103 protein-coding genes and 5 pseudogenes (2 of these 108 only partly in view) are annotated in these 113,813 nt (G+C 64.4%); 48 read left to right on the top strand and 60 right to left on the bottom strand.

Translation table 11 applies throughout. From position 1 onward, the window contains the following. The 5 genes and pseudogenes from OKW40_RS13220 to OKW40_RS13200 all read left to right on the top strand — a co-directional run. Nucleotides 1-715, top strand: partial view of an ABC transporter substrate-binding protein gene (locus tag OKW40_RS13220; RefSeq protein ID WP_184058281.1) — the 3' portion only. 608 nt of this gene lie to the left of the window's left edge; 715 of the gene's 1,323 nt are visible here — the last part of the coding sequence; the start codon falls outside the window, past its left edge; its stop codon occupies nt 713-715. 168 nt (nt 716-883) lie between these two features. After that, a pseudogene (locus tag OKW40_RS13215) lies at nt 884-1,820 on the top strand (carbohydrate ABC transporter permease). After that, nucleotides 1,817-2,692: a carbohydrate ABC transporter permease gene (locus OKW40_RS13210; protein ID WP_429490110.1), complete on the top strand. Its 876-nt coding sequence runs from the start codon at nt 1,817-1,819 to the stop codon at nt 2,690-2,692. The pseudogene OKW40_RS13215 and the gene OKW40_RS13210 overlap by 4 nt, the downstream one beginning before the upstream one ends. After that, nucleotides 2,689-3,390 (top strand): HAD family hydrolase, encoded by a 702-nt coding sequence (locus tag OKW40_RS13205; protein ID WP_187609898.1) that lies wholly within the window; start codon nt 2,689-2,691, stop codon nt 3,388-3,390. The genes OKW40_RS13210 and OKW40_RS13205 overlap by 4 nt, the downstream gene beginning before the upstream one ends. Before the next feature lie 87 nt (nt 3,391-3,477). Continuing rightward, nucleotides 3,478-4,587, top strand: a complete 1,110-nt coding sequence (locus tag OKW40_RS13200) for an ABC transporter ATP-binding protein (protein ID WP_429490108.1) — start codon at nt 3,478-3,480, stop codon at nt 4,585-4,587. 146 nt (nt 4,588-4,733) lie between these two features. On the opposite strand, the gene OKW40_RS13195 is transcribed toward OKW40_RS13200, so the two are convergent. The 5 genes from OKW40_RS13195 to dalD form a co-directional block, all read right to left on the bottom strand. Continuing rightward, on the bottom strand, nt 4,734-5,021 hold the full coding sequence (locus tag OKW40_RS13195) for a contact-dependent growth inhibition system immunity protein (RefSeq protein ID WP_184058273.1): 288 nt from the start codon (nt 5,019-5,021) through the stop codon (nt 4,734-4,736). Between the two features lie 9 nt (nt 5,022-5,030). Beyond that, nucleotides 5,031-5,864, bottom strand: a complete 834-nt coding sequence (locus OKW40_RS13190) for an RNase A-like domain-containing protein (protein WP_184058612.1) — start codon at nt 5,862-5,864, stop codon at nt 5,031-5,033. 446 nt (nt 5,865-6,310) lie between these two features. Continuing rightward, nucleotides 6,311-7,258, bottom strand: a complete 948-nt coding sequence (locus OKW40_RS13185; protein WP_429490106.1) for a sugar-binding transcriptional regulator — start codon at nt 7,256-7,258, stop codon at nt 6,311-6,313. A 77-nt stretch (nt 7,259-7,335) separates the two neighbouring features. Continuing rightward, entirely contained in the window at nt 7,336-8,817 is a 1,482-nt protein-coding gene (gene xylB, locus OKW40_RS13180) for a xylulokinase (protein WP_429490104.1), read from the bottom strand. Nucleotides 8,818-8,884: 67 nt separating this feature from the next. After that, nucleotides 8,885-10,306, bottom strand: coding sequence for a D-arabinitol 4-dehydrogenase (gene dalD, locus OKW40_RS13175; RefSeq protein WP_429490102.1), 1,422 nt, complete (start codon nt 10,304-10,306; stop codon nt 8,885-8,887). Between the two features lie 378 nt (nt 10,307-10,684). Here dalD and OKW40_RS13170 point away from each other — a divergent pair, with 378 nt between their 5' ends. From OKW40_RS13170 to OKW40_RS13140, 7 genes and pseudogenes are all read left to right on the top strand, one after another. Continuing rightward, nucleotides 10,685-11,662, top strand: a complete 978-nt coding sequence (locus OKW40_RS13170; RefSeq protein ID WP_429490100.1) for an AraC family transcriptional regulator — start codon at nt 10,685-10,687, stop codon at nt 11,660-11,662. Nucleotides 11,663-11,773: 111 nt separating this feature from the next. Next, nucleotides 11,774-12,727 (top strand): substrate-binding domain-containing protein, encoded by a 954-nt coding sequence (locus OKW40_RS13165; protein WP_184051485.1) that lies wholly within the window; start codon nt 11,774-11,776, stop codon nt 12,725-12,727. A 62-nt stretch (nt 12,728-12,789) separates the two neighbouring features. Next, the gene (locus OKW40_RS13160) at nt 12,790-14,310 is read left to right on the top strand and encodes a sugar ABC transporter ATP-binding protein (protein ID WP_429490099.1); all 1,521 of its coding nucleotides are present in this window, start codon (nt 12,790-12,792) and stop codon (nt 14,308-14,310) included. Beyond that, nucleotides 14,297-15,304, top strand: a complete 1,008-nt coding sequence (locus OKW40_RS13155; protein ID WP_184058264.1) for an ABC transporter permease — start codon at nt 14,297-14,299, stop codon at nt 15,302-15,304. The genes OKW40_RS13160 and OKW40_RS13155 overlap by 14 nt, the downstream gene beginning before the upstream one ends. 40 nt (nt 15,305-15,344) lie before the next feature. Further along, on the top strand, nt 15,345-16,433 hold the full coding sequence (locus OKW40_RS13150) for an alcohol dehydrogenase catalytic domain-containing protein (protein ID WP_429490097.1): 1,089 nt from the start codon (nt 15,345-15,347) through the stop codon (nt 16,431-16,433). Between the two features lie 31 nt (nt 16,434-16,464). Next, nucleotides 16,465-18,010, top strand: a pseudogene (locus OKW40_RS13145) (FGGY-family carbohydrate kinase). Then, on the top strand, nt 18,007-18,744 hold the full coding sequence (locus tag OKW40_RS13140) for an SDR family oxidoreductase (protein WP_429490095.1): 738 nt from the start codon (nt 18,007-18,009) through the stop codon (nt 18,742-18,744). The pseudogene OKW40_RS13145 and the gene OKW40_RS13140 overlap by 4 nt, the downstream one beginning before the upstream one ends. Before the next feature lie 81 nt (nt 18,745-18,825). Here the strand turns inward: OKW40_RS13140 and OKW40_RS13135 are convergent, their stop codons facing one another. The 4 genes from OKW40_RS13135 to kynB all read right to left on the bottom strand — a co-directional run bounded on the left by OKW40_RS13135 (nt 18,826) and on the right by kynB (nt 22,235). Further along, nucleotides 18,826-19,197: a contact-dependent growth inhibition system immunity protein gene (locus OKW40_RS13135; RefSeq protein WP_429356080.1), complete on the bottom strand. Its 372-nt coding sequence runs from the start codon at nt 19,195-19,197 to the stop codon at nt 18,826-18,828. Nucleotides 19,198-19,356: 159 nt separating this feature from the next. Continuing rightward, on the bottom strand, nt 19,357-20,283 hold the full coding sequence (gene kynA, locus OKW40_RS13130; RefSeq protein WP_429490093.1) for a tryptophan 2,3-dioxygenase: 927 nt from the start codon (nt 20,281-20,283) through the stop codon (nt 19,357-19,359). Nucleotides 20,284-20,293: 10 nt separating this feature from the next. Continuing rightward, complete coding sequence (gene kynU / locus OKW40_RS13125; protein ID WP_429490091.1) at nt 20,294-21,544, bottom strand: kynureninase; 1,251 nt, start codon at nt 21,542-21,544, stop codon at nt 20,294-20,296. Beyond that, on the bottom strand, nt 21,531-22,235 hold the full coding sequence (kynB, locus tag OKW40_RS13120) for an arylformamidase (RefSeq protein WP_429490089.1): 705 nt from the start codon (nt 22,233-22,235) through the stop codon (nt 21,531-21,533). The genes kynU and kynB overlap by 14 nt, the downstream gene beginning before the upstream one ends. A 130-nt stretch (nt 22,236-22,365) precedes the next feature. Here kynB and OKW40_RS13115 point away from each other — a divergent pair, with 130 nt between their 5' ends. Then, nucleotides 22,366-22,881: an Lrp/AsnC family transcriptional regulator gene (locus tag OKW40_RS13115; protein ID WP_013090375.1), complete on the top strand. Its 516-nt coding sequence runs from the start codon at nt 22,366-22,368 to the stop codon at nt 22,879-22,881. A gap of 97 nt (nt 22,882-22,978) precedes the next feature. Here OKW40_RS13115 and OKW40_RS13110 read toward each other — a convergent pair whose 3' ends face one another. Next, nucleotides 22,979-23,488 carry a flavin reductase family protein gene (locus tag OKW40_RS13110; RefSeq protein ID WP_090801653.1) on the bottom strand — a complete coding sequence of 170 codons (510 nt, stop codon included), beginning with the start codon at nt 23,486-23,488 and terminating at the stop codon, nt 22,979-22,981. A 51-nt stretch (nt 23,489-23,539) separates the two neighbouring features. Continuing rightward, nucleotides 23,540-23,800, bottom strand: coding sequence for a hypothetical protein (locus OKW40_RS13105; protein WP_429490087.1), 261 nt, complete (start codon nt 23,798-23,800; stop codon nt 23,540-23,542). Nucleotides 23,801-23,999: 199 nt separating this feature from the next. Here OKW40_RS13105 and msrA point away from each other — a divergent pair, with 199 nt between their 5' ends. Further along, nucleotides 24,000-24,539: a peptide-methionine (S)-S-oxide reductase MsrA gene (gene msrA / locus OKW40_RS13100; protein WP_429490085.1), complete on the top strand. Its 540-nt coding sequence runs from the start codon at nt 24,000-24,002 to the stop codon at nt 24,537-24,539. A gap of 63 nt (nt 24,540-24,602) precedes the next feature. Here msrA and OKW40_RS13095 read toward each other — a convergent pair whose 3' ends face one another. From OKW40_RS13095 to pdxH, 3 genes are all read right to left on the bottom strand, one after another. After that, nucleotides 24,603-25,940, bottom strand: coding sequence for a DUF72 domain-containing protein (locus OKW40_RS13095; protein ID WP_429490083.1), 1,338 nt, complete (start codon nt 25,938-25,940; stop codon nt 24,603-24,605). Nucleotides 25,941-26,036: 96 nt separating this feature from the next. After that, complete coding sequence (locus OKW40_RS13090) at nt 26,037-27,251, bottom strand: class I SAM-dependent methyltransferase (protein WP_429404606.1); 1,215 nt, start codon at nt 27,249-27,251, stop codon at nt 26,037-26,039. A gap of 149 nt (nt 27,252-27,400) precedes the next feature. Beyond that, nucleotides 27,401-28,042, bottom strand: a complete 642-nt coding sequence (gene pdxH / locus OKW40_RS13085) for a pyridoxamine 5'-phosphate oxidase (RefSeq protein ID WP_090801646.1) — start codon at nt 28,040-28,042, stop codon at nt 27,401-27,403. 266 nt (nt 28,043-28,308) lie between these two features. On the opposite strand from pdxH, the gene tcdA reads away from it, so the two are divergent. Then, entirely contained in the window at nt 28,309-29,166 is an 858-nt protein-coding gene (tcdA, locus tag OKW40_RS13080) for a tRNA cyclic N6-threonylcarbamoyladenosine(37) synthase TcdA (protein ID WP_429490082.1), read from the top strand. A gap of 68 nt (nt 29,167-29,234) precedes the next feature. Here tcdA and trxA read toward each other — a convergent pair whose 3' ends face one another. Next, nucleotides 29,235-30,083, bottom strand: coding sequence for a thioredoxin (gene trxA, locus OKW40_RS13075; protein WP_090801643.1), 849 nt, complete (start codon nt 30,081-30,083; stop codon nt 29,235-29,237). Nucleotides 30,084-30,178: 95 nt separating this feature from the next. Next, complete coding sequence (locus OKW40_RS13070) at nt 30,179-31,054, bottom strand: pirin family protein (protein ID WP_429356074.1); 876 nt, start codon at nt 31,052-31,054, stop codon at nt 30,179-30,181. 166 nt (nt 31,055-31,220) lie between these two features. On the opposite strand from OKW40_RS13070, the gene OKW40_RS13065 reads away from it, so the two are divergent. Beyond that, complete coding sequence (locus OKW40_RS13065; protein WP_429490080.1) at nt 31,221-32,102, top strand: EamA family transporter; 882 nt, start codon at nt 31,221-31,223, stop codon at nt 32,100-32,102. 82 nt (nt 32,103-32,184) lie between these two features. Here OKW40_RS13065 and OKW40_RS13060 read toward each other — a convergent pair whose 3' ends face one another. Together OKW40_RS13060 and tsaE are read right to left on the bottom strand one after the other, a co-directional pair. After that, entirely contained in the window at nt 32,185-33,792 is a 1,608-nt protein-coding gene (locus OKW40_RS13060; protein WP_429490078.1) for an N-acetylmuramoyl-L-alanine amidase, read from the bottom strand. Then, nucleotides 33,774-34,370 carry a tRNA (adenosine(37)-N6)-threonylcarbamoyltransferase complex ATPase subunit type 1 TsaE gene (gene tsaE / locus OKW40_RS13055; RefSeq protein WP_429404613.1) on the bottom strand — a complete coding sequence of 199 codons (597 nt, stop codon included), beginning with the start codon at nt 34,368-34,370 and terminating at the stop codon, nt 33,774-33,776. The genes OKW40_RS13060 and tsaE overlap by 19 nt, the downstream gene beginning before the upstream one ends. 17 nt (nt 34,371-34,387) lie before the next feature. Here tsaE and queG point away from each other — a divergent pair, with 17 nt between their 5' ends. The 3 genes from queG to xerD all read left to right on the top strand — a co-directional run bounded on the left by queG (nt 34,388) and on the right by xerD (nt 37,483). Beyond that, nucleotides 34,388-35,698: a tRNA epoxyqueuosine(34) reductase QueG gene (queG, locus tag OKW40_RS13050; protein WP_429490077.1), complete on the top strand. Its 1,311-nt coding sequence runs from the start codon at nt 34,388-34,390 to the stop codon at nt 35,696-35,698. 364 nt (nt 35,699-36,062) lie between these two features. Continuing rightward, on the top strand, nt 36,063-36,533 hold the full coding sequence (locus OKW40_RS13045; protein ID WP_429490075.1) for a methylated-DNA--[protein]-cysteine S-methyltransferase: 471 nt from the start codon (nt 36,063-36,065) through the stop codon (nt 36,531-36,533). Beyond that, a complete protein-coding gene (gene xerD / locus OKW40_RS13040; RefSeq protein ID WP_429490074.1) occupies nt 36,530-37,483 on the top strand; it encodes a site-specific tyrosine recombinase XerD in 954 nt (317 codons plus the stop codon). Before OKW40_RS13045 ends, xerD begins: the two co-directional genes overlap by 4 nt. Nucleotides 37,484-37,516: 33 nt before the next feature. On the opposite strand, the gene OKW40_RS13035 is transcribed toward xerD, so the two are convergent. Next, a complete protein-coding gene (locus OKW40_RS13035; protein ID WP_429490072.1) occupies nt 37,517-39,079 on the bottom strand; it encodes a class I adenylate-forming enzyme family protein in 1,563 nt (520 codons plus the stop codon). 151 nt (nt 39,080-39,230) lie between these two features. Between OKW40_RS13035 and ybaK the strand changes: the two genes are divergently transcribed. Together ybaK and plsY are read left to right on the top strand one after the other, a co-directional pair. Further along, complete coding sequence (gene ybaK / locus OKW40_RS13030) at nt 39,231-39,722, top strand: Cys-tRNA(Pro) deacylase (protein WP_090801630.1); 492 nt, start codon at nt 39,231-39,233, stop codon at nt 39,720-39,722. Nucleotides 39,723-39,864: 142 nt separating this feature from the next. Next, nucleotides 39,865-40,500, top strand: coding sequence for a glycerol-3-phosphate 1-O-acyltransferase PlsY (plsY, locus tag OKW40_RS13025; RefSeq protein ID WP_429490070.1), 636 nt, complete (start codon nt 39,865-39,867; stop codon nt 40,498-40,500). A gap of 93 nt (nt 40,501-40,593) precedes the next feature. Here the strand turns inward: plsY and OKW40_RS13020 are convergent, their stop codons facing one another. Next, complete coding sequence (locus OKW40_RS13020; RefSeq protein WP_018421633.1) at nt 40,594-41,079, bottom strand: YajQ family cyclic di-GMP-binding protein; 486 nt, start codon at nt 41,077-41,079, stop codon at nt 40,594-40,596. 241 nt (nt 41,080-41,320) lie between these two features. Between OKW40_RS13020 and murB the strand changes: the two genes are divergently transcribed. Next, nucleotides 41,321-42,403 carry a UDP-N-acetylmuramate dehydrogenase gene (murB, locus tag OKW40_RS13015; RefSeq protein WP_429490068.1) on the top strand — a complete coding sequence of 361 codons (1,083 nt, stop codon included), beginning with the start codon at nt 41,321-41,323 and terminating at the stop codon, nt 42,401-42,403. Between the two features lie 135 nt (nt 42,404-42,538). On the opposite strand, the gene argF is transcribed toward murB, so the two are convergent. Next, the gene (argF, locus tag OKW40_RS13010; protein WP_429490067.1) at nt 42,539-43,468 is read right to left on the bottom strand and encodes an ornithine carbamoyltransferase; all 930 of its coding nucleotides are present in this window, start codon (nt 43,466-43,468) and stop codon (nt 42,539-42,541) included. Nucleotides 43,469-43,973: 505 nt separating this feature from the next. Here argF and OKW40_RS13005 point away from each other — a divergent pair. Further along, complete coding sequence (locus OKW40_RS13005; RefSeq protein ID WP_008923011.1) at nt 43,974-44,321, top strand: DUF3579 domain-containing protein; 348 nt, start codon at nt 43,974-43,976, stop codon at nt 44,319-44,321. A gap of 157 nt (nt 44,322-44,478) precedes the next feature. Here the strand turns inward: OKW40_RS13005 and rpsT are convergent, their stop codons facing one another. Further along, the gene (gene rpsT / locus OKW40_RS13000) at nt 44,479-44,757 is read right to left on the bottom strand and encodes a 30S ribosomal protein S20 (RefSeq protein ID WP_027198671.1); all 279 of its coding nucleotides are present in this window, start codon (nt 44,755-44,757) and stop codon (nt 44,479-44,481) included. 507 nt (nt 44,758-45,264) lie between these two features. Between rpsT and murJ the strand changes: the two genes are divergently transcribed. Then, entirely contained in the window at nt 45,265-46,815 is a 1,551-nt protein-coding gene (gene murJ / locus OKW40_RS12995) for a murein biosynthesis integral membrane protein MurJ (RefSeq protein WP_184023068.1), read from the top strand. Nucleotides 46,816-46,820: 5 nt separating this feature from the next. Continuing rightward, nucleotides 46,821-47,663 (top strand): SirB1 family protein, encoded by an 843-nt coding sequence (locus OKW40_RS12990; protein WP_429491967.1) that lies wholly within the window; start codon nt 46,821-46,823, stop codon nt 47,661-47,663. Nucleotides 47,664-47,790: 127 nt separating this feature from the next. Here the strand turns inward: OKW40_RS12990 and OKW40_RS12985 are convergent, their stop codons facing one another. From OKW40_RS12985 to lpxK, 5 genes are all read right to left on the bottom strand, one after another. Continuing rightward, entirely contained in the window at nt 47,791-48,549 is a 759-nt protein-coding gene (locus OKW40_RS12985) for a 3-hydroxyacyl-CoA dehydrogenase (RefSeq protein ID WP_090805443.1), read from the bottom strand. 260 nt (nt 48,550-48,809) lie between these two features. Continuing rightward, nucleotides 48,810-49,475, bottom strand: a complete 666-nt coding sequence (gene adk, locus OKW40_RS12980; protein WP_090801619.1) for an adenylate kinase — start codon at nt 49,473-49,475, stop codon at nt 48,810-48,812. A gap of 211 nt (nt 49,476-49,686) precedes the next feature. Beyond that, nucleotides 49,687-50,481, bottom strand: a complete 795-nt coding sequence (kdsB, locus tag OKW40_RS12975) for a 3-deoxy-manno-octulosonate cytidylyltransferase (protein ID WP_429490065.1) — start codon at nt 50,479-50,481, stop codon at nt 49,687-49,689. Between the two features lie 207 nt (nt 50,482-50,688). Next, complete coding sequence (locus OKW40_RS12970; protein WP_007180583.1) at nt 50,689-50,892, bottom strand: Trm112 family protein; 204 nt, start codon at nt 50,890-50,892, stop codon at nt 50,689-50,691. Further along, entirely contained in the window at nt 50,873-51,889 is a 1,017-nt protein-coding gene (lpxK, locus tag OKW40_RS12965; RefSeq protein WP_429490063.1) for a tetraacyldisaccharide 4'-kinase, read from the bottom strand. Before lpxK ends, OKW40_RS12970 begins: the two co-directional genes overlap by 20 nt. Before the next feature lie 549 nt (nt 51,890-52,438). Between lpxK and xseA the strand changes: the two genes are divergently transcribed. Both xseA and sodB read left to right on the top strand, forming a co-directional pair. Next, nucleotides 52,439-53,818, top strand: a complete 1,380-nt coding sequence (xseA, locus tag OKW40_RS12960) for an exodeoxyribonuclease VII large subunit (protein WP_429490061.1) — start codon at nt 52,439-52,441, stop codon at nt 53,816-53,818. A gap of 215 nt (nt 53,819-54,033) precedes the next feature. Beyond that, complete coding sequence (sodB, locus tag OKW40_RS12955) at nt 54,034-54,612, top strand: superoxide dismutase [Fe] (protein WP_013090345.1); 579 nt, start codon at nt 54,034-54,036, stop codon at nt 54,610-54,612. Between the two features lie 240 nt (nt 54,613-54,852). Here sodB and OKW40_RS12950 read toward each other — a convergent pair whose 3' ends face one another. Continuing rightward, on the bottom strand, nt 54,853-55,071 hold the full coding sequence (locus OKW40_RS12950) for a hypothetical protein (protein ID WP_429490059.1): 219 nt from the start codon (nt 55,069-55,071) through the stop codon (nt 54,853-54,855). A gap of 159 nt (nt 55,072-55,230) precedes the next feature. Between OKW40_RS12950 and OKW40_RS12945 the strand changes: the two genes are divergently transcribed. After that, complete coding sequence (locus tag OKW40_RS12945) at nt 55,231-55,782, top strand: glycine zipper family protein (protein ID WP_184058218.1); 552 nt, start codon at nt 55,231-55,233, stop codon at nt 55,780-55,782. A 121-nt stretch (nt 55,783-55,903) separates the two neighbouring features. Here the strand turns inward: OKW40_RS12945 and OKW40_RS12940 are convergent, their stop codons facing one another. From OKW40_RS12940 to OKW40_RS12930, 3 genes are all read right to left on the bottom strand, one after another. Further along, nucleotides 55,904-57,457, bottom strand: coding sequence for an NYN domain-containing protein (locus tag OKW40_RS12940; RefSeq protein ID WP_184058217.1), 1,554 nt, complete (start codon nt 57,455-57,457; stop codon nt 55,904-55,906). Nucleotides 57,458-57,621: 164 nt separating this feature from the next. Continuing rightward, on the bottom strand, nt 57,622-58,269 hold the full coding sequence (gene clpP, locus OKW40_RS12935) for an ATP-dependent Clp endopeptidase proteolytic subunit ClpP (protein ID WP_018421618.1): 648 nt from the start codon (nt 58,267-58,269) through the stop codon (nt 57,622-57,624). 58 nt (nt 58,270-58,327) lie between these two features. Next, a complete protein-coding gene (locus OKW40_RS12930; protein WP_429490057.1) occupies nt 58,328-58,516 on the bottom strand; it encodes a hypothetical protein in 189 nt (62 codons plus the stop codon). A 24-nt stretch (nt 58,517-58,540) separates the two neighbouring features. Between OKW40_RS12930 and OKW40_RS12925 the strand changes: the two genes are divergently transcribed. Further along, nucleotides 58,541-59,596 carry a sigma-70 family RNA polymerase sigma factor gene (locus OKW40_RS12925; protein ID WP_429404635.1) on the top strand — a complete coding sequence of 352 codons (1,056 nt, stop codon included), beginning with the start codon at nt 58,541-58,543 and terminating at the stop codon, nt 59,594-59,596. Here OKW40_RS12925 and OKW40_RS12920 read toward each other — a convergent pair. From OKW40_RS12920 to OKW40_RS12910, 3 genes and pseudogenes are all read right to left on the bottom strand, one after another. Further along, entirely contained in the window at nt 59,552-60,826 is a 1,275-nt protein-coding gene (locus OKW40_RS12920; RefSeq protein ID WP_429490055.1) for an EAL domain-containing protein, read from the bottom strand. The two genes, OKW40_RS12925 and OKW40_RS12920, sit on opposite strands and share 45 nt — an antisense overlap. 320 nt (nt 60,827-61,146) lie before the next feature. Beyond that, a pseudogene (gene mdtD / locus OKW40_RS12915) lies at nt 61,147-62,608 on the bottom strand (multidrug transporter subunit MdtD). A 129-nt stretch (nt 62,609-62,737) separates the two neighbouring features. After that, entirely contained in the window at nt 62,738-64,156 is a 1,419-nt protein-coding gene (locus OKW40_RS12910) for a PLP-dependent aminotransferase family protein (RefSeq protein WP_184058205.1), read from the bottom strand. Nucleotides 64,157-64,339: 183 nt separating this feature from the next. On the opposite strand from OKW40_RS12910, the gene OKW40_RS12905 reads away from it, so the two are divergent. Beyond that, the gene (locus OKW40_RS12905) at nt 64,340-64,645 is read left to right on the top strand and encodes a DUF2917 domain-containing protein (RefSeq protein ID WP_429490053.1); all 306 of its coding nucleotides are present in this window, start codon (nt 64,340-64,342) and stop codon (nt 64,643-64,645) included. Between the two features lie 35 nt (nt 64,646-64,680). On the opposite strand, the gene OKW40_RS12900 is transcribed toward OKW40_RS12905, so the two are convergent. Continuing rightward, nucleotides 64,681-65,922, bottom strand: a complete 1,242-nt coding sequence (locus OKW40_RS12900; RefSeq protein ID WP_429490052.1) for a citrate/2-methylcitrate synthase — start codon at nt 65,920-65,922, stop codon at nt 64,681-64,683. 126 nt (nt 65,923-66,048) lie between these two features. Here OKW40_RS12900 and OKW40_RS12895 point away from each other — a divergent pair, with 126 nt between their 5' ends. Continuing rightward, entirely contained in the window at nt 66,049-67,458 is a 1,410-nt protein-coding gene (locus tag OKW40_RS12895) for a CoA transferase (protein ID WP_184058199.1), read from the top strand. 66 nt (nt 67,459-67,524) lie between these two features. On the opposite strand, the gene OKW40_RS12890 is transcribed toward OKW40_RS12895, so the two are convergent. Continuing rightward, on the bottom strand, nt 67,525-68,271 hold the full coding sequence (locus OKW40_RS12890) for a GntR family transcriptional regulator (RefSeq protein WP_013090333.1): 747 nt from the start codon (nt 68,269-68,271) through the stop codon (nt 67,525-67,527). 195 nt (nt 68,272-68,466) lie between these two features. On the opposite strand from OKW40_RS12890, the gene OKW40_RS12885 reads away from it, so the two are divergent. Then, nucleotides 68,467-69,312: an aldo/keto reductase gene (locus OKW40_RS12885; protein ID WP_184023089.1), complete on the top strand. Its 846-nt coding sequence runs from the start codon at nt 68,467-68,469 to the stop codon at nt 69,310-69,312. Between the two features lie 93 nt (nt 69,313-69,405). Here OKW40_RS12885 and OKW40_RS12880 read toward each other — a convergent pair whose 3' ends face one another. The 12 genes from OKW40_RS12880 to OKW40_RS12825 form a co-directional block, all read right to left on the bottom strand. Next, nucleotides 69,406-69,867 carry a Rap1a/Tai family immunity protein gene (locus tag OKW40_RS12880; protein WP_090801594.1) on the bottom strand — a complete coding sequence of 154 codons (462 nt, stop codon included), beginning with the start codon at nt 69,865-69,867 and terminating at the stop codon, nt 69,406-69,408. Between the two features lie 328 nt (nt 69,868-70,195). After that, nucleotides 70,196-71,002, bottom strand: coding sequence for a hypothetical protein (locus tag OKW40_RS12875; protein ID WP_429490049.1), 807 nt, complete (start codon nt 71,000-71,002; stop codon nt 70,196-70,198). A gap of 420 nt (nt 71,003-71,422) precedes the next feature. Then, on the bottom strand, nt 71,423-73,612 hold the full coding sequence (locus tag OKW40_RS12870) for an ABC transporter ATP-binding protein (protein WP_429490047.1): 2,190 nt from the start codon (nt 73,610-73,612) through the stop codon (nt 71,423-71,425). Continuing rightward, nucleotides 73,609-74,505: an ABC transporter permease gene (locus tag OKW40_RS12865; protein ID WP_184051565.1), complete on the bottom strand. Its 897-nt coding sequence runs from the start codon at nt 74,503-74,505 to the stop codon at nt 73,609-73,611. Before OKW40_RS12865 ends, OKW40_RS12870 begins: the two co-directional genes overlap by 4 nt. Continuing rightward, nucleotides 74,502-75,530: an ABC transporter permease gene (locus OKW40_RS12860; protein ID WP_429490045.1), complete on the bottom strand. Its 1,029-nt coding sequence runs from the start codon at nt 75,528-75,530 to the stop codon at nt 74,502-74,504. The genes OKW40_RS12865 and OKW40_RS12860 overlap by 4 nt, the downstream gene beginning before the upstream one ends. A 41-nt stretch (nt 75,531-75,571) precedes the next feature. Next, nucleotides 75,572-77,245: an ABC transporter substrate-binding protein gene (locus OKW40_RS12855; protein ID WP_429490043.1), complete on the bottom strand. Its 1,674-nt coding sequence runs from the start codon at nt 77,243-77,245 to the stop codon at nt 75,572-75,574. 387 nt (nt 77,246-77,632) lie between these two features. Beyond that, entirely contained in the window at nt 77,633-78,652 is a 1,020-nt protein-coding gene (locus OKW40_RS12850) for a HoxN/HupN/NixA family nickel/cobalt transporter (RefSeq protein ID WP_187620039.1), read from the bottom strand. A 38-nt stretch (nt 78,653-78,690) separates the two neighbouring features. Further along, nucleotides 78,691-79,218, bottom strand: a complete 528-nt coding sequence (locus OKW40_RS12845) for a cupin domain-containing protein (RefSeq protein ID WP_429490042.1) — start codon at nt 79,216-79,218, stop codon at nt 78,691-78,693. A gap of 202 nt (nt 79,219-79,420) precedes the next feature. Next, nucleotides 79,421-81,526 carry an elongation factor G gene (fusA, locus tag OKW40_RS12840; RefSeq protein WP_429490040.1) on the bottom strand — a complete coding sequence of 702 codons (2,106 nt, stop codon included), beginning with the start codon at nt 81,524-81,526 and terminating at the stop codon, nt 79,421-79,423. A 317-nt stretch (nt 81,527-81,843) separates the two neighbouring features. Further along, entirely contained in the window at nt 81,844-82,359 is a 516-nt protein-coding gene (locus tag OKW40_RS12835; protein ID WP_184006379.1) for a DUF192 domain-containing protein, read from the bottom strand. A 144-nt stretch (nt 82,360-82,503) separates the two neighbouring features. Further along, a complete protein-coding gene (locus OKW40_RS12830; RefSeq protein ID WP_429490038.1) occupies nt 82,504-82,683 on the bottom strand; it encodes a hypothetical protein in 180 nt (59 codons plus the stop codon). 495 nt (nt 82,684-83,178) lie between these two features. Then, nucleotides 83,179-83,748, bottom strand: coding sequence for a pseudouridine synthase (locus OKW40_RS12825; RefSeq protein ID WP_184058181.1), 570 nt, complete (start codon nt 83,746-83,748; stop codon nt 83,179-83,181). A gap of 261 nt (nt 83,749-84,009) precedes the next feature. Between OKW40_RS12825 and icd the strand changes: the two genes are divergently transcribed. Then, nucleotides 84,010-85,266: an NADP-dependent isocitrate dehydrogenase gene (icd, locus tag OKW40_RS12820; protein ID WP_090801579.1), complete on the top strand. Its 1,257-nt coding sequence runs from the start codon at nt 84,010-84,012 to the stop codon at nt 85,264-85,266. 182 nt (nt 85,267-85,448) lie between these two features. Here the strand turns inward: icd and OKW40_RS12815 are convergent, their stop codons facing one another. After that, on the bottom strand, nt 85,449-85,655 hold the full coding sequence (locus OKW40_RS12815; protein ID WP_007180614.1) for a cold-shock protein: 207 nt from the start codon (nt 85,653-85,655) through the stop codon (nt 85,449-85,451). Nucleotides 85,656-86,210: 555 nt separating this feature from the next. Here OKW40_RS12815 and clpS point away from each other — a divergent pair. Both clpS and clpA read left to right on the top strand, forming a co-directional pair. Then, complete coding sequence (gene clpS, locus OKW40_RS12810) at nt 86,211-86,525, top strand: ATP-dependent Clp protease adapter ClpS (RefSeq protein WP_008919570.1); 315 nt, start codon at nt 86,211-86,213, stop codon at nt 86,523-86,525. Continuing rightward, nucleotides 86,522-88,819 carry an ATP-dependent Clp protease ATP-binding subunit ClpA gene (gene clpA / locus OKW40_RS12805; RefSeq protein WP_429356050.1) on the top strand — a complete coding sequence of 766 codons (2,298 nt, stop codon included), beginning with the start codon at nt 86,522-86,524 and terminating at the stop codon, nt 88,817-88,819. The genes clpS and clpA overlap by 4 nt, the downstream gene beginning before the upstream one ends. A gap of 143 nt (nt 88,820-88,962) precedes the next feature. On the opposite strand, the gene dut is transcribed toward clpA, so the two are convergent. The 6 genes from dut to OKW40_RS12775 form a co-directional block, all read right to left on the bottom strand. Beyond that, nucleotides 88,963-89,409 (bottom strand): dUTP diphosphatase, encoded by a 447-nt coding sequence (gene dut / locus OKW40_RS12800; RefSeq protein WP_018421593.1) that lies wholly within the window; start codon nt 89,407-89,409, stop codon nt 88,963-88,965. Nucleotides 89,410-89,475: 66 nt separating this feature from the next. Continuing rightward, complete coding sequence (locus OKW40_RS12795; RefSeq protein ID WP_429356049.1) at nt 89,476-90,492, bottom strand: LLM class flavin-dependent oxidoreductase; 1,017 nt, start codon at nt 90,490-90,492, stop codon at nt 89,476-89,478. Nucleotides 90,493-90,573: 81 nt separating this feature from the next. After that, a complete protein-coding gene (gene coaBC, locus OKW40_RS12790) occupies nt 90,574-91,791 on the bottom strand; it encodes a bifunctional phosphopantothenoylcysteine decarboxylase/phosphopantothenate--cysteine ligase CoaBC (RefSeq protein WP_429490036.1) in 1,218 nt (405 codons plus the stop codon). A 124-nt stretch (nt 91,792-91,915) separates the two neighbouring features. After that, entirely contained in the window at nt 91,916-92,422 is a 507-nt protein-coding gene (gene lspA / locus OKW40_RS12785) for a signal peptidase II (protein ID WP_090801573.1), read from the bottom strand. After that, nucleotides 92,422-95,259, bottom strand: a complete 2,838-nt coding sequence (ileS, locus tag OKW40_RS12780) for an isoleucine--tRNA ligase (RefSeq protein WP_429490034.1) — start codon at nt 95,257-95,259, stop codon at nt 92,422-92,424. The genes lspA and ileS overlap by 1 nt, the downstream gene beginning before the upstream one ends. 168 nt (nt 95,260-95,427) lie before the next feature. Then, a complete protein-coding gene (locus OKW40_RS12775) occupies nt 95,428-96,423 on the bottom strand; it encodes a bifunctional riboflavin kinase/FAD synthetase (RefSeq protein WP_184051586.1) in 996 nt (331 codons plus the stop codon). Between the two features lie 138 nt (nt 96,424-96,561). Here OKW40_RS12775 and purN point away from each other — a divergent pair, with 138 nt between their 5' ends. The 6 genes and pseudogenes from purN to nadC all read left to right on the top strand — a co-directional run bounded on the left by purN (nt 96,562) and on the right by nadC (nt 102,860). Then, nucleotides 96,562-97,215 carry a phosphoribosylglycinamide formyltransferase gene (gene purN, locus OKW40_RS12770; RefSeq protein ID WP_090801571.1) on the top strand — a complete coding sequence of 218 codons (654 nt, stop codon included), beginning with the start codon at nt 96,562-96,564 and terminating at the stop codon, nt 97,213-97,215. After that, a complete protein-coding gene (locus tag OKW40_RS12765) occupies nt 97,212-98,471 on the top strand; it encodes an RsmB/NOP family class I SAM-dependent RNA methyltransferase (RefSeq protein ID WP_184058175.1) in 1,260 nt (419 codons plus the stop codon). Before purN ends, OKW40_RS12765 begins: the two co-directional genes overlap by 4 nt. Before the next feature lie 75 nt (nt 98,472-98,546). After that, nucleotides 98,547-99,246 (top strand): annotated as a pseudogene (locus OKW40_RS12760) (hypothetical protein); the annotation flags it as partial. A 224-nt stretch (nt 99,247-99,470) separates the two neighbouring features. Next, complete coding sequence (locus tag OKW40_RS12755) at nt 99,471-100,667, top strand: DesA family fatty acid desaturase (protein WP_090801568.1); 1,197 nt, start codon at nt 99,471-99,473, stop codon at nt 100,665-100,667. A 130-nt stretch (nt 100,668-100,797) separates the two neighbouring features. Beyond that, nucleotides 100,798-101,937 carry a quinolinate synthase NadA gene (nadA, locus tag OKW40_RS12750; protein WP_429491965.1) on the top strand — a complete coding sequence of 380 codons (1,140 nt, stop codon included), beginning with the start codon at nt 100,798-100,800 and terminating at the stop codon, nt 101,935-101,937. Further along, nucleotides 101,937-102,860 carry a carboxylating nicotinate-nucleotide diphosphorylase gene (nadC, locus tag OKW40_RS12745; protein WP_429490032.1) on the top strand — a complete coding sequence of 308 codons (924 nt, stop codon included), beginning with the start codon at nt 101,937-101,939 and terminating at the stop codon, nt 102,858-102,860. The genes nadA and nadC overlap by 1 nt, the downstream gene beginning before the upstream one ends. A 124-nt stretch (nt 102,861-102,984) precedes the next feature. On the opposite strand, the gene nadB is transcribed toward nadC, so the two are convergent. The 4 genes from nadB to radC form a co-directional block, all read right to left on the bottom strand. Next, nucleotides 102,985-104,583 (bottom strand): L-aspartate oxidase, encoded by a 1,599-nt coding sequence (gene nadB, locus OKW40_RS12740; protein ID WP_184058169.1) that lies wholly within the window; start codon nt 104,581-104,583, stop codon nt 102,985-102,987. Between the two features lie 226 nt (nt 104,584-104,809). After that, nucleotides 104,810-104,977: a 50S ribosomal protein L33 gene (gene rpmG / locus OKW40_RS12735; protein ID WP_008919555.1), complete on the bottom strand. Its 168-nt coding sequence runs from the start codon at nt 104,975-104,977 to the stop codon at nt 104,810-104,812. Between the two features lie 10 nt (nt 104,978-104,987). Further along, nucleotides 104,988-105,221, bottom strand: a complete 234-nt coding sequence (gene rpmB, locus OKW40_RS12730) for a 50S ribosomal protein L28 (RefSeq protein WP_007180631.1) — start codon at nt 105,219-105,221, stop codon at nt 104,988-104,990. A 210-nt stretch (nt 105,222-105,431) separates the two neighbouring features. Beyond that, nucleotides 105,432-106,343, bottom strand: coding sequence for a RadC family protein (gene radC / locus OKW40_RS12725; protein WP_429490030.1), 912 nt, complete (start codon nt 106,341-106,343; stop codon nt 105,432-105,434). Between the two features lie 206 nt (nt 106,344-106,549). Here radC and OKW40_RS12720 point away from each other — a divergent pair, with 206 nt between their 5' ends. From OKW40_RS12720 to OKW40_RS12690, 7 genes and pseudogenes are all read left to right on the top strand, one after another. Beyond that, nucleotides 106,550-107,005 (top strand): FKBP-type peptidyl-prolyl cis-trans isomerase, encoded by a 456-nt coding sequence (locus OKW40_RS12720; RefSeq protein ID WP_429490028.1) that lies wholly within the window; start codon nt 106,550-106,552, stop codon nt 107,003-107,005. 2 nt (nt 107,006-107,007) lie between these two features. Further along, a pseudogene (gene ispH / locus OKW40_RS12715) lies at nt 107,008-107,968 on the top strand (4-hydroxy-3-methylbut-2-enyl diphosphate reductase). A 544-nt stretch (nt 107,969-108,512) separates the two neighbouring features. Beyond that, nucleotides 108,513-109,715, top strand: a complete 1,203-nt coding sequence (locus OKW40_RS12710) for a branched-chain amino acid ABC transporter substrate-binding protein (RefSeq protein WP_184058165.1) — start codon at nt 108,513-108,515, stop codon at nt 109,713-109,715. Between the two features lie 228 nt (nt 109,716-109,943). Continuing rightward, the gene (locus OKW40_RS12705; RefSeq protein ID WP_184051600.1) at nt 109,944-110,894 is read left to right on the top strand and encodes a branched-chain amino acid ABC transporter permease; all 951 of its coding nucleotides are present in this window, start codon (nt 109,944-109,946) and stop codon (nt 110,892-110,894) included. A gap of 26 nt (nt 110,895-110,920) precedes the next feature. Continuing rightward, nucleotides 110,921-112,090: an ABC transporter permease subunit gene (locus OKW40_RS12700; RefSeq protein ID WP_429404670.1), complete on the top strand. Its 1,170-nt coding sequence runs from the start codon at nt 110,921-110,923 to the stop codon at nt 112,088-112,090. A 20-nt stretch (nt 112,091-112,110) separates the two neighbouring features. Beyond that, nucleotides 112,111-112,902 (top strand): ABC transporter ATP-binding protein, encoded by a 792-nt coding sequence (locus OKW40_RS12695; protein ID WP_090801554.1) that lies wholly within the window; start codon nt 112,111-112,113, stop codon nt 112,900-112,902. 17 nt (nt 112,903-112,919) lie between these two features. Beyond that, nucleotides 112,920-113,624: an ABC transporter ATP-binding protein gene (locus OKW40_RS12690; RefSeq protein ID WP_409259243.1), complete on the top strand. Its 705-nt coding sequence runs from the start codon at nt 112,920-112,922 to the stop codon at nt 113,622-113,624. 107 nt (nt 113,625-113,731) lie between these two features. Here OKW40_RS12690 and OKW40_RS12685 read toward each other — a convergent pair whose 3' ends face one another. After that, on the bottom strand, nt 113,732-113,813 hold the 3' portion of the coding sequence (locus OKW40_RS12685; RefSeq protein WP_018421572.1) for a GYD domain-containing protein. Its footprint extends 212 nt past the window's final position; the window shows 82 of its 294 coding nt (coding positions 213-294); its start codon lies off the right edge, out of view; the stop codon is at nt 113,732-113,734.

Here is a 113,813-nt window from a genome sequence, read left to right as displayed (position 1 = left end):
CACCTTCGGCGGCCGCTGGTTCGACGAGAAGTGGAACGCGCAGCTGACCTCGCCGGAATGGAAGAAGGCGATAACGTTCTACGTCGATCTGCTGAGGAAGGACGGTCCTCCGGGAGCGAGCTCGAACGGCTTCAACGAAAACCTGACGCTGATGTCGTCGGGCAAGTGCGCGATGTGGATCGACGCGACGGTCGCGGCCGGCATGCTCTACAACAAGCAGCAGTCGCAGATCGCCGACAAGGTGGGCTTCGCGGCCGCGCCGATCGAGGTCACGCCGAAGGGCTCGCACTGGCTGTGGGCGTGGGCGCTCGCGATTCCGAAGTCGTCGAAGCAGCAAGATGCGGCGAAGAAGTTCATCGAGTGGTCGACCTCGAAGGAGTACATTGAAATGGTCGCGAAGGATGAGGGCTGGGCCTCGGTGCCGCCGGGCACGCGCGAGTCCACCTACGCGCGCCCCGAGTACAAGCAGGCCGCGCCGTTCGGCGACTTCGTGCTAAAGGCGATCCAGACCGCCGACCCGGATCATCCGACCTTGAAGCCGGTCCCGTACACGGGTGTGCAGTTCGTCGGAATTCCCGAATTCCAGTCGTTCGGCACGGTGGTCGGGCAGAGCATCTCCGGCGCGATCGCCGGTCAGATGACGGTCGACCAGGCACTCGCGGCCGGCAACGCGGCCGCGAATCGCGCGGTCAAGCAGGCGGGTTATCAGAAGTAACCCGGCAGGCCCGCCGCATCGACCGATGCGGCTCATGCAGCAGGGCGGCCGTTCGTCTGCGCCCGATGCGATGCGGCGCGTGTCGTGCGCCATTCAGGCACGGCACGCCGCGTCGCACATACGCGGCTCCGGCGAACGCTCCGCGCATTACCGAACAGGTGGTCCATCATGCGTCCTTTGCGCCTACCTCTGATGCAAACCCATCCCCAGACAGAAAAAGAACGCGAGGAGCGTAAGGCCAATTCGGCCCGCTGGCTCGTGGCGCCGTCGGTCGGCGTGCTCGTGCTGTGGATGGTCATTCCGCTCGCGATGACGATCTGGTTCTCGTTCTCGCACTACAACCTGCTCAATCCCGATCTGCGCGGCTTCGCCGGCTTCGACAACTACCGCTATCTCGCGACCGATCCGTCGTTCGGTCCGTCGATCGCGCATACGATCGAGCTGATCGTGTGGGTGCTCGTGATCACCGTGGGCGGCGGCGTGCTGATGGCGATCCTGTTCGATCGCAAGTTCTACGGGCAGGGCGTGGCACGCCTGCTCGCGATCGGCCCGTTCTTCGTGATGCCGACGGTCAGCGCGTTGATCTGGAAGAACATGATCCTGCACCCGGTGTACGGCCTCGTCGCGCAGGGCATGCGCGCGCTCGGCATGCAGCCGATCGACTGGTTCGCCGACTATCCGCTCACCGCGGTGATCATGATCGTCGCGTGGCAGTGGCTGCCGTTCGCGTTCCTGATCCTGTTCACGTCGATCCAGTCGCTCGATCAGGAGCAGAAGGAAGCCGCGAAGATCGACGGCGCCGGTCCGTTCTCGATGTTCTTCTACATCACGCTGCCGCACCTGCGACGTGCGATCGCGGTCGTCGTGATGATGGAGACGATTTTCCTGCTGTCGATCTTCGCCGAGATCTATACGACCACGGGCCGGCGGTCCGGGCAACGCGACCACCACCCTGTCGTACCTGATCTTCGCGCTGGGCCTGCAACAGTTCGACGTCGGTCTCGCCTCGGCGGGCGGTATTCTCGCGGTCGTGCTGGCCAATATCGTGTCGATCTTCCTCGTGCGGATGCTCGCGAAGAACCTGAAAGGGGAGTACGAAAAATGAGCCACGTTGCCTCCACTACGGCATCGACGTCGCAGCCGGTCGCGGTGCCGACCAAATCGCCGTTCGACACGATTCGTCGCGGCATTCCCGGCGTGATCGCGTGGCTCGTCGCGCTGCTGCTGTTCTTCCCGATCTTCTGGATGACGATCACCGCGTTCAAGACCGAGCAGCAGGCCTATGCGTCGTCGCTGTTTTTCGTGCCGACGCTCGACAGCTTCCGCGAGGTGTTCGCGCGCAGCAACTACTTCGCGTTCGCGTGGAACTCGATACTGATCTCGGTCGGCGTCACACTGCTGTGCCTGATCCTCGCGGTGCCGTGCGCGTACGCGATGGCGTTCTTCCCGACGCGCCGCACGCAGAAAGTGCTGCTGTGGATGCTGTCGACGAAGATGATGCCGTCGGTCGGCGTGCTGGTGCCGATCTATCTGCTGTGGAAAAACACCGGCCTTCTGGATACCGTGTCGGGCCTGATCATCGTCTACACGCTGATCAATCTGCCGATCGCGGTCTGGATGGCGTTCACGTACTTCGCCGAGATTCCGCGCGACATTCTCGAAGCCGGGCGCATCGACGGCGCGGCGACGTGGCAGGAGATCGTCTATCTGCTGATGCCGATGGCGCTGCCCGGGCTCGCGTCGACCGCGCTGTTGCTCGTGATCCTGGCGTGGAACGAGGCGTTCTGGAGCATCAACCTGTCGAGCTCGAACGCGGCGCCGCTGACCGTGTTCATCGCGTCGTATTCGAGTCCTGAAGGTTTGTTCTGGGCCAAGTTGTCGGCCGCTTCGTTGCTGGCGGTCGCGCCGATCCTGATCGTCGGCTGGCTGTCGCAGAAGCAGTTGGTGCGCGGGCTCACGTTCGGGGCCGTCAAATGACGGCTGGCCCGGGCATCGTGCGCTATGCGTTGATCTGCGATTGCGACGGCGTGCTGATCGACAGCGAAGCGGTGGCCGCGCGCATGCTGGTGCGCGAACTCGAGGCGCGCTGGCCCGGCATCGACGCCGCGCCGGTCGTGCTGCCGCTGCTCGGGCTGCGCATCGAGCGCGTGTTGCAGGACACCGCGACTCAGCTCGGCAAACAACTCGGCGCCGACGATATCGATGCGATCCGCCGCGCGGTCGAAGCGGCGGCGATCGAGGCGCCCGCCGTCGATGGCATCGAGATGGCGCTGACCCAGGTGCCGCTCGTCAAAGGCTGCGCGAGCAATAGCTTCCGGCCCTACGTCGAGACGGTGCTGGCGCGCACGGGCCTGAAGCGTTTCTTCGGCGAGCGGCTGTTCTGCGCCGATGCGGTGCCGAATCCGAAGCCCGCGCCGGACGTGTACCTGGCGGCGGCGCAAGGCTTCGGGCTCGCGCCGGGTGCGTGCCTCGTCGTCGAGGACAGCGTGACCGGCGTCACGGCGGCGGCCACGGCGGGCATGGCGGTGCTGGGGTTTATCGGCGGCGGTCATGCGAGCGATGCGCAGATCGATCGATTGCACGCGGCGGGCGCGCGTCATGTGTTCGAGGACATGCGGCAGTTGCCCGACCTCGTCGCGCAATGGACGCTCTCCGCGACGGCCGCGGCGCCATGAGCGCACGAATGCACGCGACACGACACGGCATCAGGTAGCAGCACGAAGTAACGAGCAGCATCGAACAGCATTACACGGAGACACATCATGGCAAGCGTAACCTTGCGCGACATCAGAAAGGCCTACGACGACAACGAAGTGATGCGCGACATCAATCTCGACATCGCCGATGGCGAGTTCGTCGTGTTCGTCGGGCCGAGCGGTTGCGGCAAATCGACCCTGATGCGGATGATCGCGGGCCTCGAGGACATCACGGGCGGCGATCTGAACATCGACGCCGTGCGCATGAACGACGTGCCGCCGGCCAAGCGCGGCATCGCGATGGTGTTCCAGTCGTACGCGCTGTATCCGCACATGACGCTGTACGACAACATGGCGTTCGGCCTGAAGCTCGCCGGCGCGAAGAAGCCGGAGATCGACTCAGCCGTGCGCAACGCGGCGAAGATCCTGCACATCGACCATCTGCTCGATCGCAAGCCGAAGCAGCTGTCGGGCGGGCAGCGTCAGCGTGTCGCGATCGGCCGCGCGATCACGCGCAAGCCGAAGGTGTTCCTGTTCGACGAGCCGCTGTCGAATCTCGACGCCGCGCTGCGCGTGAAGATGCGCCTCGAGTTCGCGCGCCTGCACGACGAGCTGAAGACGACGATGATCTACGTGACGCACGACCAGGTCGAGGCGATGACTTTGGCCGACAAGATCGTCGTGTTGTCGGCGGGCAATCTGGAGCAGGTCGGCAGTCCGACGATGCTGTATCACGCGCCGGCGAACCGCTTCGTGGCCGGCTTCATCGGCTCGCCGAAGATGAACTTCATGGAAGGCGTCGTGCAGTCGGTGTCGCATGACGGCCTCTCGGTGCGTTACGAGACCGGCGAGACGCAGCGCGTGTTGGTCGAGCCGGGCGCGGCCAAGCAGGGCGACAAGGTGACGGTCGGCATCCGCCCCGAGCATCTGCACGTCAGCACGACCGAGGATGGTATCGAGGCACGCACGATGACGGTCGAATCGCTCGGCGATGCCGCGTATCTGTACGCGGAGTCGAGCGTCGCGCCCGAGGGTTTGATCGCGCGGATTCCGCCGCTCGAACGGCATGCGAAGGGCAATACGCAGAAGCTCGGCGCGACGCCCGAGCATTGCCATCTGTTTGATAGCGAAGGCAAGGCGTTCCAGCGCAAGATTGTTGAGGTGCTGGCGGCGTGATCGCGCGATGACGCATTGCATAAGCAGGCGGCGCACGCAAGGCGCTGTCCGTGGAAGGTGTTAGGCGCGTTCGCTTGCCAAGGTGAAACGAACGCACGAAAAACCTACCGGACGGCGGGGAGTCGTCCGGTTCGGGGAAAACGAGGTTACTCGCTCATGAGACGCTTAAGTTCATTAAGAAAAGACTCGGTGGTGTGTCCCCACAGTGTCGGATCAAAACCCGCTCCATAGCTTGTTTCGAACGCAGAATCCAGATCGGTCGAGTGCTCATCCATGAACGAATTGATTTCACGAATCAAATCTGAATATGTGTGGGGACTGTCCTTCTTGTAACAAGCCACGATTTCAGCAATGGTTTCGCCAAACAGGTCAAAATCCTGACCAAAATACACGTGGAATATGCGGCGCATCGCCGGGTAGCGTTCGGGCGACATCGTTTCCCTTCAGTCAATGTAAGCGGTAAGCACGTAATATGACATGCCATTATAGGGTTCGTACTTTAGAAAGACTGTAACCCTGTTCATCTTCGTTAGCTTTCCTGTTGCCCTCGATATCCCATATCCAACGTCACCCGCGACGTGCTTAATCAGTGTGAGAGTAATATCTCGCGTCGGATTCTGCGCCCACGTGCGGATTCTACCTACGTTTGAAGACATAACTTCCGATATAGCCCATTCCGCAGTCCCGCGGCTTGTGAACGACGACACGATTTTCCGCTTCGGCTCATTTACCAATCTTTCCCGCAACTGCGCTTCGGTCCGTCCGACATGTTTCAAGAGCGTATGTCCACCGATCCGGCTGCCCGCCTTCGCCTCATGCATGTCCAGGTTGATCCGGCCCATCGTGACGCGCGCAGCGCGTGCCGCCTTGATCGAGCCGGCAAAGCCGAATGGCACGGCGATATCGAGCGACAGGCCGATATTGTTCGCCATGTCGGGGCTCGCCTTCATCGCTTCAGCGAGTTTCGTCGTGCCCTGCTGGGTCAGCGTGGCCGTATCCTGACCAGTCCAGACCTGCCGCAGGCCCGCCGCCGCCGAGTCCGAACCATGTACCCCGAACACGACACACCCGGCTTTGCTCGCCATCGTCGGGTCGGGCAAAACGCACAGCGCACCCGCACCGACCATTTCCAGCACGCCGCCGACGAGCTGTAACCCGCCCCAAAGCCGGTTGGAAAGCATCTCGGTCTGGCTGATCGACTGGCGGGATAGCACGGCCGCGAGTTGCGGAGCGCTCAGTACAACCTTCACTCCGTCGGCATTATCTGCACCGGGCATATCGAACCCCTCTGATGTTTTTATGGGGTTCCGATGCTGCCGTGCGGACCGTCTCTCAAGATTCGGACGACTCCGAATTTTCCGTAGCCCGATGCACGAGACCCGTTCTGCATCAAGCAGGAATAGCCGCAGCATGATGCTCGCCGTGACTGTTTCGTCATAACGGCGCTACAGGCAGGGAATCGACATTTGATTCGGGTACTGTGATAAGTAGTGGAGATGGTCAATATTTCTGTATCTGGCTTGAAGATGAAGACTGATTTGGCAAGCGAGTAGACAATCGCTCTGGATAGATTAAACAGAAGGCACGCTTCTTCTGCGGGCGCTTTTTTATGCCTTGCGTTGAAAGAATCATGCGTGTCAAAGGCACGCACTGCAGATCGTCAAGCGTGAGCGGTGCTTGCGGGCGTTGACGCGATAGAGCGCGACCGGCACGCATTCGAAACTCACGCCTCCAACGCCGCCCGCGCGCACACCTCGTCGGTCACGAGCCCCGACAACCACCCCCCCTTGAGCACCGCGATCAGCGCCTCGCGCTTGCGCAGCCCGCCCGCGAAGCCGATGGTCGGCCGGCGTGGCGGCGTGTCGAGCGCGATGCTCGTTACGCGTCGGCCGGTCGGCGATTCGACGTGTGCGCCGGCCGCATCGATCGGCAGGCCGAGCATTTCGGCGACCGCGCCGTTGTGCATCAGCTCGTTCACCTCGCCTTCCGTGATGAAGCCGTCCTCGTGCAACGGACAGGTCATCCCAATGTTGCCGATGCCGACGAACGCGACATCGGCCTGCGCCGACAGCGATTCGACGATCCGATAGAGACGGTGATTGCACCACTGCGCGCGCTCGGCCTCGCTGTCGGCGAGCAGCGGCGCGGGCAGCAGAAAATGCTTGCCCCCGGTCTTTTCGGAAATGTGCAGCGCGACGTCGTAACGGTTCGAGGAGCCGTCCTGCGCGATCGCGCCGACCATCGATACCAGCCGATGCTGCGGACGGTCAAGCTGCGCGATCTGATCGACCGCGGCCTTCAGCGTGCGGCCGCTGCTGACCGCGACGACCATCGGCTTTTCCTCGCTCAGATAGCGCTCCATCACCTGCGCGCCGGCCACCGCAAGCTTGCGGTTGACTTCCTCGGGCGTATCGCCGTCGATCGGCACGATCTCGCATAGGCTGAGGCCATAGCGCTTCGACAGCTGATCGGCGAGCGACAGGCAATCAGCGAGCTTGTGATCGACCCGCACGCGGATCAGGTTCTTTTCGACCGCGAACGCGACGAGCCGCTGCGCGACCGGCCGCGATACCTGCAGCTTCTCGGCAATTTCGTTCTGGGTATTGCCCGCGACGTAATAAAGCCACGCGGCGCGTGTGGCGAGATCGAGTTTTTCTGTGGACCTGGGCACGATGAGGTTTCGGTTGAAGTGCGCCGATGATAGCGGCCGGCGGCGCGTCTGTCGCGCGGGCCGGCCGCGGTCGACGCTCAGGCGAGCGGTGCGCGCGCGGGATCGAACAGCGGCCGTACGTGTCGATACAGCGCGCGATACGCTTCGAGCCGGGTGCGCAATTGCGCGTGGCGGCGCGGATTCGGTGTGAACTCCTTTTCGACAGGCGGCTTGGTCAGCACGGTGGCCGGCTCGCCACCGGCGGCGAGCCAGCCGAGACGCGCCGCCCCGAGTGCCGCGCCGGTTTCGCCGCCGCCGTGCTTGACGGTGACGGTGTCGAGCGCATCGGCGAGCAACTGGGCCCAGTAGTCGCTGCGTGCGCCGCCGCCGAGCAGCGACAACACCTTCGCCTCGGTGCCGGCCGCGCGCAGCGCGTCGAGGCCGTCGGTCAGCGCGAGCGTCACGCCTTCGAGCACCGCGTAGCCGAGCAGCGCGCGGTCGGTTGCGTGAGTCATGCCGAAGAATACGCCTTGCGCATAGGGGTCGTTGTGCGGCGTGCGCTCGCCCGACAGATACGGCAAAAAGAGCGGCGCGGTGCTCAAGGCCTCGGCGGGCAGCGCCTCGATTTCGGCGAGCAGCGTCGGCTCGTCGGTCGACGTCAGCTTGCAGACCCAGCGCAAACAGCTCGCCGCCGACAGCACCACGCTCATCTGATGCCAGCGGTCCGGGATCGCATGACAGAACGCGTGCACGGCGGAGGCCGGGTTCGGGCGGAAGCTGTCGCCGACCACGCACAGCACGCCCGAGGTGCCCAACGACACGAAGCCGTCGCCCGGTTGCGTCGCGCCGATGCCGATCGCGCTGGTCGCGTTGTCGCCGCCGCCGGCCGCGACGATCACGTCGTCGCGCAGGCCGAATTCGCGCGCGAGTTCCGGCAGCAGCGTGCCGGCCGGCGCGCTGCCTTCGCGCAGCGCCGGCATCTGCGCGCGCGTCATGTTGCAGGCAGCGAGCAGCGAATCGGACCAATCGCGTTTCGCGACGTCGAGCCACAATGTGCCGGCCGCGTCCGATGGATCGGACACCTTGCCGCCCGTCAGTTGCAGGCGCAGATAGTCTTTCGGCAGCAGCACGCAGGCAGTCCTCGCGAAAATCTCCGGCTCGTGACGCGCGACCCACAGCAGCTTCGGCGCCGTGAAACCGGGCATCGCCAGATTGCCGGCGACGCTGTGCAGTTCCGGCGCGCGCTCGGTCAGCTCCGCGCACTCCTTGTCACTGCGCATGTCGTTCCACAGGATCGCGGGCCGCAGCACGCGGTTTTCCGCGTCGAGCAGCACCGCGCCGTGCATCTGCCCCGACAGGCCGATGCCGCGAATCCGCGCGAATTCGTCGGGATGACGCGCGCGCAACGCGGCGAGCGCCGTGCGCGTGCCGGCCCACCAGTCTTCGGGATTCTGCTCGGCCCAGCGCTGGTGCGGACGCGAAACGGTGAACGGCGAGCCTGCGGTGCCGATCACGCGGCCGTCGGAGGCGAGCAGCAGAACTTTCACTTCGGACGTGCCGAGGTCGATGCCAAGGTACATGGGAGCGAAACCTTCGTCGTTGGGGATGCGCTACTTTAGCGGTTCATCGCGCGCGCTGTCATGCGCATTAAGCCTGGCTAGTCGCGCCGCGTTCGGCGAGCCATGCGTCGACCCGCGCGAGCGCGCCCGCGAGTGCCGCTTCGAGCTCGGGCGTCTGCGCCATGCCGCCCCACAGCAGCCGGTCGGCCGCGAACGCGCGCAGCGGATCGGGCGCCGTGAAAAAGGCGTGCGCGACGCGCTCTTCCATCACGCCGTCCTGATACGCGTAGGGCAGCTTGCCCGTGTGCCAGCGTTCCAGAAAGCGGAAGAACAACGCGGGCAGCATCGCGCTCGCCGCCGGCGTGACGCCGCGCTCGAAGCATTCGGCGAGTGTCGGCGCGATGAAGCCGGGCAACTTCGAGAAGCCATCGGCGGCGACGCGCTGGTTCGTGTCGAGGATATGCGGGTTGCTGAAGCGCTCGAGCACGATGTCGCGATAGCGTTCGAGATCGAGCGGACTCGGTGTCAGACACGGGATCACGTCCTCGGTCACGTAGTCGTACGCGAACTGGCGGATGTCGGCGTCGAGCGTGCCTTCGTGGATGTAGTTCAGGCCGACCAGCGTGCCCGCCCACGCGATGCAGCTATGCGTCGCGTTGAGAATGCGGATCTTCGCTTCCTCGTACGGCAGCACCGAATCGACGAGTTCCGCGCCGACCTTCTCCCAGGCGGGCCGTCCCGCGATGAAGCGGTCTTCGATCACCCACTGGATGAACGCCTCGCCCATCACCGGACTCGCGTCGTCGACGCCGGTCGCGGCCTTCACGCGCTCGCGCACGTCGGGCGTCGGACGCGGCGTGATGCGATCGACCATCGAACACGGGCATGACGTGTTGTCGTCGAACCATTGCGCGAGTTCGTTCGCGCCGCGTCGTTCGAGAAACTCGCTCATGCCCGCATGAAAGCGCTCGCCGTTGCTGCGCAGGTTGTCGCAGGTCTGCAGCGTGACGGGTCCCGCGCCGCGCTTCACGCGCGCGTCGAGAATCGCCGCGAGCGCGCCGTAGATCGTCGTGTGGCCGCCGGCGAGGTCGGCGGCGAGATCGGCATTCGCGGTGTCGAGCCGGTCGTGTTCGTCGAGGTAATAGCCGCCTTCGGTCACGGTGAACGCGATGATCTTGCAAGCCGGATCGGCGCCCGCGTCGATCAGTCCGTCGAGGCTTTCGCTCCACGGCAGCACGCGCTCGATCGAGCGGATCGTCTCGTAGGCGCGCTCGCCTTGCGGCGTGACGGTTTCGAGCGTGTAGACGCCGTTCTGCGCGGCGAGCGCTTCGAGCACCGGGTTCATGTCGCCGCGGATATTGCCCACGCTCAGCGACCAGCGCGGCTCGCCGGCCGTGCTCGCTTCGTTCAGCCGGTGCAGATACCACGCCTGATGCGCGCGATGAAACGATCCCGCGCCGATGTGCAGGATCACGTGTGCGGCCGCGCCGCTGCCTTGCCCGCTGTTCATGTTGTGTCTCCAAAAACTTGTCCGCGGCGCTCGCGGCGCGCGTTCTGTGCGTGCAGAGCATTTGCTCTGTATGTGAGCGAATGATCGTACCCGGAGAAACGAAAGTCAAGGCAAGGGGGCGGGCTTTTGATGGCGCAGCGCGGCATGGGCGATGCGCCGGCGGCAGCGGCGAGCAACCGAGGCGAGAAAACGAGTCGCGCCGCTCATATTGCATTGCATCAAATTTGACCGCGCACGCGTCGGGGCTAACCCGAATACAAAAAAGTATCGGTCCGCGGTTTCTTTTAAAGTGGTCGCCAACGCGTTTGGCAGTTACTTTTCGCTTTACAAGATCAAGATCGGCGGTGCCTCCCGCGCGCCGCTTCATGGAGGCAGACAGTGCAACCTGATCTCGAAATCGTGGCCGTACGCCACGACGAATCGTTCAAAGTGTGGTCGCATGGCTATCCGTATCGCACGGTGCGCTGGCACTTTCATCCGGAGTACGAAATCCATCTGATCGTCGCGACGACCGGCAAGATGTTCGTCGGCGATCACATCGGCAGCTTCGCGCCCGGCAACCTCGTGCTGATGGGGCCGAACCTGCCGCACAACTGGGTCAGCGACGTGCCCGAAGGCGAGAGCGTCGCGCAGCGCAATCTGGTCGTGCAGTTTGGCCAGGAGTTCGTATCGAACTGTCTCGAGAGTTTTCCGGAGTGGCGTCAGGTCGAGGCGCTGCTCGCCGATGCGCGTCGCGGCCTGTCGTTCGGCCTGGAGACATCCGCGCAGATCAAGCCGCTCTTTCTCGAACTGCTCGCGGCGCGCGGGCTGCGCCGGCTCGTGCTGTTCATGTCGATGCTCGAGATCCTGATCAACGCGCCGGATCGCGACACGCTCGCGAGTCCCGCTTATCAGGCCGATCCGACCAGCTTCGCGGCGACCCGCATCAATCACGTGCTCGCGTATATCGGCAAGAACCTCGCGAACGAGTTGCGCGAGTCGGAGCTTGCGCAACTCGCCGGCCAGAGCGTCAGCGCGTTTTCGCGTTATTTCCGCCGCCATACCGGGCTGCCGTTCGTGCAGTATGTGAACCGCATGCGCATCAATCTCGCGTGCCAGTTGCTGACCGACGGCGAACTGAGCGTGACCGACATCTGCTTCAAGGCGGGCTTCAACAACCTGTCGAATTTCAACCGGCAGTTTCTTGCGATGAAGGGCATGGCGCCGTCGACGTTTCGCCGTTATCAGCAACTGAACAATGCGAGCCGCGATGCTTCCGAGCAGGCGGCCGCGCATGGCAGGGGCATCGACAACGCGCCGGCGATCGTGCTCGCGCCGGGCTTGTCGCGTAGCGGCGTCGCGTACCCGGTCACATAGTGCCCATCCGGTAGTTCACAGCTTTATTCCACTCGCGTTTCAACACGCATCGATCGCGCTGTGCGCCCACAGCGCGACGGGGCGTGCTCACTTCAAAAAATGGAGACAACCATGAAGCCGTCTACTCTTTCGCTTAACCCTTCGATGATGTTCGCGCGCCGTGTCGCCGCGCTCGCGTTCGGTTTGTCGCTAGTCGCTGTGTCGGCCGCGCAGACCGCGCAGGCCGCGCCGCTGAAAATCGGCATGACGTTCCAGGAACTGAACAACCCGTACTTCGTGACGATGCAGAAAGCGCTGAACGACGCGGCCGCGTCGACTGGCGCGACGGTCATCGTCACCGACGCGCATCACGACGTCAGCAAGCAGGTCAGCGACGTCGAAGACATGCTGCAAAAGAAGATCGACATCCTGCTCGTCAATCCGACCGACTCGACCGGCATCCAGTCGGCGGTCATGTCGGCGAAGAAGGCGGGCGTCGTCGTGGTCGCGGTCGATGCGAACGCGAACGGTCCGGTCGATTCGTTCGTCGGCTCGAAGAACTACGACGCGGGCGTGATGGCGTGCGACTACCTCGCGAAGTCGATCGGCGGCAGCGGCGAAGTGGCGATTCTCGACGGCATTCCGGTCGTGCCGATTCTCGAACGCGTGCGCGGCTGCAAGGCGGCGCTCGCGAAGTCGCCGGGCGTGAAGCTCGTCGATACGCAGAACGGCAAGCAGGAACGCGCGACCGCGTTGTCCGTCACCGAGAACATGATCCAGGCGCATCCGAATCTGAAGGGCGTGTTCAGCGTGAACGACGGCGGCTCGATGGGCGCGCTGTCGGCGATCGAATCGTCGGGCAAGGACATCAAGCTGACGAGCGTCGACGGCGCACCGGAAGCGATCGCCGCGATCCAGAAGCCGAATTCGAAATTCGTCGAGACGTCCGCGCAATTCCCGGCCGACCAGGTGCGCATCGCGCTCGGCATCGCGCTCGCGAAGAAGTGGGGCGCCAATGTGCCGAAAGCGATTCCGGTCGACGTGAAGATGATCGACAAAAGCAACGCTAAGGGCTTCAGCTGGTAATGCAAGCGCAGGCTGCCGCGCGTGCGGATCATGCGCGGCGGCGCGCGGCACAGGAACATGCGATGGACACGATTCTGAAGCTCGACAACATCAGCAAGAGCTTTCCCGGCGTGAAGGCGCTGCAAGGCATTCACCTCGAGATCGCGCGCGGCGAGATTCACGCGCTGCTCGGCGAGAACGGCGCGGGCAAGTCGACGCTGATGAAGATTCTGTGCGGTATCTACCAGCCCGACGAAGGCACGATCACGCTCGACGGCGAGCAACGCCACTTCGCGAACTATCACGACGCGGTGGCCGCGGGCGTCGGTATCGTGTTTCAGGAGTTCAGCCTGATTCCGTATCTGAACGCGGTGGAGAACATGTTTCTCGGCCGTGAATTGCGCAATCGTTTCGGTCTGCTCGAACGCGGCAGAATGCGGCGCGCGGCGGCGCGGATTTTTGAGCGGCTTGGCGTAGCGATCGATCTGTCGGTGCAGATCCGGGAACTGTCGGTAGCGCAGCAGCAGTTCGTCGAAATCGGCAAGGCGTTGTCGCTCGATGCGCGCGTGCTGATTCTCGACGAACCGACCGCGACGCTGACGCCCGCCGAGGCCGCGCATCTGTTCACGATCATGCGCGAGCTGAAGCAGCAGGGCGTCGCGATGATCTTCATCTCGCACCACCTCGAAGAGATTTTCGAGGTGTGCGACCGCATCACGGTGCTGCGCGACGGCCAGTACGTCGGCACGACCGAGGTCGCGCAATCCGACGTGAGCCGGCTCGTGCAGATGATGGTGGGACGCCGCATCGAAAGCAGCTTTCCGCCGAAGCCGACGCCGCGCGCCGACGCGAAGGTCGTGCTCGACGTCGTGCGCTTGCAGCTGTTCAAAGACAGCCCCGAGCTGAGCTTCACGCTGCGCGAGGGCGAGATTCTCGGCTTCGCGGGACTCGTCGGTTCGGGGCGCACCGAGACCGCGCTCGCGGTGATCGGCGCGGACCGTGCGTACGCGAAGGAAATTCGCGTCAACGGCGCGGCCGCGAAGCTCGCCGATCCGGCCGATGCGCTGCGCGCGGGCGTCGGCATTCTGCCCGAGAGCCGCAAGACCGAAGGGCTCATTACCGAGTTCTCGATCAAGCAGAACATCTCGATCAACAACCTCGGCAAGTACCGGTCGCTACGTTTCTTCATCGACCAACGTAGCGAAGCGCGCGCGACCGCCGACATCATGAAGCGCGTCGGCGTGAAGGCCCCAACGATGCACACCGAAGTCGCGACGCTGTCGGGCGGCAATCAGCAGAAGGTCGTGATCGCGCGCTGGCTCAATCACCACACCAACATCCTGATCTTCGACGAACCGACGCGCGGCATCGACGTCGGCGCGAAGGCCGAAATCTATCTGCTGATGCGCGAACTGACCGCGCGCGGCTACTCGATCATCATGATCTCGTCCGAGTTGCCGGAGATCGTCGGCATGTGCGACCGCGTCGCCGTATTCCGGCAGGGCCGCATCGAAGCGCTGCTCGAAGGCGACGCGATCGAATCGAATGCCGTGATGACCTATGCGACCGCCGGTTCGGCTGGAGCCTCTCATGAACATGCCTAATCCTTTCTCTTCGCCGAAAACATCGAGTGTCAACAGCGACACGCCGGGCGCGCCGGTGCGCTTCACGTGGGCCGCGCTCAAGCGCTCGACGCTGTTCTATCCGTTCATCGGCCTGCTGGTCGTCTGCATCGTGATGGTGTTCGCGAGCGACAGCTTTCTGTCGGCCGCGAACATCGAGAACGTGCTGCGCCAGGTGTCGATCAACGCGATCATCGCGGTCGGCATGACCTGCGTGATCCTGACGGGCGGCATCGATCTGTCGGTCGGCTCGGTGATGGCGCTCTCGGGCACGCTGTCGGCCGGGCTGATGGTCGCCGGCATGAATGGGGTGGCCGCGCTTGCGGTCGGCCTCGCGGTCGGTCTCGGCTTCGGCGCGGCCAACGGCTTTTTCGTCGCGTTCGCCGGCATGCCGCCGATCATCGTCACACTCGCGACGATGGGTATCGCGCGCGGCCTCGCACTGATCTACACGGGCGGCTATCCGATCGACGGTCTGCCCGACTGGGTCAGCTTCTTCGGCAGCGGCAAGATTCTCGGCGTCCAGGCGCCGGTCGTGATCATGGCGGTGATCTATCTGATCGCGTGGGTGCTGCTCGAACGGATGCCGTTTGGCCGCTATGTGTATGCGATCGGCGGTAACGAGCAGGCGACGCGATTGTCCGGCGTGCGTGTGGCGCGCGTGAAGCTGATCGTCTACACGATCGCGGGTTTGACGTCCGCGTTCGCCGCGATCGTGCTGACCGCGCGCCTGATGAGCGGCCAGCCGAACGCGGGCGTCGGTTTCGAACTCGACGCGATCGCCGCCGTCGTGATGGGCGGCACGTCGATCTCCGGTGGGCGCGGCTCGATCATCGGCACGCTGATCGGCGCGCTGTTACTCGGCGTCCTGAATAACGGCCTGAACATGGTCGGCGTGAATCCATACGTGCAGAACGTGATCAAGGGCGGAATCATTCTGCTCGCAATCTATATCAGCCGCGACCGCAGAAAGTAACGCTCGCTTCCCCACATCCCTCTTTTCGCAGGACCATGCAATGACGACTCAATCCGACCAGCAGAACATGACCGCCATCGTCTGTCATGCACCGAAAGACTATCGAGTCGAGCAGGTACAGAAACCACGCGCGCGCGCGCACGAACTCGTGATCCGCATCGCCGCGTGCGGCATCTGCGCGAGCGACTGCAAATGCCATTCGGGCGCGAAGATGTTCTGGGGCGGCCCGAGCCCATGGGTCAAGGCACCGGTGATTCCGGGCCACGAGTTCTTCGGCTATGTCGAGGAACTGGGCGAGGGCGCGGCCGAGCATTTCGGCGTGCAGAAGGGCGAGCGCGTGATCGCCGAGCAGATCGTGCCGTGCGGCAAGTGCCGCTACTGCAAGTCCGGCCAGTACTGGATGTGCGAAGTGCACAACATTTTCGGCTTTCAGCGCGAGGTGGCGGACGGCGGCATGGCCGAGTACATGCGCATTCCGCCGACCGCGATCGTCCACAAGATTCCCGACGGCATCTCGCTCGAAGACGCCGCGATCATCGAGCCGCTCGCGTGTGCGATTCACACGGTCAATCGCGGCGATCTGCAACTCAACGACGTGGTCGTGATCGCGGGCGCGGGGCCGCTCGGTCTGATGATGACGCAGGTCGCGCATCTGAAGACGCCGAAGCAGCTCGTCGTGATCGATCTCGTCGAAGAACGGCTCGCACTCGCGCGCGAATATGGCGCGGACGTGACGATCAATCCTCGGAAGGACGACGCGCTCGCGATCATCCATTCACTGACGGACGGCTACGGCTGCGACGTCTATATCGAAACGACGGGTGCGCCGATTGGCGTGAATCAGGGGATGGACCTGATCCGCAAGCTCGGGCGCTTCGTCGAATTCTCGGTGTTCGGCGCGGATACGACGCTCGACTGGTCGGTGATCGGCGATCGCAAGGAACTCGACGTGCGCGGCGCGCATCTTGGGCCCTATTGCTATCCGATCGCAATCGATCTGCTCGCGCGCGGACTCGTTACGTCGAAGGGCATCGTCACGCACGGCTTTTCGTTGGAAGAATGGGACGAAGCGATCAGGATCGCGAACTCGCTCGATTCGATCAAAGTGCTGATGAAGCCGCGCGCGTGAATCTGGGGCGCGGCGTTTCAACGGAGACTCTATGAACTACGTCATCGGCGTCGATATCGGCACGCAGAGCACGAAGGCGCTGCTGGTCGACGAGCACGGCGCGATCGTCGCGCAGCATGCGTCGAACTATCAGCCCGATACGCCGAAGCCATTGTGGGCCGAGCAGTGGCCCGCGGTGTGGCTGAAGGCCGCGGTCGAATGCGTGGCCGCGTGCGTCAGCGAGGCGAAGGCGGCCGGCATCGCGCCGGGCGCGATCAAGGCACTGTGCGTGAGTAGCCTGTACGGCGGCTCGGGCATTGCGGTCGACAACGACATGCGGCCGCTCGCGCCGTGCCTGATCTGGATGGACCGGCGCGCGACCGCGCAGGTCGACTGGGTGCGCGAGAACGTCGATCTCGAACGGCTCTATACGATCACCGGCAACGGGGTGGACAGCTACTACGGTTACACGAAGATGCTGTGGCTGCGCGAGAACGAGCCGGACGTGTGGGCGCATACGCGCTATTTTTTGCCGCCGAACGCATACGTGATCTACATGCTGACCGGCGAGGTCGCCGTCGATCACAGCTCGGCCGGCAACATCGGCGGCGTCTACGATATCGCGCGGCGCGACTGGTCGGACGAAGCGCTCGACATGCTCGGCATTCCCGCGACGATGATGCCGGAGCGGCTGGTCGAATCGTCAGAGGTGGTGGGGGGGCTGTTGTCGCAATGGACCGCGCAGCTCGGGCTCGACGCGGGCACCGCGATCGTCGCGGGTGGCGTCGATGCGGCGATGGCGACGTTCGCGGCCGGCGTCACGCGCGCGGGGCAGCACGTTGCGATGATCGGCACCAGCATGTGCTGGGGTTACATCAATCAGCGTGTCGACGCACGGCACGGTTTGATCAGCATGCCGCACGTTTTCAACGGGCAGCACGACATCTACGTATTCGGTGGCGCGATTACCGCGGGCGCGTCGGTCACTTGGTATCGCGAGCAGTTCTGTCATGCGGAGATCGAGGCCGCGCGCGCGACACCGCATGGCGATCCGCATCGGCTGCTCGAAGAGAGCGCCGCGCAAGTGCCGGCCGGCGCCGACGGCGTGCTGTTCCTGCCGTATCTGATGGGCGAGCGCAGCCCGGTGTGGGATGCAAAGGCGAGCGGCGCATTCGTCGGGCTGTCGCTGTTTCATACGCGCGCGCATCTGTATCGCGCCGTGCTCGAAAGGCGTGTCGTTCGCGCTGAAGCACAACATCGAGGCGGGGCGCAAAGGCGCGCAATCGCTCGACGATAAGCTGATCGTGGTCGGCGGCGCCGCGCATTCGGACCTGTGGATGCAGATCATCGCCGACGTCACCGGCTATCCGGTCTACACGATCGAGCAGGACGTCGAAGCCGCGATGGGCGCCGCGCTGCTCGCCGCGCTCGGCGTCGGTCTCGTGTCGCGCGAAGCGGCGCAAGGCGGCTGGGTCACGCTGATCGAGCGCGCGCAGCCCGAGGCACGGCGCATGGCGCTATACAAAGAGCGCTTCGGCGTGTACACGGACCTCTATCCGGCGTTGAAGCCGGTCATGCATCGCTTGCAATCATCATGAACGCTACTTTCGATTTTTCCGGCCGCTCGATTCTGGTGACGGGCGCCTCCAGCGGCATCGGCCGCGCGACGGTCGAGGCGCTGTGCGCGAGCGGCGCGTCGGTCGTCGCGGCCGCGCGCAACCTGAACGAGCTCGCGCGGCTCGCCGAGGAAACCGGTTGCGAGCCGTTGAGGCTCGACATCAGCGACGAAGCCGTGATCGACGAAGCAATGGCCTCGCTCGAACCGTTCGACGGTCTGGTGAATTGCGCGGGCATCGCGTTGCTCGAACGCGCGGTGGAAACGACGGCCGCAAGCTTCGATCGCGTGATGGCGGTGAATGCGCGCGGGGCGGTGCTGGTCGCGAAGCACGTCGCGCGTGGCATGCTCGACGCGGGGCGCGCGGGCAGCATCGTCAACGTGTCGAGCCAGGCCGCGCTCGTCGCGCTCGACGATCATCTGAGCTATTCGGCATCAAAGGCCGCGCTCGATGCGATCACGCGCGCGTTGTGCATCGAGCTGGGGCCGTACGGAATTCGCGTGAACAGCGTGAACCCGACGGTCACGCTGACGCCGATGGCGGTGCTGGCGTGGAGCGATCCTGTCAAACGCGATCCCGCTTTGCAGGCGATTCCGCTCAGGCGCTTTGCCGAATCGGCGGAAGTCGCCGCGCCGATTCTGTTTCTGTTGAGCGACGCGGCGTCGATGATCAGCGGGGTGTGTTTGCCGATCGATGGTGGTTATACCGCGCGCTAGCGGGTGTCAGGCCGGGTGAAATGGAAGTACGCGGAGGCCCTACCAGACGGTGTGGGGCCGCCCGGTGGGAGGAAACGCAGGCTACTCGCTCAGAAGAAGACGCTTAAGCTTGTCGAGAAAAGCCTCGGTGGTCTGCTCCCACACGGTCGGATCGCACTGGTAGCCAAAGTTTTCCTCAAGTGCTGCGTCAAGGTTCCCCGCATGATCGCTCTTGAATCGGTCTATCTCGGCCACCGTCGCGTTGATCTCTTCCGGTGTGCATTCGCATGTAAAAGACAAAACCAATTCCTCAATTGTGTTTCCGAACAAGTCGAAATCTTCATGGAAGCGGCCACCAATCAATTGATACAAATTTTCGTATCTCAGATTGATCGACTGGCCGGATAGCACAGCCGCGAGTTGCTGAGCACTCAGTACAACCTTCAGTCCTTCGTCGTCATCGGCACCGGGCATATCGAAACCCTCTGATGTTTTTATGGGGTTCCGATGCTGCCATGCTGACCATCTCTCAAGATTCGGATAACTCCGAACTCGCGTAATAGTGTTGGCTTGCTCTTTGTTCCCCGCCAGGATGCCAGGTTTGCCCGGGAAGTGCCTTACACGCGCTAACCGCTACAGCATCGTCCGCACGTGCCACAGCTCGGGAAACAGCACCACGTCGAGCATCTTGCGCAGATACTGCGCGCCGCTCGTGCCGCCGGTGCCCTGCTTGAAGCCGATGATGCGCTCGACCGTCGTCACGTGGCGGAAGCGCCACTGGCGGAAAGCATCCTCCAGATCGACGAGTTCCTCGGCCATCTCGTACAGCTCCCAATGCTCGGACGGATTGCGATACACCTCGAGCCACGCCGCTTCGACCGATGCATCATGTTCGGTCGGCTTCGTCCAGTCGCGTTCGAGCCGCGCGGGCGAAATCCTGAAGCCGCGGCGCGCGAGCAGCCTCACCACTTCGTCGTAGAACGACGGCGCTTCGAGTGATGCCTTCACTTGCGCGTACACGTCGGCGCGATGCGCGTGCGGCTTCAGCATCTGCTCGTTCTTGTTGCCGAGCAGGAATTCGATCTGCCGGTACTGATACGACTGAAAGCCCGACGAACTGCCGAGGTACGGCCGCATCGCCGTGTATTCGGACGGCGTCATCGTCGCGAGCACGCTCCACGCCTGCACCAGCTGCTCCATGATTCGCGACACGCGCGCAAGCATCTTGAACGCGGGCGGCAGGTCGTCGCGATGCACGGCCGCGAGCGCCGCGCGCAGTTCGTACAGCGCGAGCTTCATCCATAGCTCGCTCGTCTGATGCTGGATGATGAACAGCATCTCGTTGTGATCCGGCGACAACGGATGCTGCGCGTCCAGCACCGTGCCGAGCGACAGATAATCGCCGTAGCTCATCGACTCCGAGAAGTCGAGCTGCGCGTCGTGCCAGCCGCTGTCGGCCGCGCTCGCGGACGGCGCCGAAGCCGTCCGTCCGTGCCCGAACGGACAGCCTTGTGCCGCCGGTTCTTCTGGCAAGCCCGGCGTGTGCATGTGATCGGTCATTCTGTCGTCCTCAGGTAACGGCGCCGCGCTGGGCGAATTCAGGAGCCCGCCAGGCCTCGCGGGTGAGCACGTCGCGCAAGATTTCGACGGCGTCCCATACGTCGACGAAGCGCGTGTACAGCGGCGTGAAGCCGAAGCGCAGCACGTGCGGCTCGCGATAGTCGCCGATCACGCCGTGCGAGATCAGCGCCTGCATCACCTCGTAGCCGTGCGGATGTTCGAAGCTCGCGTGCGAGCCGCGCTGCGCATGCTCACGCGGCGTCACGAGCTTCAGTGGAAATTCGCGGCAACGTGTCTCGACGAGTTCGATGAACAGATCGGTCAGCGCGAGCGACTTCTCGCGGACGGCCTCCATGGTCGTTTGCAGGAACACATCGAGCCCGCATTCGACGAGCGCCATCGACACCATCGGCTGCGTGCCGCACAGGTAACGGCCCACGCCGTTGTCGGGCTGATACGTCGGGTTCATCTCGAACGGCGCGCGATGGCCCCACCAGCCCGACAGCGGTTGCGCAAACTCGTTCTGATGACGTCTGGGCACCCACACGAACGCGGGCGAACCGGGACCGCCGTTCAGATACTTGTACGTGCAGCCGACCGCGTAGTCGGCACCGACGCCGTTCAGATCGACCGGCACCGCGCCCGCCGAATGCGCGAGATCCCACAGCGCGAGCGCGCCCCTGTCGTGAATCAGCTTCGTCAGCGCGGCCATGTCGTGCATGTAGCCGGTGCGGTAGTTCACGTGCGTGATCATCGCGATCGCGGTGTCCTCGCCGATCGCGTCGGGCAGTTCGGACGGATCGTCGACGAGGCGCAATTCGTAGCCGCGATCGAGCTGCTCGATCAGGCCCTGCGCGATATACAGATCGCTCGGGAAGTTCGAGCGCTCGGACACGATCACGCGACGCTTCGGATCGCGCGCATTGGCGAGCCGCACGGCGGCCGACAGCAGCTTGAACAGGTTGATCGAGATCGTGTCGGTAATCACGACTTCGTCTTCGGCCGCGCCGATCAGCGGCGCGAGCTTGTTGCCGAGTCGGCGCGGCAGCGCAAACCAGCCGGCATTGTTCCAGCTGCGGATCAGTCCTTCGCCCCATTCGGCGGCGATCACGGTCTGCGCGCGCTGCGCGGCGGCGGCCGGCGGCACGCCGAGCGAGTTGCCGTCGAGATAGATGGTCGTCGGCGACAGCGCGAACTGGTCACGCAGCGCTGCGAGCGGTTCGGCGCTGTCGAGCGCCACGGCTTCATCACGATGGTTCATGGTGGTTCGATGGGTTGGGTTGTCGGGTTGATCGCTCGCCGGGGAGCGTGGCTGAGCGCGAGCCGGGCAGTGCACGCAGCACCGCGCGCACCGGGCTCGCGTCGAGCGTGGTCAGCTTCAGCGGCAGCGCGATCAGCTCGTAGTCGCCGGGTTCGACCGCGTCGAGCACGATGCCCTCGAGAATCGCCATCCGGTGCTCGCGAATGCGGTGATGCGCGTCCATCGTCTTCGATTCCTGCGGATCGAGCGACGGCGTATCGATGCCGAGCAGCGTCACGCCGCGCGCGGCGAGCAGGTCGACGGTCTCGGGTGCGACCGCGCAGAACGCACTATCCCACTCGCGCGTCGGCGTTTTTCTGTAAGTGCGCAGTAAGACTCGCGGCGGCAAATCGTCGAGCGAGCCGGCCAGATGTTGTGGCGTCACAACAGGCGACGCGCCGATACAGTCAATCACTCTGCATAAACCGAGATATGCGTCGAGCGGCACGTTGCCGATCGCGGCGCCTTCGGCGTCGTAGTGCAGCGGCGCGTCGGTATGCGCGCCGGTGTGCGGCGAGATCGTCAGACGCGCGACATTGACCGGCGAGCCAGCCTCCATGCGCCAGACGCGCTCGATGCCGACCGGCGTGTCGCCCGGCCAGACGGGCGTCGCGGTATCGACGGCGGGGGTGATGTCCCAGAGTGCTCGCATGACGGTGTCGACGGTTGGTAACTATCTCTAAATGATAGAGGTCAAGCTGTGAAATGTGATTGCGAAAAAATCTCCTTACCAGCCGTGTCTTGGAACATAATTTGAGTCAAACCGGAAAGGGAGACCGAATATGAACGCGATCTCGCTCGACGCCACCGATTGCCGTATCTTGACGGTGCTTCAGCAGGAAGGACGGATCAGCAATCTCGACCTGGCGGAGCGCATCTCGCTCTCGCCATCGGCATGTCTGCGACGCTTGCGTCTGCTGGAAGAGCAGGGCGTCATCGAACACTACCGAGCGTGCCTGAACCGCGAAGTTTTGGGGTTCGAGCTGGAAGCGTTCGTGCAGGTATCGATGCGCAACGACCAGCAGAACTGGCACGAGCGCTTTGCCGAAGCGCTGCGCGACTGGCCAGAAGTGGTCGGCGCTTTCGTCGTGACCGGCGAAACCCACTATCTGCTGCGCGTGCTCGCGCACAACCTCAAACACTATTCGGACTTCGTGCTCAATCGCCTGTACAAGGCGCCGGGGGTGATGGACATCCGCTCGAACATCGTGCTCGAAACGCTGAAGGAAGATTCGGGCGTGCCGGTGTCGCTCGTGAAGAAGAACAGCGGGCACGGAGCCACGCATAGCGACCGTTGAGGATGATGAGGGCGGGGCGCGCCGTTTTCGACGCGTCCGACCGACAGACGCTACAGACGTTACAGACGTTACAGACGCCAGGGAAGCGCCGCGCCGCTCAAAGCGGCTTCAGGCCGTGGAACTGCGCGCTCTGGAACACGAGCGGCAGCATGTCCGCGGCATTTTCATGCACACCGCAGCGCTCCACTTCGCCGACGAAAATCACGTGGTCGCCTTCCTCATAGCGGCTGCGGTTATGGCATTCGAACCACGCGAGTGCGCCGTCGAGCACCGGCATGCCGCTGTCGCCCGCCGCGTGCGACACGCCCTCGAAGCGGTCGCCCTTCACGGTCGCGAAGCGCTTGCACAGATCGAGCTGCGTCGAGGCCAACACATTGATCACGTAGTGACTGTTGGCGCGGAACACCGGCATCGACGCGGAGCGCGTCGCGAGACTCCACAGCACGAGCGGCGGAGAAAGCGACACCGAGTTGAACGAACTGGCCGTGATGCCGATCAATTGGCCGGACGCGGCGCGCGTCGTAATCACGGTGACGCCGGTCGCGAACTGGCTGAGCGCCTGTTTGAACGCGGACGGGTCGAAGTTGGGTGGGCTCGCGCGCTTCATCGGGGCGAGGCCCCCGTCGCGCGCCGTGTGAAAGAACGACTGCAGCGCGAATCAAGGCGCAAATTGAAGCGCGAATTGAAGCGTATACCCGCGCGGCGGGAAGCGGATGTTTCGAAAGTCATGGTGAAAATCGTTGATTTCCGCCAATTTTAACTGCAATCGCCGCGCGCGCCGCACCACGATGCGTGCGGCGCGTGGCAGCCGGGCGGTTGCATCGACGATCGCCTCGAAAGACTGCACCCGAAAATTTGCCGATCGTGCTGGATCGAGGCGCGGGCGCGGCGCTTGCGGGTGTGAGGCACGGTTATTCACACGTCGCGTGCCGGCGTTTCTATACTCGATATCTGCACGGCCGGATTTGCGGTCATTGCGCGACGGGTGCCTGACTCGTGCCTGACTGCGCCTTTCAGAACGCGTGTTCGGCCATATATTCGGATGCGGTGGCAGATACGGCGGCGCTACGCAGGCCGGCTGCCGATCATTGTGTGAATCTGATCCTGGGGTGAAGCTTATGAACGAGACAGCAACGCTCGGCGGTGGGTGTTTCTGGTGCCTCGAAGCGGTGTATCTGGGCGTCGAGGGCGTCAATGCGGTGGAGTCGGGTTATGCGGGCGGTCACGCGCGCCATCCGAGCTACGAGCAGGTCTGCGACGGCGACACCGGTCACGCGGAAGTGGTCAAGGTCGACTTCGATCCGGCCAAGATCAGCTATCGCGAGATTCTCGACATCTTTTTCGCGATCCACGATCCGACCCAACTGAACCGGCAGGGCAACGACGTCGGCACGCAATACCGCTCGGTGATCTTCACGCATTCCGACGCGCAGCACGAAACCGCGCTGCAGGCGATTCGCGAGATCGGCGAACAGCGCATCTACGACGGCAAGCTCGTGACCGAGGTGCTGCCGCTCGGCGACAACTACTGGCCCGCCGAGGCCTACCACCAGAACTATTTCGCGCAGCATCCGAATCAGGGCTACTGCTCGTTCGTGATAGCGCCGAAAGTCGCGAAATTCCGCCAGAAGTTCGCGCATCGGATCAAGGCGGGTTAACGGCGCAGCGTGGGGATTGGAGTCGGCAACGGGCGGATGCGGGAGACCGCCCGCTGCTGTTCGTCACTGCGGTTCCTGTGCTCGCGATGGCACCTCGTCGCCGTTATCGCCGCGTCCCTGCGTGACACGCACGCAGGCTTCGACGATTTCTTCGGCCAGTTTCACGCAGCTGAGCGGCGCCGATCCCTCCGCCTTGTTGTTGACCGCGATCACGACCGGCTGACCAGCGAGCGCGTAACGCGCGGCCAGTTCGGCGAGCGATTCGCGCGTCGCCGGATCCTCGTCGACGAGCCGGTTGAACGGCTCGTACTTCGCCTTCGCCTGTTCGTACTTGAAACCGCCGTGCAGGCTCCAGCGCACGATCAGCGGACCGGCCGGCTCGCCATCGAGCAGCGCGAGCGCCGCGGCCTGGCGCAGCGGATCGGGCATCCGCGCATGGATGCCGACGCAGTAGCGCACGCGAGCCGTCTTCAGCATGCGGATGAAGCGCGGCGTGAGCAGGCTCGCGTCGCGAATCTCGACCGCGTAGCAACTGCCGTCGGGCAGCCCGGGCAGCGCGTCGAAAAACTCTCCCAGTCGTTCGATGAATACCGCCGGCTGCGCGAGCATCTGATCCGGCAGCGGCGAGAACTGGAACACCAGCGCGCCGGCCTTTGCGCCGAGGCCTTCGAGGCAGGGTGTGACGAAATCGTCGATCGCCATCTGCGCGTTCAGGAAGCACGGGTTCAGCGACACCGGCTCGCCGCGCTCGGCGCGCACCGTGGCGTCGGTGATCGTCATCGGCGCCTTGACGATGAAGCGGAAGTGCTCGGGCACCTGCTGCGCGTAGCGCAGGTATTCGGTGACCGTCAACGCCTGATAGAACGAGCGGTCGATGCTGACCGTCTTCAGCAGCGGATGTGCGCCGTACGCACTCAAGCCCTCGCGCGACAGTTTGCTGTTGCTGTAGTCGTCGCCGTAGACGATGCCTGTCCAACCCGGGAACGACCATGTCGACGTGCCGAGGTGGATCTGCGGCGGCAATTGCGCCGCGAGCGCGAGCAGCTCAGGCGAGGGCGGTGCAGCGAGCACGGCGCGGCTGCGGCGCTTTTTCGGGGCGTCGGCGGAGACCGGGGCGCAGTCTGGTTCAGGAGCGGGGCTGTCGGGCGGGGTGTCGGCTTCGAACAGCGACGCGGGGGCGTTGGATATTGCGGTCTTCGGCGTGCGCTTGTGCTCTGGCTGCGCGGCAGCGCTTGCGGCCGAATCGGCTTCACGTGCGGACATGGCCGGCGCTTCTGCCGCGGCCTCCACCGGCATCCCGAACAGATCGAACTGCTGCGCGGCCTGATGCGCCGCATCGTCCGTGCTGCCGTCCTTGCCGTTCAACGGCTCTTCGACGTCACTCGTCCTGCTCTGGTCCATCAATGTCCGGCCTGCTGTTCATCAGAATTGCGCCGCGGCGCGCGCTCCATGCACGCCGCCGCGGCGCGACCGGTCACAAACCGGGTCACAGCCGGGTCACAGCGGTTTTTCGTACATGTAGCGGCGCGACCACGGCAGGGTTTTCGCGCTGCGGCCGGCTTTGCGGCACACCACCTGGAAAATCGACACGTCGTCGTTTTCGAACGCATACGCGCAGCCGGCCAGATACACGCGCCAGATGCGGAATTTTTCGTCGTCGACGAGCTTGCGCGCCTGGTCTGCGTGGGCTTCGAAATTTTCCGCCCAGATGTCGAGCGTGTGCGCATAGTGACGGCGCAGGCTTTCGACGTCAACCGGTTCGAGCCCGCCGCGCTGCATCGATTCGAGCGCGAGGCTGATGTGCGGCAGCTCGCCGTCCGGGAACACGAAGCGGTCGATGAACTCACCGCCGCCGAGCGCGGTTTCGCCGCTATCGGCGTCGCTCGACGTGATGCCGTGGTTCATCGCGATGCCGTCGTCGGCGAGCAGATCGTGCATCTTCTGGAAATAGCCGGGCAGGTTCTTGCGGCCGACGTGCTCGAACATGCCGACGCTCGTGATGCGGTCGAACTGCCCCTTGATGTCGCGATAGTCCTGCAGGCGGATATCGATCTGGTTTTCGAGGCCCGCCGCTTTCACGCGCGCGGTGGCGAGATCGAACTGGTTCTGCGACAGCGTGACGCCGACGCACTTCGCGCCGAACTTCTGCGCGGCGCGCAGCACGAGCGCGCCCCAGCCGCAGCCGATGTCGAGCAGACGCTGCCCGGGCTGCAGCTGGATTTTGGTCAGAATGTGATCGATTTTCTTCAGCTGCGCGGTCGCGAGGTCTTCGGTGCCGGTCTCGAAGTACGCGCACGAGTAGACCATGTTCTCGTCGAGCCACAACCTGTAGAACTCGTTCGACACGTCGTAGTGATACTGGATCGCTTTCTTATCCGACGTCTTCGAGTGATTGAAGTAGCGCCGCACGCGCGCGAGCTTGCCGGCGCTCGTCACGGTGCTGCGCGCGAGCTGATAGCCGATATTGATGATGTCCGACAGCTTGCCCTCGATGTCGATCTTGCCTTTGACATAGGCTTCGCCAAGATTGTCGAGGCTCGGTTCGAGCAGATAGGGCAGCGCGGTTGCGCTCTTCACGTGTAGCGTGACCCGGGGCGCGGCGAACTGCCCGAAGTCGTGTTGCTGACCGTCCCACAGCACGAGGCGTGCGGGCAGGTTAGCGGTGGTTTTGACATCTTCAACCCACTGCGCCAGCTTTTTCTCCCAGAACATGTGATCTCTCCGTGTTCGTTGATTTAAAGCAAAGCTATGTGGATCGCGACATGGCGCGGCGCATTCCGCGGGCCGCGCAACGCAATCCCGCCGACGCGCGCCGCTACGTTGGCGCCGCCGCCGGCCTCATTCGTCCGGTCATCGACCGGTCAGGGCGACAGGCGTGCGATCAGCCAGTTGGCGCTTTCTTCCGCGCGCGTGTAAAGCAGACGATCGTGCAGCCGAGACGGCCGCCCCTGCCAGAATTCGATCGCGTCGGGCACCAGACGGTAGCCACCCCAGTGCGGCGGACGCGGAGGATTTTCGCCGTATTGCAGGCTGATTTCGCGTTCGCGTACTTCGAGCTGCGAACGGCTTTCAATCACCTGACTCTGATTCGATGCCCATGCGCCGATCCGCGAGCCGAGCGGACGGGACGCGAAATACGCGTCACTGTCTGCCTCGCTCGTTTTGACGACGCGGCCCTCGATGCGCACCTGGCGTTCGAGTTCGATCCAGTGAAACAGCAGGCTCGCGTAGGGGTTCACGTTCAGTTCGCGGCCCTTGCGGCTTTCATAGTTGGTGAAGAATACGAAACCGCGCTCGTCGACGCCCTTGATGAGCACGATGCGTGCCGAGGGCCGGCCGCGCGCGTCGACCGTGGCCAGCGTCATTGCATTCGGCTCGGGCAGCTTGGCGTCGATGGCCTGCTGGAACCATGTGTCGAATTGACGGAACGGATCGTGGTTGACGTCGGCAACGTCCAGTGAGCCCAGCGAGTAGTTTTTTCGAAGCTCGGCGAGTGAGATCATTTTCTTATGCGAACGCTACAGTGTGGGCCAAGTATAGCTAAGGCGTCAGGTTTTTGCGCGCGAGCGGAGCAACGTATGGCACGGCGCATGTTGCGCCAGCGCAAGTCTGCAACATTGCGTCGCTGCTCGTGGTCCTGCGCGGCTGTTTTCACGTGTTCAGGCAAAATACGGGCTGCGCGCCCCATTTGCCAAAGCAATTTGCCCAGGCGATTTGCCAAAGCGCCGCCGCCTGCTTTGTTCCGCCTGTGTTTTCGAGCCCTGCCATCATGTCCAGCACCGCCGCGCAATCCGATCTTACTACCAGCCTCGACGCGAACGAAACCGCCGACCGCGCGCGCCGTTTCGGCGGCATCGCCCGTCTGTATGGCGCGCCCGCGCTCGCCGCATTCGAGGGTGCGCACGTCGCGGTGATCGGCATCGGCGGGGTGGGGTCGTGGGTCGCGGAGGCGTTTGCGCGCAGCGCGCTCGGCACGCTGACGCTGATCGATCTCGACAACGTCGCGGAAAGCAACACGAACCGGCAGATTCACGCGCTCGACGGCAATTACGGAAAACCGAAGGTCGAAGCGATGGCCGAACGCATCGCGGCAATCAATCCGTACTGCGAGGTGCGGCTGATCGAGGACTTCGTCGAGCCGGACAATTTCGCGGCCACGCTCGGCGGCGGCTTCGACTATGTGATCGACGCGATCGACAGCGTGCGCACGAAGACCGCGCTGATCGCATGGTGCGTCGAGCGCAAGCAGCCGCTGATCACGGTCGGCGGCGCGGGCGGTCAGCTCGACCCGACGCGGATCCGCATCGACGATCTCGCGCTGACGATCCAGGACCCGCTGCTGTCGAAGGTGCGCGGGCAGTTGCGCAAGCAGCATGGCTTTCCGCGCGGGCCGAAGGCGAAGTTCAAGGTGAACGCCGTGTATTCCGACGAGCCGCTGATCTATCCGGAAGCGGCCGTCTGCGATATCGATGAAGAAGCCGAGCACGTGAGCACGTCGCCGGGGCATACGGGGCCGGTCGGCTTGAACTGCGCCGGGTTTGGCTCCAGCGTGTGCGTGACCGCGAGCTTTGGTTTTGCGGCCGCGGCGTACGTGTTGCGGGAGCTGGCGAAGAAGGCGACGGTTTAGGTGGCAGCCCGGGCGGCGGTTTCAACCGCGCTGACCCAGGCTGCCATCGGGCAAAACATCACAATCGATCAATACAACGACGCGCTCAGCCTGCGCCGCCACTGCGACACCAGCTCCGGCTGATGCGCGGCCAGATCGAACACCGACAACATCGTCTTGCGGCCGATATCGTCGCGGAACGCGCGGTCGCGTTGCACGATCGCGAGCAGATGTTCGAGCGCCTGCGCGTATTTGCGTCGCGCGATAAACGCATTCGCAAGATCGAAGCGTGCTTCGAGATCGTCGGGGTGGCCGGCGACGCGCGCTTCGAGCGCATCGGTGGGCGGCAGGTCCGCGGCGGCGTCCACCGCGTCGAGCCGCGTCTTGATCGCGTTGAAACGCGCGTCGATGCCTTGCGTGGTTTTCGGCGACAGCAGATCGACTTCGTTGCGGGCCTCATCGATGCGGTTGTCTTCGAGCAGTAACTCGATGCGGTCCATGCGCGCGTCGTCGAAGCCCGGGTCGTACGCGAGCGCCGCTTGCAGCAGGTCGTAGGCGTCGTCGCGGCGGCCTTCGGCGAGCGCGGTCTGCGCTTCGATGCGCGCGGCCGGCGCCCCTTGCGGCACGAGCCGGTCGAGGAACTCGCGCAGCTGTCCTTCCGTCAGCACGCCGACGAACTGATCGACGGCCTGGCCGTCGGCGAACGCGATCACGTGCGGAATGCTGCGCACCTGGAAGTGCGCGGCCAGCTCGTGGTTCTCGTCCACGTTGACCTTCACGAGCTTCCATTTGCCGGCGGCTTCGGCTTCGAGCTTTTCGAGCATCGGGCCGAGGCTCTTGCAGGGGCCGCACCACGGCGCCCAGAAATCGACCAGCACGGGGGCCAGCATCGACGCCTTGATGACGTCCTGTTCGAAAGTGGCCAGAGTGGTGTCCATTGCGTCCTCGTCGATAGAAACGGTTTGTGAACAGGCGCTAGGTGGGGCCGAATCGCGCGAATTCAATGCCCACCCTGGCGCGCGGCCCGGCGCCGTCACTTGCGCTGCGGCAGCGGAATCCATTCGGTTTCGCCGGGCACGTGGCCCATTTCCTGATTGGTCCACGCGAGCTTCGCGGCTTCGATTTTCTCGCGCGAGCTCGCGACCAAATTCCATTCGATGAAGCGCTCGCCGTCGAGCTTCTCGCCGCCGAGCAGCATCGCTCGCGCGCCGTGCGTGCTGGCGAGCGTGACGGTTTCGTCGAGCGCGAGCACGGCCATCTGGCCCGCTTCGAGCGGCGTGCCGTCGATCTCCAGATCGCCTTCCACCAGATATACACCGCGCTCCTCGTGCTCCGGTTCGAGCGCGAACGCGCTGCCCGGCGTGAAGTCGGCGGCGACGTACAGCGTGCCCGAAAACGTCGCGACCGGCGACACCGCGCCGAACGCGGTGCCCGCGATCACGCGCAGCGTCACGCCGTTGCGCTCGACGACCGGCAAGGTCGCCGCCGCGTGATGCGCGAACGACGGCTCGGCGTCTTCATCGGCGAGCGGCAGCGCGACCCAGGTCTGGATGCCGTGAATCGTCTGGCCGCGCGCGCGGTCTTCCGGCGGCGTTCGCTCCGAATGGACGATGCCGCGCCCGGCCGTCATCCAGTTGACGTCGCCGGGGACGATCTTCTGCTCGGAGCCGAGGCTGTCGCGATGCATGATCGCGCCGTCGAACAGATAGGTGACGGTCGCGAGGCCGATATGCGGATGCGGGCGCACGTCGAGGCCGCTGCCGGGTTCGAGGGTCGCGGGGCCCATGTGGTCGAAGAAAATGAACGGGCCGACGAGGCGCGCCGCCATCGCGGGCAGGACACGCCGCACGGTCAGATTGCCGATGTCGCGTAAGTGCGGTTTGAGGACGGCTTTGATCGAGGAAGTCATGGGCGGGCTCGACGGGAAAATGGAAGGAGAAGGCTCGAATGGTCGATTCTACTGCGCGTCGCGCGCTGCCGAGGCAACGGCGCACGCTCGCCACGAGCGGGCGCAACGAAGCGAATTGGCGGCCTCCGTTACACTGCCAGATCGAACCATTTCTTTGGAGACCCGGATGTCGCCCAGGGACTTGCTGCTCGCGCTGATCGTCGTACTCGCGTGGGGCGTCAATTTCGTCGTGATCAAGGTCGGCCTGCACGGCGTGCCGCCGATGCTGCTCGGCGCGCTGCGCTTTACGCTCGCTGCGGTCCCGGCGGTGTTTTTCGTCAAGCGGCCGCAGATGCCGTGGCGGTGGCTGTTCGCCTACGGCGCGACGATCTCGTTCGGGCAATTCGCGTTCCTGTTCTCGGCGATGTACGTCGGCATGCCGGCGGGGCTTGCATCGCTGGTGCTTCAGGCGCAGGCGTTTTTCACGCTGGTCTTCGCGGCGCTGTTTCTGCACGAGCGCTTCCGTTTGCCGAACGTCGCGGGTCTGCTGGTCGCCGCGGCGGGGCTTGCGGTGATCGGCCTGCAAGGCGGCCACACGATGTCCGTCGCTGGTTTCCTGCTGACGCTGTGCGCCGCGTGCATGTGGGCACTCGGCAACATCGTTACGAAGAAGGTCGGCAAGGTCGATCTGGTCGGACTCGTCGTGTGGGGGAGCCTGATTCCGCCGCTGCCGTTTTTCGCGGCGTCGTTCGTGTTCGAAGGGCCGCGCGAGATCGCCTCCGCGCTGACCGGTATCAGCGCGCTGTCGATCTTCGCGATCGTCTATCTGGCGTTTATCGCGACGCTGCTCGGCTATGGCTTGTGGAGCCGTCTGCTGTCGCGCTATCCGGCGAGCCAGGTCGCGCCGTTCTCGCTGCTGGTGCCAATCGTCGGACTCGCGTCGGCGTCGTGGCTGCTCGGCGAGCAACTGTCTGCGATGCAGGTGGCGGGCGCGTTGCTCGTGATGGCGGGGCTCGCGGTCAACGTGTTCGGCGGCTGGGTCGTGCAGCGCTTGATACCGGCACGCTGAGCAACCGTTGCGCCACGGGTTGCGAGCGTGAATAACAAAACGGCCGGAGGGCCGTTTTGTGATTGGTTCGTGTGTGCCGACATCACGTCATGCGGCCCTTTGCGAGCGGCGGATTCGCCGCGAAATAGCGCTTGATGCCGGTCAGGATCGCGCTGGCCATCTTGTCGCGATACGCGTCGTCGTTCAGGCGACGCTCTTCGTCCGGATTGCTGATGAACGCGGTCTCGACGAGGATCGACGGAATGTCCGGCGCCTTCAGCACCGCGAAGCCGGCCTGCTCGACCGAGCCCTTGTGCAGCTTGTTGATGTCGCCGATCTCTTTGAGCACGAAGTTGCCGTAGCGCATCGAGTCGCGAATCTGCGCGGTGGTCGACATGTCGAACAGTGCGCGATTCACGGTGGCGTCGGCGGACTTGATGTTGATGCCGCCGATCAGATCCGACGAGTTCTCCTTGTTCGCCATCCAGCGCGCGGCCGCGCTCGACGCGCCGTGCTCCGACAGCGCGAACACCGAGGAGCCCTTCGCCTCGGGCGTCGTGAACGCGTCCGCGTGGATCGACACGAACAGGTCCGCGCCGACGCGGCGCGCTTTCTGCACGCGCACGTTCAGCGGCACGAAGAAGTCGGCGTCGCGCGTCATCATCGCGCGCATGTTCGGCTGCGCGTCGATCTTCGCGCGCAGCTTCTTCGCGATGTCGAGCGCGACGTGCTTCTCGTAGGTGCCTGCGCCGCCGATCGCGCCCGGGTCCTCGCCGCCATGACCCGGATCGATTGCGACGGTGAGCAGTCGCACGGTGTTGCTGCGGCTCGACTTCGGTGTGGTGAATGCGTAGGTGTCGCCGCTGTCGCCGAGGTTGTCGTTGTTGCTGTCGAGACCGCGTGCGGTGCTGTTGCTGTTGGCGTTGCCACCCTTGTTGCGCGCCAGTGCGGCAGGCGGCGCGGAGGGCGCGGACGGCGCCGCCTGCCTGCCGGCAATGACCGGCGCGGACGGCGCCGTCGTGCCATGCGTGGCGGGATGCGGTACGCCCGCGGCGCCATTGCCGGCGCCACCGTTCTGCGCGTAGTGCTCGAAGAACGCTTCGCTGTTGTCGACCGGCGGCGCCGTGCCGGGGCCGGCAAGCGTCGCGGGCGGCGCGCTGTTTTCTTCGTTGAGCGCCTGCTGCTTGCGCTCGGTCTGCGCGAGCAGGTCCATCAACGGATCGGGCGCGACAGCCGGATACAGGTCGAACACGAGCCGGTACTTGTACGCGCCGACCGGCGGCAGCGCGAACACCTGCGGCTTCACTGAGCCCTTCAGGTCGAACACCATGCGCACCACGTGCGGCTGATACTGCCCGACCCGCACCGACGAAATCTGCGGATCGTTCGGTGTGATCTTCGAGACCAGCTCCTTCAGCGCCTGATCGAGGTCGAGGCCGTTCAGATCGACGACGAGCCGGTCCGGTCCCTGCAGCAGTTGCTGCGTGTTCTGCAGCGGCTGATCGGATTCGATCGTCACGCGCGTGTAGTCGCGCGCGGGCCACACGCGCACGCCGAGCACCGAGCTCGCAAACGCGAGACGCGGAGCGACGAGGCCGAGCACCAGCGTCGACGCACCGGCGCGCAGGATCTGCCGGCGCCGCCAGTTATGCGTTGCGCCCGCCGCCGATTCGATCGAATGGAATGGTTTGATTAACATCTTTCGAGACATGCCTTTCCTGATTCGCTATAAGCGCGTGCGACGAGTACGCGTGCGTCCGCGTTTGCGTCTGTGTTGCCGACGAGCCCGAGCAAGAAGACGAGATCCGGCACGCCGAGCAGCGCTCCCGCGCGTTGCGGCCATTCGACGAGGCAGACCGCGCCGCTGTCGAAATATTCGCGAAAGCCCGCGTCGGCCCATTCGGCCGGATCGGTGAATCTGTACAGATCGAAGTGATAGAGCGCGAGTTCCCCGGCGGGCCGCTCGAGCACATACGGTTCGACGAGCGTGTAGGTCGGACTGCGCACGCGGCCGGTGTGGCCGAGGCCGCGCAAGGTCGCGCGCACGAGCGTGGTTTTGCCGGCGCCGAGGTCGCCGACCAGTTGGACTTGCAGGCCGTGGAACGCGGGGCCGCTTGCGGCGCCAGGCTGGGCTGGCTGTGCCTGATGCGAGGCCGCGCGCACGCTTTCGATCGCCTGTGCGAAGCGCGCGCCGAACGCCTGCGTGGCGGCTTCGTCCGCGAGCGCGACAGAGCGTTCGAGCAGCACGGGAGCGGACGGTAGGGGCGCGTGATCGGGATTGACAGGCATTCTCGTAAAATGGCGTGATGAACCGAAGTCCGAAGTCCCCTGTTTTCTGCACGCCCGCATCGGCCGATGATGCCATGCGAGCTTCTGGCGCAACGTCCCGTTTCGACGAGGCGGCGCTTCGTGTGCTCGCGCTCGACATCAAGACGTGGGGCCGTGAACTCGGTTTCGGGGCGATCGGCATTAGCGATACCGATCTGTCGGCCGCCGAAGCGCCGCTTGCAGCGTGGCTCGAAGCGGGTTGCCACGGCGAGATGGATTATATGGCCAAACACGGCATGAAACGCGCGCGGCCGGCCGAGCTTGTGGCCGGCACGCGACGCGTGATCACCGCGCGCATCGCCTATTTGCCTGCGCAGACGCTGGAAGCAGAGGCGACTGAAGGGGCGCATGAAGGGGGACATGAAAGCGCGCCTGAAAGCATGCCGCAAGACGTAACGCCACCCGCCTCATGCGCCACACCCCGCGCGCGCGACTGGCGCGCGGCCGAGCACGCGCGGCTCGCGGACCCGTCGACGGCGGTCGTGTCGATCTATGCGCGCGGCCGCGACTATCACAAGGTGATGCGTCAGCGTCTGCAACAACTGGCCGACCGGATCGAAGCGGCGATCGGGCCGGTCGGCTATCGCGTGTTCACCGATTCGGCGCCGGTGCTCGAAGTCGAGCTTGCGCAGAAGGCCGGCATCGGCTGGCGCGGCAAGCACACATTGCTGCTGCAGCGCGACGCCGGCTCGCTGTTTTTCCTCGGCGAGATCTATGTCGACGTGCCGCTGCCGACCGACGCCGAAACCTCGCCCGAGGCCGCGCCCGAAACGCCGGGCTCGCATTGCGGCAGCTGCGCGCGCTGCATCGGCGCCTGTCCGACCGGCGCGATCGTCGCGCCGTACAAGGTCGACGCGCGGCGTTGCATCTCGTATCTGACGATCGAGCTGAAGGGCAGTATTCCGCTCGACCTGCGGCCGCTGATCGGCAATCGGGTGTACGGCTGTGACGATTGCCAGCTCGTGTGTCCCTGGAACAAGTTCGCGCAGGCCGCACCGGTCGCCGATTTCGACGTGCGGCACGGGCTCGATCGCGCGTCGCTGGTCGAACTGTTCGCGTGGAGCGCCGAGGAGTTCGATACGCGCATGCAGGGCAGCGCGATTCGCCGCATCGGCTACGAGAGCTGGCTGCGCAATCTCGCGGTCGGCATGGGTAACGCGTTGCGCGCCGCGCCAGCAAGTCTCGACCTCGATGCCCGTGGCGCGATCGTGCTGGCTTTGAGGCAGCGAGCCGACGATCCGTCGGCGGTCGTGCGCGAGCATGTGGAGTGGGCGCTCGAAGCGGCGTAAAGTCGTGGCAATTCGGTGCCGGCGATCTGGCACGCTAGGGTCTGTTTACATATGGAACGCACGTGCGTTGCCGCGAGAAGGGCCGCTCGCAAGGATTGCGACGCCGCGAATACTCGACGTATTCGCAAGGAGCATGACGCAGCGAGCGGCCCTTCTCGCGGCAACCCCAGTTCTGAATTTCATTCCAGGGGAATGCCCACTATCGGCCGCATGGCGGCGTCGTGCGTCGCTCACGTGGCGCGGCCACGCAGCGCTCCTTACTCCTTGCCATGCGCCCCGAAGGAAGTCCCCTTGGGGGACGGCCGATAGCGGGCATTCGCACGTGCGTTCCATATGTAAACAGACCCTAGAGGAGCAGGCAATCATGTTCAACGCAGTGATCGATGCGCCGTTCGGCAAAATCGGCATCCGGCTCGAAGGCGAAGCCGTGCGCGAGATCGTCTATCTGCCCGACTCGACCCCCAACGTCGCGCCCGACACGCCGCTCGCACGCGAGGTGGCCGAACAGATCGAGCGTTATTTCGAGCACGCGTCAGCGAAATTCGAGCTGCCGCTCGCCGAGTGCGGCACCGCGTTCCAGCGGCGCGTGTGGCAGGCGATCAGCGACATCCCGCCCGGCGTCGTGCTGACTTACGGACAACTCGCGAAGCAGCTCGGCAGCGTGCCGCGCGCGGTCGGCCAGGCGTGCGGCGCCAATTTCTTTCCGATCGTGATTCCGTGTCACCGCGTGGTGAGTTCGAGCGGCATCGGCGGCTTCGCGCACGATGGCGGCGACGGCTTCTTCCGCAACGTGAAGCGCTGGTTGCTCGCGCATGAAGGTGTGCCGTACGCATGAGCACGAGCACCGCCAATACCGCTGTACACGTCGAAGACACAGCCGCCGCATCACCGCTGCTGCTGACCAGCTCCGCATCGATCGACGCCTTCTGCGACGCGCTGTGGCTCGAGCATGGCCTGTCGCGCAACACGCTCGACGCGTATCGCCGCGACTTGCGGCTCTTCTGCGAATGGCTCGCGCACACGCGCAACGCTTCGCTCGACACCGCGAGCGAAGCCGACCTGAGCGCCTACAGCGCGGCGCGGCAAAAGGACAAGGCGACTTCGGCGAACCGCCGGCTGTCGGTGTTTCGCCGCTATTACGCATGGGCGGTGCGCGAGCATCGCGCGGCCGCCGATCCGACCTTGCGCATCCGCTCGGCGAAGCAGCCGCCGCGATTTCCTTCGACGTTGAGCGAGGTCCAGGTCGAAGCGTTGCTCGGCGCACCCGACATCGACACGCCGCTCGGCTTGCGCGATCGCACGATGCTCGAGTTGATGTACGCGAGCGGCTTGCGCGTGACCGAACTGGTCACACTGAAAACCGTCGAGGTGGGACTCAACGAAGGCGTCGTGCGCGTCACTGGCAAGGGCTCGAAGGAGCGGCTGGTTCCGTTCGGCGAAGAGGCGCACGCGTGGATCGAGCGCTATCTGCGCGAGGCGCGCCCGGCGCTCCTCGGCCCGCGCGCGGCCGATGCGCTATTCGTGACGACACGCGCGGAAGGCATGACGCGCCAGCAGTTCTGGAACATCATCAAGCGACACGCGCAGGCCGCGGGCGTCCATGCGCCGTTGTCGCCGCACACGCTGCGGCACGCGTTCGCGACCCATCTGCTCAATCACGGCGCGGATCTGCGCGTCGTGCAATTGCTGCTCGGTCACACCGATATTTCGACGACGCAGATCTACACGCACGTCGCGCGAGAGCGGCTGAAATCGCTGCATGCGCAGCATCATCCGCGCGGGTGAGCACGACATGAAGCGCGCGGGTGCCCGCGCGCTTCACACGAACTCGCGTAACCGGTGCTTGAGAATCTTGCCGGTCGATGCGGCCGGCAGCGCCGCGAGCACCTTCAGCTCGGCTGGCCGCTTATACGGCGCGAGCCGCTCGCCGCACCACGCGATCAACTCCGCGGGCGTGACCGTCGCGCCGGAAACCAGTTCGACGAACGCGATCACCTCCTCGTTGCCCTCGACCGCGCGTCCGATCACCGCCGACTGCACGACCTGCGGATGCGCGTTCAGCACGTGCTCGACCTCGGCCGGATACACGTTGAAGCCCGAGCGGATGATCAGCTCCTTGCTGCGCCCGACGATATGCAACGCGCCGTCCGCGGCCTGCCGCGCGAGGTCGCCGGTCTTCAGCCAGCCATCCTCGGTGACGCTCGCGCGGGTCTGCTCGGGGTTGCGGTAATAGCCGAGCATCACGTTCGGCCCGCGCACCCATAGCTCGCCGATCTCGCCCGGCGCGGCGTCGGCGCCGTCGAGCCCGACGAACTTCACTTCGACGCCCGGAATGACTTCGCCGACCGAGCAATCGGCGCGCGGCGCGTCGACCATCGTCTGCGACACGGTCGGGCTGCTTTCGGTCATGCCGTAGCCGTTGTGCAGCGGCAGACCGTACACGGCTTCGACCTGCGCCTTCAGCGCGGCGTCGAGCGGCGAGCCGCCCGAGTACGCGAAGCGCAGTCGCGGCGCGGACCATGCGTGGCCGTGCGTGTGCAGATGTTCGAGCAGCTTCGCGTGCATCGCCGGCACGCCCTGGAAGATCGAGACGTGCTCGGCGGCGAGGGCGAGGCGCACCGCTTCCGGCACGAAGCGCGGCGCGAGCCGCAACGTCGCGCCCGCACGCAGGCTGCCGAGACACACCGACGCGAAGCCGTACACATGCGAGATCGGCAGCACCGCATAGACGACGTCGTCGGGCCCGACCTGGCGCAGCCGGCTCGACACGGCCGCGATGTACAGCAGATTGCGATGCGACAGCATCACGCCTTTCGGCGTGCCGGTGGTGCCGGTCGTGTAGATCAGCGCCGCGCATTGGCGGTCGCTGGCGGCTTCGACAGCTTCGGCTTGCACGCTGCTGTCCACCGCATACGACCATGCGCCGATGTCCGGCGACAGCGTGGGTGCGTGCGTCGCTCGATGCCGCTCGGCATGCTGGCGTGCGTCGGGCGAGCTTTCGAGCGCATACGCGACGACGCGCGGTTGCGCATGCGCGCGGATCGAATCGAGTTCGGCGGCCGACAGTCGGGCGTTCGACACGAGCGCCCACGCATCGAGCTTCGCGGTCGCGAACAGCAGCACGATTTGCGCGATGCTGTTCTCCGCGACGATCATCACGCGATCGCCGCCGCGCACGCCCCAGTCGCGCAGCAGCGCGGCGGCCGCATCGACGGCCTCGCGCAGTTGCGCGTTGGTCAGGCGGCGCGCATCTTCGATCAGCGCGACATGCCGCGGATCGCGTGCGGCGGCGAGCGCCGGAATGTCGCCGATGCGCGCGGGCAGGGCGGCGAGCAGCGCGGGGATATCGATCGTGGAACGGATGGATGAAGCCTGCTTCAACACTGTCTCCTCTTTACCAATTCGTGGCCCTGCGCGCAGTATCTCGCACCACGCCGGCATATTTTCGAACGATCGTGCCACAAGTGTCGAACCCGCACAATTGGCCATCCGGCAAATAGCCGTTGTGCAAACTCGCCATTACAATGCGCCGATGAGCAAATCCAGACATGTGTCGGAAACACCCGCCACGCAGCTGCTGCGCCGTCACGGCGTCACGTTCGGCGAGCATCCTTACGACTACGTCGAGCATGGCGGCACCGCGGAATCGTCGTGCCAGCTCGGCGTCGACGAGCATCACGTCGTGAAGACGCTGGTGATGGAAGACGAGCACGCGAAGCCGTTGATCGTGCTGATGCACGGCGATCGCACCGTCAGCACCAAGAACCTCGCGCGGCAGATCGGCGCGAAGCGCGTCGAGCCGTGCAAGCCCGAGGTCGCGAACCGGCATTCGGGTTATCTGATCGGCGGCACGTCGCCGTTCGGCACGCGCAAGCAGATGCCGGTGTACGTCGAATCGACCATTCTCGAGATGGACAAAATCTGGTTGAACGGCGGGCGGCGCGGCTTTCTCGTCAGCATCGAGCCGAAGGTGCTCACCGATCTGCTCGCGGCAAAGCCGGTGCAATGCGCGAGCGTGGACTGACGCCGATGAGCGGGTTGACGTTTGCCTGAATGTTTTTCGCACGGACGCGTTCGGTAAAATGTGCGCCGCCCTGATTCGGCGGGCATGCCCTGTTGCGGTCGGGGTATCGAATGTCAGACCGCGATCCTTATAAGAGTCCCAGATGCAAAACCTGATCGTCGCTGTCGTTGCCTATCTGATCGGTTCGTTGTCGTTTGCCGTGATCGTGAGCGCCGCGATGGGTCTCGACGACCCGCGCTCGTACGGCTCGGGCAACCCGGGCGCCACCAACGTGCTGCGCAGCGGCAGCAAGAAGGCCGCGATTCTGACGCTGATCGGCGACGCCTTCAAGGGCTGGCTGCCGGTATGGCTGGTCGTGCATTTCGGCGCGCGTTACGGGCTCGACGAGCGCGCGACCGCGATTGCGTCGCTTGCGGTGTTTCTCGGTCACCTGTATCCGATTTTCTTCCGCTTCAAGGGCGGCAAAGGCGTCGCGACCGCCGCGGGCGTGCTGCTCGCGATCAACCCGACGCTTGGCGTCGCGACCTTGCTAACCTGGCTGATCGTCGCGTTCTTTACGCGCTACTCGTCGCTCGCGGCGCTGTGCTCGGCGCTGTTCGCGCCGCTGTTCTACGTGTTTCTGTTCGGGCCGCGCATCGTCGCGCTCGCGGTTCTGGTGATGAGCCTGCTGCTCGTGTGGCGGCATCGCGGCAATATTGCGAAGCTGATGCGGGGGCAGGAGAGCCGTATCGGCGACAAAAAGAAGGCAGCCGGTCCGGCGGCGGGCAACGATCTTTGAAGTGGGCTGAGCGCTTCGCCCGACCCGATGGCCCGATGCGAAGCGCTTCCGGGTCCGCGGGAGGCTCGTTGCAAGCCAGGCGCGCCGTGCCGCTTAGTCGCGGAAGTTGTTGAAGTCGAGCGGGGTGTCGGTCACGTCCTTGCGCAGCATCGCGATCACGCTTTGCAGATCATCGCGCTTCGCACCGGTGATGCGCACCGCGTCGCCCTGAATGCTCGCCTGCACCTTGATCTTGCTGTCCTTCACCAGACGCACGATTTTCTTCGACAGATCGCCCGAGACGCCCTTCTTGATCTTGATGACCTGCTTGACCTTGTCGCCGCCGATCTTCTCGATCTTGCCGTAGTCGAGGAAGCGCACGTCGACGTTGCGCTTGGCCATTTTCGACAGCAGCACGTCCTTCACCTGGCCGAGCTTGAAGTCGTCGTCGGCGTACGCGGTGATTTCGTTTTCCTTGTGTTCGACGCGCGCGTCGGACCCCTTGAAGTCGAAACGCGTCGAAATTTCCTTGTTGGACTGCTCGATCGCGTTCTTGACTTCGATCATGTTCGCTTCGCAGACGACGTCAAACGATGGCATTGCTTTCTCCCAATAGTGCGGCAGTGCGCGACACAGCCGGTCGGCTGAGCGCGAGGCACTCGCTATAATTACGGACCGGACGTCATTTTACCGACGCCGCTCTCTTTTGCCCAAGGCCGCCGCGCGGCGTCGCGACGGCGGGCGATCCCGCGCCGGGCAGCGCCGCTCGTGTCGTCAGGCGCGTCATTGGTTGTTTTTGTCGTTTCCTGTTGCTTCCCGTCGTTGCCCTGTTGCCATTCCGATGTCCCAATCCGCTCTTGCCGCTCCCGCCGTCGCGTCCCTCCTGGCCGGCTATCCGCTGAAGGCCCACAACACCTTCGGCTTCGACGTGCGCGCGCAGTTCGCGTGCCTGATCGAGCGTGAGGAACAGTTGCTCGCCGCGGTGCGCGATCCGCGCGTCGAGGGCCTGCCGCGCCTCGTGCTGGGCGGTGGCAGCAACGTCATGCTGACCGGCGACTTCGCCGGGATCGTGCTGCTGGTGGCGCTGCGCGGGCGCCGCGTGGTGCGCGAGGATCAGGATGCGTGGTATGTCGAGGCGGCCGGCGGCGAGCCGTGGCACGAGTTCGTCGCGTGGACGTTGGCGCAGGGCATGCCCGGCCTCGAGAATCTCGCGCTGATACCTGGCACGGTCGGCGCGGCGCCAATCCAGAACATCGGCGCGTACGGGCTCGAAATGTGCGAACGCTTCGCGTCGCTGCGGGCGATCGAGCTCGTGACCGGCGAGGCCGTCGAACTCGACGGCGATGCGTGCCGGTTCGGCTATCGCGACAGCCTTTTCAAGCGGGAAGGGCGCGAGCGCTTCGTGATTGCGTCGGTGACGTTCCGTTTGCCGAAGGCGTGGCAGCCGCGCGCGGGCTACGCGGATCTCGCGCGCGAGCTGGCGGCGCGCGGTCATGCGGCGAGCGCTGGCCAAGCCGAGGGTGCGGCCACGCAGCCGACCGCGCAAGCCATTTTCGATGCGGTCGTCGCCGTGCGGCGTGCGAAGCTGCCCGATCCGCTCGAACTGGGCAACGCGGGGAGCTTCTTCAAGAATCCGGTAATCGATGCCGCCCAGTTCGAGGCGCTGAAGCGTCGCGAGCCGGAAGTCGTGTCGCATGTGCAAGCGGATGGGCGGGTGAAGCTGGCGGCCGGCTGGCTGATCGACCGATGCGGCTGGAAGGGTCGCGCGATGGGCGCGGCGGCCGTGCATGAGCGACAGGCGCTGGTGCTGGTGAATCGCGGTGGCGCGAGCGGCACGGAAGTGTTGGCGCTGGCACGGGCGATCCAGCACGACGTGTTCGAGCGATTCGGCGTGGAACTGGAGGCGGAGCCAGTTTGCCTGTGAGCGGCAGTTCTCTCTTTTCGCGCTGAGTTGCCCCGCGGAGCGTCGCCGCCGACGAATGCAATAGGCGCCGGGAGTTTCCTCCCGGCGCCTTTTTTGTGCCCGCGGTTCCGGCGCGTGTATGGACCAGCGGCTCGCTCAGTGATTGAGCTTGCCGAGCAGCAGGTATTCCATCAACGCCTTCTGCACGTGCAGACGGTTTTCCGCCTCATCCCACACGACGCTCTGCGCTCCGTCGATCACTTCCGCGCTGACTTCTTCGCCGCGATGCGCGGGCAGGCAGTGCATGAAGAGCGCGTCGGGATTCGCGCGCGCCATCATGTCGGCGTCGACGCACCAGTCTGCGAAGGCCTTCTTGCGCGCTTCGTTCTCGGCCTCGAAGCCCATGCTGGTCCACACGTCGGTGGTGACGAGATCGGCGCCCGTGCAGGCTTCGTTCGGGTCGTCGAATTCCTCGTGGAACGACGCGCTTTGCGCCGCGACGAGCGCGCGGTCGAGCTTGTAGCCGGGCGGCGTGGACAGGCGCAGCCGGAACCCGAGAATCTGCGCGGCTTCGATCCACGTGTACAGCATGTTATTCGCGTCGCCGACCCACGCGACCGTCTTGTCGCGAATTGGACCGCGATGCTCGAAGTACGTGAAGATGTCTGCGAGCACCTGACACGGGTGGTATTCGTTCGTGAGCCCGTTGATCACCGGCACGCGCGAATTCTCGGCGAAGCGCTGGATGATGTCCTGGCCGAACGTGCGGATCATGATGATGTCGACCATGCGCGAGATGACTTGCGCGGCGTCTTCGATCGGCTCGCCGCGGCCGAGCTGCGTGTCGCGCGTGCTCATGAACACGGCGTGGCCGCCCAGCTGGAAGATGCCGGCTTCGAACGACAGGCGCGTGCGTGTCGAATTCTTTTCGAAGATCATCGCCAGCGTGCGGTCATGCAGCGGGTGATAGGTCTCGTAGTTCTTGAATTTGCGTTTCAGGATGCGCGCGCGCTCCAGCACGTACTCGTAGTCTTCCAGCGAGAAGTCCTTGAACTGCAGGTAGTGGCGAATTTTCTTGGCGGTCATGAAACAAATACGGCGGTCTCACCCGGCAGGGTTGCCGGACTGCGCCGCCGTCGGTATGGTGGTAACTCCATGCAGCATAAAGGATTTCGCCTCGTTTGACGAGTCGGCGGGAAGGCGCCGCAAGCGATTCGAAAGCGTCGTACCGGGCTTCGCGGGGTCGTCGGAAGGCGCTTGTGTGCGCTGCGGAAAAGGGCCCGCTGCGCTATAATCTGCGGGTTATCCCAAAGCCCAGCAGGCCGGCGTTTCGCTTGAAGAAACGCGGCTCGCGCGGCGCGGAAAGCCTGTCACGGCGTGGCCGTCATGACAGACGCCAGAGCGGTTCAGCCGGTTCGCCGCAGCGGTTCTCGTGGTGCGGTTCGTCATTGTTGCGTTAGCGCCAGATCCCACGCACGTCGCAGGTGGCTGCAAGCGCTTGCCGTACATGCCGCTTGCGGTGAGTTCGAGCGTACAACTGGCGTCGCCGGTTGGTCGTCATTCCGCTGGGCAGTCACACAGGTATTTCTACATGGCCGAAGCAGCTCCAATCGAATATTTCATTCAGGGCATTACGTCGACCGGAAAAAAATTTCGGCCGAGCGACTGGTCGGAGCGGCTCGCGGGCGTCATGTCGTCGTTCGGGCCCGGCGTGAGGAAGGGGCCGAACGCCTATATGCAGTACTCGCTGTACGTGCGGCCGACCATGATCGGCGACCTCAAATGCGTGATTCTCGATTCGCGGCTGCGCGACATCGAACCAATGGCCTTCGATTTCGTTATGAACTTCGCGAAAGACAACGACCTGCTGGTCACCGAGGCGTGTGAGCTGGAACTCGAGCATGCGCCTGCGCCGCAAGCCAAACGGCACGTCATCTGATGTAAGTCGACCGGATCGGCAAAAGCAGAAAAACAAAAACCCGCAAGCAGCGGGTTTTTTTGTGGCTGGCAATTCAACCGAAACAAAAAAGCCCGCCAAAGCGGGCTTCTTGTGCAGCGGAAACAGGAGGTAGCCCGCCGAAGCGGGCCGACCGGAATTACTGCGCTGCGGGCGCTTGCAGACCCTTGACGGCTGCAGCGAGGCGGCTCTTGTTGCGAGCTGCCTTGTTCTTGTGAACGATGTTCTTGTCGGCGATGATGTCGATGGTCTTCGACGATGCCTTGAAGATTTCGGCGGCCTTAGCGTGATCGCCTGCGTCGATTGCCTTGCGGACAGCCTTGATAGCCGTGCGGAACTTCGAGCGCAGTGCCGAGTTGTGCGAGTTTGCCTTCGCGGCCTGGCGGGCGCGCTTGCGTGCTTGTGCGGAGTTAGCCATGACGGTTCCTTATCCTGTTCCTGTTTCCAGTACCCGGCCTTCAATGATGAGGCGAGGTGCTGCTTCTCGATCCGAACCCTTGGAAGCGATTGCCCAAGGGCGCAAAAGTGTCGAAAAAATCGATCGAACTACGCGAAGGCGGGCTCGTGTTTCAAGGCATCCGGATGTATTGACAGGCGGCGCTGCGCCAACCTGAGAACCGCGTCCGAAGACCATTCGAAAACTGAGCAAGCTTCGAAACCGACGATTATAGCAACAAAATCAGGCACGTGACAACGGAAAACACGTGCCGGCGCCATAATGACCGGAGCGGCGTCATGTCGGCGCGTATGTGCTGGCCCTCCTGCGAGGGCACCGATGGAAGGCGGGGCGCTGCCGGGAAGACCGCAGAAAACACAAAAAATCGCGCTTTCCAGCCGATCGCGGCGAACGTCCGCGTGGCAAATCGGTCCGAATCGCGTTCTGGCTCGTCGCCCGCATTGGCGGGACCCGTATAATAAGCGCCCCATGAATCTATTACGAGCCCTGCTGACGGTCAGCGGCTTCACGCTGCTGTCGCGCGTGACCGGACTGGCCCGTGAAACGCTGATCGCCCGTGCGTTCGGCGCCAGTCAATACACCGACGCTTTCTACGTCGCCTTTCGCATTCCGAACCTGCTGCGTCGCATTTCCGCCGAAGGCGCGTTCTCGCAGGCCTTCGTGCCGATCCTCGCGGAGTTCAAGAACCAGCAAGGCCACGACGCCACCAAGGCGCTCGTCGACGCGACCTCGACCGTGCTCGCGTGGGCGCTCGCCGTGCTGTCAGTGATCGGCGTGGTCGGCGCGTCGGGCGTCGTGTTCGTCGTCGCGTCGGGCCTCGCGCACGAGGGCCACGCGTACCAGCTTGCGGTCGCGATGACGCGCATCATGTTCCCATACATCATTTTCATCTCGCTGACGTCGCTGGCGTCGGGCGTGCTGAACACGTACAAGAACTTTTCGTTGCCCGCGTTCGCGCCCGTGCTGTTGAACGTCGCGTTCATCGTCTCCGCCGTATTCCTCGCGCCGCGCCTGCAAACGCCGGTCTATGCGCTCGCCTGGGCAGTGATCGTCGGCGGCGTGCTGCAATTCGTCGTGCAGCTGCCGGGCCTCAAGAAGATCGACATGGTGCCGCTCATCGGCCTGAACCCGCTGCGCGCGCTCGCGCATCGCGGCGTAAAGCGGGTGCTCGCGAAGATGGTGCCGGCGATGTTCGCGGTGTCGGTCGCGCAGATCAGCCTGATCATCAACACCAACATCGCGTCGCACATCGGCCCCGGCGCGGTGTCGTGGATCAACTACGCCGACCGGCTGATGGAGTTTCCGACCGCGCTGCTCGGCGTCGCGCTGGGCACGATCCTGCTGCCGAGCCTGTCGAAGGCGCACGTCGATGCCGACTCGCATGAGTATTCGTCGCTGCTCGACTGGGGACTGCGCGTCACGTTCCTGCTCGCCGCGCCGAGCGCGATCGCGCTGTTCTTTTTCGCCCAGCCGCTGACAGCGGTGCTGTTCAACTACGGCAAGTTCGACGGCAATGCGGTCGTGATGGTGAGCCGCGCGCTCGCCGCCTACGGAGTCGGCCTGATCGGCCTGATCCTGATCAAGATCCTCGCGCCGGGCTTTTACGCGAAGCAGGACATCAAGACGCCAGTGAAGATCGGCATCGGCGTGCTGGTCGTCACGCAGTTGAGCAACTACGTGTTCGTGCCGGTGTTCGCGCATGCGGGTCTCACGCTGAGCGTCGGGCTCGGCGCTTGCGTCAATGCGTTGCTGCTATTCATTGGTCTGCGCAAACGTGGCATTTATATGCCGTCGAGCGGCTGGCTCAAGTTTTTCGTGCAGTTGCTCGGGGCGTGCCTCGTGCTCGCCGGCGTGATGCGCTGGCTCGCGATCAGCTTCGACTGGATCGGCATGCATACCCAGCCGGTCAGCCGCATGGTGTTGCTCGGTGCGTGTCTCGTGCTGTTCGCCGCGCTGTATTTCGGTATGCTTTGGCTGATGGGCTTCAAGTACGCGTATTTCAGAAGGCGAGTGAAGTGATCACCATGTCGCGGGTTCTCGATTATTTCAGTACGCTCGTCGCCGAAGACGAGAGCCTGCCGCTGACCGAGACGGCACTCTCGATCGCGCAGGATGCCTATCCCGACCTCGATCTGCAGTCGGTGCTCGCCGAGATCGACGAGCTGGTGCTGCGGCTGCGGCGCCGCATGCCCGACGATGCCGACATCCGTCAGAAGGTTGGCATCCTCAACCGTTTCTTTTTCCGCGAACTCGGTTTCGCGAGCAACCTGAACGATTACTACGACCCCGACAACAGCCATCTGAACGTCGTACTCAAACGTCGCCGCGGCATTCCGATTGCGCTCGCGGTGCTCTATCTGGAGATGGCCGAGCAATTCGGCGTTCCGGTGCGTGGGGTGTCGTTTCCAGGCCACTTCCTGCTGCGCGTGACGATGCCCGACGGCGACGTGATGCTCGATCCGACCACCGGTCATTCGCTGTCCGAAGCGCAGATGGTCGAGATGCTCGAGCCGTACGTGGCGTCGGCTGGCGATTCGGTCGGGCGCGCGCTACGCATGCTGCTGCAACCGGCCACGCATCGCGAGATCGTCGCGCGGATGTTGCGCAACCTGAAGGCGATCTATCTGCAGACCGAGCGTTGGCAACGTCTGCTCGCGGTGCAGCAACGGCTCGTCATTCTGCTGCCGGACAATATCGAGGAAGTGCGGGATCGCGGTTTCGCGTATGCGCGGCTCGATTATCTGCGGCCCGCGCTCGAGGACCTCGAAAGCTATCTCGGCGATCGTCCCGATGCGGAAGATGCCACCGTGGTCGAGTCGCAGTTGCATGAATTGCGGCAGCGCACGCGGCATGATGGCGGCGAATAGCGACGCGCGTTTTCACGCTGCATAAAACACAAACGCCTGCACATGTCGCACATGCACAGGCGTTTTTTTATCGCCGTATGCAGGCCTTGGCCTGGCATCGGCGACCAGATCGATCGCTAAGCGATCCTCACTTCGGCTGCATGCGGATCGCGCCGTCCAGCCGGATCACCTCGCCGTTCAGCATCGGATTGTCGAAGATCTGCTTGGCGAGCATCGCGTATTCGGCCGGTTTGCCGAGGCGCGGCGGGAACGGCACCATCGCACCGAGCGCGTCCTGCACTTCCTGCGGCATGCCGAGCAGCATCGGCGTTTCGAAGAGGCCGGGGGCGATCGTCATCACGCGGATCGCGTTGCGCGACAGGTCTCGCGCGATCGGCAGCGTCATACCGACCACGCCAGCCTTCGACGCGGAGTAGGCCGCCTGGCCGATCTGGCCGTCGAACGCGGCGACCGATGCGGTGTTGATGATCACGCCGCGCTCGCCGTTGGCGTTCGGCTCGTTCTTCGACATTTGCACCGCGGCGAGCCGGATCATGTTGAACGTGCCGATCAGATTGATCGAGATCGTGCGCGTGAACAGATCGAGCGAATGGGGCCCATCCTTGCCGACGGTCTTCGCGGCCGGCGCGACGCCCGCGCAGTTGACGAGACCGCGCAGCGTACCGAGCTTCGTCGCGGCTTCGACGGCCTGTTGCGCGTCCTCTTCCCGGCTCACGTCGCATTTGACGAAAGCGCCGCCGAGTTCCTTTGCGAGCGCCTCGCCCGCGTCCAGATTCAGGTCGGCGAGGACGACTTTGCCGCCGTTCTCGACGAGCAGGCGCGCGGTGGCAGCGCCGAGCCCTGATGCGCCGCCGGTGATCAGGAACACGTTGTCACGAATTTCCATGTCTTCTCCTTTACTACGGTTGTTCAGTGCGGCCTCGAGCGAAGCATTTTTCGACGACGATCGATTGTAGCGGCTGTGCTGCGCTGCGGACAAGCGAAGCGGGCGGCGGCATGCAAGCGCTATGGAAACCTAACTGGTTCCGCTGGGCGTTCCCCACCGCTTGCCGCTTTTGGTTTGCGCACCAAGCCAAATAAAAAACCCGCCCAACGTGGGCGGGTTTTGGTCAACGAAAACAGCGGTAATGTTTGGACCAAGCCGGCTTACTTCAGCGCGTCGAACGCGCGGGCGCGAATTTCATCGACGCTGCCGAGGCCCGAAATGCGGCGATATTGGGGCGCCTTCACCGAGCTCGACGTATCGCCGTTCTTCGCCCAGCCGTTGTAGTACTCGATCAGCGGCTTGGTTTGCGATTCGTACACTTCCAGACGCTTCTTGACCGTTTCTTCCTTGTCGTCGTCGCGCTGGATCAGCGGTTCGCCGGTCACATCGTCGATGCCCTCGACCTTCGGCGGATTGAACGTCACGTGATAGGTGCGGCCCGATGCGGGGTGCGAGCGACGGCCGCTCATGCGCACGATGATCTCGTCGAACGGCACGTCGATTTCGAGCACGTAGTCGATCGCGACACCGGCCTGCTTCATTGCTTCGGCTTGCGGAATCGTGCGCGGGAAGCCGTCGAACAGATAGCCGTTCGCGCAGTCCGGCTGCTGCAGACGTTCCTTCACGAGGTTGATGATCAGCTCATCCGTGACGAGCTCGCCGGCGTCCATGAAGCGCTTTGCTTCGAGGCCGAGCGGCGTGCCGGCCTTGACGGCCGCGCGCAGCATGTCGCCGGTCGAAATTTGCGGGATGCCGAACTTTTCCTTGATGAAGTTGGCCTGAGTGCCTTTGCCGGCACCCGGTGCACCCAACAGGATCAAACGCATGGATATCTCCAGATCTATGTGAATTCTTTGTTGACGCGGCATGCTTCCCGGCGATTCTCGCAGGTTCCGCATCGGCTACCGTTGGCTACCTCGCGCTGCACGTCGAATACGACGGCGCTGCAAGATCCGCACGGCGCGACCGGGATAACCCGCGTGTCGCCTGCGCTGGGAGGCGCGCATAACCGTTCGATTATGCCACGGCTTCCCGCGCTCAAGACCCGAATAAGGCCCGTATGCGCGCGAGATCGGCGGGGGTATCGACCCCCGCCAACGGTACGTCTTGCGTGACGAGGACCGCGATGCGCTCGCCATGCCACATCGCGCGCAGTTGTTCGAGCGCTTCGACCTGCTCGATCGGCGAGATCGCGAGGCTCGGGTACGTGCGCAGAAATTTCGCGCGATACGCGTACAGGCCGATGTGCCGGTATACGACGGCGGGCGCGGCCGGCGTCGGCATCGATGCGACGTTGGGCCAGTGCGGTTGCCATGCGTCGCGCGCCCACGGGATCGGCGCGCGCGAGAAATACAGCGCGATGCCGCGCGCATCGGGCACGACCTTGACGACGTTCGGATTGAAAATTTCGGCGGGATCGGTGATCGGATGCGCGGCCGTCGCGATCGCGCAGTCGCTCGTCGTTGCCAGATGCGCGGCGACGCCGCGCACGAGCGCCGGGTCGATCAGCGGCTCGTCGCCCTGCACGTTGACGACGATCGTGTCGTCGCTCCAGCCGAAACGCGTCGCCACTTCCGCGAGACGGTCGGTGCCCGACGGATGGTCGGCGCGCGTGAGTACCGCGTCGAAGCCGTGGTCTCGCGCCGCGTCGAGCACTTCCTGCGCGTCCGACGCGACCAGCACCTGTTGTGCGCCCGATTCGCGCGCGCGCTGCGCGACGCGCACGACCATCGGTTTGCCGCCGATGTCCGCGAGCGGCTTGTTGGGCAGACGCGTCGACGCGAGGCGGGCCGGCACGACGGCGATAAACGGATGAGGGGTGGTGTGGATCATCGGATCAGGAACGGTCGGCGATCAGGCCGGAGGAAGAGGCTGCGCGCGCGACGCTCACGCAGGGTCGGAGATGAGCCGGAGCGGCGAAAACGGCTGCGGATCGATATTGGAGCGCATGCGGGGAGGGGGGCGGTGGCATCGATGAAGCCTGCCTTGACCCGCGCGCGAGCGAGACGTCGCGGCGCCTCGGTGCCGCGACGCGGCGGGTCAGGCGACCGAGCCTGGATTCAGATCGACCGGCGTGCCTTCGACGGTCTGCCTCGCTTCGTCGACGAGCATCACGGGAATGCCGTCGCGGATCGGATAGGCGAGCTTGTCCGCGTTGCAGATCAGTTCCTGCGCGGCGCGGTCGTAGCTGAGCGGGCCCTTGCAGATCGGGCAGACGAGGATTTCAAGCAGGCGAGCGTCCACGGACTTTCTCCACAACTAATGCAGTGAGGCGGTGATCAAGCGCGGCTTCGACCGGGACTACCCAGATGCGCGCGTCGTGCCAGGCCCCCAATTTTACCGCATCCTTTTCCGTAATCAGGATCGCGTCGGCGTCGACGTCGGTGAACGGATTGCGCTCGAACGCGTAGTGGTCGGGCAGCGCGCGCGTCGTGGGCGCGAGGCCGGCCGCGCGCACTGTCGCGAAAAAGCGTTCCGGCGCGCCGATGCCGGCCGCGGCCAGCACGCGTTGACCGGCGAATTGCGCAAGCGGGCGGCGCAGTGCGGGATTGTCGAGATGCCACGCGTCGGCAGGGGCGAGCTGCAGTGCGAACGTGTTCGGCCACGCGGGCAGCGTGCGCGCATACGGATCGTTGATCAGCGTCGCGTCGCGGCGGCGCGACAGCGGCTCGCGCAGCGGCCCGGCCGGTAGCAGGAAACCGTTGCCGCCGAGCCGGTGATCGAACACGACGAGTTCGACATCGCGCGCGAGGCGATAGTGCTGCAAGCCGTCGTCGCTGACGATCACGTCGACGTCGCGATGCGCGGCGCACAACGCCTGCGCGGCGGCGACGCGGTCCGGACAGACCCACACGGGTGCGCCGGTGCGGCGCGCGATCAGCAACGGCTCGTCTCCGCCGACCCGTGCCGACGAACCGGGCGTGACCCGGGTCGGCATGCTCACGCGCGCGCCGTAGCCGCGCGACACGATGCCGGGCGTTAAGCCCGCGGCGCGCAACGCTTCGACGAGCGCGATGACGGTCGGCGTCTTGCCGGTGCCCCCGACCGTCACGTTGCCGACCACCACCACCGGCACGCCGACGCGCACCGATTTCAGCCAGCCGAGCGAAAACACGGCGCGGCGCGCGGCCGCGACTGCGCCGAACACGCAGGCGAGCGGCGTCAGCGCCCAGGCGAGCGGTCCACGTTGCTGCCATTCGCGCGAGAGGCGCGCTCCGAGACGGTCGCTGAGTTCGCTCATGGGCGGGTTGCGAGCACGGACTGCGCGCCGTGCGCACTACGCGGGGTCAACATCAACGCGGTTCTCCGGGCAATCGAATGTGAATACGGGTCGAAAAATGAGGTGCGAGCGGCGCGGCGAAAGGGCCCGCGGCCAGTGGCCTCGGGCCGGGCAAGCTCTCCGCCGCGCTGCGCGATCGACATGCCGTCGAACCCGGCACTGTAGCGCGCGGGCGTCCCGCCCGGCAAGTCGCGTAAGGTCCAACGCACGCCGCTCCACGCTATGTGCGGTTGCTCACAGTCTGTGGATAACTTTGTGGAGAACCTGCCGTCCGATCGTCCCGAAGGGCCATTCCGTGCGCTTTGGATCGTAGTACTCGCTCGCTATCGAGATGCAAACGCCATATAAATCAAGGCTCTGCCAGGAATTTATTGACGTTGGCGGGCGTTCTGGCGGAATTCGTCAGGCGGTTCCCGCCATGTGGACACTTTTAACAATCCTGCGATTCCGGCTGGACGCCGCTCTTCGCTCGGTCTATCGTCTGTCCGGCCAGCGCTATTTATTCCTTGCATGAACCCCGAAAATCCTTTTGCTTCTGCGGCCACACCTGGCGGTGAGGTCGTCGTTCCCGTCTCCGCGCTCAATCGCGCCATCGGCACGATGCTCGAACGCTCGTTTCCACTCGTTTGGGTCGCGGGTGAAGTGTCGAACTTCACGCGCGCCGCGAGCGGCCATTGGTACTTCTCGATCAAGGACGCGCAGGCGCAGATGCGCTGCGTGATGTTCCGCGGTCGAGCTCAGTACGCCGAATTCATGCCGCGCGAAGGCGATCGCATCGAAGTGCGCGCCCTCGTCACGATGTACGAGCCGCGCGGCGAACTGCAGCTTAATGTCGAAGCGGTGCGCCGCACCGGCCAGGGGCGTTTGTACGAAGCGTTTCTGCGGTTGAAGGCGCAACTCGAGGCCGAGGGGCTGTTCGCCGCCGAGCGCAAGCGCGCGCTGCCGACGCATCCGCGCGCGATCGGTATCGTCACGTCGTTGCAGGCGGCCGCATTGCGCGATGTGCTGACGACGCTGTCGCGTCGCGCACCGCATATTCCGGTGATCGTTTATCCGGCGCCGGTGCAGGGCGCGGGCGTCAGCGCGAAGCTCGCGGCGATGATCGAGGCGGCTGGCGCGCGCCGCGAGGTCGACGTGCTGATCGTGTGTCGCGGCGGCGGCTCGATCGAAGATCTGTGGGCGTTCAACGAAGAAGTGCTCGCGCGCGCGATTGCGGAAAGCGTCATACCCGTGGTGAGCGGCGTCGGTCACGAGACCGATTTCACGATTGCCGATTTCGCCGCCGACGTACGTGCACCGACGCCGACCGGTGCCGCCGAACTCGTCAGTCCACAGCGCGTCATGCTGCTGCGCGAACTCGATCATCGGCACGCGACGCTCGCGCGCGCGTTCGGCCGCATGATGGAGCGGCGCGCGCAGCAGCTCGACTGGCTGGCGCGCCGGCTCGTGTCGCCCGCCGAGCGGCTCGCTCGGCAGCGCACGCATCTGCAGCAGTTGCGCGTTCGGCTCGCGTCGGCGGGCGCGCGGCCCGTGCGCGACGCTCGTGCGCGATTTTCGCTGCTGCAGATGCGCTGGCAACGCTGGCGTCCGGATCTCGCGGCCGAGCGCACGCGCGTCAACGTGTTGGCGCAGCGTCTGAATGCGGCGCTATCGCGCCGGCATGAACGACAGGTCGCGCGCATCGACATGCTCAGCGCGCGACTCGAAGTGCTGAGTCCACAGCGCACGCTCGAGCGCGGTTATGCGGCCGTGCTCGATGCGCAAAGCGGTCGGGCGATTCGCACGCCGTCGTCGCTGAAACCTGGACGTAGTCTGACGATGCATCTCGCCGAAGGCTCGGCCGATGTCGCGCTCGCCGACGTGCAGGCGCGTCTGACCGACGGTTTCTGACGTTTCGCCGGTGGGCGCGTGACGCCTGTTTACGGTCTTCCGACGAGCCGGGCACGCGCCATGCGCGCGCTTCTCATGGGCCTTGCGCACGGCGTGTTCGACATGCCGGACATAAAGGCCGTTGGTTTGCGGGGTTATTCCAACTCGCCTACAATCGAGTGCTCGATAGCGTCATCCGCAGACTCCCCACAACAGATACAGAGAAGGAAAGCACCATGGAACATACGCTCCCGCCGCTGCCGTTTGCGAAAAACGCGCTCGCTCCGCACATGTCGGAAGAGACGCTCGAGTTTCACTATGGCAAGCATCACCAGACCTATGTGACCAACCTGAACAATCTGATCAAGGGCACCGAGTTCGAGAACCTGTCGCTGGAAGAGATCGTCAAGAAGTCGTCGGGCGGTATCTTCAACAATTCGGCTCAGGTGTGGAATCACACGTTCTTCTGGAACAGCCTGTCGCCGCAAGGTGGCGGCGCACCGACCGGCGCGCTGGCTGACGCCATCAACGCGAAGTGGGGTTCGTTCGACAAGTTCAAGGAAGAGTTTGCGAAGACCGCGGTCGGCACGTTCGGCTCGGGCTGGGCATGGCTCGTGAAGAAGGCTGATGGTTCGCTCGACCTCGTGTCGACGAGCAACGCCGCCACGCCGCTCACCACCGACGCGAAGGCTCTGCTGACGATCGACGTGTGGGAGCACGCTTACTACATCGACTATCGCAATGCGCGTCCGAAGTTCGTCGAGGCGTACTGGAACATCGTCAACTGGGACTTCGCAGCGAAAAACTTCGCTTGAGATTGCCGGTTGCGGCTCGCCGTCTGATGTCGTGATCTTTGCGGTCGCGATTGAAGATGGTAGCCAGAGACGAAAGCCCTCCATCGCGAGGGCTTTTTCTTTCTGGAGGCGATTGGAAGGGGAGGGATTGGTATTGCTTACCACCGAGGGATGCCCTTCTTACGCGCTCCTGAAAGAAGTTTGTCACAGTTGGTAACTGCGGTTTGGCGGGGCCCGGCGCTAAGTGAAATTGCCCTGCGGCTAATCGTCGGGACCAGAATTCGTGGACATCTGTCGATGCCGATGAGCCCGGTCCCCGCTCGTCGACTTCGCCGAACTGGCGGGGGCGGGCGCTGGCGGCGGATGGTTCATGTACTGGAAGTTCTGCGCGGTCGCGGCGCTCGGGAAGGTCGTCACGCCCAGTTGCTGGAGTACGACGTTCGGCGCGGCCGGCGTCGTGTCAATCGATTGCCAGCTCATCTACAAGCATTACTTGATATAACGTACCAATCGCCGCAGTGACTCGCAGCAAGGTCGAGGCCAGCCAGCCGGGCAAAAAACTTTCTGTAACTGAGCCGTAACCACGGAATTTCGCGATTAGCCTAACGTTTGAATTCCAAACCTCCGAAGTGCACCACCATGATTCCCAGCAATAAAACGATCAGCCTGGCGATTCCCGCCACCGTCATCGCGCTCGCGTTAGGCGGTTGCGCAGTGGCGCCACCGAGCGGCCCGAGCATAGCCGCGATGCCGCGCAGCGGCGAGCCGCTCAGCCAGTTCCAGCAGAACGACTACGCCTGCCGCGACTACGCGAATCAATCGACGAATCCGTCCGGCGCTGCGCAGGCGGCCACCACGAACAGCGTGAACAGCGCGGCGCTCGGCACGCTCGGCGGCGCAGCGATCGGCGCGCTGTTCGGCGCCGCGGCGGGCAACGCCGGCGCGGGCGCGGCGATCGGCGCCGGCAGCGGTCTGCTGATCGGGGGCGCGAACGGCGCGAATGGCGCCCAGTATTCGGCGGCCGGCATGCAGGCGCGCTACGACACCGCCTACGCCCAGTGCATGACCTCGAAGGGTGAGACGATCGTTCAGCCGCAGCCTTACTATTCGACGCAGCCGGTGTACGTCGCGCCCCGTCCTTATTACGCGCCGCCTCCGCCCGTCATGTACGCGCCTTATCCGGCTTACTGAGCGGTGATAGCTGAGATCGGCCGGCTTGCTTGTCTTGCATTGTCGGCCGGTACTGCATTTGAAGTCCGAAGGACGGTTGGGCGGTAGCTTTTAGCGACGATCGTCGAATCCGTGCCGCTCCTTATTCCGCGCTGTCGGTCGATGCCGCTTTGCGCGGGCGACGGCTCCGGGACGCCGTTTTACGGGCTGCTGCCTTCCTGGCGGCCTCAGACCCTTCTTCCGAGTTGATTGCTGGAGCAGGGGGCGCGGCCGGCGCTGCGATCTCAGGTACTTCCTCGATCGTGCCTGGCGTGCTTTTCTTCACTTTCTTCGCGGCCGTTTTGCGCGATGCGCGCTTTTTGGCGCTTTGACGCAGCGCGGGTTGGTCGCTGTCGGTGGAATGGTCGGTTCCTTGGCCGAATACGACTTGTTCAGCGGCTGTATCCGCTTTCCCTGTTACAGCGCGAGCTTTGGACTCTTCAGTTATCGGTTCAGTGACGAACTCATGTGGGAGCGGCGCGTGTTCACGCGGTTCCTGCCGCTCGACCTCTTCGGCGGGTTCCGCGTGTTCGGTGAGAGCCGGAGCGGTAGCCGCATGCTCTTCATCAGCCGTTTCGTGGTGACCGCGCTTGCCGTGCGCGGCCTCCTGCTGACCCCGCCCCAGCTTGCGGTTGTTGCGCTCCTTGCGCCGCGACTTGTGCTTGCCGCCCGACTCGGACGCGGCCGCTTGCGCAGCCTGCGCTTCATACGAATGTTCGGCCGCCTGTTCGGCCGATACCGCTTCAGCCGACCCCGTTTCGGCAGACTCCGCCGCGGTTTCGCCGATGGTTTCACTTGCCGCTTCACTCGCAACGTTCACGGCTGTGCTTCGATAGACGTACGCGCCTGACTTTTCATCGCGGCCGAATTCGAGCAGCCCGCGCGCCTGCGCTTCTTCCAGCAGATTGCCGAAAGCGCGAAACCCGTAATACGTCTCGTTGAAATCCGGTTTGCGCCGTTTGATCGCGTTCTTCAGCACGGACGCCCAGATCTTGCCGCTGTCGCCACGTTCGGAAGCGAGCGCGTCGAATGTCTGCACCGCAATTTCAACGGCCTTGCTGCGGCGCTTCTCCAGATCTTCCTTGGGCGGAGCCTTCTCTTCATCAGGCGCACGTTTGGCTGCCTGCTGGGTGTTCTGCTGCTGACGCGACGATTCGGGCCTTGCGACTGCGCGCTGACTTTCGCGTACAAGATCGTCGTAAAAGAAGAACTCGTCGCAATTCGCAATCAGCAGATCCGAGGTGGACTGTTGCACACCGACGCCGATCACCTGTTTGGCGTTCTCGCGCAGCTTCGACACGAGCGGCGAGAAATCCGAATCACCACTGATGATGACGAACGTATTGACGTGCGATTTCGTGTAACAAAGATCGAGCGCATCGACGACGAGCCGGATGTCGGCGGAATTCTTGCCCGATTGGCGCACGTGTGGAATTTCGATCAACTCGAAATTGGCCTCGTGCATCGCGCCTTTGAAGCTCTTGTAACGATCCCAGTCGCAATACGCTTTCTTGACGACGATGCTGCCCTTCAGCAGCAGGCGCTCGAGCACCAGCTTGATGTCGAACTTGTCGTACTTCGCGTCGCGCACGCCAAGCGCGACATTCTCGAAGTCGCAGAACAGCGCCATGCTGACGTTTTCGTTGGATGACGCCATGTGTATCTCCATTGAAGCGGTCGTCGAAGTCGACGAATCGCGACATGATAGCGATTCCAGCGAAGGTGAGCAGCTTTTGTGGTGCGCTCGCACCGATCGGTAGGTGGGAATTTGCAGCCAGCGGTCCAACCGGTGGTTCAGCGGGCGGCTCGATGTCAGTTCCGTTACAGGGTGTCGCGACGGCCTGCGTTGTTCCATGTCGCGCGAGCTTCCAGCACGTCGTCGATCAATCCGTATTCCCTCGCTTCGAGCGCCGACATGAAGTTGTCGCGGTCGGTATCGCGCGCGATTTCTTCGATGCTGCGTCCGGTGCGCTCGGCCATCATCGCATTGAGACGCGCTCGTACATACAGCACCTCCTTGGCCTGGATTTCGATGTCCGCCGCGGTGCCCTGACCGCCGCCCGACGGCTGGTGAATCATGATGCGCGCATTGGGTAGCGCATACCGTTTGCCGCGTTGGCCCGCGGTGAGCAGAAAGGTGCCCATGCTCGCGGCAAAACCCGTGCACAAGGTCGAGACCTCCGGCTTGATGAACTGCATGGTGTCGTAAATCGCGAGGCCGTCATACACGGAGCCGCCGGGCGAGTTGATGTAAAAAGAAATATCCTTGTCGGGGTTCTCCGATTCGAGAAACAGCAATTGCGCGACGATCAGACTGGCTGACTGCTCGTTCACGGGCCCGACAAGAAAGACGATGCGCTCGCGCAGCAGGCGGGAGTAGATGTCATAGGCACGTTCGCCCCGGCCGGATTGTTCGATCACCGTGGGCACAAGGCCGAGGCCGGAGACAGACGGGTAACTGGAAGGCATGGATTCCTCGTTCAGGATGGATGGCGCGGGCATTCCGGGATGCGCAGGCCGCCGCGGATCAGAAGCCGCGTGACATGCGCCGGTTGTTGCTCATTTGACGAAGCTGCCGCTGGCGTTGTGACAGGTTGTGACAGCGAATTTTTTTGCGCCGCGCTGTCACATCACCGGTTGCCCATGCGTCAAGCTCAGGAATACCGAGCATGACGCGCGCCTGAGCCATGCCACCGGTATGCAGCCGCTTTTTCACCACGCACCATCGGGAGGTCTACGCATGACGGAACAGGGAATCGACAAGGCATCCAGTTTCGAGGCCGCGCGCGCCCGTCTGCTGGCACTCGCATATCGGATGCTCGGCAGTCGCGCGGAGGCCGAAGACGTCGTGCAGGATGTCTGGCTCAAATGGCACCTGGCCGATACGCAGGCGGTGCAAACGCCGGTCGCGTGGCTCACCACGCTCACCACGCGCACGGCGATCGACCGTCTGCGGCATGCACAGCGCGAGCGTGCGTCCCAGGCTAGCGGCTGGTTGCCGGAGCCGTGGCTCGACGAGGTCGCACCATCGGCGGAGGAGTTGGCGTTGCGAGCGGCAGATATGTCGTACGGCGTGATGCTGCTTCTCGAACATCTGAAACCAGACGAACGTGCGGCGCTCGTCCTGCATGAAGCGTTCGAGTGCGGTTATGCGGAAATCGCCTCGATTCTCGAGCGCACGCCGGCCGCTTGCCGGCAAATGGTTCATCGCGCCAAGGAGCGTCTGAGACGTGCGGGGGCGCCGTTGGAGCGGCCCGATCCGGCGGTGCATGGGCGAATCGTCGAGCGTTTGCGCGCGGCGCTCGAAGCGCAAGACCGGGCGGGCCTGCTACAGCTTTTCAGCGATGCGCCGCAACTGATCAGCGACGTACCTTTGTACGCTCCGCCCCCTCCGTTCCCCACAGCCAACCCGGCCCTTCGAGCACAAGGGCCAACGCCTGAAACCGAAGCGCAACGCGACCGCGAACCGGGTTCAGGTCCGAAGTGGATGGCTGTAGTCACATCGCTCGCGCAACAGGCGAGCCATGCGGAGGTGGTGTCGATGGCGGGTGCGGTGTGCATCGCACTGTTCTGCGACGGCGAGATCGTCGGGTTAATCGACGTGGTGACGGATGGCAAAACGGACCTTTCGGCGAAAATCGTCTCGCTGCGCATCCTGACCAGCGCCGCGCATCTGCAGGCGGCCAACCGGATGCTGGGCCGTGATGCGGTCACGGAACTGCTTGCCCGCATCAAGGACCATCCGGGGGCGTCAGTTACGGTGAGCCGCGACTTCCCAGTTGATGTCGACGCATAGCACCTGCGTACCATGCGACGTGTGCGCGGCAATCGAGGCGCTCACGCACAGATGCGCTTCGTTGATCGACAGATACGGCGGCGTCAGATTAACCCGCCCCGGTTGACGCATCGCCTGAATGAAGTACGGGCGGCGCTCCCAACTCGCGCCTTCGGAATGCAGCAGCGGGCTGAAGCGCTTTGCGCGTTGCGATGTGCGCCCCGGCGGCAGCACGTTGTCGCCGATCTGCCGCCCCGAACCATCCAAAACAAAGCAGCGCGCCGTTTCTCCGAGCGCGAGCAGAGGTGCGCTCGCCTGCGTGATCGATTCCCCGGCAACCAGCTGCGCGGCGGCTGCCTCGAGCGCCGTGACATACGGCGCGAGCCGCGCGGATTGCGCTTTCTCTCGAGCGGCAACGCGTTCGCGCAGCGAAGCGGAGAGCGAATCCATCAGGCCAGCGGCAACTTGCGGCTTGACGGGTTCGACGCTCGGACCCGCGAAAAATGCGCCCTGGACGAAGTCGACATTGCATTCGAGCGCGATCAGCGCATCACGTTCGGTGCTCAGACCGCCCATCAGCACCAGTTGCCCAGACTCGTGCAACAGAGAGACGAGGCCCGGCAGCACGCGCTCGATATGCGAGTGTTCACTCGCTTGCGCGAGGATGCAGCGGTCGAGCGTGACGATGTCCGGCCGCAGATTCCACACCCGGTCGATGTTCGAATGCTTGGCGCCAAAGCCGTCGAGTGCGATCAGGAAACCGGCCTTGCGCAGCGAATCGACGATTTCGGCGAAGCGCGTGGTTTCGCCGCCAGCCTGTTCGGATACTTCGAGCACCACGCGCTGCGGCGGCAGGCCGAGCGCCTTCAGGCTGGCAAGCAGCGCGTCGCCGTAGCTGGTGTCCATCAGTGCGGCCGGATGCAGGCTGAGGAAGAGCCATTCGTCGTGGCTGTCGAATGCGTTGAAGTTGCCGAGGTGCAGCGATTCGGCCAGCCGTCCGAGTTCCAGCAGATCGCCGCGTCGCGCGGCCTGCGTAAAGACTTCGTGCGAGGGCACTTGCCGCTCATGCTCGTCGTGCACGCGCAGCGACGCGTGATACCCGATCGCGCGCCGGTGCGATACCGAAAAGACCGGCTGAAACACGCTGAAAACGGTGTAGCCGCCATAGAGAACGGTACGCCGGGAGCCTTCGTCGCCGGCCATCGGGCGTGGTGGCTGGAAGCCGGGAGGATCGAGTTCGATCATGCTCATCGTGTCAGTCGTGTGGAAATGGCGGCGCTTGCTGGGCCAGGCAGGAGTTCGCGCGCGCAGACCAAGAGTTTACAGGATAGACGAGCAAGAACTATGCGCGTGTTCGAACAAAGCTCGAGCGTCCACCAGCAATGCTCCGAGGAAATCGTTGTGCGCCCGCCGCGGTACGAAGGCGATAACGCGCACTTCGCTGGTGCGGGACGCGCCCTGTTGCGGGTCGGCGACGCCGTGCAAGCGTGCTGCGTGCGGCGCGCGCGGAGCGATGTCCGGAAATCCGTTCGCGACTGCACGAGGATGCGTCGTCCTGGCTCGTGCGGCTTTCAAGTTCGCTCCGAAGGATCGGTCTTTTTCGCGGGCGTGCGAATCTCCGGCGACAACTGCGCAAAGATCCATGACGAGCATGCGGTGATGATGCCGACACAGAGGAACGTCGCATGAAACGCGGGCAGCGAATTGGCGCCAGTCGCGCGTTGCATGATGCCGGTAAAGGTTGTCAGCAACGCACCGGCCACCGTCACGCCGAGACTCATCGAAAGCATCTGCACGAGCGAAAACAGGCTATTGCCGCTGCTGGCGCCGCCGGTGCCGAGGTCCTTCAACGTCAACGTGTTCATCGCGGTGAACTGCATCGAGTTCACGCCGCCGAAGATCGCCAGTTGCACGAGCCGCAGCCACAGCGGCTGATGCGTGCTCGTGAGCGCGAAACTCGCCATCATCAGACCGACCAGAATCGTGTTCGCCATCAGCACGCGCCGGTAGCTGTACTTCAGAATCAGCTTCGTCACGAGGCGCTTCGTCGCCATGCCCGCGGCCGGCCACGGGCAGCATCATCAGCCCGGCTTCGAATGCGCTATAGCCGAGGCTCACCTGCAACAGCAGAGGAATCAGGTAGGGCATCGAGCCGCTGCCGATCCGCGCGAACAGATTACCGAGCAGCCCAACGCTAAACGTGTGGATCTTGAACAGATCGAGCGGGAAGATCGGCGCGGGCACGCGCACCGCGTGCAGCCCATACGCAACGAAGCACGCCATGCTCAGAATCAGCAGCACCAGCACCGTCGCATGTTGAATGCCGAACTCGGTGCGGCCGTCGAGCGCGAACGAAATCGCCACCATGCCCACCACCAGCAACAGGTAGCCGCCAAGGTCGAATTTGCCCGTGTGTTCGTTGCGGCTATCCGGCATGAAGATAAACGTCGCGATGCAGCCCACGATGCCCACCGGCACGTTGATCAGAAAGATCCAGTGCCACGACGCGATCTTGACGAGCCAGCCACCGAGCGTCGGTCCGATCAACGGTCCGATCAGCCCCGGAATCGCCACGAACGACAACGCCGGCAGATAGCGCTCAGCCGGGAAGGTTCGCAGCACCGCGAGCCGCCCAACCGGCAGAAGCATCGCGCCGCCCACGCCTTGCAGAACACGAAACAGCACCAGTTGGTTCAGCGTATGCGCGTTCGCGCACAGCAACGAGCCCACCGCGAACACGAGGATCGCACTGAAGAACACGCGCCGCGTGCCGAGTCTGTCGGCGAGCCAACCGGACACGGGGATCATCACCGCCATCGTCAGCGAGTAGGCGATCACCACCGATTGCATGCGCAGCGGCAGTTCGCCGAGGCTTGTCGCCATCGCGGGCAGCGCGGTGTTGACGATCGTCGAATCGAGCGTCTGCATGAAGAAGCCAGTGGCGACCAGCCACAGCATCACGGTCAGCGAGCGGGGCGAAGGACCCGAGGGGATATCGGGAGCGAGGGCGGGCGGAGGCGGCGTCGTGGACATATGAGGCGGCTGGGCGCGCTCGGTCGGGTTGGGACTCGCTATTCTAGGGAAAAGCGGGTCCCGGCGCAGCGGGCGGCGCAGCGTTGCGCGGGTGTCGGTGCTGCGTCACGGCCGCGCTCCGCGCCGTGTTCACGCATCAGGCGGCAACTGCGCCGCCGCATGAAAAAACGCCTGCGCACGTGGCTCGTTGCCAAACGCCACATGAATCCTGATCCACGGGCTCACCTCCCGGTTCGGCCTGAAGTGTTGTCCAGGCAGCACCGTCACTCCGAGGGGCACGCCGCATTCAACGAGCCGCTCGGCGTCCGCGACATGCGGCACGCGTGCCCACACGAACTTGCCACCCGCTGGTTCTTCGAAGATCTCCCAGCCGGCATCTTCGAGTGTCTGGACGGTCGAGCCGAGCGCGCCGCGCATCTGGCGGCGCAGTCGCTCCAGATATTTGCGATATGCGCCGCGCTCCAGCATCGACACCGCCACCGCTTCGGCAAAGCGCGAACAGCCGATGCTCGTCAGCATCTTGATGTCGACCAGGTCCTTGATGATCGCGTGACTCGCAACCACGTAGCCGACCCGCAGCGAAGACGACAGCGTTTTCGACAATCCGCCGATGTAGATCACCTGTTCGAGTTGGTCGAGGGTGGCCAGGCGGTCGGTGAGCTCGGTCTGAAAATCCGCGTAGATATCGTCCTCGATGATCTGGAAGCCATGCTCTCGCGCCATTTGCAGCAAACGGAATGCGACCTGCGGTGCGACCGTGGTGCCGGTCGGATTGTGGAACACGGTGTTGATGAGCAGCAATCTGGGCCGGTGCAGCTTCAGTTGCGCCTGCATCGTGTCGAGGTCGGGACCATTGCCGGTGCGTGGAATGCCGATCAGCTTCATGCCGTGCAGGCGCAACAGGCCGTACAGGTTGTAGTAACCGGGGTCCTCGACAAAGATCGTGTCGCCTGGCTTGAGCATGTAGCGCACCAGCAGATCGAACGCCTGGCTCGCGCCATTGGTGATCAGAATCTGCGATGCGTCTGCCTGGATGCCCAACTGGCCAATGCGGCCGCGCAACTGTTCGCGCAAGACCGGGTTGCCGAGCGGCGTCGCGTACTCGACCATGCTAGCCGGATCGGTTCGCGACACGTGGCGGATCGCCTGCGCAATGCCATCGATGTCGCGCCAGCTTTCGGGGATGAAACCGGTGCTGAGCTTCAGCGTTTCGCCCGGAAAGTTGAATTGCTCGAGCAGATGGTCCGACTCGACATCGGCGCGGCGCGGGTCCGAAGTGCCCTGGCAGCGCATGTCGGTCGGTTGGCGATCGGCGACGTAAAAGCCGGAGCCGTGGCGCGAGTCGACATAGCCGAGCGACACCAACCGGTCGTATGCCTCGATCACCGGAAAGCGGCTTACGTCGAAGTCGGCGGCGAACTGGCGGATCGACGGCAGCTTTGAGCCAGGATGCGCATTGCGCGAGCGGATCCACGCCGAGACGCCCGCGACGATCTGCTCGGTCAGCGGCACGCCGTTGTCCCGATCGAGCTGGATTTCGAGTTTCATACGCTTGCCTTCTGTCGCCGGCCTGCGAACGCGAAAGTTTTAAACCTGCGCCGCGCGAGCCATGCCAACTGTTCGGTTTTTTGACTGAACAGTTCCGATGAAAGTGTTCGGAACTGTGCATGGGTCTCCGATCATCGCACGTCAATAATCGGTACAACGGAAAGTTCATCGAGGAGAACGGCGATGCGAGAAGTGCGAGTTTTCGAGCTGGAACATGGCGAGCCCGTCACGGCCTGGCGGGTTGCGCGTCCGACGATTTTCAAGGTGATCAGCGGCAACGTCTGGCTGACCGTCGAGGGCGAGCATGAGGATCACTGGCTGGCGGCGGGGCAGTCGATCGAGTTGGCGCGTGGATCGGTGGCATGGATCAGCGCCGGGCGGGCCGGGGCGCGTTTTGCGCTGGCGAGCGGCTCGGAACGCAGGTTGCCGACGCTGCTATTCTGCTGGCCGATGCCGGCCTGGCTGGCGCGTCGGCCGGGCGTGGTCTGATGCAGGGCGAACGGCGAGCCGCCTCTTCCTGGTCCCTAAGCAGCACCTCCCGCCTCATACTCCCCGATATACCGCGCCCGCGGCCGGATCAACCGGCCATCGCGCGCCTGCTCCATCGCGTGCGCGATCCAGCCGACCACCCGCCCGAGCGCGAACAGCGTGAACGCGGCCCCGCTCGGCAAGGCGAGTACGCGCTCGATCGCGGCAAGCGCGAAATCCACCGTCGGCTCCGCGCCGGTCGTGTCGCGCACCGCTCGCGCGACCTGCAGCACCTCGTTGAGCGGCGAGCGGGCTGGCGCGCAGTCGGCGAGCATCGTCAGCAATAGCCGCGCGCGCGGATCACCGTCCGGATAGAGCGGATGACCGAAGCCCGACAACACCGGACCTTGCGCGCCGTGCTCGTAGCGCGCGAGACGGTTCGCCAGATAGCGGTCCAGTTCGGGTGAGCGCGACGCCTCATCGAGCAGCGCGGCGATGCGCACGGTTTCGCCGCCGTGACGCGGCCCAGAAAGCGCCGCGAGCCCGCCCGCGACCGCACCGAACAGGTGCGTGCCCGTCGACGTGATGCAACGGACCGTGAACGTCGACGCGTTCAGTTCGTGATCCGCGCAGGCGACCAAGGCCGCGCGCAGCAGTCCGCTTTGCTGACGGCTGCGCACCCGCCAGGCCGTCGCGATCTGCCGATGCAGCGGTTCGTTCGACGGCGCCGCCGTCAGCATCGCGGCGGCCAGCAGCCGCATCACGGCGCACGCGGTGTCGAGCTGCGCATCGCGGCCGAGCGCCCACACGCGCGGCATCTGCGCGGCGGCGGCCGGCAGCAGCACCAGCGCGCGATCGAGCGGCGCGCTGTCACTCCACAGCTTGAGCCACGCGGCCCATTGCGCGGGGGCGAGCGGCACGACGGGCGCATCGGCGATGCGCCGCGCGCTGCATTCCCACAACAGCGCCGCGACGTCTTCGAGTGACGCACTGCGCGCGAGCTCGATCGCATCGTGCCCGCGATACAGCAGCCGACCGTCCGCGACCAGCGTGATCGACGATTCGAGCACCGGTACGCCCCAGTCGAGCACCTTCTGCGCGACCTTGCCGGCGCGTTTGCCGTCCGCCTTGCGACGCGCGAGGCGGCGCACCTCGGCGGCATCGTAGAGCCGATGCCTGCCTTGCGCATCCGGCGACGAGCCGAGCATGCCTCGGCTTACATACGCGTACAGCGTCGGCAAGCTGACGCCGAGCGTTGCGGCCGCTTCGGCGGCGCTCAGGTAAATCGGGGCTGGCATAAAAGTGCGTATAAACCGAAGAAATCAATATATGTTGATTATCATAATCAAGATTGATTGCCGCAAGGCTCAAATTTAGACTCGGTGTAGCTGCTTCCTGTCCGCGCGGCCAGCGCGCCCGATCCCATGACGCCCGAACTCGCCCTCAAGCACATCTGGACCCTCGCCGGCTGCGATCCGGTCGCGCTGCACGCCGTGTCGCTCGCCGGCGCGGATCCCGGCTTGCCGTCGGTCTACCGTGTCGGCAGCCTCGCGGCGTCGACCATCGCCGCGACGGGCCTCGCCGCCGCCGAATACTGGCGCTTGCGCAGCGCTCGCCTGCAACAGGTGTCGGTGCAGATGCGTCGCGCGCTGGCGGCGTTTCGCAGCGAACGCTATTTGCGGATCGACGATGGGCCGCCGCCCGCGCTGCGCGATCCGGTCACCGGCTTCTATGAAACGGGCGACGGCCGCTGGATCCAGTTGCATACGAATTTCGCGCATCACTTGAAGGGCGTGCTCGAGGTGCTCGGTTGTGACAATGGGCGGCCCTCGGTGGCGGCCGCGATTCGCGGCTGGGAGGGCGCGACGCTCGATCAAACGCTCGCCGACGCGGGCCTGTGCGCCGCCTTGATTCGCACGCCCGACGAATGGGCCGCGCTCGAGCAGGCCAAAGCGATCGCGCGCTTGCCGCTGTTCGAGATCGAGCGCATCGGCGACGCCCCGGCCGAGCCGCCGCGCCACGCCGCCGCTGGCGCTGACCCCGGTATCGACCGCCCGCTCGCAGGTGTGCGGGTGCTGGATCTGTCGCGGATCATCGCGGGACCGGTGGCCGGCCGCGCGCTCGCGCATCATGGCGCGGACGTGTTGACGATCAACGGGCCGCATCTGCCGAACATCGCGCCGCTCGTGATCGACAACGGCCGCGGCAAGCGTTCGGCAATCGTCGATCTGCGCGAGGCGGCAGGCTGCGACACGTTGCGCGGACTCGCGCGCGACGCCGACGTGTTCCTGCAGGCCTATCGTCCGGGCGCGCTCGAGGCGCGCGGCTTCGGGCCGGACGAGCTGGCGCGGCTGCGGCCCGGCATCGTCTATGTCTCGGTGTGCGCGTACGGGCACACAGGGCCGTGGGCGCAGCGACGCGGCTTCGATAGTCTGGTGCAGTCGGCGAGCGGCATCGCGTGGACCGAGCGCGCGGCGGCGGGTTCAGCCGAGCCGCGGCATCTGCCGTGTCAGGCGCTCGATCACGCGACCGGCTATCTGGCCGCGTTCGGCGCGATGGTCGCGCTCGCGCGGCGCGCTCGCGAGGGCGGCAGCTGGCATGTGAAGGTGTCTCTTGCGCAGACGGGGCGTTGGCTGCGGTCGTTCGGGCTGCTGGCCGATGGGCAGCAGGCGCCCGAGGTGTCGCTCGACGATGTGCGCGATTGCGTCGCGAGCGTGCAATCGGAGTTCGGGCGTGTGCTTGGCGTGCTGCCGGCGGAGGAACTGGAGCAGACGCCTGCGTTTTATGCGCTGCCGCCGGCGCGCATCGGCGCGCACGAAGCCCGGTGGACGTGACGGTTGGAGCGGGCGGCGCGTTCAGGTTGGGAACGCGGCGTACCTGACCGCCCGCCGTGTCGCAGCTTACTTTCGCAACTCCGCCACGAAGTCGTAGTAATCGTTGCGGCAGTACGTGTCCGTCAGTTCGATCGCGCGTTGATCCGCCGTATAACCCACGCGCGTGATCAACAGCAACGCCTCGTTCGGCGCGATGCTCATCTGCTGCGCGATCTCGTCGCTCGCGTTCACCGCGCGGAAGTGCTGCAACGCGCGCACGATCGTCAGTCCGCGATTCTCCAGATACGTGTACAGCGAGTCGCCGATTGCCTGTGGATCGGGAATCACCGCGGCCGGGAACGTCGAATTCTCGACCGCCATCACGATGCCGTCGGCGAGCCGCAGCCGCCGCAGCCGCGTGACCGCGGCGGCCGGCGACAGACCCAGTTGGATCACCTCATCGCGATTGGCCGGCGAGATTTCGCGCGACAGCCACTTCGAACTCGGCGTGAAGCCGCGCCGCCGCAGCATTTCGCTGAAGCTCGACAGACGCGACAACGGATCTTCGTAGCGCGGCGTGATGAAGCTGCCCGCGCCTTGGGTGCGGCGGATCAAACCCTGCTCCACGAGCAGCGCGATCGCCTTGCGCGACGTGATGCGCGACACGCCGAGCGCCTCCGACAGCACGCGCTCCGAAGGCAGCGCCTCGCCGGCGTTCCAGCGGTTTTCGTGGATCGCGCTGCCGAGCTTGCGGGCAAGTTGCAGATAGAGCGGCGTGTCGTTTTCCGGGTCCGGGCGCAGGTCGCGCCAGCGGTCTTCCGAGGCAGAGGTCATGGGGCTCACGCAAGATGGGCAAGCGGCAATTTTAAAACATCGGCGCGTCCTGTTATAGCTGGCTTTTGCCAGGCGCGCCGTCGTGAGGCCGCGGAGCCGCTAAACTCGTCGCCAGGTTTTTAGTAGCATGCGTTGCGTGATGAGGCGGCGGGCCAGCGCATCGCATCTGGATCGAGCCACTTTCGAGGAGTCAGCATGACGAGCGAGATCGCAAGCGTGAGCCTGCCGGGCGGCGAGCGCATGCCAGCACTGGGGCAGGGCACGTGGGAAATGGGCGAGCAGCGGGCACGACGCGCGGCGGAAATCGATGCGCTGCGCTGCGGCATCGAACTCGGCATGACGCTGATCGATACCGCCGAAATGTACGGCGACGGCGCGACCGAGTCACTGCTCGGCGAAGCGCTCGCGGGTTTGCGCGACAAGGTGTTTCTGGTCAGCAAGGTGTATCCGCACAACGCCAGCCGGCGCGGCGTGATCGCCGCGTGCGAGCAGAGCCTGAAGCGTCTGAAAACGGACCGGCTCGATCTGTATCTGCTGCACTGGCGTGGCTCGGTGCCGCTCGCGGACACCGTCGACGGCTTCGAGGCGCTGCGGCGCGCGGGCAAGATCCGTCATTGGGGCGTCAGCAACTTCGATACCGACGACATGGAAGAACTCGTCGCGACGCCAGGCGGCGACGCGTGCGCGACCAACCAGATTCTGTACAACGTGGCGCGGCGCGGGCCGGAGTTCGATCTGTTGCCGTGGCTCGCCGCGCGCGGCATGCCGGCGATGGCGTACAGCCCGGTCGATCATGCGCGGCTGCCGAAACGCTCGCCGCTCGACGATATCGCCGACGCGCGCGGCGTCTCGGTGTTTCAGGTGGCGCTCGCGTGGGTGCTGGGCAAGCCCAATGTGTGCGCGATTCCGAAGGCGGCGCGCGTCGAGCATGTGCGCGACAACCATCGCGCGTCGCAACTGGTGCTGGAAGCCGGCGAACTCGCCGCGCTCGACGCGTACTTCAAGCCGCCGCGCGGCAAGCGTGCGCTGGAGATGTTGTAAGCGCCGGCGCGGCCGCCGTCCGTTGCGCAACGGCGGCGCGCGAGGCTCGAAGCGCTGTAGGCGTCGATGACGCCGCTCGCGCTGACGCGGCGCTCAGGTGCAGGGATGGTGCTGATGCACGGAGCCGAGCACGGCGACTTCGGCGGGGGTGTGCTGCAGCGCGTCGTCCGGCACCTGGGCGGCATCGGCGAGGAAATCGTCGACGATCGACGACACCGCCACGTCGCGCAGGCATAGCGACACGCGCTGCGTTTCGTTGGCGGGGAGGGTTGCTCGTTGCGAGAGGAACAGCACGCCGTATTGATAGCCGTGGATGATGCCGCGGATCGCGCCGACGCATTGCCCTTGCGCGACGTTGTCGTGGCGCTGTTTGCAGCTCTGGACGAGCGAGTAGGCGGAGAAGCTCGGGTCGACCGGTGGTGCCGCTTGCGACAAGGTTTGCGCCATTGGCTGCGCGGGTGTTTGCGCATTGGCGAGCGATGCGAGGCCCAGGGCGGCAGCGGTCAGCACGGCGGCTGCCGTGCGGGTCGCGGCGGGGGGGACGCTTCTATGCATGTTGTGGGCCCTCATATCGAACGATGAATTTGATATGAGGCGGTCGTCTCGGATTGGTTCCATAACACTCGCACGCAATGGAGGTTGTGTTCCCGCCGCTCGCGGTGCGGTTCGCGCGATGGCGCGAGGCGCGGCGCGCGCGCGCTCCGCGCCATTCCGTCAGCGCGCGCCGAAGGCGGGCGGGCCGCTCCGACCGGCCTCCGGCGGTGACGCCCGACCGGGGGATCGGGACATCACCGCCGTTGCCAGCGGATAGCGGACAGTATGCCGGGACATGTCGCTGGCGGGTAGGGCGCGGGGGCTCCCTACCCGGGGCAACGGGCGACGCCTAGTGCCCGTTCCCGCCACCGTTGCCACTGCCGCCGCTGCCGCCACCCTTGCCTCCGTGACCGCCGCCGAAGCCTCCGCCAAAGCCTCCGCCGAACCCGCCACCGAAGCCACCACCGAAGCCGCCACCATTCGCACCGCCGAAACCACCGCTAGGGCCACCGCTGGAGCCACCACCTGGGCCACCGCTGGAGCCTCCGCAACCGCAGCCGCCGCTCCTGCTGCCGCCGCTGCTTCCGCCTCCGCCGCTGCCTCCACCGCCGCTGCCTCCACCGCCGCCACCGCCGCCACCGCCGCCACCGCCGCCTCCGCCGCCTCCGCCTCCGCTTCCACCGCCACCACCACTACCGCTATTTCCCTTACCGCCCGTGCCCGCACCGCCACTCCCACTTCCGCTCCCTGAACCCGCCGCCCCGGCGCCGCTGTTGCCGCTTGCGCCAGCACCGCTATTGCTCGAACCCGCCGCGCCGCCATTACCGCTGCCGTTGCCACTGCCGCCGCCGAGCCGCCCGCAGCCCGGACCGCCGAGCCCGCCGCAGCCGGCCGGCGCGAACACCGAGGCGGCATCGTCGGCGGCCGTGGCCGTGCCAGCCTCGGCGCCGGTTGCCGCGCCGTCGTTCTGCGCGAGCAGCAGCGGCGTTGAATCGCCGGGTTGCACCCGCAACGCGTCGGCCAGCACAATCCAGCGAGGGATCACGTCCGTCGACGCCCCGTACGCGGTCCCGCCCGCCAACACCGCGACCCCCGCGAGGACCACCGCGCCGCGCATCATTGCACAGTAGTACTCATCTGATTTTCCGGTCTTCATCGCGCGTCTCCAGAGCGAAGGACGGTACCTCGCTGCCGCCTTCGCGAGCTGCCCCAGCGCCGGCCAACCTGTCTGCACGCGGGTCTTGTCGAACCCCCGGTCCGTTGTGTCGAAGTTGTCCGTGCGTCGCTGCCGTGCTGATCGCGCGAGGTCGCGCCATCGCGTGGTGACGCTCGTCGTGCGGATATGCGCGGCGTTGCGCGCCCGGTTTGGCTTCGAATCTCTGGCCGCTAATTTAGCGATATCCATGCCACGCGTCGCAAAGCCTTGAAGCGACACGGGCGATATCGGGATGTGCGATGCGCACGCCGGAAAAACGCCTCAAAACGTTGCGACGATGAAACGCGCGGACGCAAAAGCGTGTTCCGACGCGGGATTCGTTAAGAGGGGCGGTGTGCGTCGATGAGGTTCGAGTCGACGCTAGCTGGCGTTTTCCGCCGCATCGTCGGAGTTGCCGCCATTCGTCGGGTCGCCCGCGTTGTCGTCGCGCGGCTCGCTTTGCAGCTCGCGAAGTGTGGCGACCGGAATATGGCAGCGAATCCGGTGCGCGCAAGACGAATCGGCGGCGCCGTCCGCGTCGAGAAACGGCGGGTCCTGCTGCTCACAGATCGCGCCGAGCTTGCGCGGACAGCGCGTGTGAAACACGCAGCCCGACGGCATCGCGCCGGGCCCGGGCAACTCGCCGGTGAGACGGATACGCGTACGTTGATGCACCTCGCCGGACGCGCCGTCGCCCGGCAGCGTCGGCACGGCGGACAGCAGCGCCTCGGTATAGGGATGCTGCGGTCCATCGAACACGGCCGCCGCCGGGCCGATTTCGAGCAGCCGGCCGAGGTAGAGCACCGCGATGCGATCCGACACATAGCGGACCACGTGCAGATCGTGCGAGATGAATACGTAGCTGACGCCGCGCTCGTGCTGCAGATCGGCGAGCAGGTTCAGAATCGCGGCCTGCACCGACACGTCGAGCGATGAAGTCGGCTCATCGCACACGACGACGCGCGGTTCGCCGGCGAACGCGCGCGCAATCGCGACGCGCTGCTTGAGTCCGCCCGAAAGCTGGCGTGAACGTGCGTCCAGATAGCGCTCGGGCAGCCGCACGGCGTCCGTCAGCATGGCGAGCCGTGCGTCGATCTCGGGCCCGCGCAGCGCGGTGAAGCGCGCGAGCGCACGGCCGATCAGCCGCTTGACGGAATGCGCGCGATTGAGCGCCGAGTCCGGATTCTGGAACACGATCTGCAGCGATTTCAGCTGCTCGTCGCTGCGTCGCGTGACGCGCGCGGCGAGCGGGGCGCCGTCGAGTTCGAGTACGCTGCCGGCATCGGGTGCGAGCAGGCCGAGCAGCAGCCGCGCGAGCGTTGTCTTGCCGCTGCCCGATTCGCCGACGAGGCCGAGCGTCTCGCCGCTCGCGAGTTCGAGCGACACGTCGTCGACCGCGCGCAGCGGGACGCCCGATACGTGGAATGTTTTCGACAGGTTCCGGGCGCGCAAGACCGGCCCAGAGGGCGCGCGCGGCGCCGCGTTGGATGATGCGGCCGCCACCGGCGCCGCGCTCGATGTCGCACGCGGCAGTTCGATCGCACGCTCGTGATAGTGGCAGCGCGCCATCTGATCGCCATGCCGGGCGCCGAGGCGATAGGGCGGCGGCGCGTCGCGGCGGCAGCGCTCGTCGGCGAGACGGCAGCGCTCCGCATAGATGCAGCCCTGCGTGACCGAGCCCGGCAGAGGCAGGCCGCCCGCGATCGTATCGAGCCGCTCGCTGTCCTTGCTGCGTCCGGCCGTCGGCAGGCAGCGCAGCAACCCGACCGTGTACGGATGACGCGGCCGTGCGAACACGTCCTGGGTCGCGCCTTCCTCGACCAGCTTGCCCGCGTACAGCACGCCGACGCGTTCGCACATGCGGCCGATCACCGCGAGGTTGTGGCTGATGAACAGCACCGCGGTGCCGAGTTCCTCGCGCAACCGTGCGACGAGGTCGAGCACTTCCGCTTCGACGGTCGCATCGAGGCCGGTAGTCGGTTCGTCGAGAATCAGCAGCGCGGGGTTCGACGCGAGCGCCATCGCGATCACGACGCGCTGCTGCATGCCGCCCGACAATTGATGCGGATAGCTGTTCATCACGCGCTCGGGCGCCGCGATGCGGACGCGTTTGAGTATCTCGAGCGTGCGTTGCAGCGCCTCGTCGCGCGCGACGCCGGCCGCCTCGAATGCTTCGGAAACCTGACGGGCGATCGTCAGCGATGGATTCAGTGCGCGCCCCGGGTCCTGGTAGACCATCGAGACGGTCGTCGCACGCATGCTGCGCAGCGCGTCGGCACCCAGCTTCTGCACGTCCTCACCGGCGATTACGATCTTGCCGGCCTTCACCTTGCCATTGCGCGGCAGATAGCGCAGCGTCGCCATTGCCACGGTCGACTTGCCGCAACCGGATTCGCCGACGAGCCCATACGCCTCGCCGCGTCGCACGCGAAACGATACGTCCTGCAGCACTTCGCGATCGCGTCCGCGGATCCGGTAGGTGACCGTCAGGCCGACCACGGTCAGCGCATCGGTGCGATCGCTTTTCGACACGTCGAACGCCGCGAACGAGGAGGGTGGTGGGCCGTTCATTGGTCGAGCACTCCCTGCACGCCGTCGGCGATCAGATTGACGCCGACCACCAGTGACGCGATCGCGCCCGCCGCAAACACGACGGTCCACCACGCGCCGCCCGCCATCAACGTGTACGACTCGGACAGCGCGAGCCCCCAGTCGGCCGACGGCGGCTGGATGCCGAAGCCGAGAAACGACAGCGTCGCGACTGCGAAGATCGCATAGCCGAGCCGCACCGTTGCTTCGACGACGATCGGCGGCAGCACGTTCGGCAGGATCTCCGCGAACATGATGTACGGCGCGCGTTCGCCGCGCAGCTGCGCGGCGGCCACATAGTCGAGATGCCGCTCTGCGAACACGGCGGCGCGCACGGTGCGGGCTGTTATCGGCGTGAAGGTGGTGCCGATCACGAGAATCACCGTGAAGTTCGACGCACCGACCGCGGCGAGCGCGAGCAGCGCGACGATCACGAGCGGCAGCGCGAGCACCGCGTCGATCATGCGGCCGATCACGTCGTCGACCCAGCCGTCGAAGTAGCCGACCACCAGGCCGAGCGCGGTGCCCGCCGCGGTGCCGAGCAGTGTCGCGAGCGGCGCGATCGTCAGGATGTCGCGCGCGCCGACGATCACGCGCGAGAATACGTCGCGGCCGAGCTGATCGGTGCCGAACCAGTGCGTGCGATCGGGCGGCGTCAGCGAATTGAGCGGATCGGACGCGTACGGATCGAGATGCACGAACCACGGCCCGGCGATCGCGCAGACGATCCACCACGCGACGATCAGCGCGCCCACGATGAAGGTCGGCGAACCGAGCAGCAGGAGGAGGCGCGGGAAACGCGGCTCGGAGCCCGGTGCGCCTGGCGCGGGCGAGCCTGGTGGCGTCGATGAAGCCGGCGGCACGGTCGTATTCATTCGGCGGTCCTCACCCGCAGTCGCGGATTGAGCAGCACGTTCAGCGCATCGGCGACCAGATTCGCGAGCGTATAGACGACGCCGATCGTCAGTACGCCCGCTTCGAGCATTGGAAAATCCTTCGCCTTGGCGGCGTTGTAGATCAGCGAGCCGATGCCCTGGTAGCGGAACAGCGTCTCGACCACCACGAGTCCGCCGATCATGTAGCCGAGTTGGGTGGCGGCGACGGTGATCGTCGGCAGCAGTGCATTGCGCAGCACGTGCCGCCAGATCACGACGTGGCGCGGCAGGCCCTTGAGGATCGCGGTGCGCGTGTAGTCGGCGTCGAGCGCTTCGACGGTGCCCGCGCGTGCCATTCGCGCGATGTAGCCGAAGAACACGAGGACGAGCGGCAGCACCGGCAGCACCAGATGGCGCAGCTGTTCGAGCACGCTCGCATCGGGCGGAGATGAGGCCTCGATCGGCAGCCAGCGCAGCCACACGCCGAACACGAGAATCAGCACGATCGACGACACGAACTCCGGCACCACGGTCGCCGACAAACCGGCGATGCTGATCGTGCGATCGAGCCAGCGCCCCGCATGCATCGCCGACCACACGCCGCCTGCGATGCCGAGCGGCACGACGACGATGAACGCGAGCAGACCGAGCTTCGCCGAATGCCCGAGCGCATCGGCGATGAACGGCCTGACCGGTTCGCGATACGCGTACGACAGCCCCATGTTGCCGCGCACGAAATGCGTGATCCAGTCGATGTATTGCGTGAGCAGCGGCCGGTCGGCGCCGAGCTGATGATCGAGCGCGGCGACCGCGCGCGCATCGGCGAGCGGCCCGAGCACCGCGCGGCCGATATCGCCGGGCAGCAGCTGGCCGCCCGCGAACACGATCACCGACAGCAGCCACAGCGTGATCAGCGAAAGACCCGCGCGCGTCGCGAGAAAACGCGCGACGCGGCCCACGTTGCCGTTCCTCGCGCGCGGCGGACGTGATGTATTCGAGGCGGGAGAGGGCGCCGGAGCCGACATCGTGAGTTCTCCTGCGAAAAGCGAGACGGACAGCGCGCTGCTTACGCGCTGAGCGTCGCGCGATCGAAATACAGTTGCGCGAGCGCAGTGAAGCGCACGCCGTTCACGCCCTTGCGCATCGCGATCAGCTGATCGTAGAAGAACGGGATGATCAGCGGCGTTTCGTCGAGCAATAGCGTCTGGATCTGCCCGGAGATTTTCTTTTGCGTGGCGAGATCGATCGCCGCGACGAACTGCGCGACCAGTTGATCGTATTGCGGATTCTTGAAGTGCGCGGCGTTCCATGTGCCTTTGCTCGTCAGCGTCGCGGTGAGGAACACGTTCGGCACGCCGCGATGGCCGTAATCGGTGATGCCGAGCGGCGAGTCGAGCCAGTCGGATTTGCCCGGCGTGCCCGCGCCGTAGTAGAGCGATTGGCTCTCGACCTTCAGATTGATGCGCACGCCGATCGCCTTCGCGGCGTTCTGCACGACGACCGCGAGGTCGGGGATCTCCATGTATTTTTCGGTGGTCAGCGTGACGTCGAAACCGTTCGGCACGCCGGCCTGCGCGAGCAGTTGCTTCGCCTTCGCGACGTCGATCCTGCGTTGCGGCACGCCCGCATCCGACGATGGAAACACCGGCGCGAACGGGCTGTCGTTGCCGAGTTGTGCGCGACCCTTGAAGAGCCCACGCACGATCACGTCGCGATCGAGCGACAACGCGAGTGCCTGACGCACGCGCTTGTCCTTGAAGAGCGGGCTGTCGTTGCGCATGTGAATCTGGCGGTGCGCGCTCGACTTGACGCCGACCGCCTTGTAGTCCGGATTGTTCAGGATGGCCGCGCCGCCCTGCACGGTGAACGTGCCCATCACGTCGGCCTGATGGCCTTGCAACGCGAGCAGTTGAGCCTGCTCGTCGGCGTAGAACGAAAACTGTACGCGTTGCGGTAACGCTTTTTCGCCCCAGTAGTCGGGATTGCGCACGAACGACGCGCCAACCTTCGGCTGATACTTTTCGAATTTGAACGGACCCGTGCCGATGAAACTCTTTTCGTAGTTGCCCGCGAAGTTCGCGGGCAGGATCACCGCGTTGTAATTATCCGAGGAAACGTAGTACGGGAAATTGCCGGTCGGCGCGTCGAGATGAAACTCCACCGTGTGTTCGTCGACGACCTTCGCGCCGCCTTTCGACAGCACGCCCTTTAGCACCGATAGCGCGGCCGAGCCGCTCGCGGGATCGGCGAGACGGTCGAAGGTCGCGACTACATCTTTCGCGCCGAAGCTCTGGCCGTCGTGGAATTTCACGTTGGGGCGCAACTTGAAGGTCCACACGTCGCCCTTGTCGTTCGGCTTCCACGACAGCGCGAGCGCGGGCTTCAGCATCAGCTTCTCGCCGTCGTCGTCGATCAGGAATTCGCCGGTCTGGTTCAGCAGCGCGAGACTCGCGGCGTCAGTCACCGTCAGCGGATCGACGGCGCCCGCCGGCGTCAGATGCGCGACGCGGATCGTCTGGTTCGACGTGGGCGGTGCACTTTGCGCCCGCGCTCGCGGCGCGCCGAGCAGGCCGCCACCCGCGAGCGACAGACCGATCACGCTCGCATGTCGTAGCAGCTCGCGGCGCGTGATGCGGCCGGCGACAAACTCGTCGAGGGCGTGGTTGCCGTAGGCGTCGGCTGTGAGGCGGGCTGCGTCCAATGCGTCAGGTGCGAGAAATCGGTCCGCTGGCGTTTTCATCGATGGCGTGTCCAACCCGTTCTGTTGCTGGTTCGGAGGCGTCGCGCGAGCCGCGCGACGGCGCGAGGGCAGCGCGCCTTCCGATGGGCGATGGGATGTGGTGGGGCCGCTATCGCGAAAGGGCAACGCTGTGCAGAGCGGTCTCAGTGTAAGCGATTGCTCGCGGCTCTGGCGCACCGGGGGCGCGCCGCGCTAGTCGATCGGCCGATAAATGACGCGCGGTGTGTCGTCGTCACAACGGTTACCGGACGCGTGCTCGCGAGGGGCGGCCGCGATTGTGGACGGATTGGCGGAGCAACACGGTGCGAAATGCGGTTTCGAACTCCACAAGGTGGAACTCTCAAAGAAACCTACGGTGTAGATCGGTTTCCCGCTAGGCCAGATCACTTATCGTGCCGCCGTATCCGGCCGTCTCCAGCGATGAAACAGCACCGAGCCGATCCAGCACGCCATGAAGGCCGCGACGATCGCATAGCCGAGCGCGCCGAAATGATCGTTGATTCCGACGATCGCATCCGACACCCCGCCGCTCCAGCCGAAGCGATCCGACAGCAGCCCCAGCGCCTCGACGCCGCCAATCACGATCGCGACCATCGCCGACACGAACGTGATGCTCGCGTTGTAGTAAAGCTTGCGCTTCGGGTCGTCCATCGCCCAGCCGTACGCGTGCACCATCAGCACGTTGTCGGTCGAATCGACAAGCGTCATGCCGGCCGTGAAGAGCGCCGGGAACACGAGGATCGAATAGAGCGGCAGGCCAGTGCTGGCCTGCGACGCAGCGATCGCGAGCAGGCCGACCTCGGTCGCGGTGTCGAAGCCGAGCCCGAACAGCACGCCGACCGGATACATGTGCCAGCTTTTCGTGACCAGCCGAAACAGCGGCCGCAATGCGCGCGACAGCAGCCCGGCTGGGGCGAGCGCATCGGCTGACGCTGTGCTCGCAACGTCGCCGCGTTGCGTGTGCCGGTAGCGGCGCCACACGTCGCGCAGGACCACGAGATTGACCGCCGCGAGCACCAGCAGGAACGACGCGGAAACCAGTGTCCCGAGCGTGCCGCCTACTTCCTTGAAGCTCTCGAAGCGCCCATTCAGCGAATGCGTGGTCCAGGCGATGCCGATCGTCGCCGCGATCACGATCGTCGAATGGCCGAGCGAAAACGCGAGCCCGATCCCGACCGGTCGCATGCCGGTTTGCATCAGCTTGCGCGTAACGGCGTCGATCGCCGCGATGTGGTCGGCGTCGACCGCATGACGCAGACCGAAGCCATACGCGAGCAGCGCGGTGCCGAGCAGCAGCGGGTAGTGGCGAAACGCGATTAGCGCCCACAGCCATGCGCCGAGGTTGGCGGCGAGCAGCACCGCGTAGAGCGCGACGAGGCGAGGGCGCAGCGAGGCGTTAGGCGTCATGTGGCACGAGCGGATGAATGGATAGGTTGATGAGCGGCCTAGTGATCGTGCGGATGCTTGTGGATCGGATCGACCCAGTAGACGGTTTCCGGCTGCTCGACCGCGTCGATGTTCAAATTGACGACGACCGCTTCGTTGTCGCTGCGCACGAGCACGCATTCGAGCGGCTCGTCGGTGCTCGCGTTGATCTCCTGATGCGGCACGTAGGGCGGCACGAAGATGAAGTCGCCGGGACCGGCCTCGGCGGTGAATTCCAGATGCTCGCCCCAGCGCATGCGCGCGTGGCCGCGCACAACGTAGATCACGCTTTCGAGCGCGCCATGATGATGCGCGCCGGTCTTCGCATTCGGATGGATCGTCACGGTGCCGGCCCAGATTTTCTGCGCGCCGACGCGCGCCGCGTTGATCGCGGCCGCGCGGTTCATGCCCGGCGTTTGCGCGGTGTTGGTGTCGAGCTGATCGCCGCGGATGACCTTCACGCCGTGTTCGCGCCAGTCGATCTGCTGGCTGGCTTCGGCGGCGTCGTGCTCGGCCCGGTAATGCGGATGTTCGTGATCGTGGCTCATCGTGTCTCCTCCTCGGCTGGCGTGCCGCGTTCGAGTCGTGCGCTTCGGTCTTACGATTCAGGCGCGTGCCGCATGGCTGATCAACATTCTGGCACGTTCAAAAAACGGGTGCGTGGCTCGACGATGCAAACGGCGCCATAAAAAAAGCCCGCTCACAGGGAGCGGGCTTCGGCTTGTCGCGCTCAACGCCGCCGCGTCAGCGTCATTGTTTCTTCGTGTTGATCACGGCCTCGGCGACATTGCTCGGCGTCTCGGCGTAATGCTTGAACTCCATCGTGTAGGTCGCGCGGCCCTGGGTGGCCGAGCGCAGCGACGTCGAATAGCCGAACATCTCGGCGAGCGGCACCTCCGCGCGCACCAGCTTGCCGCCGCCGCCCGCGATGTCTTCCATGCCCTGCACCATGCCGCGTCGGCTCGACAGGTCGCCCATCACGTTGCCCATGAAGTCCTCGGGCGTTTCCACCTCCACGGCCATCATCGGTTCGAGCAGGATGGGCTTCGCCTTGCGCATCGCTTCCTTGAACGCTATCGAGCCGGCCATGCGGAACGCGTTTTCGTTCGAGTCGACGTCGTGGTACGAACCGAACGTCAGCGTGACCTTCACGTCGACGACCGGATAGCCCGCGAGCACGCCGGCTTTCAGCGTTTCCACGATGCCCTTGTCGACTGCGGGGATGAATTCGCGCGGAATCACGCCGCCCTTGATCGCGTCTACGAATTCGTAGCCCTTGCCCTGCTCGGACGGCTCCAGCGTAATCACCGCGTGGCCATACTGACCGCGGCCGCCCGACTGCTTGACGAACTTGCCTTCGACGTCCTCGACCTTGTTGCGCACGGTTTCGCGATACGCGACCTGCGGCTTGCCGACGGTCGCTTCCACGCCGAACTCGCGCTTCATCCGGTCGACCAGAATTTCGAGGTGCAGCTCGCCCATGCCGGAGATGATCGTCTGTCCGGATTCCTCATCGGTCTGCACGCGGAACGACGGGTCTTCCTGCGCGAGACGGTTCAGCGCGATGCCCATCTTTTCCTGGTCGGCCTTGGTCTTCGGTTCGACGGCCTGCGAGATCACCGGGTCCGGGAAGATCATCTTTTCGAGGATGATCACATGATTAGGATCGCAGAGCGTGTCGCCGGTGGTCGCTTCCTTCAGGCCGACGGCCGCGGCGATGTCGCCCGCGTAGACCTCCTTGATTTCCTTGCGCTCGTTCGCGTGCATCTGCAGGATCCGGCCGAGGCGTTCCTTCTTTTCCTTGACCGCGTTGTAGACCGTGTCGCCCGAGTTGACGACGCCCGAGTACACGCGGAAGAAGATCAGCTGACCGACGAACGGGTCGGTCATGATCTTGAAGGCGAGCGCCGAGAACGGATCGTCGTCGTTGGGATGACGCTCGATTTCCTTGTCGTGCTCGTCGTGACCGGTGATCGCGGGCACGTCGACCGGCGACGGCAGATAGTCGATCACCGCGTCGAGCATCGCCTGCACGCCCTTGTTCTTGAACGCGCTGCCGCACAACATCGGCACGATCTCGTTGGCGATCGTGCGCGCGCGGATGCCGTGCTTGATTTCGGCTTCGCTCAGCGGTTCGCCGCCGAGGTACTTCTCGAGCAGTTCCTCGTTCGCCTCGGCCGCGGCCTCGACCATCTTGTCGTGCCATTCCTTCGCGGTGGCCGCGAGTTCAGCCGGGATGTCGCGGTACTCGAACTTGATGCCCTGGCTGTCGTCGTCCCAGTAGATCGCCCTCATCTTCACGAGGTCGACCACGCCCTGGAAGTGCTCTTCCGCGCCGATCGGAATCTGGATCGGCACGGCGACCCCCTTCAGACGATCGCCGATCTGCCGCTGCACGCGGAAGAAGTCCGCGCCGACGCGGTCCATCTTGTTGACGAACGCGATGCGCGGCACCTTGTACTTGTTCGCCTGGCGCCACACGGTTTCCGATTGCGGCTGCACGCCGCCGACCGAGTCGTACACCATGCAGGCGCCGTCGAGCACGCGCATCGAGCGCTCGACTTCGATCGTGAAGTCGACGTGCCCGGGGGTGTCGATGATGTTGATCCGATGCTCGGGATAGTTGCCGGCCATGCCCTTCCAGAACGCGGTCGTGGCCGCCGACGTGATCGTGATGCCGCGCTCCTGCTCCTGTTCCATCCAGTCCATCGTCGCCGCACCGTCGTGAACCTCGCCGATCTTGTGGGTCACGCCGGTGTAGAACAGGATCCGTTCGGTGGTGGTGGTTTTGCCGGCATCGATGTGAGCGCTGATGCCGATATTCCGGTAGCGCTCGATGGGAGTCTTGCGGGGCACGTGAATCTCCTTGTAATGGCGCGCCTGAAACGCATGCCGGGCGACCGCGTGGGCCGCCCGGGGAGTCTGAGTGGTGCTTTATCTGGCGTTACCTTATCGAGATTACAAGGATAGCGCGTCGATTGGTCTTTTGCATGAATCCTGCCAGCCGGCGCGAAGGCTGGTGGCGCGGGGCTGAGCGGGCGAAAAAAAGCCGGCGCCTCGGGTCGAGACGCCGGCTTTTCGCGGGATAGCGTGGCGGGACGGTGCCCCCGCTCAGAGGCCGCTCCGGGGCCATTTACGGGGCTGCACGGACACGCGGCCCGGCGGTGAGGGTTTTACTGCGTGATACCCGGCACCGGCGGTAAGCCCTGGATCTGCATGCCCGGCTTGATGCCCTTCGCCGAGAACCAGCCCTTGGGCATTTCCAGCGCGAACACGCCGTTGTGCGTCGGGCAGTGGTTGTTGGTGGTCTCGGCCTGCATCTCGTCGATGTCGGTGATCGTGCCGTCGGCGCGCATGAATGCGATCGACAGCGGGATCAGCGTGTTCTTCATCCAGAAGCAGTGGCCCGCGTTCTCGTTGAACACGAACAGCATCCCTTCGTTCGGCGCGAGCTTCGTGCGATACATCAAGCCCTGTTCGCGGTCCGCGTCGTTGGCGGCGACGGCCGCGTCGATCACGAACATGCCAGCGGTCAGCTTGACGCGCGGAAACTCGCTCGGCTGCTTGGCGCCCGGCGGCATCTGCTGCGCCTGGGCGGGAGCCGTGGTGACGACGAACGACAGCGCCGCGAGCGGCAGTGCTACGGCAATGGCGAAACGCGCCATCGACGAGCGCATGGAAAATCGCACGGCAAGACTCCTTGCTGAAATTGACTCGCGCATGTTACGCGAGCGCGTCAAAAACAAAAAGGCAGATCGCCTTGCGGTGATCTGCCTTACAACGCCGTAAGAACGGCAATGAAGCTGGTTCTTTACTGCGTTTTTACAAGCAACTTACTCCGAAGCTGCCGAAGCTGCAGCTGCTGCCTTCTTGTGCGACTTCTTGTGAGCGTGCTTGGTGGTCTTCTTTGCCGACGAAGCTGCTGCTGCCGGAGCTGCTTCCGGTGCCGAAGCTTGTGCGAATGCTGCCGTTGCGAAGAGGCCAGCGACCAGAGCGGCGATCAGTTTGTTCATTTTGTGAATCCTCAGCTTGAGTTAATTAACCAAATGACCCGGCATATGTAGAGTCATGTCGGTAAACGTGCCATCCACCTTTCGGTTGACAGCCGCATCGAACAAATTTTTCGACGCGTCTGCTAGCGTTCGGACTTTCGTACTCGCCGCGAAAACGGCGTATGCAAATGTCTTTAAGGCTGAATGCCGGATAGCTTCGGCGGCATCTGCGTCGGATAACGCGTGGAGTTGTACGGCGGTTGACGCGAATTGCGCGGAAATTTTGATCGTGATGACACGCGCTCAAACCGCGTGGCGCAGGCTCGCGGCGAGCCCACTTGTTTCACGCATTTCGGGCCTGCGTTTCACGCATTATTTTGCGTGCTGCTACAACGAGTTAGCTTGATTGTCACAGCCGTGAAACGGGTTTGGAGTGAGCACGTGCAGGCTGATTCGCGCGTGCGTGAGTTCGGCACGCGGTGTTGCGGCGATGAACGAACAATCGTCAAATCATGTTCAGGCGACGCCATCCCATGGCGCGTTCGCTCGCAACTCCGTGCTCTGTCCAGGTTGCAGTCCGAGTGAAAAAATGTCAAGCGCACCGATGCCGACCCGCACGAGACGCAGCGTCGGAAAACCCACCGCCGCCGTCATGCGACGCACCTGACGGTTCTTGCCTTCGGTGATCGACAGCTCGACCCATGTGGTCGGGATCGCGGCGCGATAGCGGATCGGCGGCGTGCGCGCCCACAGCGAGCTGGACGGTTCAACATAGGTCGCCTGACATGGGCGTGTCACGTAGTCGCCGAGATCGACGCCGCGCGCGAGCTTTTTCAACGCGGCGTCGTCGAGCGCGCCTTCGACTTGCGCCCAATAGCGTTTGACGAGCTTGTGACGCGGCTCGGCGATGCGCGCCTGCAGCGCGCCGTCATCGGTGAGCAGCAGCAGGCCTTCGCTATCGGAGTCGAGCCGGCCAGCCGGATAGACGCCGGGTAGCCTGACCCAGTCGGCAAGCGACGTCCGCGTCTCGTGTGGCGAAAATTGACAGATGGTGCCGAACGGCTTGTTGAGGGCGAGAAGGCGCATAGGAGAGCGATACGGCAGAGCGATACGGCGCGATGATAATGCATAAACCGGGACGCAGATTCTTCTATCTTATAGAGGAGCGTGGCGCGTTCGAGAGGCCGTCTATGTTGGAAAACCCGGAGCTAGGGGCGGCCGCGTCGCGCGTGGGACGTGGGCTAGAATAGCGGCCAGGCCGCTCGCGGCGGTTCGGCATTGCGCGGCGAGGGCGTCTCTTTCGCAGTCTCCCATCAGCTTTTGCACAGCTTTCACTGGAGTCCGATCATGCCGTATCAGCACATCAAGATTCCGACAGGTGGCGATAAGATCACCGTCAACGCCGACTTCTCGCTCAACGTTTCCGACGAGCCGATCATCCCGTACATCGAAGGCGACGGCACTGGTCTGGACATCACGCCGGTCATGCTCAAGGTCGTGGATGCGGCGGTCGAAAAGGCGTACGGCGGCAAGAAGAAAATCCACTGGATGGAAATCTACGCGGGCGAGAAGGCGACCCGGGTGTACGGCCCGGACGTATGGCTGCCGGACGAAACGCTGCAGGCGGTCAAGGAATACATCGTGTCGATCAAGGGGCCGCTCACCACGCCAGTCGGGGGCGGCATCCGCTCGCTGAACGTCGCGTTGCGCCAGGAACTGGACCTCTATGTGTGCCTGCGCCCGGTGCGATATTTGAAGGGCGTGCCGTCGCCGGTGCGCGAGCCCGAGAAGACCAACATGGTGATCTTCCGCGAGAACTCGGAAGACATCTACGCGGGCATCGAATGGCCAGCTGAATCCGAGCAGGCGAAGAAGATCATCAAGTTCTTGCGCGAAGAAATGGGCGTGAAGAAGATCCGCTTTCCGGATTCGTCGGGTATCGGCATCAAGCCGGTGTCGCGCGAAGGTACCGAGCGTCTGGTGCGCAAGGCGATCCAGTACGCGATCGACAATGAACGCCGCTCGGTCACGCTGGTGCACAAGGGCAACATCATGAAGTACACCGAAGGCGCGTTTCGCGACTACGGCTACGCGCTCGCGCAGAAGGAGTTCAACGCGGAACTGATCGACGGCGGTCCCTGGATGAAAGTCAGGAATCCGAAGACCGGCGGCGATGTCGTCGTGAAGGACGTGATTGCCGACGCGTTCCTGCAGCAGATCCTGCTGCGCCCGGCCGAATACGACGTGATCGCCACGCTGAACCTGAACGGCGACTACATCTCGGACGCGCTCGCCGCGCAGGTCGGCGGAATCGGAATCGCGCCGGGCGCGAACCTGTCGGATTCGGTTGCGATGTTCGAAGCGACGCACGGCACGGCGCCGAAATACGCGGGCAAGGATTACGTGAATCCCGGCTCGGAAATCCTGTCAGCGGAAATGATGCTGCGCCACCTGGGCTGGTTCGAGGCGGCGGATCTGATAATCAGCTCGATGGAAAAATCGATCCTGCAAAAGCGCGTTACTTACGATTTTGCCCGCCTGATGGAAGGCGCGACCCAGGTGTCGTGCTCGGCATTTGGGCAAGTGATGATCGAAAATATGTAATTGACGCGCCGGGATTATCCGGTTCGCATAAAATCCCCGGCGCCAGCAAACGGCCGGGGTATTTTTTTACCAGGAATTTTCGCGCGGCTTTCCGGCCGGAAAATCCGTTGCAATAGAAAGCTGCCACAAAAAAGAAACCCGGCGCGGAGCCGGGTTTCAAAAAGGACGGGTATCGAAACGTTTCAGGCTGGCGCCTGAATGTTCGATGCCTGCTTGCCTTTCGGGCCTTGCACGACTTCGAAGGTGACCTTCTGGCCTTCCTTCAGCGTCTTGAAGCCATTCATCTGGATGGCCGAGAAGTGTGCAAACAGATCCTCGCCGCCCTCGTCAGGCGTGATGAATCCGAAACCCTTTGCGTCGTTAAACCATTTGACCGTACCAGTTGCCATTCCAACTTCCCCTGTAACTCATGTCACTACCACGAGCCCTCGAAAAGCCACGACCACGCGAGGCAGTCGTTCCCTCCTCACAAGCTCACCATCGGCATTTTTTCGAGATTATGGCTTGGTGAAAAAAGTGCCAGCTTGATTGTTGGGGCTCTTTATTCGAGTGTCAAGAAAATTTTGAGACGTCGTTGTCGCGTTGCAAACAGGCCGCTTTCCAGGGTTTTTACCGCTTCCGTATGTGCGGTGGCGCAAGCGGCGTGGCTTGAAAAGTCGCATAATCCACTCACATGCTGACTGTGCCCGCGGCGCCGACGCCCAGCGCGGCGAGCGCTCGCAGCCAGTACCGGCAGGTTGTGCGATACTCGATCCGACCGCGGTGCAGCACGCGCCGCGCATGACAGGATCGGGGCCGGCACCGCAATCGGCCCGTCGAAAACGCGCAGGCCTGGCCGAACATGACAGCGTCGTGACCGCCGGGTGGCAGCGAACGGGCTCATCGGCCGGGCGGCCGGGTTCTGACAGGATTGCGGGCCTGTCCTAGTTGTTTAGAATGGGTGTATGGCGATTATCCCGGACAAGCAGGACGGCACCGTACTGGAGCGGCAGGAGCAGAAACTCAAGCCGCCATCCATGTACAAGGTGGTGCTGCTGAATGACGACTTCACGCCGATGGAATTTGTCGTGATGATCGTGCAGGAATATTTCAATAAGGATCGTGAAACCGCAACGCAGGTCATGTTGAAGGTGCATCGCGAGGGCAGGGGAGTTTGTGGGGTCTATACGCGGGACATCGCGTCGACCAAAGTCGAGCAAGTCGTTACCCACGCACGGCAGGCCGGGCATCCGCTGCAGTGTGTGATGGAGGAAGCATGATTGCCCAGGAACTGGAAGTCAGCCTGCATATGGCGTTCATGGAAGCGCGCCAGGCAAGGCACGAGTTCATAACGGTCGAGCATCTTTTGCTCGCGCTGTTGGATAACCCGACGGCGGCAGAGGTACTGCGCGCATGCGCGGCCAATATCGAGGATCTGCGCCAGAACCTGCGCAACTTCATTCATGACAACACGCCGACCGTGCCGGGCACGGACGACGTCGACACGCAGCCCACGCTCGGTTTCCAGCGTGTGATCCAGCGCGCGATCATGCATGTGCAGTCCACCTCGAACGGCAAGAAGGAAGTGACCGGCGCGAACGTGCTGGTCGCGATCTTCGGCGAGAAGGACTCGCATGCGGTGTACTACCTGCAGCAGCAGGGCGTCACGCGTCTGGACGTCGTCAATTTCATCTCGCACGGCATCGCCAAGACGAGCAGTTCGGACGCCGCGAAGGCGAGCGATGCGAATGCCGAGTCCGACGAAGCCGCCGCGCAGAAGGAAACGCCGCTCGCCCAGTTCACGCAGAACCTGAACCAGATGGCGAAGGACGGCCGCATCGATCCGCTGATCGGACGTGAGTCGGAAGTCGAGCGTGTGGTGCAGGTGCTGTGTCGCCGCCGCAAGAACAATCCGCTGCTGGTCGGCGAGGCCGGTGTCGGCAAGACCGCGATCGCCGAAGGGCTCGCATGGCGCATCACGCGCGGCGAAGTGCCGGACATCCTGGCCGATGCCCAGGTGTATTCGCTCGACATGGGCGCGCTGCTCGCGGGCACCAAGTATCGCGGCGACTTCGAGCAGCGTCTGAAGACGGTGCTGAAGGAACTGAAGGAGCGTCCGCACGCCATTCTCTTCATCGACGAAATCCATACGCTGATCGGCGCGGGTGCCGCGTCGGGCGGCACGCTGGACGCGTCGAACCTGCTGAAACCGGCGCTCTCGTCGGGCACGCTGAAGTGCATCGGCGCAACCACCTTCACCGAATATCGCGGCATCTTCGAAAAGGACGCGGCGCTGTCGCGTCGTTTCCAGAAGATCGACGTGACCGAGCCGACCGTCGAGCAGACGGTCGCGATCCTGCGCGGGCTGAAATCGCGCTTCGAAGAGCACCACGGCGTCAAGTATTCGTCGGGTGCACTGTCGGCGGCGGCTGAGCTGTCGGCGCGCTTCATCACCGATCGTCATTTGCCGGACAAGGCGATCGACGTGATCGACGAAGCGGGCGCGGCGCAGCGCATTCTGCCGAAATCGAAGCAGAAGAAGACGATCGGCAAGAACGAGATCGAGGAAATCATCTCGAAGATCGCGCGCGTGCCGGCGCAAAGCGTGTCGCAGGACGATCGCAGCAAGCTGCAGACGCTCGACCGCGATCTGAAGAGCGTCGTGTTTGGTCAAGATCCGGCTATCGACGCGCTGTCGGCCGCGATCAAGATGGCGCGCGCGGGCCTCGGCAAGCTCGACAAGCCGATCGGCGCATTCCTGTTCTCGGGTCCGACCGGCGTCGGCAAGACCGAGGTCGCGAAGCAGCTCGCGTTCACGCTCGGCATCGAGCTGATCCGCTTCGACATGTCGGAGTACATGGAGCGTCACGCGGTGAGCCGGCTGATCGGCGCGCCGCCGGGCTACGTCGGTTTCGACCAGGGCGGCCTGCTGACCGAGGCGATCACGAAGAAGCCGCACTGCGTGCTGCTGCTCGATGAAATCGAAAAGGCGCATCCGGACATCTTCAACGTGCTGCTGCAGGTGATGGACCACGGCACGCTGACGGACAACAACGGGCGTAAGGCGGACTTCCGCAACGTCATCATCATCATGACGACGAACGCGGGCGCCGAGGCGATGGGCAAGTCGGTGATCGGCTTCACGAACCGCCGCGAGGCGGGCGACGAGATGGTCGACATCAAGCGCATGTTCACGCCGGAGTTCCGCAACCGTCTGGACGCGACGATCAGCTTCCGTTCGCTCGATGAGGAAATCATCATGCGCGTGGTCGACAAATTCCTGATGCAGCTGGAAGATCAGCTTCACGAGAAGAAGGTCGATGCGCTGTTCACCGATGCGCTGCGCAAGCATCTGGCGAAGCACGGTTTCGATCCGCTGATGGGCGCGCGGCCAATGCAGCGCCTGATCCAGGACACGATCCGTCGCGCGCTCGCCGACGAGCTGCTGTTCGGCAAGCTGATGAACGGCGGCCGCGTGACGGTCGACGTCGATGCCGAGGACAAGGTGCAGTTGACCTTCGACGAGCATCCGGCGCCGCGCAATCCGAATCCGGAGGCGGTGGAAGTCGAGTGATGTCAGTCAGGCCGACGTTGGGTTGAGCTGGCCGGACACCAAAGGCAGAACGGCGCGGGTTTTATCCCGCGCCGTTTTTTTATGCTCTGGTTTTTTCTCACGGCGCTCGCTGAAGGCGCCAGCCGCCGCGTCGCAGCAATCGATCAATGCTTGCCGGTGCTACCAAACCCGCCCGCGCCGCGCACGCTTTCCTCGAAGTCATCGACGATATTGAACCCGGCCTGCACGACGGGCACGATCACCAGTTGAGCGAGGCGTTCCATCGGATTCAGCACGAATGTCGTCTCGCCGCGATTCCACGTCGAGATCATCAGTTGGCCCTGGTAATCGGAATCGATCAGGCCGACCAGATTGCCGAGCACGATCCCATGCTTATGGCCGAGACCCGAGCGCGGCAGAATCAACGCCGCATAACCGGGGTCGCCGACGTGGATCGCGAGTCCGGTCGGCACCAGCGCGGTTTCGCCGGGTTTCAGCGTCAGCGGTTCGTCGAGGCAGGCGCGCAGATCGAGGCCGGCGCTACCGGTCGTCGCGTAAGCGGGGAGCTGTTCGCGCATGCGCTGATCGAGAATCTTCAGGTCGAGTTTCATTCAGGTTCGATAGTTGGGGGTGAGATTGGTGAAGGGGCACGCGGCTGACTGGCAACGCCTTTGCGATCAAGCCGCCTGGTTCGAGCCGAGCTGAAATGCGTCGGCGAGCAGTTCGTAGGAGCGCAAGCGCGCACGATAGCTGCCGGCGACGGTCAGCACCATCAGCTCGTCGGCCTGGAACTGCTGCTGTAAATCCGTGAGCCGTTCGGTCACGCGCTCAGGCGTGCCGATGATGCTGCGCGGCTTTTCGCGGTCGATCACGAGCTGTTCGCGCTCGCCATATTCCTGCGCGATGCCTTGGTCGATCGAGGGTATCGGTTCGTTCAGACCATACGCCATCTGCACGCGACGCAGATCGACGGCTTTTTCGAGGTCCGCGGCTTCCTGCTCGGTATCCGCGCAGATCACGAAGACCGCGGCCGCCAGATACGGCCGCGACGCGTCTTTGCCAGGCTGGAAGCGCTCGCGATACGCCAGCGCGACCTGTTTGCCGAAATGCGCGTTGATGAAATGCGCGAACGAAAAGCGGATGCCGAGCTGCGCCGCGAGCAAACCGCCGAAGTCGCTCGAGCCGAGCATCCACAGCTGCGGGCGCGTATCGATCTGCGGCTGCAGCAGCACGCCCTGCGCGAGATGATCGTCGGGCAGCGCGCCGTGCATGAGGCCGAGCAGCTCGGCGACCTGCTGCGGAAAATGCTCGCCGCGATTGTAAGCGCCGGCGGCGACCGCCTGCGCGGTGCGCATGTCGCCGCCCGGCGCACGTCCGACGCCGAGATCGACGCGATTCGGAAACAGCGCCTCGAGCATCATGAACTGCTCGGCGACCTTGAACGGGCTGTAGTACGGCAGCATGATGCCGCCCGAGCCGATGCGAATGCGTTTGGTCACGCTGCCGAGGCGCGCCAGCATCACTTCAGGGCAGGGATTCGACACGCCGCGCAGGCCGTGGTGCTCGGCGCACCAGTAGCGCGTGTAGCCGAGGTCGTCGGCGAGTTGCGCGAGTTCGACGGTCGCGGCGATCGCGTCCGCCACCGAATGGCCGGCGATCACCGGTGTTTGATCGAGCACGGAGAGTAGCGTCATGGCAGTAGTGCTCCAGGTGATTCCGGTCGGCTAACCGGGCAAAGATGGCAGGGCCACACGGGCCCACTGCCGCTCGCTCGTTCAGCCAACCGGACTGATGCCGGGCGGCAGACGCTTCGCGATTTCCGCGATCAGCGCGCGCGCCAGCGTCTGCTTGTCGGCGCGTGGCAGCTTCGTCGCGCGGCCTGCTTCGAACAGAATCACTTCGTTGTCGTCGAGCCCGAACGTTTGCGGCCCCAGATTGCCGATCAGCAGCGGCACGTTCTTGCGGGCGCGCTTTTCCTCGCCGTGGACTTCGAGGTTGTCGCTTTCGGCGGCGAAGCCGACCGCGAACGGCGGCTTCGGCAGCCCGGCGACCGCGGCGAGGATGTCTGGATTCTCGACGAATGAAAAGCTCGGCAGCGCGTGCTCGGCGGTCTTCTTGATCTTCTGACCGCTGACGTGGTCGACGCGCCAGTCGGCCACCGCCGCGACGCCGATGAAAATGTCCGCCTCCGCGACCGCGCGCATCACCGCGTCGTGCATCTGCTGCGCGGTCTGCACGTCCTCGCGCAAGACGCCCCACGGCGTTTCCAGCGCGACCGGACCGGCCACCAGATGCACGTCGGCGCCGGCCTGCTGCGCGGCGCGCGCGAGCGCGAAGCCCATCTTGCCGCTCGAACGATTGGTGATGCCGCGCACCGGGTCGAGCGGTTCGAAGGTCGGCCCGGCGGTCAGCAGCACGCGCCGGCCGGACAGGATTTTCGGCGCGAAGAACGACGCGACCGCCTCGTAGGTCGCGGCCGCTTCGAGCATGCGCCCATCGCCGATTTCGCCGCAGGCCTGCGGGCCCGAATCGGGGCCGAGCACCTCGACGCCGTCCGCGCGCAGTTGCGCGACGTTGCGTTGCGTGGCCGGGTTCTGCCACATCTGCCGGTTCATCGCCGGCACGACGAGCAGCGGGCAGTCGCGTGCGATGCACAGCGTCGAAAGCAGATCGTCGGCCATGCCGTGCGCGAGCTTGGCGAGGAAGTCGGTCGACGCCGGCGCGATCACGATCACATCGGCTTCGCGCGATAGATCGATGTGCGCCATGTTGTTCGGCACGCGACCGTCCCACTGGCTCGTGAAGACCGGCCGCCCCGACAGCGCCTGCATCGTGACGGGGGTGATGAACTGGGTGGCCGCTTCGGTCATGACGACCTGCACGGTCGCGCCTGCCTTGGTCAGCAGACGCGTGAGTTCGGCGATCTTGTAGCAGGCGATGCCGCCCGTCATGCCGAGGACGAGGTGTTTGCCTGCGAGTTCTGCGGTTGCCAACGAAAGCCTCCGACAAAGCGTGATCGCGCGGCGGCGCGAGGGCGTTGCCCGTCGTCGCCGCGCGCTTCAAACCGGACCTGAGGCACGGCTCGCGCAGCCGCGACCGTGCCTCACGTCGGCGACGTTAGCGTGTGCCGCGTACCCGCCGCAGCTCGTCGATCACGAGCAGGATCGCGCCGATCGTGATCGCGCTGTCGGCGAGATTGAACGCCGGCCAGTGCCAGCCGCCCACGTGGAAATCGAGGAAGTCGATCACGTGGCCGTACGCGAGCCGGTCGATCACATTGCCGAGCGCGCCGCCGAGAATCAGCGCGAGCGCCGTGCAGAACATTTTCTGCCCGCTATGCCGCTTGAGCAGATAGCAGATCACGAGCGCCGCGACCACGCCGAGCGCGGTGAATGCCCAGCGCTGCCAGCCGCCCGCCATCGCGAGGAAGCTGAACGCGGCGCCGCGGTTGAACACGAGAATCAGGTTGAAGAACGGCGTGACCTCGTGCGGCACACCGTAGGCGAACACCTTGCGCACGGCGATTTTCGTCAGCTGGTCGAACAGGATGACGATCAGCGCGATGCCGAGCCAGGGTGCGAGCGAACTGCTTCCGGTGCGCGTTTTCGACATGGTTCTCGCCATTATGCCGCGCTCCTCGATTCGCCACTGCCGAACAGGTTGCTGAAGCAGCGGCCGCACAGCGACGGATGCCCGGCGTTCGCGCCGACGTCCGCGCGATAGTGCCAGCAGCGCTCGCACTTCAGGTACTTCGACGCGATCACTTCGACGCCTTCATCGGCTTCGCTGTCGACCTTGACGACGTTCGCCGCCGACGTGATCAGCACGAACTTCAGGTCGTCGCCGAGGCTCGCGAGTGCGTCGTAACGCGCGCCGCTCGCGCGGATTTCGACTTCCGCCTGCAGCGACGAGCCGATCAGGTTCGCGACCCGCGCCTCTTCGAGCGCCTTGGTCACGTCGCCGCGCACCGCGCGCAGCAGCGTCCACTTGTCGAGCAGCGCGCCCGCGTCCGGCACGGCCGGGTACGCGTGGTACGTCTCGGTGAAGATCGTCTCGCTATTGGGCTGGAACACCTTCCACGCTTCTTCCGCGGTGAACGACAGGAACGGCGCCATCACGCGCAGCAGCCCGTGCGCGATGTGGTAGAGCGCGGTCTGCGCCGAGCGGCGGGCGACCGAATCCGCCGCGCTCGTGTAGAGGCGGTCCTTCAGCACGTCGAGGTAGAAGCCGCCCAGGTCTTCCGAGCAGAACGTCTGCAACTTGGCGACGACCGGGTGGAACTCGTACTTCTCGTAGTGCGCGAGGATGTCGTTCTGCAGATTCGCCGACAGCGTCACCGCGTAACGGTCGATTTCGAGCCAGTCTTCGACCGGACGCGCGTGCTGCGCGAAGTCGAAGTCCGACAGGTTCGCGAGCAGGAAGCGCAGCGTATTGCGGATGCGGCGATAGCCTTCCGTCACGCGCTTCAGGATTTCCTCGGAGATCGCGAGCTCGCCCGAGTAGTCGGTCGACGCGATCCACAGGCGGATGATTTCCGCGCCGAGGCGGTTTGCGACTTCATGCGGATCGATGCCGTTGCCGAGCGACTTGCTCATCTTGCGGCCTTCGCCGTCGACGGTGAAGCCGTGCGTGAGCAGCGCGTTGTAGGGCGGGCGGCCGTCGAGCATCGACGCGGTCAACAGCGACGAATGGAACCAGCCGCGATGCTGGTCCGAGCCTTCGAGGTACAGGTCGGCCGGAAACTGCAGCTCGTCCTTGTGCGAGCCGCGCAGCACGTGCCAGTGCGTGGTGCCTGAATCGAACCACACGTCGAGCGTGTCGCGGTTCTTTTCGTACAGGTTGGCGTCCTCGCCGATCAGCTCTCGCGGATCGACTGTCTGCCATGCCTCGATGCCTTCCTTCGCGACGCGCTGCGCGACCTGTTCGAGCAACTCCAGCGTGCGCGGATGCAGCTCGCCGGTTTCCTTGTGCACGAAGAAGGCCATCGGCACGCCCCACTGGCGCTGCCGCGACAGCGTCCAGTCCGGGCGGTTCGCGATCATGCTGAAGAGGCGCTGCTTGCCCCACGACGGATAGAACGCCGTGTTCTCGATGCCTTCGAGTGCGGTCTCGCGCAGCGTCCTGTCGCCGTCGTTCGGCTTCACGTCCATGCCGGCGAACCACTGCGAAGTGGCGCGGTAGATGATCGGCGTCTTGTGGCGCCAGCAGTGCATGTAGCTGTGCGTGTACTTCTCGGTGCGCAGCAGCGAGCCGGCGCCTTGCAGCGCCTCGACGATCTGCGGATTGGCAGCCCAGATCGACAGGCCGCCGAACAGCGCGAGCGATTCGATGTAGCGGCCGTCGCCCATCACCGGGTTGATGATGTCCGAGTCGGCCATGCCGTGCGCCTTGCACGACACGAAGTCTTCCACGCCGTACGCCGGTGACGAGTGCACGATGCCGGTGCCGGTTTCGGTCGTCACGTAGTCGCCGAGGTAGACCGGCGCGGTGCGCTTGTAGCCCGGATGCGCGGACGCGAGCGGGTGGTTGAAGCGCAGGTTCACGAGCTTTTCGCCCGGCGTCGTCGCGACGACCGTGCCTTCGAGGCCGTACAGCTTCAGGCACGCCTCGACGCGTTCCTCAGCGAGGATCAGCAGGCCGCGCGGCGTGTCGACGAGCGCGTAGACGAGTTCCGGATGCAGGTTCAGCGCCTGGTTGGCGGGGATGGTCCACGGCGTAGTGGTCCAGATCACAATGCCGCCTTCGTTGCGCGGCAGCGCGGCGAGGCCGAACGCCTGCGCGGTCTTCTCTGGTTCGGCGAAGCTGAACAGCACGTCGATGGTCGGATCGGTCTTGTCCTTGTACTCGACTTCCGCTTCGGCGAGCGCCGAGCCGCAGTCGAAACACCAGTTGACCGGCTTCAGGCCGCGGAATACGTAGCCTTTTTCCATGATTTTCGCGAGCGCGCGGATTTCGCCGGCTTCATTCGCGAAGTTCATCGTCTTGTACGGATTGTCCCAGTCGCCGAGCACGCCCAGACGGCGGAAGCCGGCCTTCTGCTTCTCGATCTGCTCGGTCGCGTAGGCGCGCGCCTTCTGCATCACTTCGGCCGCCGGCAGCGACTTGCCGAACTGCTTTTCGATCTGGATTTCGATCGGCATGCCGTGACAGTCCCAGCCCGGCACGTAGACCGCGTCGAAGCCCGCCAGATTGCGCGCCTTGACGATCATGTCCTTCAGGATTTTGTTCACCGCGTGACCGAGGTGGATGTCGCCGTTCGCATACGGCGGGCCGTCGTGCAGGATGAACTTCGTGCGGCCCCTGGAGGCGGCGCGGATCTTGTCGTACACCTTGCGTTCCTGCCAGTCCTTGACCCATTGCGGCTCGCGCTTGGGCAGGTCGCCGCGCATCGGGAACGGTGTGTCGAGCAGGTTGACCGGGTAGCGGGACTGCGGTTTCGAATCAGCTTTCTTGTTGCTCATGATGTGGGTGGCGGTGAATTCGTTTCTATGCGTAGCGGCGCGCGGATTGCACGCTGCGCGAGGAGCGTGGGACGCGCCCGGCAGGCGGCTCCGCGTGAAGCACGGACGCCCTTCGATGCGCGCGGCGACGGTTCGTGCGGCGCGGCGCGCCGGCCCGAACCGCGGTGGTTATCTAATTCGGTCGGTGGCCGAGGTGGCGAAACCGGTGGAACGGCTGCCCGGCGTGCCGGCGCCGACCGCAGCGAACCATGCGCGCGCATTGGCGACGTCGCGCGCGATCGCGGCGGTCAGCGTTTCGAGATCGACGAACTTCTCCTCGTCGCGCAGCTTCTTCAGAAATTCGACGCGCACGAGTTTGCCATACGCGTCGCCGTGCCAATCGAGCAGGTGCACTTCGAGCAGCACACGGCCGGAATCGTCGACGGTGGGGCGCAGGCCGAGGCTCGCGACGCCCGGCAGCGGTTGCTCGGCGATGCCGTGCACCTGTACGACGAAGATGCCGGCCAGTGCCGGACGCTTGTGCGCGATCGGCAGATTGAGCGTCGGAAAGCCGAGATCGCGGCCGAGCTTCATGCCATGGGTGACGTGGCCGCTGATCAGATAGTCGCGGCCGAGCGCTGCGCGCGCCGAGTCGAGGTCGCCCGCGACCAGCGCCGCGCGCACGCCCGAGCTCGAGATGCGCGCGCCTGACGGATCGGCGACCGTCGCCATCTGTTCGACTTCGAAACCGTACTGCTTGCCGGCCGTGCGCAGCGACGCGAAATCGCCGGCGCGCTTCGCGCCGTAGCGGAAGTCGTCGCCGATCATGATCCAGCGCGCGTGCAAGCCGTTGACGATGATCCGCTCGACGAACGCATCTGGCGACTGGCTCGCGAACGTGTGATTGAAGTGCTCGACGACGACCCGGTCGACCCCGTTGGTGCGCAGCGCCTCGAGCTTGTCGCGCAGCATCGCGATGCGCGGCGGCGCGCCGGCCGGGTTGAAGAACTCGCGCGGGTGCGGCTCGAAGGTCATCACGCAGACGGGCAGGCCACGCGCGTTCGCGGCCGCGCGCACGTGGGCGAGCAGAGCCTGGTGGCCGCGGTGGACACCGTCGAAGTTGCCGATGGTCAGCGCGCACGGCGCGCGGCTCTCGGCATTGGGAAGGCCGCGGAAGACTCTCACGATAGTGGGTTGCAGGCGTTGCTGCGATTGCAATAGGGGCGCGGGCGGGGTGCCACAAAACAATCGATTATAAACGCTTGGCGCAACAGACGGCTGCGCGGTCGCGGTCCGGCGATTGCCGAATGATAAAATCCGCGCATGAAAAAACTCGTCATCCTGATTTCCGGGCGGGGTAGCAACATGGAAGCCATCGTGCGCGCCTGCGCGAGCGAGGGCTGGCCGGCGCGGGTCGCCGCCGTGATTGCTAACCGTCCCGATGCCGCGGGGCTCGCGTTCGCGGCGTCGCATGGCATCGCCACGGCGGTGGTCGACCACCGCCAGTTTCCGGATCGCGACAGCTTTGACGCGGCACTCGCCGAGCAGATCGACGCCATCGCGCCGGACCTCGTCGTGCTCGCGGGCTTCATGCGCGTGCTGACCGAGCGCTTCGTCGACCACTACGCAGCGCGCATGCTGAACGTGCACCCGTCATTGCTGCCGAGCTTTCCGGGTCTGAAGACCCATCAGCAGGCGCTCGACGCCGGCGTGCGGTTCCACGGCGCGTCGGTGCATTTTGTCACATCAAAGCTGGATCACGGGCCGATCGTCTTGCAGTCGGCGGTGCCTGTCGAGGCGGGCGATACCGCGCAGACGCTCGCCGCACGCGTGCTCGCCACCGAGCACATCATTTATCCACGCGCGGTGCGCTGGTTCGTCGAAGGGCGTCTCGCTCTGGACGGCTCGCGCGTCACGCTTACGCCGTCGGAGCCGCAATGGCTCTTTGCCGGTCACACCGCCGGAGAGGGCGCATGAGATTGCATGGTTTCCTGATTGGACAAACTGAAACGCTGCTGGCCGAAGTGCTGCGGCTGAACGGCCCCGCCGACGCCACCACGAGCCGCTTCTTCCGCGCGCATCCGAAGCTCGGGCACGCCGAGCGCGGCGTGATCGCCGAGGCGGTGTTCGCCGTGCTGCGCCGCCGGATGGAGTTCGCGCATCTGGCCGAAAGCGGCACTGGCAGCCCCGCGCGCCGCATGGCGCTGCTGGGCCTGATGCAGACGGCCGGACGCTCGGCGCTCAAGCCGTTCGTCACCGAGGCCGAGGCGACCTGGCTCGAACACGTGGCGAAGATCGACCCGGAAAGCCTGCCGCTGCGGATTCGCCTGAACCTGCCCGACTGGATCAGCCAGGCGCTCAGCTCGCGCTTCGAGGCCGCCGAGCTCGCGCAGCTGGCCGCCGCGCTGAACTACCCGGCGCCGCTCGATCTGCGCGCGAACCCGATCAAGGCGAGCCGCGACGACGTGCTGGGTGCGCTGTCGAAGGCGGGCATCGAGGCGGGCGCGACGCCATTCGCGCCGCTCGGGGTGCGCGTGGTCGGCAAGCCGGCGCTCACCAAGCTCGACGCGTTCCAGCAGGGCTGGCTCGAAGTGCAGGACGAGGGCAGCCAGCTGCTGTGCTCGCTGGTCGCACCTCGGCGCGGCGAGATGATCGTCGATTTCTGTGCGGGCGCGGGCGGCAAGACGCTGGCGCTCGGCGCGGCAATGCGTTCGACCGGCCGGCTCTACGCGTTCGATATCTCCGAGCGGCGTCTCGCGAAGCTGAAGCCGCGTCTCGCGCGCAGCGGCCTGTCGAACGTGAACCCGGTGCTGATCGACAGCGAACACGACGCGAAGATCAAGCGTCTGGCTGGCAAGATCGACCGCGTGCTCGTCGATGCACCGTGCAGCGGCCTCGGCACGCTGCGCCGCAACCCGGATCTGAAGTGGCGCCAGTCGCCGGAGTCGATCGCCGAGCTGGCGCCGAAGCAGGCGTCGATTCTCACGAGCGCGGCGCGTCTCGTGAAGAAGGGCGGCCGGCTCGTCTATGCTACGTGCTCGATTCTCGAAGCCGAAAACGAGGCGGTCGTGCAGCAGTTCCTCGCCGATCACCCTGATTTCGCGCTGGTGCCGGCGCGCGACGTCCTTGCCGAGCAGCGTATCGAGCTGGAGATGGGCGACTACCTGTCGCTGTGGCCGCACCGCCACGCGACCGACGGCTTTTTCGCCGCCGTGCTCGAGCGCCAGAGCTAGGCAACCGGCTGCAGGCCGGCGCGCGGATTGGCGGATGAATCCGCGCGCGCCGGCCATTCCGGCGACATCGATGCCGGCGCGGCACTGGTGTGGCTCGCGCGGGCGATCGCCGGCCAGTTCATGGACACCGCGCTGCTCGATCTGGCGCTGGTGCCGCTCGCCGGCATTGGGCTGATCTACATCGTGTTCTTCTTCGGCGGGTGTTCAACCGCGAAGGTGGCGAGCATCCGTGGCTGTTTCTCGTCGAGAAGATCGTGTCGGTAGTCGTTTGGATCGGCATGGTACTCACGCTGTTGGGCATTCAGAACGCCGTGATCGCGTGGATGGACAGCGTGAGTTTTGGCGTCGGTAATGCGCATATGACGCTGCTGTCGCTGATCACGGGGCTGTTGTGGGTCGCCGTCACGTTGATCGTCGCGATGTGGCTCGGCTCGTCGGTCGAAGATCGCCTGATGCGCTCGAAGACGCTCGACGCGAATCTGAAGGTCGTGGTCGCGCGCGTCGGCCGAGCAGCCTTCGTGCTGGCGGGGCCGGGACGGCATTAATCTTCGAGTTGGGTTTCCGGATCGAAGATGCGGCGAGCGGCACGCGTGGCGTGCTCTCGACCGTCAACTGCAATATCTGGCGTCTCTTTTCCGAGCACGGCATCACTATTGCGCTCCCGCAACGCGAGGTGCGCATCGTCGGTCAGGCAAGCGGCGCAATGCCGCACCCGGTGGCGACGACTGATCCGGTTTCCGACACCACGTCCGATCCCGCGCTCAGGCCCGCCAACCGTGCCGCCAACGACGGCCGTCAAGCCCCATTTCGCGCCGCGGCAAGGCATGCGCCAGTGCCCAGGCAGTCGCTATCGACTTGATTGCGCACAAAAAATCCCTATTTGTTACAAACACTTGGAACCCTTCAAGTAGAATATCGTCCTATCCCGCTGTATGCTTTCACTTTCATGACACGCGCGCCGCGTGTGCTTCGTATCTCTCGTTCTGCAGGTAACTTACCTTGTTGAATTCTTTGCTCGATTTCCTTGCCCACGGGCTGCTGCGTTTCTCGTGGTGGCAACTCGTCGTGTACACGCTGATCGTGACGCACATCACGATTATCGGTGTGACCGTCTATCTGCATCGCTGCCAGGCGCATCGCGCGCTGGATCTGCACCCGATCGCCAGTCATTTTTTCCGCTTCTGGCTGTGGATGACCACCGGCATGCTGACCGGCCAGTGGGCCGCGATTCACCGCAAGCACCACGCGAAATGCGAGACTGAAGAGGATCCGCACAGCCCGCAGACGCGCGGCATCTGGAAGGTGCTGCTCGAAGGCGCCGAGCTCTATCGCACCGAAGCGAAAAACGAAGAAACGATGCGCAAGTTCAGTCACGGTACGCCGAACGACTGGATGGAGCGCAACGTCTACACGAAGTACCCGATTCTTGGCGTGAGCCTCATGATGGTGATCAACGTCGCGCTGTTCGGCGTCGTCGGCCTGACCATCTGGGCCGTGCAGATGGTGTGGATCCCTTTCTGGGCCGCGGGCGTGGTCAACGGCCTCGCGCACTTCTGGGGCTATCGCAACTTCAATTCGTCGGATGCGAGCACCAACATTTTCCCGTGGGGCATCATCATCGGTGGCGAAGAGCTGCATAACAATCACCACACGTATGCGACGTCGGCGAAGCTGTCGAACAAGTGGTACGAGTTCGACATTGGCTGGATGTACATCCGCATCATGCAGGCGTTTCGTCTGGCCAAGGTGAAGAAGGTCGCGCCGACGCCGCGCCTGACCACTGGCAAGCTCGTGCTCGATCAGGACACGCTGCAGGCCGTGCTCGCGAACCGCTACGAAGTGATGGCGCGTTACGCGAAAGCGATCAAGCGCGCATACCGCCAGGAGCTCGCGCATCTGAAGGAAGTTGGCGCGCGCGAAAAGTATCAGGTGATGCGTGGTGCGCGTAGCTGGTTCCACAAGGAGGAGGCGGGCCTGAACGAGCCGCAGAAGCTCCAGCTGCCGCAGATTTTCGCGAACAGCCAGAAGCTGAAGACCTACATCGACATGCGCAACGAACTGGCGGCAATGTGGGAGCGCTCCAACGCGTCGCGCGAGCAATTGCTGGTGCAATTGCAGGACTGGTGCCATCGCGCAGAGCAGAGCGGTATCAAGGCGCTGCAAGACTTCGCGATGCGACTGCGTCGCTATGCCTGAAATCCATTAAAATTTCAGGACGTCACAAAACCCCGCGTTGGCGGGGTTTTGCGTTTTTGGGCCGTGGAAAAGCATCGCGTGTGTAGCGCGAGCGGCAAGCCGCGGCGGCCAGGTGAGGGCAGAGGACATGATGGAGCAGCAGGCGATCAGGACCGTCGAATTCGATCGGCCTCAGGCGCAGGGCACGACCTGCGGGATCGGGCAGGCGTGGGCGAAGGTGCCCGAGACGCCGTCGGCGGAAGAAAAGCGGGCGCTGAAGGCGCGCATTCGCGAATTACTCAAGCGCGAGAAAGCGGTGCTGGTCGCGCATTATTATGTCGACGCCGAATTGCAGGAACTCGCCGACGAAACCGGCGGTTGCGTGGCCGATTCGCTGGAAATGGCGCGCTTCGGCCGCGATCACGAGGCGCAGACGCTGGTGGTCGCGGGCGTGCGCTTCATGGGCGAGACCGCAAAAATCCTCAGTCCGGACAAGCGCATTCTGATGCCGGATCTGGATGCGACCTGTTCGCTCGACCTCGGTTGTCCGGTCGACGAGTTCTCGGCGTTCTGCGACGCACACCCGGACCGCACGGTGGTCGTGTACGCGAACACGAGCGCGGCCGTGAAGGCGCGCGCGGACTGGATGGTGACGTCGTCGATCGGGTTGGAGATCATCGCCGATCTGCATGCGCGCGGCGAGAAGATCATCTGGGCGCCGGACCGTCATCTCGGCAGCTACATCCAGGGCAAGACCGGCGCGGACATGCTGATGTGGCAGGGCTCGTGCCTCGTGCACGACGAATTCAAGGGCATCGAACTCGATCTGCTGCGCGCCGACTATCCGCACGCGAAGGTGCTCGTGCATCCGGAGTCGCCGGCTAACGTGGTCGCACAGGCGGACGTGGTCGGCTCGACCACGCAGTTGATCGACGCCGCGCAGAAGCTCGATGCGACGCACTTCATCGTCGCGACCGACCTCGGCATCCTGCACAAGATGCAACTCGCCGCGCCCGGCAAAACGCTGATTGCCGCGCCGACGGCCGGCAACAGCGCGACCTGCAAGAGCTGCGCGCATTGCCCGTGGATGGCGATGAACGGACTCGCCAATCTGGCCGATGTGCTCGAGCGCGGCCACAACGAAATCTTCGTCGAGCGTGGGATCGGCGAGCGTGCGCGTCTACCGATCGATCGCATGCTCGATTTCGCGGCGCGTCACAAGAAGCGCGTGCAGGCGAGCGGCGATCTCGCGCGCGACGCGCAACTGTATTCGAATGTGGGGGCAGCGTAATGAAGGTGGTGGAGAGGGCGCCTGAGCAGGTAGTGGAGCGCGAAGGGGCCGACGCAGTGTCGCCGCTTTTCGCGGCGATTCACGCGCAATATGGCGTGGCGTTCGACGCGGCGCTCGCACGCAATGTCGCCGATGCACTCGCCGAAGATATCGGCACCGGCGATCAGACCGGCCGCCTCGTGCCTGCCGATGACGTTCGCGACGCGCGCATCATCGTGCGCGAGGAAGCGGTACTGTGCGGCGTGCCGTGGTTCGACGCGGTGATGCGCGCGGTCGATCCTCGCATCGTAGTTCAATGGCGTTATCGCGAGGGCGACCGCATGAGCGCCGACACGACGGTCTGCGATCTTCGCGGGCCGGTGCGCGCGCTGCTGACCGCCGAGCGCAACGCGATGAATTTCCTGCAGCTGCTGTCGGGCGTGGCGAGCGCGACGCGCCGCTATGTCGACGCGATTGCTCACACGCACGCGCGCGTTCTCGATACGCGCAAGACGCTCCCGGGCTTGCGGCTCGCGCAGAAGTACGCGGTGCGCATCGGCGGCGGTGCGAACCAGCGGCTCGCGCTGTACGACGGCATTCTGATCAAGGAAAACCATATCGCCGCGGCCGGCGGCGTGGGCGCGGCGATGGACGCGGCGCTCGCGTTGAATGCGGGCGTGCCGATCCAGATCGAAGTCGAAACGCTCGAACAACTGGAAACTGCGCTCGCGCATGGCGCGCAGTCGATCCTGCTCGACAACTTCTCGTTCGACATGATGCGCGACGCGGTTCGCATCACGGCCGGGCGCGCGGTGCTCGAAGTGTCCGGCGGCGTGAATTTCGAGACCGTGCGCACGATCGCGGAGACTGGCGTGGACCGCGTGTCGATTGGCGCACTGACCAAAGACGTGCGCGCGACCGACTACTCGATGCGGATCGTTTGAGCGCCGCGCGTTTTAGCGCGACAGTCGACGCTCGTGACGACTTAACAAGGCCATTGCCGGAGCTTACCGGCAATGGCCTTGTCGTTTGTGGCGTCGTTTCAGCGTGTATTTCGGCCCAAGGCTGTCAGGGATTCGGCCTGCGTACATACTTCGGCGTGAGCACCGTCGGTAGCGCCTTGGGTAATGTGGACGGCCAGTCGCGGCTGAAATGCAGGCCGCGGCTTTCGCGCCGCGAGCGCGCGCTGTCCACGATCAGCGACGCCACATCGACCAGATTGCGCAGTTCCAGCAGATCGCGGCTCACCTTGAAGTTCGCGTAGTACTCGTGGATCTCGTCGCGCAGCAACGCGAGCCGATGCTTCGCGCGCTCGAGCCGCTTGTCGGTGCGCACGATACCGACGTAGTTCCACATCAGCCGGCGCAGTTCGTCCCAGTTGTGCGCGACCACGACCTCCTCGTCCGGATCGGACACGCGGCTTTCGTCCCAGGCCGGCAGCGGCGCGTGAACGGCGGCAGCGAAGCCTTCCGCTTCGATCGCCTTGGCGGCGGAGCGGCCGATCACGAGGCATTCGAGCAGCGAATTGCTGGCAAGTCGGTTCGCGCCGTGCAGGCCGGTGCAGGACGTTTCGCCGACCGCGTAGAGACCCGCGAGATCGGTGCGGCCCGCCAGATCGGTGACGACGCCGCCGCACGTGTAATGCGCGGCCGGTACCACTGGAATCGGCTCCTTCGTGATGTCGATGCCGAACTCGAGGCAGCGCGCCAGGATCGTCGGGAAATGCTCGTGCAGGAACGCGGCCGGCTGGTGGCTGATGTCGAGGTACACGCAATCGATGCCGCGTTTCTTGATCTCGAAGTCGATCGCCCGCGCGACGATGTCGCGCGGCGCAAGCTCCGCGCGCTCGTCGTGATTGGGCATGAAGCGCGTGCCATCCGGCAGTTTCAGAATGCCGCCTTCGCCGCGCACTGCTTCCGAAATCAGGAACGACTTCGCGTACGGGTGAAACAGGCACGTCGGGTGGAACTGGATGAATTCCATGTTCGACACGCGGCAGCCGGCGCGCCATGCCATCGCGATGCCGTCGCCGGTCGCGGTGTCGGGGTTGGTCGTGTACAGGTAGACCTTGCCGGCGCCGCCGGTCGCGAGCACCGTATGCGGCGCTTCGATCGTAACGGTGCGGCCGCTTTGCAGATCGAGCGCATACAGACCATGGCAGCGGCGGCCGGGCAGGCCGAGGCGTTCGGACGTGATCAGGTCGATTGCGTGATGGTCTTCGAACAGCGTGATGTTCGGATGCTGGCGCACCTGCTCGCTGAGCGTGGCGACGACCGCATGGCCGGTCGCGTCGGCCGCGTGAATGATCCGGCGATGGCTATGGCCGCCTTCGCGCGTCAAATGAAAGCCCAGTTCGGCGGCCTCGTCTTTCGTGAACGGCACGCCCTGTCCGATCAGCCATTCGATCGCGGCGCGCCCATGCTCGACGATAAAGCGTGTCGCCGCCTCGTCGCACAGGCCGCCGCCTGCGGTCAGCGTATCGCGCACGTGATTCTCGACGCTGTCCGCCGAATCGAGCACCGCGGCGATGCCGCCTTGCGCCCAGTCGCTCGCGCCTTCGGTCAGCGATCGCTTGGCGATCACAGCAACGCGCCGTGTCTGCGCGAGATTGAGCGCGACGCTCAAACCAGCCAGACCGCTACCGACAATCGCCACATCGAATTCCATTGCCCACATCTCCGTCTTTCGTTTTGCGATGACGGCGCGCGAACCGCACGCCGCGAAAACGACAAAGGATACGCGCCGCATCGCCCTGGCGAAAGCTGGCCAAACGGAATAGGACGATTCGCGCGCGCCTTGCGGAGCTATCGCGAGGTCCGCGCAAAAACAAAAAAGCCTCGCACGAATGCGAGGCTTTTCATGTTTTTGCCTTCGTCAGGCTGGAGAGCCAAGATTACTTGATCTTGGTTTCCTTGTAGTCAACGTGCTTGCGGATGACCGGATCAAATTTCTTGATCAGCATCTTTTCCGGCATGTTGCGTTTGTTCTTCGTGGTCGTGTAGAAGTGACCCGTGCCTGCGGTCGATTCCAGCTTGATCTTGTCGCGTGCGCCTTTCGCCATGATTTACTCCTTAGGCTTCACCGCGTGCGCGCAAATCTGCGAGCACAGCGTCGATACCGTTCTTGTCGATCAGGCGCAGGCCGGCGTTCGAAACGCGCAGACGCACCCAACGGTTTTCGCTTTCCACCCAGATACGGCGGTTTTGCAGGTTCGGCAGGAACCGGCGCTTGGTCTTGTTGTTCGCGTGGGAAACGTTGTTGCCGCTCATCGGCGCTTTCCCAGTTACTTGGCATACGCGTGCCATGAGAGCACTCCTAATACGCTAATTCTGAGTTCGAACGCCGTGAAAGTTTCCCGAAAAGAGCCGCGCTGAAAGTGTGCGAAGTTGCGCCGAATTTGCATCGAGACACTTCGCTACCACAGCTGCCTGACCTTTGCGGAACGCCTTGATGGCTTCGGAACAGGGGGTTGGAAATAGGCAAACCGGAATTCTAGCAGAAAAAAAGCCGCAAAATCAAACCTTATTTGCGATGCGGGACGCTGCGCCGTACGGCGGCCATTCCGCTTCCTGCGCTCGAGCGGGCTTGCGCGCGAGCCCCGGCCAGCCGGCGCGGGCGAACGAATATACGGTGTCCGCGCCGATCACCAGATGATCGATCAACTGCACATCGACGAGCGCGAGCGCGTCGCGCAGGGTCTGCGTGAGGCGGCAGTCGCTGGCACTCGGCTCGACGGCGCCGGACGGATGATTATGCGCGACGATCAGGCTGGCCGCGTTCGCGGCGAGCGCCCGCCGCACGATCTCGCGCGGATACACGGCCATGCGCGTGAGCGAGCCGCGCGCGCTTTCCTCGCAGCGGATCAGCCGATGCCGGGCGTCGAGAAACAGCGACACGAACACCTCCTGCGGCTGTCCGCCGATCAGAAGGCGCAGATAACTTTCGACCGCTTCGGGCGAATTCATTAGCGGGCGCTTGCGCATCTTGTCGACCAGCGAGCGACGCGCCATTTCCATGATCGCGAGTAATTGCGCTTTTTTCGCGGGGCCGATGCCGCGAATGCCGTCGAAGTCCGCATAGGTCGCGTCGAGCATCGCGCGCAGGGAGCCGAAGCGATCCAGCAGCGCCCGCGCGACGCTGAACACGTCGTGACCGGGCAGGCCGGAGCCGAGCACGAGCGCGATCATTTCGGTGTCCGACAGCACGTCGGGGCCCTGCTCGATCAGTCGCTCGCGCGGCATGTCGCGCCGGAGCCATTTACCCCGAAATAGTTGCCGCCGGCAGCGGGCGGTGGAGTCGGCGGCTTTTGACGGGGCCTCGGCCGACCGATTTGCGGCGGCTTTCACGCCGCCTCCGGCGCGTGCCAGCGCCTTCGGTCGCAGCGTTGCCGCAGGTGTTTCGTCGATTGTGCTGGCGAAATCAGCCATATATATAGAGTCCTCCGCGTAAGGTTGACGGCGCACGCGGCGCAATGCGCCGCCGGGCCGTGCCGCCCCCGCGCGCGACGGACTCAAGCCGGCGCCCGCTAGGTGGCTTACAATAGACACTTTGCGCACGGCACGCCGACGGTTTGCCACACGCGTCGACTGCCCCGCGGCGCACGCGTGCAGCGCTTCGACTGAGCGAGCATTGCATGAGCATCATCGATATTTCCGAGGTGAAACCCGGTTCACACGTCACGCTGCATTACCGGCTTTCCCTTGCCGATGGCGCCGAAGTGATCAACACGTTCAACGACAAGCCGGCCACGCTGCTGCTCGGCGCCGGTCAACTGGCGCCGCCGCTGGAAGATATTTTGCTGGGTTTGAAGGTGGGCCGCCATTCGACCTTTCAGCTAGCGCCGGGCGAGGCGTTCGGCCCGCGCAATCCGGATCTGATCCAGCGCGTGTCCCTCGCCACGCTGCGGGAGAACAGCATGATCGGCGAGGATTTTTCCCCGGGTGACCTGGTCGAATTCAACGCGCCGGGCGGCGGGCGCTATGCCGGCGTACTGAAGGAAGTTGGCGAAACGTCGGCCCTATTCGATTTCAATCACCCGCTTGCCGGCCAGGCGCTGGCGTTTGAAGTGAAAATCATCGGGATTCTGTAAACATGAGCATCACGGATACGACTCTTGCCGAAGCGGAGATCCTGCTGGCCCAGCCACGCGGGTTCTGCGCCGGCGTCGACCGGGCGATCGAGATCGTCGAGCGGGCCATCAAGCTGTATGGCTCGCCGATCTACGTGCGTCACGAAATCGTCCATAACGCCTATGTGGTCGAAGACCTGCGCAAGAAGGGAGCGATCTTCATCGAGAACCTGGACGAAGTGCCGGCGGGCAACACGGTGATCTTCAGCGCGCATGGCGTGTCGAAGGCCGTGCGCTCGGAGGCCGAGTCGCGCGGGCTGCGGGTGTACGACGCCACCTGTCCGCTCGTGACCAAGGTGCATATCGAAGTCGCGAAGATGCGCCAGGACGGTTTCGACATCGTGATGATCGGCCACAAGGGCCACCCGGAAGTCGAAGGCACGATGGGCCAGGCGGCCGAGGGCATGCATCTGGTCGAGGACATCGAGGATGTGCAGGCATTGCAGCTCGCCGATCCGGAGCGGATCGCCTTCGTCACGCAAACCACGCTGTCGGTCGACGACGCCGCCGAAATCATCGGCGCGCTGAAGGCCAAGTACCCGTCCATCCGTGAGCCGAAGAAGCAGGACATCTGCTACGCCACGCAGAATCGCCATGGACGCAGTGAAGTTCATGGCGCCGCAGTGCGACGTCGTGATCGTCGTCGGCAGTCCGAACAGCTCGAATTCGAACCGCTTGCGCGAACTCGCCGAGAAGCTCGGCGTGCCAGCCTATATGGTCGATTCGCCCGATCAGATCGATCCGGTTTGGGTCGAGGGCAAGCGCCGCATTGGCGTGACCGCCGGTGCGTCGGCGCCGGAGGTGCTGGCGCAGGCGGTGATCGCGCGTTTGCGCGAACTGGGTGTGCGCAACGTGCGCGCGCTCGAGGGCATCGAGGAAAACATCGCGTTTCCGCTGCCACGCGGGCTCGGTCTGCCAGCCTGACAATCCGTTAGCTACACTGAAAGGAAAGCGCGCCCGTGGGCGCGCTTTTTTTATGCCCGTGCCCCGACGAACCTCCGATTAAATTAAGTGCCACATCGAATGACCGGTCAACTTTCGGTGGTCTCGCGCACAAATTATTTTGAATTGTGATCGGGGCTTTTATCGATTTTGGCGCGATGCGTCCCCGTTTTAAGCTCGCAAAAGCCTTAAGACAGATTGATCATGCACTGAATTGGTGAAATTTACCGAGCGCGCGCTAAGTGGTCATGCCCGACGCAAAGCCCGGCCTATCCGGGATTCGCGCCGATCGCCCGCAACACTTGATGCCAGCGGGTTCGGCGCCGGTGCAACTGGTGCACGAAAACGGATCGCAACCAGGTTGCGCCTTTTAACGGATTTTGCTCTCAAAATCAGGTTGCAATGCAGGAAAACCCCACCGGTTCAACAATATTGCCACCCGCATAATTGGAGTTACAATGCGCGCGTTCTCAAGGCCTTGAGGTCCTGGACAGTGGATTTTGCAAGGCGCAGGAGACCTTACTTGATGCGAGTCAAATTTGCTTACGCCGTGTCCATCGCGGCCACGGTTGCGATGCTGACCGCGTGCGGCAAGAAACAGGATGGCGAAGCGGGAACGGGCGCATCGGCGGCCTCGGCCGCGGCGGTTGCCGCCGCGAGCGAAGCGACTATCGTGAAGATCGGTCATGCGGCTCCGTTGACGGGCGGCATCGCGCACCTGGGCAAGGACAACGAAAATGGGGCGCGCCTCGCGGTCGAAGAAATCAATGCGCAGGGTTTGACGATCGACGGTCGCAAGATCCAGCTGCAACTCGACGCGCAGGACGATGCGGCGGACCCGAAAACCGGCACCGCCGTCGCGCAGAAGCTGGTCGACGATCACGTGGTCGCGGTGATCGGACACCTGAACTCCGGGGTTTCGATTCCGGCGTCGAAGATCTATAGCGACGCGAGCATCGTCGAGATCTCGCCGTCGTCGACGAATCCGGCCTATACGCAGCAAGGGTTCAAGACGACCTATCGGGTGGTCGCGACCGACGCGCAGCAGGGTCCGGCGCTCGCCAATTACGCGACAAAGGCGCTGGGCGCCAAACGCATCGCGGTCGTGGACGATGCGACCGCCTACGGCAAAGGTCTCGCGGACGAGTTCACGAAGACCGCCGAGGCGAGCGGCGCGAAGATCGTCGCGCGGGAGGCGACGAGCGACAAGGCCACGGATTTCCGGGCCATTCTCACGAAGATCAAGAGTGTTCAGCCGGACGCCATCATGTTCGGCGGCATGGACGCGACGGGCGGGCCGTTTACGAAGCAGGCGGCGGCGCTCGGTATCAGGGCAAAAATCCTTGGCGGCGACGGTGTGTGTACCGACAAGGTAGGTGAGCTGGCGGGTACCGCCGTGCAAAACCTGGTCTGTTCGGAAGCAGGACTCGCGCTTTCGAAAATGACCAATGGAGCGGACTTCGAAAAGAAGTACGAGGACCGCTTCCACACGCCGGTGCAGATTTACGCGCCGTTCACGTATGACGCTGTGTACGTGATCGTCGATGCAATGAAGCGCGCTAATTCTATCGAGGCGCCCAAGGTGCTGGCTGCGATGCCTTCGACCGATTACAACGGGGTAATCGGCCACATCGCGTTCGACGACAAGGGTGATTTGAAAGAGGGCGCCATTACGCTTTACGACTTCAAGGACGGCAAGAAAGCAGTGCTCGACGTCGTAAAGATGTGATGACGGGAAGTTCGGCCTGACGGCACCGACACCATCCAACGGTGCCGTTTTTGCATCCGCCCAAGGTGAGCTCGCGACCGCATCACGGTCGTCAGGGCAAGCCGGCAACGGATAACCCTTACCGGTCTTTTACATCAGTACCCGCAGTGCCGTTGAGATTCGTAGCGCATCACCGCCCACCGGCAGATGAAAAACGCGAATCCAGTCGCACGGGCTAAGGAGCATTAAATGGATATCTTCATCCAGCAGATCATCAATGGACTGGTGCTTGGCAGTGTCTACGCCATCATCGCACTGGGCTATACGATGGTTTACGGCATTCTGGGCATCATCAACTTCGCCCACGGCGACGTGTTGATGGTGGGCGCGATGGTTGCGCTCTCCGCCATAGGTGTGCTGCAGAACCACTTCCCCGGCCTCGGCAATGTGCTGACGCTCGTGATCGCGTTGATCATCGCGGCGGCGGTCTGCGCGGTGGTCGGCTACACGATCGAGCGGGTCGCCTACCGGCCGTTGCGGCGTGCGCCGCGTCTCGCGCCGCTGATCACCGCGATCGGTGTATCGATTCTGCTGCAGACGCTCGCGATGATGATCTGGTCGCGCAATCCGCTGCCGTTCCCGCAGTTGTTGCCCACCGACCCGCTCAACGTGATCAAGGCCACCGACACGACGCCCGGCGCCGTGATCTCGATGACTGAAATCGTGATCATCGTGGCGGCGTTCCTCGTGATGGGCGGCCTCCTGCTGCTCGTGCACAAGACCAGGCTCGGCCGTGCGATGCGCGCGATCGCCGAGAACCCGAACGTCGCGAGTCTGATGGGTGTGAACCCGAATTTCGTGATTTCGGCGACCTTCATGATCGGCTCGGCGCTGGCTGCGCTCGCCGGCGTGATGATCGCGTCCGAATACGGCAACGCGCACTTCTACATGGGCTTCATCCCTGGCCTGAAGGCCTTTACCGCGGCGGTGCTCGGCGGTATCGGCAATCTCGGCGGCGCGATGGTCGGCGGCGTGCTCCTCGGCCTGATCGAGCAGTTGGGTGCCGGCTATATCGGCGACCTCACGGGCGGCGTGTTCGGCAGTAACTACCAGGACGTGTTCGCGTTCATCGTGCTGATCGTCGTGCTGGTGTTCCGTCCGTCGGGTCTGCTCGGCGAACGTGTCGCGGATCGCGCCTGATCCCGGGCCACAAGGAGTCAACAATCATGACCTCAATTCAACCGATCGAGCCGTCCACGACGCTCATCCCCGAAAAGAACCGCACGAAGACGCTGACTATCGGTATTCTCACGGCGATCTTCGTGATCGCCGCGCCGATGGTCATCGGCGCCGCGGGCGGCAACTACTGGGTCCGCGTGCTCGACTTCGCGATGCTGTACGTGATGCTCGCGCTGGGCCTGAACGTGGTGGTCGGCTTTGCCGGCCTGCTGGACCTGGGCTACATCGCGTTCTACGCGATCGGCGCCTACACGGCCGCGCTGCTGAGCTCACCGCACCTCGCGACGCAATTCGAGTGGATCGCGCATCTCGCGCCGAACGGCATCCATGTGCCGATCTGGATCATCGCGCCGATCGCGATGGCGCTCGCCGCGATGTTCGGGATTCTGCTCGGTGCGCCGACACTGCGTCTGCGTGGCGACTACCTCGCGATCGTGACCCTCGGCTTCGGGGAAATCGTGCGGATCTTCATGAACAACCTCGACCGTCCGGTGAACATCACCAACGGCCCGAAGGGGATCACCGGGATCGATCCGGTGTCCGTCGGCGGCTTCAGCCTCGCGCAGACACACTCGCTGTTCGGCATGCAGTTTCCGTCGGTGTACCTGTACTACTACCTGTTCGTGCTGTGCGCGCTGTTCGTGATCTGGACCTGTACGCGTCTGCAGCATTCGCGGATCGGCCGCGCGTGGGCCGCGATCCGCGAAGACGAAATCGCCGCCAAGGCGATGGGCATCAATACCCGTAACGTGAAGCTGCTTGCGTTCGCGATGGGCGCGTCGTTCGGCGGCCTGTCGGGCGCCATGTTCGGCTCGTTCCAGGGTTTCGTGTCGCCGGAATCGTTCACGTTCTGGGAATCGGTCGTGGTGCTCGCCTGCGTGGTGCTCGGCGGCATGGGCCACATTCCGGGCGTGATCCTCGGCGCGGTGCTGCTCGCGGTGTTCCCCGAGTTCCTGCGCTCGACGATGGGTCCGCTGCAGAACATGATCTTCGGCCATGAAATCGTCGATACCGAAGTGATCCGTCAGTTGCTGTACGGCCTCGCGATGGTCGTGATCATGCTGTACCGCTCGGAAGGCCTGTGGCCCGCGCCGAAGCACGAAGACAGGATTGCGAAGCTGGCGAAGCGTGGCGGCAAGAAGCCGGTGCGCGCATAAGGTCCGGTGGAGAAAAAGACATGAGCGATAACGTAAGCAACAACGCAGCGATCCGTCTGTCGGTGAAGGGCGTCAACAAGCGCTTCGGCGGCCTTCAGGCGCTTTCCGAGGTCGGCCTGCAGATCCGCGCGGGCGAGATCTACGGCCTGATCGGCCCGAACGGCGCCGGCAAGACCACCTTCTTCAATGTGATCACGGGTCTGTACACGCCGGATTCAGGCGAGTTCAAGCTCGACGGCGAGAGCTACACGCCGACCGCGGTCTATCAGGTCGCGAAGGCGGGCATTGCGCGCACGTTCCAGAACATCCGTCTGTTCGGCGGCATGACCGCGCTCGAAAACGTGATGGTCGGTCGTCATGTGCGCACGAAGCACGGTCTGCTCGGCGCGGTGTTCCAGACGCCGGCCGAACGCCAGGAAGAGCGCGAGATCAAGGAGCGCGCGCTCGAACTGCTCGACTACGTCGGCATTACGCAGTACGCGGACTATACGTCGCGCAACCTGTCGTATGGCCACCAGCGGCGGCTCGAAATCGCGCGTGCGCTGGCGACCGATCCGAAGCTGCTCGCGCTCGACGAACCGGCGGCCGGCATGAACGCCACCGAGAAGGTCGAGCTGACCAGGCTGCTCGACAAGATCCGTGCGGACGGCAAGACGATTCTGCTGATCGAACACGACGTGAAGCTCGTGATGGGTCTGTGCAATCAGATGACGGTGCTCGACTACGGCAAGGTGATTGCGCAAGGTCTGCCGCAGGACGTGCAGAAGGATGCGAAGGTGATCGAAGCTTATCTGGGTGCGGGGGTCCACTGATGTCCACGACGCAAGCAATGTTGAAAATCAAGGGCCTGCAGGTCAACTACGGTGGCATCCAGGCGGTCAAGGGTGTCGACCTCGAGGTCGGGCAGGGCGAACTCGTCACGCTGATCGGCGCGAACGGCGCGGGCAAAACCACGACGATGAAGGCGATCACCGGCCTGAAGGCGTATGCGGCCGGCGACATCGAGTACATGGGTCAGTCGATCAAGGGCCTGCCCGCGCATGAGCTTCTGAAGCGCGGTCTCGCGATGGTGCCGGAAGGGCGCGGCATTTTCGCGCGCATGTCGATCGTCGAGAACATGCAGATGGGTGCGTATCTGCGCAACGATACCGACGCCATCAAGTCGGACGTCGAGCGCATGTTCGGCTTCTTTCCGCGTCTGAAGGAGCGTGCATCGCAATACGCGGGCACGCTGTCGGGCGGCGAGCAGCAGATGCTCGCGATGGCACGCGCGATCATCTCGCGGCCCAAACTGCTGCTGCTCGACGAACCGTCGATGGGTCTGTCGCCGATCATGGTCGAGAAGATCTTCGAAGTGGTGCGCCTGATTTCCTCTGAAGGCATGACCGTGCTGCTCGTCGAGCAGAACGCGCGGCTCGCGCTGCAGGCGGCGAATCGCGGCTACGTGATGGACTCCGGTTTGATCACGATGTCGGGCGACGCGAAGCAGATGCTCGACGATCCGAAGGTTCGGGCCGCGTATTTGGGCGAATGAGTGGGCGAATAGTTGGACGTATGCCCTTTGCGCACACGTCCGGCTTGCAACGCGCCCCGCGATGCAATGTCGCGGGGCGCGTTTTATTTTTCTGGTTGAGACGTGAATTAAGGGAGTCGCCCGATAACCGAACTGATTTCGTCTTTTGTGAACGCACGCAGCGTTTGCGAGCGGACATTGCCGGCCGAG

The organism is Paraburkholderia sp. RAU6.4a, assembly GCF_050435625.1.
Lineage (GTDB): Bacteria > Pseudomonadota > Gammaproteobacteria > Burkholderiales > Burkholderiaceae > Paraburkholderia > Paraburkholderia tuberum.
This window is presented reverse-complemented; position numbering and strand designations above follow the sequence as displayed.

Bases quoted from the DNA above. Each gene is read 5' to 3' on its own strand.
- OKW40_RS13110 (WP_090801653.1), bottom strand. From the start codon at position 23,488: ATGAAGCGCGCGAGCCCACCCAACTTCGACCCGTCCGCGTTCAAACAG.
- xerD (WP_429490074.1), top strand. From the start codon at position 36,530: ATGAGCACGAGCACCGCCAATACCGCTGTACACGTCGAAGACACAGCC.
- kynA (WP_429490093.1), bottom strand. From the start codon at position 20,283: ATGACCGATCACATGCACACGCCGGGCTTGCCAGAAGAACCGGCGGCA.
- murB (WP_429490068.1), top strand. From the start codon at position 41,321: ATGTCCCAATCCGCTCTTGCCGCTCCCGCCGTCGCGTCCCTCCTGGCC.
- OKW40_RS12870 (WP_429490047.1), bottom strand. From the start codon at position 73,612: ATGAACGGCCCACCACCCTCCTCGTTCGCGGCGTTCGACGTGTCGAAA.
- queG (WP_429490077.1), top strand. From the start codon at position 34,388: ATGAACCGAAGTCCGAAGTCCCCTGTTTTCTGCACGCCCGCATCGGCC.
- clpP (WP_018421618.1), bottom strand. From the start codon at position 58,269: ATGCCTTCCAGTTACCCGTCTGTCTCCGGCCTCGGCCTTGTGCCCACG.
- OKW40_RS12705 (WP_184051600.1), top strand. From the start codon at position 109,944: ATGGATATCTTCATCCAGCAGATCATCAATGGACTGGTGCTTGGCAGT.
- OKW40_RS13005 (WP_008923011.1), top strand. From the start codon at position 43,974: ATGGCCGAAGCAGCTCCAATCGAATATTTCATTCAGGGCATTACGTCG.
- OKW40_RS12850 (WP_187620039.1), bottom strand. From the start codon at position 78,652: ATGACGCCTAACGCCTCGCTGCGCCCTCGCCTCGTCGCGCTCTACGCG.
- OKW40_RS12720 (WP_429490028.1), top strand. From the start codon at position 106,550: ATGAGCATCATCGATATTTCCGAGGTGAAACCCGGTTCACACGTCACG.
- OKW40_RS12845 (WP_429490042.1), bottom strand. From the start codon at position 79,218: ATGAGCCACGATCACGAACATCCGCATTACCGGGCCGAGCACGACGCC.
- OKW40_RS13065 (WP_429490080.1), top strand. From the start codon at position 31,221: ATGTCGCCCAGGGACTTGCTGCTCGCGCTGATCGTCGTACTCGCGTGG.
- OKW40_RS12860 (WP_429490045.1), bottom strand. From the start codon at position 75,530: ATGTCGGCTCCGGCGCCCTCTCCCGCCTCGAATACATCACGTCCGCCG.
- clpA (WP_429356050.1), top strand. From the start codon at position 86,522: ATGATTGCCCAGGAACTGGAAGTCAGCCTGCATATGGCGTTCATGGAA.
- OKW40_RS12920 (WP_429490055.1), bottom strand. From the start codon at position 60,826: ATGAGCATGATCGAACTCGATCCTCCCGGCTTCCAGCCACCACGCCCG.
- OKW40_RS13140 (WP_429490095.1), top strand. From the start codon at position 18,007: ATGAACGCTACTTTCGATTTTTCCGGCCGCTCGATTCTGGTGACGGGC.
- OKW40_RS12825 (WP_184058181.1), bottom strand. From the start codon at position 83,748: ATGCGCCTTCTCGCCCTCAACAAGCCGTTCGGCACCATCTGTCAATTT.
- OKW40_RS13115 (WP_013090375.1), top strand. From the start codon at position 22,366: ATGAACGCGATCTCGCTCGACGCCACCGATTGCCGTATCTTGACGGTG.
- clpS (WP_008919570.1), top strand. From the start codon at position 86,211: ATGGCGATTATCCCGGACAAGCAGGACGGCACCGTACTGGAGCGGCAG.
- radC (WP_429490030.1), bottom strand. From the start codon at position 106,343: ATGGCTGATTTCGCCAGCACAATCGACGAAACACCTGCGGCAACGCTG.
- OKW40_RS12945 (WP_184058218.1), top strand. From the start codon at position 55,231: ATGATTCCCAGCAATAAAACGATCAGCCTGGCGATTCCCGCCACCGTC.
- tcdA (WP_429490082.1), top strand. From the start codon at position 28,309: ATGTCCAGCACCGCCGCGCAATCCGATCTTACTACCAGCCTCGACGCG.
- OKW40_RS12765 (WP_184058175.1), top strand. From the start codon at position 97,212: ATGAGATTGCATGGTTTCCTGATTGGACAAACTGAAACGCTGCTGGCC.
- OKW40_RS12895 (WP_184058199.1), top strand. From the start codon at position 66,049: ATGACGCCCGAACTCGCCCTCAAGCACATCTGGACCCTCGCCGGCTGC.
- OKW40_RS13070 (WP_429356074.1), bottom strand. From the start codon at position 31,054: ATGACTTCCTCGATCAAAGCCGTCCTCAAACCGCACTTACGCGACATC.
- OKW40_RS12940 (WP_184058217.1), bottom strand. From the start codon at position 57,457: ATGGCGTCATCCAACGAAAACGTCAGCATGGCGCTGTTCTGCGACTTC.
- sodB (WP_013090345.1), top strand. From the start codon at position 54,034: ATGGAACATACGCTCCCGCCGCTGCCGTTTGCGAAAAACGCGCTCGCT.
- pdxH (WP_090801646.1), bottom strand. From the start codon at position 28,042: ATGATCTCACTCGCCGAGCTTCGAAAAAACTACTCGCTGGGCTCACTG.
- OKW40_RS12695 (WP_090801554.1), top strand. From the start codon at position 112,111: ATGAGCGATAACGTAAGCAACAACGCAGCGATCCGTCTGTCGGTGAAG.
- OKW40_RS12865 (WP_184051565.1), bottom strand. From the start codon at position 74,505: ATGAATACGACCGTGCCGCCGGCTTCATCGACGCCACCAGGCTCGCCC.
- kynU (WP_429490091.1), bottom strand. From the start codon at position 21,544: ATGAACCATCGTGATGAAGCCGTGGCGCTCGACAGCGCCGAACCGCTC.
- OKW40_RS13195 (WP_184058273.1), bottom strand. From the start codon at position 5,021: ATGTCGCCCGAACGCTACCCGGCGATGCGCCGCATATTCCACGTGTAT.
- OKW40_RS12700 (WP_429404670.1), top strand. From the start codon at position 110,921: ATGACCTCAATTCAACCGATCGAGCCGTCCACGACGCTCATCCCCGAA.
- OKW40_RS13205 (WP_187609898.1), top strand. From the start codon at position 2,689: ATGACGGCTGGCCCGGGCATCGTGCGCTATGCGTTGATCTGCGATTGC.
- ybaK (WP_090801630.1), top strand. From the start codon at position 39,231: ATGAGCAAATCCAGACATGTGTCGGAAACACCCGCCACGCAGCTGCTG.
- plsY (WP_429490070.1), top strand. From the start codon at position 39,865: ATGCAAAACCTGATCGTCGCTGTCGTTGCCTATCTGATCGGTTCGTTG.
- purN (WP_090801571.1), top strand. From the start codon at position 96,562: ATGAAAAAACTCGTCATCCTGATTTCCGGGCGGGGTAGCAACATGGAA.
- OKW40_RS12880 (WP_090801594.1), bottom strand. From the start codon at position 69,867: ATGCATAGAAGCGTCCCCCCCGCCGCGACCCGCACGGCAGCCGCCGTG.
- OKW40_RS12890 (WP_013090333.1), bottom strand. From the start codon at position 68,271: ATGACCTCTGCCTCGGAAGACCGCTGGCGCGACCTGCGCCCGGACCCG.
- OKW40_RS12815 (WP_007180614.1), bottom strand. From the start codon at position 85,655: ATGGCAACTGGTACGGTCAAATGGTTTAACGACGCAAAGGGTTTCGGA.
- xseA (WP_429490061.1), top strand. From the start codon at position 52,439: ATGAACCCCGAAAATCCTTTTGCTTCTGCGGCCACACCTGGCGGTGAG.
- icd (WP_090801579.1), top strand. From the start codon at position 84,010: ATGCCGTATCAGCACATCAAGATTCCGACAGGTGGCGATAAGATCACC.
- adk (WP_090801619.1), bottom strand. From the start codon at position 49,475: ATGCGTTTGATCCTGTTGGGTGCACCGGGTGCCGGCAAAGGCACTCAG.
- OKW40_RS13135 (WP_429356080.1), bottom strand. From the start codon at position 19,197: ATGCCCGGTGCCGATGACGACGAAGGACTGAAGGTTGTACTGAGTGCT.
- nadB (WP_184058169.1), bottom strand. From the start codon at position 104,583: ATGGAATTCGATGTGGCGATTGTCGGTAGCGGTCTGGCTGGTTTGAGC.
- OKW40_RS13210 (WP_429490110.1), top strand. From the start codon at position 1,817: ATGAGCCACGTTGCCTCCACTACGGCATCGACGTCGCAGCCGGTCGCG.
- OKW40_RS12950 (WP_429490059.1), bottom strand. From the start codon at position 55,071: ATGAGCTGGCAATCGATTGACACGACGCCGGCCGCGCCGAACGTCGTA.
- lpxK (WP_429490063.1), bottom strand. From the start codon at position 51,889: ATGAGCGAACTCAGCGACCGTCTCGGAGCGCGCCTCTCGCGCGAATGG.
- OKW40_RS12885 (WP_184023089.1), top strand. From the start codon at position 68,467: ATGACGAGCGAGATCGCAAGCGTGAGCCTGCCGGGCGGCGAGCGCATG.
- kynB (WP_429490089.1), bottom strand. From the start codon at position 22,235: ATGCGAGCACTCTGGGACATCACCCCCGCCGTCGATACCGCGACGCCC.
- OKW40_RS12910 (WP_184058205.1), bottom strand. From the start codon at position 64,156: ATGAAACTCGAAATCCAGCTCGATCGGGACAACGGCGTGCCGCTGACC.
- OKW40_RS13155 (WP_184058264.1), top strand. From the start codon at position 14,297: ATGAACATGCCTAATCCTTTCTCTTCGCCGAAAACATCGAGTGTCAAC.
- OKW40_RS13160 (WP_429490099.1), top strand. From the start codon at position 12,790: ATGGACACGATTCTGAAGCTCGACAACATCAGCAAGAGCTTTCCCGGC.
- dut (WP_018421593.1), bottom strand. From the start codon at position 89,409: ATGAAACTCGACCTGAAGATTCTCGATCAGCGCATGCGCGAACAGCTC.
- OKW40_RS12690 (WP_409259243.1), top strand. From the start codon at position 112,920: ATGTTGAAAATCAAGGGCCTGCAGGTCAACTACGGTGGCATCCAGGCG.
- OKW40_RS12795 (WP_429356049.1), bottom strand. From the start codon at position 90,492: ATGACGCTACTCTCCGTGCTCGATCAAACACCGGTGATCGCCGGCCAT.
- OKW40_RS13200 (WP_429490108.1), top strand. From the start codon at position 3,478: ATGGCAAGCGTAACCTTGCGCGACATCAGAAAGGCCTACGACGACAAC.
- dalD (WP_429490102.1), bottom strand. From the start codon at position 10,306: ATGAACAGCGGGCAAGGCAGCGGCGCGGCCGCACACGTGATCCTGCAC.
- trxA (WP_090801643.1), bottom strand. From the start codon at position 30,083: ATGGACACCACTCTGGCCACTTTCGAACAGGACGTCATCAAGGCGTCG.
- nadC (WP_429490032.1), top strand. From the start codon at position 101,937: ATGAAGGTGGTGGAGAGGGCGCCTGAGCAGGTAGTGGAGCGCGAAGGG.
- OKW40_RS12710 (WP_184058165.1), top strand. From the start codon at position 108,513: ATGCGAGTCAAATTTGCTTACGCCGTGTCCATCGCGGCCACGGTTGCG.
- ileS (WP_429490034.1), bottom strand. From the start codon at position 95,259: ATGAGCAACAAGAAAGCTGATTCGAAACCGCAGTCCCGCTACCCGGTC.
- OKW40_RS13090 (WP_429404606.1), bottom strand. From the start codon at position 27,251: ATGTTCTGGGAGAAAAAGCTGGCGCAGTGGGTTGAAGATGTCAAAACC.
- OKW40_RS12990 (WP_429491967.1), top strand. From the start codon at position 46,821: ATGTCGCGGGTTCTCGATTATTTCAGTACGCTCGTCGCCGAAGACGAG.
- kdsB (WP_429490065.1), bottom strand. From the start codon at position 50,481: ATGATCCACACCACCCCTCATCCGTTTATCGCCGTCGTGCCGGCCCGC.
- OKW40_RS13095 (WP_429490083.1), bottom strand. From the start codon at position 25,940: ATGGACCAGAGCAGGACGAGTGACGTCGAAGAGCCGTTGAACGGCAAG.
- OKW40_RS12985 (WP_090805443.1), bottom strand. From the start codon at position 48,549: ATGGAAATTCGTGACAACGTGTTCCTGATCACCGGCGGCGCATCAGGG.
- rpsT (WP_027198671.1), bottom strand. From the start codon at position 44,757: ATGGCTAACTCCGCACAAGCACGCAAGCGCGCCCGCCAGGCCGCGAAG.
- OKW40_RS12875 (WP_429490049.1), bottom strand. From the start codon at position 71,002: ATGAAGACCGGAAAATCAGATGAGTACTACTGTGCAATGATGCGCGGC.
- OKW40_RS12830 (WP_429490038.1), bottom strand. From the start codon at position 82,683: ATGAACAAACTGATCGCCGCTCTGGTCGCTGGCCTCTTCGCAACGGCA.
- OKW40_RS12905 (WP_429490053.1), top strand. From the start codon at position 64,340: ATGCGAGAAGTGCGAGTTTTCGAGCTGGAACATGGCGAGCCCGTCACG.
- OKW40_RS13045 (WP_429490075.1), top strand. From the start codon at position 36,063: ATGTTCAACGCAGTGATCGATGCGCCGTTCGGCAAAATCGGCATCCGG.
- OKW40_RS13020 (WP_018421633.1), bottom strand. From the start codon at position 41,079: ATGCCATCGTTTGACGTCGTCTGCGAAGCGAACATGATCGAAGTCAAG.
- argF (WP_429490067.1), bottom strand. From the start codon at position 43,468: ATGACCGCCAAGAAAATTCGCCACTACCTGCAGTTCAAGGACTTCTCG.
- lspA (WP_090801573.1), bottom strand. From the start codon at position 92,422: ATGGCGAGAACCATGTCGAAAACGCGCACCGGAAGCAGTTCGCTCGCA.
- OKW40_RS12925 (WP_429404635.1), top strand. From the start codon at position 58,541: ATGACGGAACAGGGAATCGACAAGGCATCCAGTTTCGAGGCCGCGCGC.
- OKW40_RS13165 (WP_184051485.1), top strand. From the start codon at position 11,774: ATGAAGCCGTCTACTCTTTCGCTTAACCCTTCGATGATGTTCGCGCGC.
- OKW40_RS13190 (WP_184058612.1), bottom strand. From the start codon at position 5,864: ATGCCCGGTGCAGATAATGCCGACGGAGTGAAGGTTGTACTGAGCGCT.
- OKW40_RS13150 (WP_429490097.1), top strand. From the start codon at position 15,345: ATGACGACTCAATCCGACCAGCAGAACATGACCGCCATCGTCTGTCAT.
- nadA (WP_429491965.1), top strand. From the start codon at position 100,798: ATGGAGCAGCAGGCGATCAGGACCGTCGAATTCGATCGGCCTCAGGCG.
- murJ (WP_184023068.1), top strand. From the start codon at position 45,265: ATGAATCTATTACGAGCCCTGCTGACGGTCAGCGGCTTCACGCTGCTG.
- rpmB (WP_007180631.1), bottom strand. From the start codon at position 105,221: ATGGCACGCGTATGCCAAGTAACTGGGAAAGCGCCGATGAGCGGCAAC.
- tsaE (WP_429404613.1), bottom strand. From the start codon at position 34,370: ATGCCTGTCAATCCCGATCACGCGCCCCTACCGTCCGCTCCCGTGCTG.
- msrA (WP_429490085.1), top strand. From the start codon at position 24,000: ATGAACGAGACAGCAACGCTCGGCGGTGGGTGTTTCTGGTGCCTCGAA.
- OKW40_RS13060 (WP_429490078.1), bottom strand. From the start codon at position 33,792: ATGTCTCGAAAGATGTTAATCAAACCATTCCATTCGATCGAATCGGCG.
- OKW40_RS12855 (WP_429490043.1), bottom strand. From the start codon at position 77,245: ATGAAAACGCCAGCGGACCGATTTCTCGCACCTGACGCATTGGACGCA.
- xylB (WP_429490104.1), bottom strand. From the start codon at position 8,817: ATGTACCTTGGCATCGACCTCGGCACGTCCGAAGTGAAAGTTCTGCTG.
- rpmG (WP_008919555.1), bottom strand. From the start codon at position 104,977: ATGGCGAAAGGCGCACGCGACAAGATCAAGCTGGAATCGACCGCAGGC.
- OKW40_RS12900 (WP_429490052.1), bottom strand. From the start codon at position 65,922: ATGCCAGCCCCGATTTACCTGAGCGCCGCCGAAGCGGCCGCAACGCTC.